The organism is Betaproteobacteria bacterium, from assembly GCA_016720065.1.
In the GTDB taxonomy this organism is placed as follows: domain Bacteria; phylum Pseudomonadota; class Gammaproteobacteria; order Burkholderiales; family Rhodocyclaceae; genus SSSZ01.
Window position 1 is genome coordinate 2,520,547 of sequence record JADJXY010000002.1, and the last position, 114,389, is coordinate 2,634,935.

The 114,389-nt window shown below is 66.8% G+C and carries 99 protein-coding genes, 1 tRNA gene, 3 pseudogenes and 1 riboswitch (2 of these 104 only partly in view); of the genes and pseudogenes, 51 read left to right on the forward strand and 52 right to left on the reverse strand.

Annotated features, from left to right (window positions below; genetic code table 11):
• Both IPM73_15050 and IPM73_15055 read left to right on the forward strand, forming a co-directional pair.
• Window positions 1-474, forward strand: the 3' portion of a protein-coding gene (locus IPM73_15050; protein ID MBK8919320.1) for a protoheme IX farnesyltransferase. It extends 420 nt beyond the left edge of the window; the window shows 474 of its 894 coding nt (coding positions 421-894); its start codon lies off the left edge, out of view; the stop codon is at window positions 472-474.
• Entirely contained in the window at window positions 474-1,505 is a 1,032-nt protein-coding gene (locus IPM73_15055; GenBank protein MBK8919321.1) for a COX15/CtaA family protein, read from the forward strand. The genes IPM73_15050 and IPM73_15055 overlap by 1 nt, the downstream gene beginning before the upstream one ends.
• Before the next feature lie 58 nt (window positions 1,506-1,563).
• On the opposite strand, the gene IPM73_15060 is transcribed toward IPM73_15055, so the two are convergent.
• Window positions 1,564-2,103, reverse strand: coding sequence for a bifunctional (p)ppGpp synthetase/guanosine-3',5'-bis(diphosphate) 3'-pyrophosphohydrolase (locus IPM73_15060; GenBank protein MBK8919322.1), 540 nt, complete (start codon window positions 2,101-2,103; stop codon window positions 1,564-1,566).
• A gap of 248 nt (window positions 2,104-2,351) precedes the next feature.
• Complete coding sequence (gene mpl / locus IPM73_15065) at window positions 2,352-3,698, reverse strand: UDP-N-acetylmuramate:L-alanyl-gamma-D-glutamyl-meso-diaminopimelate ligase (GenBank protein ID MBK8919323.1); 1,347 nt, start codon at window positions 3,696-3,698, stop codon at window positions 2,352-2,354.
• 51 nt (window positions 3,699-3,749) lie between these two features.
• On the opposite strand from mpl, the gene IPM73_15070 reads away from it, so the two are divergent.
• From IPM73_15070 to IPM73_15115, 10 genes and pseudogenes are all read left to right on the forward strand, one after another.
• Window positions 3,750-4,349 carry a hypothetical protein gene (locus IPM73_15070; protein MBK8919324.1) on the forward strand — a complete coding sequence of 200 codons (600 nt, stop codon included), beginning with the start codon at window positions 3,750-3,752 and terminating at the stop codon, window positions 4,347-4,349.
• Window positions 4,346-4,879: a redoxin domain-containing protein gene (locus IPM73_15075; protein ID MBK8919325.1), complete on the forward strand. Its 534-nt coding sequence runs from the start codon at window positions 4,346-4,348 to the stop codon at window positions 4,877-4,879. The genes IPM73_15070 and IPM73_15075 overlap by 4 nt, the downstream gene beginning before the upstream one ends.
• Before the next feature lie 53 nt (window positions 4,880-4,932).
• Complete coding sequence (aroQ, locus tag IPM73_15080; protein ID MBK8919326.1) at window positions 4,933-5,412, forward strand: type II 3-dehydroquinate dehydratase; 480 nt, start codon at window positions 4,933-4,935, stop codon at window positions 5,410-5,412.
• 48 nt (window positions 5,413-5,460) lie between these two features.
• Window positions 5,461-5,919: an acetyl-CoA carboxylase biotin carboxyl carrier protein gene (locus IPM73_15085; GenBank protein ID MBK8919327.1), complete on the forward strand. Its 459-nt coding sequence runs from the start codon at window positions 5,461-5,463 to the stop codon at window positions 5,917-5,919.
• A gap of 132 nt (window positions 5,920-6,051) precedes the next feature.
• Complete coding sequence (accC, locus tag IPM73_15090) at window positions 6,052-7,410, forward strand: acetyl-CoA carboxylase biotin carboxylase subunit (GenBank protein MBK8919328.1); 1,359 nt, start codon at window positions 6,052-6,054, stop codon at window positions 7,408-7,410.
• Between the two features lie 43 nt (window positions 7,411-7,453).
• Window positions 7,454-8,344, forward strand: coding sequence for a 50S ribosomal protein L11 methyltransferase (gene prmA, locus IPM73_15095; protein MBK8919329.1), 891 nt, complete (start codon window positions 7,454-7,456; stop codon window positions 8,342-8,344).
• A gap of 43 nt (window positions 8,345-8,387) precedes the next feature.
• Window positions 8,388-9,386: a DUF3426 domain-containing protein gene (locus IPM73_15100; protein MBK8919330.1), complete on the forward strand. Its 999-nt coding sequence runs from the start codon at window positions 8,388-8,390 to the stop codon at window positions 9,384-9,386.
• An 11-nt stretch (window positions 9,387-9,397) separates the two neighbouring features.
• Window positions 9,398-10,339, forward strand: a complete 942-nt coding sequence (locus IPM73_15105; GenBank protein ID MBK8919331.1) for a carbohydrate kinase family protein — start codon at window positions 9,398-9,400, stop codon at window positions 10,337-10,339.
• Between the two features lie 83 nt (window positions 10,340-10,422).
• Complete coding sequence (locus tag IPM73_15110; protein MBK8919332.1) at window positions 10,423-11,184, forward strand: GNAT family N-acetyltransferase; 762 nt, start codon at window positions 10,423-10,425, stop codon at window positions 11,182-11,184.
• Between the two features lie 53 nt (window positions 11,185-11,237).
• Window positions 11,238-11,891: pseudogene (locus IPM73_15115) on the forward strand (1-acyl-sn-glycerol-3-phosphate acyltransferase).
• A gap of 7 nt (window positions 11,892-11,898) precedes the next feature.
• On the opposite strand, the gene IPM73_15120 reads toward IPM73_15115, so the two are convergent.
• The 3 genes from IPM73_15120 to IPM73_15130 form a co-directional block, all read right to left on the reverse strand.
• On the reverse strand, window positions 11,899-12,726 hold the full coding sequence (locus IPM73_15120; GenBank protein ID MBK8919333.1) for a symmetrical bis(5'-nucleosyl)-tetraphosphatase: 828 nt from the start codon (window positions 12,724-12,726) through the stop codon (window positions 11,899-11,901).
• Between the two features lie 261 nt (window positions 12,727-12,987).
• Window positions 12,988-14,811 carry a glutamine--fructose-6-phosphate transaminase (isomerizing) gene (gene glmS, locus IPM73_15125; protein ID MBK8919334.1) on the reverse strand — a complete coding sequence of 608 codons (1,824 nt, stop codon included), beginning with the start codon at window positions 14,809-14,811 and terminating at the stop codon, window positions 12,988-12,990.
• Window positions 14,812-14,820: 9 nt separating this feature from the next.
• Complete coding sequence (locus tag IPM73_15130; protein ID MBK8919335.1) at window positions 14,821-15,828, reverse strand: NAD-dependent epimerase; 1,008 nt, start codon at window positions 15,826-15,828, stop codon at window positions 14,821-14,823.
• Window positions 15,829-15,999: 171 nt separating this feature from the next.
• Here IPM73_15130 and waaC point away from each other — a divergent pair, with 171 nt between their 5' ends.
• Complete coding sequence (gene waaC, locus IPM73_15135) at window positions 16,000-16,953, forward strand: lipopolysaccharide heptosyltransferase I (GenBank protein MBK8919336.1); 954 nt, start codon at window positions 16,000-16,002, stop codon at window positions 16,951-16,953.
• A 135-nt stretch (window positions 16,954-17,088) separates the two neighbouring features.
• Window positions 17,089-18,393, forward strand: coding sequence for a lipid IV(A) 3-deoxy-D-manno-octulosonic acid transferase (gene waaA, locus IPM73_15140; GenBank protein ID MBK8919337.1), 1,305 nt, complete (start codon window positions 17,089-17,091; stop codon window positions 18,391-18,393).
• On the opposite strand, the gene IPM73_15145 is transcribed toward waaA, so the two are convergent.
• Genes IPM73_15145 through IPM73_15165 form a run of 5 tightly spaced genes read right to left on the reverse strand, consistent with a single transcriptional unit; the run spans window position 18,314 to window position 22,831 of the window.
• Entirely contained in the window at window positions 18,314-19,642 is a 1,329-nt protein-coding gene (locus IPM73_15145; GenBank protein ID MBK8919338.1) for a TolC family outer membrane protein, read from the reverse strand. The two genes, waaA and IPM73_15145, sit on opposite strands and share 80 nt — an antisense overlap.
• A gap of 34 nt (window positions 19,643-19,676) precedes the next feature.
• On the reverse strand, window positions 19,677-20,000 hold the full coding sequence (locus IPM73_15150; protein MBK8919339.1) for a sulfurtransferase: 324 nt from the start codon (window positions 19,998-20,000) through the stop codon (window positions 19,677-19,679).
• Window positions 20,000-20,650, reverse strand: coding sequence for a protein-L-isoaspartate O-methyltransferase (locus tag IPM73_15155; protein MBK8919340.1), 651 nt, complete (start codon window positions 20,648-20,650; stop codon window positions 20,000-20,002). Before IPM73_15155 ends, IPM73_15150 begins: the two co-directional genes overlap by 1 nt.
• Window positions 20,651-20,710: 60 nt before the next feature.
• Window positions 20,711-21,343: a TetR/AcrR family transcriptional regulator gene (locus tag IPM73_15160; GenBank protein MBK8919341.1), complete on the reverse strand. Its 633-nt coding sequence runs from the start codon at window positions 21,341-21,343 to the stop codon at window positions 20,711-20,713.
• Window positions 21,344-21,394: 51 nt separating this feature from the next.
• Entirely contained in the window at window positions 21,395-22,831 is a 1,437-nt protein-coding gene (locus tag IPM73_15165) for a carbonic anhydrase family protein (GenBank protein ID MBK8919342.1), read from the reverse strand.
• A gap of 142 nt (window positions 22,832-22,973) precedes the next feature.
• Window positions 22,974-23,063, forward strand: a riboswitch (TPP riboswitch).
• Between the two features lie 39 nt (window positions 23,064-23,102).
• Between IPM73_15165 and thiC the strand changes: the two genes are divergently transcribed.
• Window positions 23,103-25,019, forward strand: a complete 1,917-nt coding sequence (thiC, locus tag IPM73_15170) for a phosphomethylpyrimidine synthase ThiC (GenBank protein MBK8919343.1) — start codon at window positions 23,103-23,105, stop codon at window positions 25,017-25,019.
• 261 nt (window positions 25,020-25,280) lie between these two features.
• On the opposite strand, the gene IPM73_15175 is transcribed toward thiC, so the two are convergent.
• Complete coding sequence (locus IPM73_15175; GenBank protein ID MBK8919344.1) at window positions 25,281-25,964, reverse strand: DUF3334 family protein; 684 nt, start codon at window positions 25,962-25,964, stop codon at window positions 25,281-25,283.
• Between the two features lie 443 nt (window positions 25,965-26,407).
• On the opposite strand from IPM73_15175, the gene IPM73_15180 reads away from it, so the two are divergent.
• Together IPM73_15180 and IPM73_15185 are read left to right on the forward strand one after the other, a co-directional pair.
• Window positions 26,408-26,869 carry a hypothetical protein gene (locus IPM73_15180; protein ID MBK8919345.1) on the forward strand — a complete coding sequence of 154 codons (462 nt, stop codon included), beginning with the start codon at window positions 26,408-26,410 and terminating at the stop codon, window positions 26,867-26,869.
• 86 nt (window positions 26,870-26,955) lie between these two features.
• Window positions 26,956-27,285: a hypothetical protein gene (locus IPM73_15185; GenBank protein MBK8919346.1), complete on the forward strand. Its 330-nt coding sequence runs from the start codon at window positions 26,956-26,958 to the stop codon at window positions 27,283-27,285.
• A 306-nt stretch (window positions 27,286-27,591) separates the two neighbouring features.
• Here the strand turns inward: IPM73_15185 and IPM73_15190 are convergent, their stop codons facing one another.
• From IPM73_15190 to IPM73_15215, 6 genes are all read right to left on the reverse strand, one after another.
• The gene (locus IPM73_15190; GenBank protein MBK8919347.1) at window positions 27,592-28,608 is read right to left on the reverse strand and encodes an RNA 3'-terminal phosphate cyclase; all 1,017 of its coding nucleotides are present in this window, start codon (window positions 28,606-28,608) and stop codon (window positions 27,592-27,594) included.
• A gap of 21 nt (window positions 28,609-28,629) precedes the next feature.
• Window positions 28,630-29,448, reverse strand: coding sequence for a nucleotidyltransferase domain-containing protein (locus IPM73_15195; protein MBK8919348.1), 819 nt, complete (start codon window positions 29,446-29,448; stop codon window positions 28,630-28,632).
• A gap of 3 nt (window positions 29,449-29,451) precedes the next feature.
• A complete protein-coding gene (locus IPM73_15200) occupies window positions 29,452-30,672 on the reverse strand; it encodes an RtcB family protein (protein ID MBK8919349.1) in 1,221 nt (406 codons plus the stop codon).
• Between the two features lie 61 nt (window positions 30,673-30,733).
• Complete coding sequence (locus tag IPM73_15205) at window positions 30,734-31,156, reverse strand: zinc-ribbon domain containing protein (GenBank protein MBK8919350.1); 423 nt, start codon at window positions 31,154-31,156, stop codon at window positions 30,734-30,736.
• Between the two features lie 45 nt (window positions 31,157-31,201).
• The gene (locus IPM73_15210) at window positions 31,202-32,338 is read right to left on the reverse strand and encodes a slipin family protein (protein ID MBK8919351.1); all 1,137 of its coding nucleotides are present in this window, start codon (window positions 32,336-32,338) and stop codon (window positions 31,202-31,204) included.
• 287 nt (window positions 32,339-32,625) lie between these two features.
• Window positions 32,626-32,699 (reverse strand) — tRNA-Thr (locus IPM73_15215).
• 336 nt (window positions 32,700-33,035) lie between these two features.
• Between IPM73_15215 and IPM73_15220 the strand changes: the two genes are divergently transcribed.
• Window positions 33,036-34,652: a sigma 54-interacting transcriptional regulator gene (locus tag IPM73_15220; GenBank protein ID MBK8919352.1), complete on the forward strand. Its 1,617-nt coding sequence runs from the start codon at window positions 33,036-33,038 to the stop codon at window positions 34,650-34,652.
• A gap of 68 nt (window positions 34,653-34,720) precedes the next feature.
• Complete coding sequence (locus IPM73_15225; protein ID MBK8919353.1) at window positions 34,721-36,601, forward strand: SEC-C domain-containing protein; 1,881 nt, start codon at window positions 34,721-34,723, stop codon at window positions 36,599-36,601.
• A 312-nt stretch (window positions 36,602-36,913) separates the two neighbouring features.
• Here IPM73_15225 and IPM73_15230 read toward each other — a convergent pair whose 3' ends face one another.
• Window positions 36,914-38,155 carry a threonine ammonia-lyase gene (locus tag IPM73_15230; GenBank protein MBK8919354.1) on the reverse strand — a complete coding sequence of 414 codons (1,242 nt, stop codon included), beginning with the start codon at window positions 38,153-38,155 and terminating at the stop codon, window positions 36,914-36,916.
• A 106-nt stretch (window positions 38,156-38,261) separates the two neighbouring features.
• On the opposite strand from IPM73_15230, the gene IPM73_15235 reads away from it, so the two are divergent.
• The 9 genes from IPM73_15235 (at window position 38,262) to mgtE (ending at window position 46,769) form a co-directional block, all read left to right on the forward strand.
• On the forward strand, window positions 38,262-38,501 hold the full coding sequence (locus IPM73_15235) for a YkgJ family cysteine cluster protein (GenBank protein MBK8919355.1): 240 nt from the start codon (window positions 38,262-38,264) through the stop codon (window positions 38,499-38,501).
• A 27-nt stretch (window positions 38,502-38,528) separates the two neighbouring features.
• Window positions 38,529-39,353, forward strand: a complete 825-nt coding sequence (locus IPM73_15240; protein MBK8919356.1) for an undecaprenyl-diphosphate phosphatase — start codon at window positions 38,529-38,531, stop codon at window positions 39,351-39,353.
• Window positions 39,354-39,500: 147 nt separating this feature from the next.
• Entirely contained in the window at window positions 39,501-40,073 is a 573-nt protein-coding gene (locus IPM73_15245) for a PEP-CTERM sorting domain-containing protein (protein ID MBK8919357.1), read from the forward strand.
• Between the two features lie 62 nt (window positions 40,074-40,135).
• Window positions 40,136-40,708, forward strand: a complete 573-nt coding sequence (locus IPM73_15250) for an alpha/beta fold hydrolase (GenBank protein ID MBK8919358.1) — start codon at window positions 40,136-40,138, stop codon at window positions 40,706-40,708.
• 7 nt (window positions 40,709-40,715) lie between these two features.
• The gene (locus tag IPM73_15255) at window positions 40,716-42,617 is read left to right on the forward strand and encodes an RNB domain-containing ribonuclease (GenBank protein MBK8919359.1); all 1,902 of its coding nucleotides are present in this window, start codon (window positions 40,716-40,718) and stop codon (window positions 42,615-42,617) included.
• Complete coding sequence (locus tag IPM73_15260; GenBank protein ID MBK8919360.1) at window positions 42,614-43,492, forward strand: TonB family protein; 879 nt, start codon at window positions 42,614-42,616, stop codon at window positions 43,490-43,492. The genes IPM73_15255 and IPM73_15260 overlap by 4 nt, the downstream gene beginning before the upstream one ends.
• Window positions 43,493-43,748: 256 nt before the next feature.
• Window positions 43,749-44,573 carry a shikimate dehydrogenase gene (gene aroE / locus IPM73_15265; GenBank protein MBK8919361.1) on the forward strand — a complete coding sequence of 275 codons (825 nt, stop codon included), beginning with the start codon at window positions 43,749-43,751 and terminating at the stop codon, window positions 44,571-44,573.
• On the forward strand, window positions 44,570-45,265 hold the full coding sequence (gene mtgA / locus IPM73_15270) for a monofunctional biosynthetic peptidoglycan transglycosylase (protein MBK8919362.1): 696 nt from the start codon (window positions 44,570-44,572) through the stop codon (window positions 45,263-45,265). The genes aroE and mtgA overlap by 4 nt, the downstream gene beginning before the upstream one ends.
• Before the next feature lie 61 nt (window positions 45,266-45,326).
• Window positions 45,327-46,769, forward strand: coding sequence for a magnesium transporter (gene mgtE, locus IPM73_15275; protein MBK8919363.1), 1,443 nt, complete (start codon window positions 45,327-45,329; stop codon window positions 46,767-46,769).
• On the opposite strand, the gene sugE is transcribed toward mgtE, so the two are convergent.
• From sugE to IPM73_15295, 4 genes are read right to left on the reverse strand one after another with little or no spacing between them, the layout of a single operon-like run.
• The gene (gene sugE / locus IPM73_15280) at window positions 46,761-47,099 is read right to left on the reverse strand and encodes a quaternary ammonium compound efflux SMR transporter SugE (GenBank protein MBK8919364.1); all 339 of its coding nucleotides are present in this window, start codon (window positions 47,097-47,099) and stop codon (window positions 46,761-46,763) included. The genes mgtE and sugE overlap by 9 nt on opposite strands.
• A complete protein-coding gene (gene hemL / locus IPM73_15285) occupies window positions 47,096-48,379 on the reverse strand; it encodes a glutamate-1-semialdehyde 2,1-aminomutase (GenBank protein ID MBK8919365.1) in 1,284 nt (427 codons plus the stop codon). Before hemL ends, sugE begins: the two co-directional genes overlap by 4 nt.
• Window positions 48,351-49,187 (reverse strand): thiamine phosphate synthase, encoded by an 837-nt coding sequence (locus IPM73_15290; GenBank protein MBK8919366.1) that lies wholly within the window; start codon window positions 49,185-49,187, stop codon window positions 48,351-48,353. Before IPM73_15290 ends, hemL begins: the two co-directional genes overlap by 29 nt.
• Complete coding sequence (locus IPM73_15295; protein ID MBK8919367.1) at window positions 49,177-50,010, reverse strand: hydroxymethylpyrimidine/phosphomethylpyrimidine kinase; 834 nt, start codon at window positions 50,008-50,010, stop codon at window positions 49,177-49,179. The genes IPM73_15290 and IPM73_15295 overlap by 11 nt, the downstream gene beginning before the upstream one ends.
• A 92-nt stretch (window positions 50,011-50,102) precedes the next feature.
• Here IPM73_15295 and IPM73_15300 point away from each other — a divergent pair, with 92 nt between their 5' ends.
• From IPM73_15300 to IPM73_15330, 7 genes and pseudogenes are all read left to right on the forward strand, one after another.
• Window positions 50,103-50,285: a rubredoxin gene (locus tag IPM73_15300; GenBank protein MBK8919368.1), complete on the forward strand. Its 183-nt coding sequence runs from the start codon at window positions 50,103-50,105 to the stop codon at window positions 50,283-50,285.
• A 100-nt stretch (window positions 50,286-50,385) separates the two neighbouring features.
• Complete coding sequence (locus IPM73_15305) at window positions 50,386-50,745, forward strand: response regulator (GenBank protein ID MBK8919369.1); 360 nt, start codon at window positions 50,386-50,388, stop codon at window positions 50,743-50,745.
• 29 nt (window positions 50,746-50,774) lie between these two features.
• Entirely contained in the window at window positions 50,775-51,140 is a 366-nt protein-coding gene (locus tag IPM73_15310) for a response regulator (GenBank protein MBK8919370.1), read from the forward strand.
• Between the two features lie 131 nt (window positions 51,141-51,271).
• Window positions 51,272-51,784: a chemotaxis protein CheW gene (locus IPM73_15315; protein ID MBK8919371.1), complete on the forward strand. Its 513-nt coding sequence runs from the start codon at window positions 51,272-51,274 to the stop codon at window positions 51,782-51,784.
• A gap of 34 nt (window positions 51,785-51,818) precedes the next feature.
• Window positions 51,819-53,987, forward strand: coding sequence for a type IV pili methyl-accepting chemotaxis transducer N-terminal domain-containing protein (locus tag IPM73_15320; GenBank protein ID MBK8919372.1), 2,169 nt, complete (start codon window positions 51,819-51,821; stop codon window positions 53,985-53,987).
• Between the two features lie 18 nt (window positions 53,988-54,005).
• Window positions 54,006-56,411: pseudogene (locus tag IPM73_15325) on the forward strand (Hpt domain-containing protein).
• Window positions 56,385-60,602, forward strand: a complete 4,218-nt coding sequence (locus IPM73_15330) for a response regulator (protein MBK8919373.1) — start codon at window positions 56,385-56,387, stop codon at window positions 60,600-60,602. The pseudogene IPM73_15325 and the gene IPM73_15330 overlap by 27 nt, the downstream one beginning before the upstream one ends.
• A gap of 11 nt (window positions 60,603-60,613) precedes the next feature.
• On the opposite strand, the gene IPM73_15335 is transcribed toward IPM73_15330, so the two are convergent.
• Window positions 60,614-62,014 carry a deoxyribodipyrimidine photo-lyase gene (locus tag IPM73_15335; GenBank protein MBK8919374.1) on the reverse strand — a complete coding sequence of 467 codons (1,401 nt, stop codon included), beginning with the start codon at window positions 62,012-62,014 and terminating at the stop codon, window positions 60,614-60,616.
• 126 nt (window positions 62,015-62,140) lie between these two features.
• On the opposite strand from IPM73_15335, the gene IPM73_15340 reads away from it, so the two are divergent.
• The 5 genes from IPM73_15340 (at window position 62,141) to IPM73_15360 (ending at window position 65,975) form a co-directional block, all read left to right on the forward strand.
• Window positions 62,141-62,701 (forward strand): YqgE/AlgH family protein, encoded by a 561-nt coding sequence (locus IPM73_15340; protein MBK8919375.1) that lies wholly within the window; start codon window positions 62,141-62,143, stop codon window positions 62,699-62,701.
• 163 nt (window positions 62,702-62,864) lie between these two features.
• A complete protein-coding gene (gene ruvX / locus IPM73_15345; protein ID MBK8919376.1) occupies window positions 62,865-63,299 on the forward strand; it encodes a Holliday junction resolvase RuvX in 435 nt (144 codons plus the stop codon).
• Window positions 63,277-63,780 carry a bifunctional pyr operon transcriptional regulator/uracil phosphoribosyltransferase PyrR gene (gene pyrR, locus IPM73_15350; protein MBK8919377.1) on the forward strand — a complete coding sequence of 168 codons (504 nt, stop codon included), beginning with the start codon at window positions 63,277-63,279 and terminating at the stop codon, window positions 63,778-63,780. Before ruvX ends, pyrR begins: the two co-directional genes overlap by 23 nt.
• The gene (locus IPM73_15355) at window positions 63,773-64,732 is read left to right on the forward strand and encodes an aspartate carbamoyltransferase catalytic subunit (GenBank protein MBK8919378.1); all 960 of its coding nucleotides are present in this window, start codon (window positions 63,773-63,775) and stop codon (window positions 64,730-64,732) included. Before pyrR ends, IPM73_15355 begins: the two co-directional genes overlap by 8 nt.
• Before the next feature lies 1 nt (window position 64,733).
• Complete coding sequence (locus IPM73_15360; protein MBK8919379.1) at window positions 64,734-65,975, forward strand: dihydroorotase; 1,242 nt, start codon at window positions 64,734-64,736, stop codon at window positions 65,973-65,975.
• Between the two features lie 22 nt (window positions 65,976-65,997).
• Here IPM73_15360 and IPM73_15365 read toward each other — a convergent pair whose 3' ends face one another.
• The 4 genes from IPM73_15365 to IPM73_15380 form a co-directional block, all read right to left on the reverse strand.
• Complete coding sequence (locus tag IPM73_15365) at window positions 65,998-66,300, reverse strand: YggU family protein (GenBank protein ID MBK8919380.1); 303 nt, start codon at window positions 66,298-66,300, stop codon at window positions 65,998-66,000.
• Between the two features lie 35 nt (window positions 66,301-66,335).
• Window positions 66,336-66,881, reverse strand: coding sequence for a YggT family protein (locus tag IPM73_15370; protein ID MBK8919381.1), 546 nt, complete (start codon window positions 66,879-66,881; stop codon window positions 66,336-66,338).
• A complete protein-coding gene (locus tag IPM73_15375) occupies window positions 66,878-67,690 on the reverse strand; it encodes a pyrroline-5-carboxylate reductase (GenBank protein ID MBK8919382.1) in 813 nt (270 codons plus the stop codon). The genes IPM73_15370 and IPM73_15375 overlap by 4 nt, the downstream gene beginning before the upstream one ends.
• 88 nt (window positions 67,691-67,778) lie before the next feature.
• Window positions 67,779-68,462 carry a YggS family pyridoxal phosphate-dependent enzyme gene (locus tag IPM73_15380; protein ID MBK8919383.1) on the reverse strand — a complete coding sequence of 228 codons (684 nt, stop codon included), beginning with the start codon at window positions 68,460-68,462 and terminating at the stop codon, window positions 67,779-67,781.
• A gap of 57 nt (window positions 68,463-68,519) precedes the next feature.
• Between IPM73_15380 and IPM73_15385 the strand changes: the two genes are divergently transcribed.
• Window positions 68,520-69,563 (forward strand): type IV pilus twitching motility protein PilT, encoded by a 1,044-nt coding sequence (locus IPM73_15385; protein ID MBK8919384.1) that lies wholly within the window; start codon window positions 68,520-68,522, stop codon window positions 69,561-69,563.
• A 106-nt stretch (window positions 69,564-69,669) separates the two neighbouring features.
• Window positions 69,670-70,806: a PilT/PilU family type 4a pilus ATPase gene (locus IPM73_15390; GenBank protein MBK8919385.1), complete on the forward strand. Its 1,137-nt coding sequence runs from the start codon at window positions 69,670-69,672 to the stop codon at window positions 70,804-70,806.
• A 109-nt stretch (window positions 70,807-70,915) separates the two neighbouring features.
• On the opposite strand, the gene IPM73_15395 is transcribed toward IPM73_15390, so the two are convergent.
• Genes IPM73_15395 through IPM73_15405 form a run of 3 tightly spaced genes read right to left on the reverse strand, consistent with a single transcriptional unit; the run spans window position 70,916 to window position 73,370 of the window.
• Window positions 70,916-72,088: a class I SAM-dependent RNA methyltransferase gene (locus tag IPM73_15395; protein ID MBK8919386.1), complete on the reverse strand. Its 1,173-nt coding sequence runs from the start codon at window positions 72,086-72,088 to the stop codon at window positions 70,916-70,918.
• On the reverse strand, window positions 72,088-72,504 hold the full coding sequence (locus IPM73_15400) for a CopD family protein (GenBank protein ID MBK8919387.1): 417 nt from the start codon (window positions 72,502-72,504) through the stop codon (window positions 72,088-72,090). The genes IPM73_15395 and IPM73_15400 overlap by 1 nt, the downstream gene beginning before the upstream one ends.
• Window positions 72,504-73,370 carry an SDR family oxidoreductase gene (locus IPM73_15405; protein ID MBK8919388.1) on the reverse strand — a complete coding sequence of 289 codons (867 nt, stop codon included), beginning with the start codon at window positions 73,368-73,370 and terminating at the stop codon, window positions 72,504-72,506. The genes IPM73_15400 and IPM73_15405 overlap by 1 nt, the downstream gene beginning before the upstream one ends.
• A 28-nt stretch (window positions 73,371-73,398) precedes the next feature.
• On the opposite strand from IPM73_15405, the gene IPM73_15410 reads away from it, so the two are divergent.
• Window positions 73,399-74,412: a CDP-6-deoxy-delta-3,4-glucoseen reductase gene (locus IPM73_15410; protein MBK8919389.1), complete on the forward strand. Its 1,014-nt coding sequence runs from the start codon at window positions 73,399-73,401 to the stop codon at window positions 74,410-74,412.
• A gap of 143 nt (window positions 74,413-74,555) precedes the next feature.
• On the opposite strand, the gene IPM73_15415 is transcribed toward IPM73_15410, so the two are convergent.
• The 8 genes from IPM73_15415 to IPM73_15450 form a co-directional block, all read right to left on the reverse strand.
• Complete coding sequence (locus tag IPM73_15415) at window positions 74,556-75,137, reverse strand: HipA domain-containing protein (protein ID MBK8919390.1); 582 nt, start codon at window positions 75,135-75,137, stop codon at window positions 74,556-74,558.
• Between the two features lie 39 nt (window positions 75,138-75,176).
• Window positions 75,177-75,500: a helix-turn-helix transcriptional regulator gene (locus tag IPM73_15420; protein MBK8919391.1), complete on the reverse strand. Its 324-nt coding sequence runs from the start codon at window positions 75,498-75,500 to the stop codon at window positions 75,177-75,179.
• 174 nt (window positions 75,501-75,674) lie between these two features.
• Complete coding sequence (locus IPM73_15425) at window positions 75,675-76,298, reverse strand: hypothetical protein (GenBank protein MBK8919392.1); 624 nt, start codon at window positions 76,296-76,298, stop codon at window positions 75,675-75,677.
• Between the two features lie 73 nt (window positions 76,299-76,371).
• Window positions 76,372-77,076 (reverse strand): ABC transporter ATP-binding protein, encoded by a 705-nt coding sequence (locus IPM73_15430; GenBank protein MBK8919393.1) that lies wholly within the window; start codon window positions 77,074-77,076, stop codon window positions 76,372-76,374.
• Window positions 77,069-77,839: an ABC transporter ATP-binding protein gene (locus IPM73_15435; protein MBK8919394.1), complete on the reverse strand. Its 771-nt coding sequence runs from the start codon at window positions 77,837-77,839 to the stop codon at window positions 77,069-77,071. Before IPM73_15435 ends, IPM73_15430 begins: the two co-directional genes overlap by 8 nt.
• Window positions 77,839-78,903 carry an ABC transporter ATP-binding protein gene (locus IPM73_15440; GenBank protein MBK8919395.1) on the reverse strand — a complete coding sequence of 355 codons (1,065 nt, stop codon included), beginning with the start codon at window positions 78,901-78,903 and terminating at the stop codon, window positions 77,839-77,841. Before IPM73_15440 ends, IPM73_15435 begins: the two co-directional genes overlap by 1 nt.
• A complete protein-coding gene (locus IPM73_15445) occupies window positions 78,903-79,826 on the reverse strand; it encodes a branched-chain amino acid ABC transporter permease (GenBank protein ID MBK8919396.1) in 924 nt (307 codons plus the stop codon). The genes IPM73_15440 and IPM73_15445 overlap by 1 nt, the downstream gene beginning before the upstream one ends.
• Before the next feature lie 63 nt (window positions 79,827-79,889).
• On the reverse strand, window positions 79,890-81,251 hold the full coding sequence (locus IPM73_15450) for a branched-chain amino acid ABC transporter substrate-binding protein (GenBank protein MBK8919397.1): 1,362 nt from the start codon (window positions 81,249-81,251) through the stop codon (window positions 79,890-79,892).
• 162 nt (window positions 81,252-81,413) lie between these two features.
• Here IPM73_15450 and IPM73_15455 point away from each other — a divergent pair, with 162 nt between their 5' ends.
• From IPM73_15455 to IPM73_15470, 4 genes are all read left to right on the forward strand, one after another.
• A complete protein-coding gene (locus IPM73_15455; GenBank protein MBK8919398.1) occupies window positions 81,414-82,718 on the forward strand; it encodes a GNAT family N-acetyltransferase in 1,305 nt (434 codons plus the stop codon).
• A 103-nt stretch (window positions 82,719-82,821) separates the two neighbouring features.
• A complete protein-coding gene (locus tag IPM73_15460; protein ID MBK8919399.1) occupies window positions 82,822-86,316 on the forward strand; it encodes an indolepyruvate ferredoxin oxidoreductase family protein in 3,495 nt (1,164 codons plus the stop codon).
• Window positions 86,317-86,388: 72 nt separating this feature from the next.
• The gene (locus IPM73_15465) at window positions 86,389-87,150 is read left to right on the forward strand and encodes a class I SAM-dependent methyltransferase (protein MBK8919400.1); all 762 of its coding nucleotides are present in this window, start codon (window positions 86,389-86,391) and stop codon (window positions 87,148-87,150) included.
• A complete protein-coding gene (locus tag IPM73_15470; protein ID MBK8919401.1) occupies window positions 87,147-89,237 on the forward strand; it encodes a hypothetical protein in 2,091 nt (696 codons plus the stop codon). The genes IPM73_15465 and IPM73_15470 overlap by 4 nt, the downstream gene beginning before the upstream one ends.
• Here IPM73_15470 and IPM73_15475 read toward each other — a convergent pair.
• Window positions 89,207-89,875, reverse strand: a complete 669-nt coding sequence (locus IPM73_15475; protein ID MBK8919402.1) for a response regulator transcription factor — start codon at window positions 89,873-89,875, stop codon at window positions 89,207-89,209. The two genes, IPM73_15470 and IPM73_15475, sit on opposite strands and share 31 nt — an antisense overlap.
• Window positions 89,876-89,977: 102 nt before the next feature.
• On the opposite strand from IPM73_15475, the gene IPM73_15480 reads away from it, so the two are divergent.
• Complete coding sequence (locus IPM73_15480; protein ID MBK8919403.1) at window positions 89,978-90,433, forward strand: hypothetical protein; 456 nt, start codon at window positions 89,978-89,980, stop codon at window positions 90,431-90,433.
• Window positions 90,434-90,528: 95 nt separating this feature from the next.
• Here the strand turns inward: IPM73_15480 and IPM73_15485 are convergent, their stop codons facing one another.
• The 8 genes and pseudogenes from IPM73_15485 to IPM73_15520 form a co-directional block, all read right to left on the reverse strand.
• Window positions 90,529-91,422, reverse strand: coding sequence for an AEC family transporter (locus tag IPM73_15485; GenBank protein MBK8919404.1), 894 nt, complete (start codon window positions 91,420-91,422; stop codon window positions 90,529-90,531).
• A gap of 258 nt (window positions 91,423-91,680) precedes the next feature.
• On the reverse strand, window positions 91,681-92,184 hold the full coding sequence (locus tag IPM73_15490; GenBank protein ID MBK8919405.1) for a hypothetical protein: 504 nt from the start codon (window positions 92,182-92,184) through the stop codon (window positions 91,681-91,683).
• Window positions 92,185-92,442: 258 nt separating this feature from the next.
• Window positions 92,443-93,255, reverse strand: a complete 813-nt coding sequence (locus IPM73_15495; GenBank protein ID MBK8919406.1) for an ABC transporter ATP-binding protein — start codon at window positions 93,253-93,255, stop codon at window positions 92,443-92,445.
• Between the two features lie 61 nt (window positions 93,256-93,316).
• Window positions 93,317-94,630: pseudogene (locus tag IPM73_15500) on the reverse strand (ABC transporter substrate-binding protein).
• Window positions 94,631-94,693: 63 nt separating this feature from the next.
• Entirely contained in the window at window positions 94,694-95,770 is a 1,077-nt protein-coding gene (locus IPM73_15505) for a branched-chain amino acid ABC transporter permease (GenBank protein MBK8919407.1), read from the reverse strand.
• 16 nt (window positions 95,771-95,786) lie between these two features.
• Window positions 95,787-96,701 (reverse strand): branched-chain amino acid ABC transporter permease, encoded by a 915-nt coding sequence (locus tag IPM73_15510; GenBank protein MBK8919408.1) that lies wholly within the window; start codon window positions 96,699-96,701, stop codon window positions 95,787-95,789.
• 13 nt (window positions 96,702-96,714) lie between these two features.
• Window positions 96,715-97,515 carry an ABC transporter ATP-binding protein gene (locus tag IPM73_15515; GenBank protein MBK8919409.1) on the reverse strand — a complete coding sequence of 267 codons (801 nt, stop codon included), beginning with the start codon at window positions 97,513-97,515 and terminating at the stop codon, window positions 96,715-96,717.
• Between the two features lie 33 nt (window positions 97,516-97,548).
• Window positions 97,549-99,516, reverse strand: coding sequence for an AMP-binding protein (locus IPM73_15520; GenBank protein MBK8919410.1), 1,968 nt, complete (start codon window positions 99,514-99,516; stop codon window positions 97,549-97,551).
• Window positions 99,517-99,870: 354 nt separating this feature from the next.
• On the opposite strand from IPM73_15520, the gene IPM73_15525 reads away from it, so the two are divergent.
• Window positions 99,871-100,317, forward strand: coding sequence for a hemerythrin (locus IPM73_15525; GenBank protein ID MBK8919411.1), 447 nt, complete (start codon window positions 99,871-99,873; stop codon window positions 100,315-100,317).
• Between the two features lie 111 nt (window positions 100,318-100,428).
• On the opposite strand, the gene IPM73_15530 is transcribed toward IPM73_15525, so the two are convergent.
• Together IPM73_15530 and IPM73_15535 are read right to left on the reverse strand one after the other, a co-directional pair.
• Window positions 100,429-101,991: a hypothetical protein gene (locus IPM73_15530; protein ID MBK8919412.1), complete on the reverse strand. Its 1,563-nt coding sequence runs from the start codon at window positions 101,989-101,991 to the stop codon at window positions 100,429-100,431.
• Window positions 101,981-102,499, reverse strand: a complete 519-nt coding sequence (locus tag IPM73_15535) for a PAS domain-containing protein (GenBank protein ID MBK8919413.1) — start codon at window positions 102,497-102,499, stop codon at window positions 101,981-101,983. The genes IPM73_15530 and IPM73_15535 overlap by 11 nt, the downstream gene beginning before the upstream one ends.
• Before the next feature lie 233 nt (window positions 102,500-102,732).
• Between IPM73_15535 and IPM73_15540 the strand changes: the two genes are divergently transcribed.
• A complete protein-coding gene (locus IPM73_15540) occupies window positions 102,733-104,508 on the forward strand; it encodes a calcium-binding protein (protein MBK8919414.1) in 1,776 nt (591 codons plus the stop codon).
• Window positions 104,509-104,676: 168 nt separating this feature from the next.
• Here the strand turns inward: IPM73_15540 and IPM73_15545 are convergent, their stop codons facing one another.
• From IPM73_15545 to IPM73_15555, 3 genes are all read right to left on the reverse strand, one after another.
• Window positions 104,677-106,023, reverse strand: a complete 1,347-nt coding sequence (locus tag IPM73_15545; GenBank protein MBK8919415.1) for an HlyD family type I secretion periplasmic adaptor subunit — start codon at window positions 106,021-106,023, stop codon at window positions 104,677-104,679.
• A complete protein-coding gene (locus IPM73_15550) occupies window positions 106,010-107,698 on the reverse strand; it encodes a type I secretion system permease/ATPase (protein MBK8919416.1) in 1,689 nt (562 codons plus the stop codon). The genes IPM73_15545 and IPM73_15550 overlap by 14 nt, the downstream gene beginning before the upstream one ends.
• Before the next feature lie 143 nt (window positions 107,699-107,841).
• A complete protein-coding gene (locus IPM73_15555) occupies window positions 107,842-112,416 on the reverse strand; it encodes a hypothetical protein (protein ID MBK8919417.1) in 4,575 nt (1,524 codons plus the stop codon).
• A 75-nt stretch (window positions 112,417-112,491) separates the two neighbouring features.
• Here IPM73_15555 and IPM73_15560 point away from each other — a divergent pair, with 75 nt between their 5' ends.
• Window positions 112,492-114,389: the 5' portion of a tetratricopeptide repeat protein gene (locus IPM73_15560; protein ID MBK8919418.1), read on the forward strand. Its footprint extends 1,045 nt past the window's final position; the window shows 1,898 of its 2,943 coding nt (coding positions 1-1,898); it begins with the start codon at window positions 112,492-112,494; the stop codon falls past the right edge of the window.

Sequence of the window (114,389 nt, forward strand, 5' to 3'; positions counted from 1 at the left end):
AAGCCGGCTACGCCCATGAACATCGTCATCGGCGGCGCTTCCGGTGCCATGCCGCCCCTCCTGGGGTGGACGGCCATGACCGGCCAGATTTCGCCGGAACCCCTGGTGCTCTTCCTCATCATCTTCCTGTGGACGCCGCCCCACTTCTGGTCCCTGGCCTGCTACCGCCGCGACGACTACGCCAAGGCCGGCCTGCCCATGCTTCCTGTCACCCACGGCGTCGAATTCACCTGCCAGCACGTCCTGCTCTATACCGTCATGCTGGCCGCGGCGAGCCTCATCCCCGTCTCCCTGGGCATGAGTGGCTGGTTCTATCTGGCGGCCATCGCCCTGCTGGACGTCGGCTTCCTGGCCTACGCCATCGCCCTCTGCCGGCGTTACAGCGACGAATTGGCCAAGAAGACCTTCCGCTACTCCATCCTCTACCTGACCCTGCTCTTCGCGGCCCTCTTCGCCGACCGCCTGATCGCCTGATGGATTTGCGCCGCCGCCTCATCCTCATCGCCGCCTGTCTGGCCTTCGCCGTCGTCGCCCTGGGCGCTTACGTGCGCCTGTCCGACGCCGGCCTCGGCTGCCCCGACTGGCCCGGCTGCTACGGCCATCTGGTAGGCGTTCCCGACGAAGCCCACGAGCAGGCCGTCGCCGTCCAGGCCTTCCCCGGCAAGCCCGTCGAACCCGCCAAGGCGTGGAAGGAAATGGTCCATCGCTACTTCGCCGGCACCCTGGGCCTCCTGATTCTGGGCATTTGCGCCCTCTCCTGGCGCAAGGCCGCGCGGGCGGTGCGCTCCCCGGTCCTGCCGACAGCCCTGCTGCTCATCGTGGCTTTCCAGGCCCTGCTGGGCATGTGGACGGTCACCCTGCTCCTGAAACCGATGGTGGTCACGGCCCACCTGCTGGGGGGCATGACCACCCTCGCCCTCCTCGTCGCCCTGGCCCTCGGCGAACGGCGCCAAGCGGCGCCCCCCGTTCCCGCGGGAATCAAGCCCCTGGCGCTCCTGGCCCTCCTGGTCGTCGTCGGGCAAATCGCCCTCGGCGGCTGGGTGAGCAGCAATTACGCCGCCCTGGCCTGCCCCGATTTCCCCACCTGCCACGGCGCCTGGCTGCCGCCAGCGGATTTCGCCAACGCCTTCACCCTGCACCGGGAACTGGGGCAAACCGCGAGCGGCGCCCTGCTCTCCCTGGAGGCCTTGACCGCCATCCACTGGAGCCATCGCCTCGGCGCCCTGGCGCTGACCGTTCTGGTCGGCCTGCTGGGATTCCGGCTCGTCAGCGCCCCGGGATGGTCCGTCTGGGGCAAGGGTTTGCTCGGATTGCTGACGCTACAGCTCGGCCTGGGCATCGCCAACGTCCTGCTCTCCCTGCCCCTGCCTCTGGCCGTGGCCCACAACCTGGGGGCGGCGGCACTGCTCACGGCCACCCTGGCCCTCAATCTGCGGCTGGCCGGTGCTCATTCCCGGATGCAGGCGGCCCGTGCCGTTCCGATCACCGGATTCGCGCGCCGGTAGTTGCTGCTCAACTGGTGCAAGGCCCCCTGGAGGGCAGGGCCCGGCGGCCCTGGGCCGCTCATCGCAGGCCCGGCCTGCGTGAGATGAGCGCGTCGAACACCTTTTCCAGCCCCGGATGAACGCCCCGCAATCCGGCCACAACCCGTTCAGCCCAATCGAAATACGCCTGCTTGCGCTCGGCGGGCCAATCTGCGGGCGGTGAGTTCAACAGATCCCGCAGGTTGCTGATCTTGTCGGCAAGCTTGACCAGTTGCGCCGAGGGCGAGGCGGTGGCGGCGTGGACAACCTGCAACTGCTTGCGTTCGGCCTTCTGCAAGGACTTGTCGTCGGTCACTTCCAGCACGATGTCGCAGACCCGCCCGCCAAAAGCGTCGCGAAGCTCATCCGCCGTGGTTTCGGTGTCCTCGAGGGTGTCGTGGAGCAAGGCTGCGCAGAGCACATCCGGATCGGTGACGCCGCCCTCGGCGGCGAGCACGCTGGCCACGGCAATGGGGTGATTGACATAGGGTGAAGCTTCAGCGTCCTTGCGACGTTGGTTCCTGTGCCTTTCCGCCGCAAAGAGCGCCGCGCGCAATACTTTGGAAACCTCTGTGCTCATGAGTCTCACCTCCCGCAGTCATCCACAAACCTTGCCCGCCCCGCGCTACCCCCACCGCTTCCCCGGTGGCGCCACTGCGCCTGGCGTACCGAGTAGTCCGTCAGACAGGTTCAGCAATGTTCGGCACGCCCCGCATCCCCGCTCGTCGCTCATCCTCGCCATAGCTTCGGCTATGGCTGCGGTTCGCTTCGCGCGATCAAGGCGCGGACGCGCGCCTCGGCATCGACGTAAACCTATCTGACTGACCACTAGCCCGCCAGACGTTCGAGGATTTTCCCGTGGATGCCACCAAAACCGCCGTTGCTCATGACGAGAATCTGGTCACCCGAGCGGGCCTCGGCGACGATGCGCGCCACCAGGCGGTCGAGGTCGTCTTCCACCACCGCCTTGGCCCCCAGGGGGGCCAAGGCCTCGGCGGCGTCCCAGCCCAGCTTGGCGCCGTAACAGAAGACGGCGTCGGCGTCGGTCAAGCTACCGGGGAGGGCGGACTTCATCACCCCCAGCTTCATGGTGTTGGAGCGCGGTTCCAGCACGGCCAGGATGCGCGCCCGGCCCACCTTGCGGCGCAGACCGGCGACGGTTGTGGCGATGGCCGTGGGGTGGTGGGCAAAATCGTCGTAGACCGTGACGCCCCTTACTTCACCCCGGACCTCCATGCGGCGCTTGACGTTCACAAAGCGGGAAAGCGCCTCCAATCCCTTGTCGAGGGGCACCCCCACATGGCGGGCGGCGAGCAGGGCGGCGCAGGCGTTGGCCCGGTTATGGTCGCCGGTGAGGGTCCAGGTGCTGCGCCCGATTTCGCCTTCGCCATCAGACAGGAGGAGCGCCCCGTCCGCATCATCGCCGCCGGTGCGGTAGCCCTCGGGGTCGTTGAACCACTCCACGGGGGTCCAGCAGCCCCGGGCCAGCACACGTTTCAAGCTCTCCTCGGCAGCGTTGGCGACAATCAGGCCGGAAGGCGGCAGAGTCCGCACCAGATGATGGAATTGCGTCTCTATGGCGGCGAGATCGGCGAAGATATCCGCATGATCGAACTCCAGGTTGTTCAACACCACGGTGCGCGGCCGGTAATGGATGAACTTGGAACGCTTGTCGCAGAAGGCGGTGTCGTATTCGTCGGCCTCGATGACGAAGAAGGGCGTGCCGCCCAGCCGGGCAGAGACGCCGAAGTTCATGGGCACACCGCCGATGAGGAAGCCCGGGTCCATGCCCGCGTCCTCCAGAATCCAGGCCAGCATCGAACTGGTGGTGGTCTTGCCGTGGGTACCCCCCACCCCCAGCACCCAGCGTCCCTGCAGCACGTTTTCCGCCAGCCACTGCGGGCCGGAAACGTAGCTCAGGCCCTGGTCGAGAACGGCCTCCAAAAGCGCATTGCCGCGGGAAATGGCGTTGCCGACGACGAAGACATCCGGTTTGAGCGCCAACTGATCGACGCCGTAACCTTCGATGAGATCGACGCCCGCCCCCCGCAACTGGTCGCTCATGGGCGGATAGACGTTGGCGTCGCAGCCGGTGACGCGGTGGCCGGCAGCCCGGGCCAGTTGGGCGATGCCGCCCATGAAGGTGCCGCAGATACCGAGAATATGAATGTGCATGTCGGGAAAGGCCATTAGAATGGCCCGGATTCTACTCGACGGAGCGCATCCATGCCCCGCCACGATTCACCCCGTCAGGCCTCTGGCGCCAGAGCCAGCATTGCGGCCGCGGCCGCCCGCCTCATGGCCGAAGACGGCATCACCGACTTCCACCTTGCCAAGAAGAAGGCCGCCCGGCAATTGGGGCTACCCGATAACACCGCTTTTCCCGACAACGCCGAGGTCGAGGAAGAACTCCGGGCCTACCGCAGCCTTTACCAGGACGAAGAACACACCGAACTGCTGCATGGCCTGCGGGAAACCGCCCTGGATCTCATGGAACTCCTGGCCGACTACCGCCCCTATCTGACCGGTTCCGTCCTCGACGGCACCGCTGGCCCCCACTCCCGCATCGACATCCTGCTCTTCGCCGACAGCGCCAAGGAGGTGGAAATCTTCCTCCTCAACCACGGCATCGACTACGACCATGCCGAGCCCCGCAACGAGAAGGCAGAAGCCGTGCTGGTCGTGGGCACCGAGGTGGCGGATGCCAATCTGATCGTTTTCCCCCCCTCCTTCGAGCGCATGAGTTTCAAGACCCGCGACGGACGCCCCCGGCCGCGCGCCCGGGCCGACGAGCTTGCGGTCTTGCTGGGCGGTTCCGCAGCGTGATTTCGCGGCGCGCCTTCCTCACCCTCGGCATTCCGCTGGCCCTGGGGGGTGGTCTGGCGGGCGTTCTCGTGGCACGCCGCCGCCGGGGCCAGCCCGAGGCGAGCCCTGATGCCGCCGCCTTGTTGGCGGCCCAGACCTTTATGGATATGGAAGGCCGCCCCATCCGCATCGCCGACTGGCGGGGCCACCCGGTGCTGGTCAATTTCTGGGCCACCTGGTGCCCGCCTTGCCTGGAAGAAATCCCCGGATTCACCCGGGTGCAGGGGCGCCACCCCGAGGCGAAAATCCTGGGCATCGCCCTTGATCGTGTGGAAAACGTCCGGCAAATGGCGGGTAAATTGGCGATAAATTACCCCCTGGCCGCGGGCGGGACCGAGACCACCGCACTGCTCAAGGCCCTGGGCAATCCGGGCAAGGCCCTCCCCTTCACCGTAGCCCTCGACCCCTCCGGAAACTTGCGCAAGCGGCGCCTGGGAATCCTGAGCGAGCAGGAGGCCGAGACCTGGCTCCTGGGGCTGGCAAACCCCTGAGCGGCCCCGCGGCCACTGGACAAATTGCTGCGATTTGCGGCAAACTTGCTGCCATGAAGAGGGAAAAAAGCGATTCCAAGAAGGCGCAGAACAAGCGGATCCTGGTCCTCCACGGCCCGAATCTCAACCTGCTCGGCACCCGCGAACCCCAACACTACGGTGCCGCCACCCTGAGCGACATCAATCGGGCCCTGGCCCGTCGCGCCGAGTTGGCCGGGATCGATCTGGAAACCTTCCAGAGCAATCACGAGGGCGCTCTGATCGAATGCATCCACGCAGCCCGGGAGCAAGGCGTCCGGGCCATCATCATCAACCCCGCTGCCTACACCCATACCAGCGTCGCCCTGCGGGACGCCCTGGCAGCCGTGGCGATTCCCTTCGTCGAGGTGCACCTGTCCAACGTGCACGCCCGCGAGCCGTTCCGCCACCACTCCTATTTTTCCGACCTGGCCGTGGGCGTCATCTGCGGCCTCGGCCACCAGGGCTATCTGCTCGCCCTGGAGTATCTGCTCAACACGCTCGACAGCGACTGACCGCAGGGCGGCAGTCTTGGCGTCACCATCACGCTTGAGGGGAACCCCATGGATTTGCGCAAATTGAAAAAACTCATCGACCTCGTCCAGGAGTCCGGCATTTCGGAACTCGAGGTGACGGAAGGCGAAGAAAAAGTCCGCATCGCCAAGCATTACGGAGCCGCCCCCGCCCCGGTCCAGCACTACCTTCCGGCCGGCATGCCCGCCGTCGCGGGCACTCCGGCGGCCCCGTCCGGTTCGGTCGATCTGGACGATGAAGACGACCTGGAAGACGGCCATGTGGTCAAGGCGCCCATGGTGGGCACTTTCTACCGCGCCCCGTCGCCGGGGGCCGATCCCCTCGTCGAGGTGGGTCAATCGGTGAAGCAGGGCGATACCCTGTGCATCATCGAGGCCATGAAGCTCCTCAATGAAATCGAGGCCGACGTTTCCGGCACCGTCAAAGCCATCCTGGTGGAAAACGGCCAGCCGGTCGAATTCGGCGAGCCCCTGTTCGTCATCGGCTGACGGGCCGAGCGATGTTCGAGAAGATTCTCATTGCCGACAGGGGCGACCAGCCGCCCCTCGGCGGCGTAGCGGCGAAGCCAAATCGCACCATGGCCGCAGGCCAACAGGGCGATCTCACCCCGGAGACGCTTAGTGTTTGAAAAAATCCTCATTGCCAATCGGGGCGAGATCGCCCTGCGGGTGCAGCGTGCCTGCCGCGAACTGGGTATCAAGACGGTGGTCGTGCACTCCGAGGCCGACCGGGAAGCCAAGTACGTCAAGCTGGCCGACGAGTCGGTCTGCATCGGCCCTGCCCCCTCCGCCCAGAGCTACCTGAACATTCCGGCCATCATCTCGGCCGCCGAAGTGACCGACTCCCAGGCCATCCACCCCGGCTACGGCTTTCTTTCCGAAAACGCCGACTTCGCGGAGCGCGTGGAGTCCTCGGGCTTCGTCTTCATCGGCCCCCGGGCGGAAACCATCCGCCTCATGGGCGACAAGGTTTCCGCCAAGGACACCATGAAGGCGGCCGGCGTCCCCTGCGTCCCAGGGTCCGAGGGCGCCCTGCCGGAAGACCCCAAGGAAGTCGTCCTCATCGCCCGCGCCATTGGCTATCCGGTCATCATCAAGGCGGCCGGGGGCGGGGGCGGACGGGGCATGCGCGTGGTGCATACCGAGGCCGCCCTGGTCAATGCGGTGCAGATGACTCGCCAGGAGGCCCAGACCGCCTTCGGCAACCCCACCGTGTACATGGAAAAGTATCTGGAGAACCCTCGCCACGTCGAGTTCCAGGTGCTCGCGGACACCCACCGCAACGCCATTTACCTGGGCGAGCGCGATTGTTCCATGCAGCGTCGCCACCAGAAGGTGATCGAAGAGGCGCCGGCTCCCCTCATCCCGGCCCGCCTCATCCCCCGTATCGGCGATCGCTGTGCCGACGCCTGCCGCAAGATCGGCTACCGTGGGGCCGGCACCTTCGAATTCCTCTACGAGAACGGCGAGTTCTACTTCATCGAGATGAATACCCGGGTGCAGGTGGAACATCCGGTCACCGAAGCCATCACCGGCGTCGATATCGTCCAGGAGCAGATCCGCATCGCCGCCGGCGAGAAGCTGCGCTACCGCCAGAAGGACATCAGCACCCGGGGGCACGCCATCGAATGCCGCATCAACGCCGAAGATGCCTTCACGTTCACCCCATCTCCCGGCAAGATCACCTTCTACCACCCCCCCGGCGGCCCCGGCATCCGGGTCGATACCCACATTTACCAGGGTTACACCGTTCCGCCCCATTACGATTCCATGGTGGCCAAGGTCATCGCCTACGGCGACACCCGGGAGCAGGCCATCCGCCGCATGCGCATCGCCTTGTCGGAAATGAGCATCGAGGGCATCAAGACCAATATTCCTTTGCATCAGGAACTCATGCAGGACGCGCACTTCATCGAAGGCGGCACCAGCATCCACTATCTGGAGCAGAAGCTGGCCCAGAAGAGCGAGGTCAAGGGCTGACCGGGGTAACCCCCCTGGACAGCCCCTCTTGCGGAAGCCCCCGATGCCTTGGCTGAACGTCAGTTTTGCCGCCGATGCAGCCCATGCCGAGGCGCTCTGCGACGCGCTGCTCGACCTGGGTGCCCTGTCGGCCGGAATCGAGGATGCCGACGCCGGCACCCCCCTGGAAAAGCCCCAGTTCGGCGAGCCGGGTTCCCCCACCACCCCGCTCTGGGAGCACTCCCGCATCACGGCGCTTTTCGAGGCCGATGCCGAGGTGGGCCGACTGCTCGCCGCGGCGGCGGCGCAGGCGGGGCTGACCGATGTTCCCGTGCCGACCGTCACCGCCGTCGCCGAGCAGAACTGGGTTCAGCTCACCCAGGCCCAGTTCGAGCCCATCCGCGTTTCCGGCCGCCTGTGGATCGTGCCCTCCTGGCACGAGGCGCCCGACCCGCAGGCGATCAACCTCATCCTCGACCCGGGCATGGCCTTCGGCACCGGTTCCCACCCCACCACCCGGCTCTGTCTTGAATGGCTGGAGCGGCAGGTGAGTCCCGGCGCCTCGCTCCTCGACTACGGCTGCGGCTCCGGCATCCTGGCCATCGCTGCGGCCCGCCTGGGCGCCGCGCCCGTCGCTGGCGTCGACATCGACCCCCAGGCGGTGGAGGCCGCCCGCGCCAACGCCCAGCGCAACGCCGTCCAGGCCCGCTTCGAGGATTCCGCCGCTCCCATCGCGGGCGAGTATGATCTCGTCGTGGCCAATATCCTCTCCAACCCCCTGCGTGTCCTGGCCCCCGCCATCTGCGCCCACGTGCGCCGCGGCGGGCACCTCGCCCTGTCCGGCATCCTGGCCGAGCAGGCGGCGGAGATCATTGCCCTCTACTCCGCCTGGATTCCCCTCGCCATCGCCGACACCCGTGAAGGCTGGGTCTGCCTCAGCGGAAGCAAGCCATGAAGCCGAGCGCCGCCCTGCGCGCAGCCCCCGTGAGGCCGCCGGCATGATGCGCACCGCCTGCCCGCTGTGCAGTACGGTGTTCCGGGTCACTCCCGAGCAATTGCGCGTTCGGGCGGGCAAAGTGCGCTGCGGCCACTGCCAGGGCGTCTTCAACGCCCTCGAAAGCCTGGTCGACGCTCCGGTCGCCGAACCCGCGCCCTTCTCGGCGGAAGCAGCGGCCGCCCCGGAGACGGAATTCACGCCCGCCCCGCCGAGCGAACATTCGTTTGCGGAGCGCTCGCCGTTTCACCCCCCGGTATACGAACCTCCCCCTCCGGACGAGAAATACCTCCCCGCCGGCAACGAACTCCCCGCGCCAGAACACGAAGCCTCCCCTGCAGGCCCTCAGCCTCCTTCCGCCGACACGGAGGTGGAGCCCCCCGCGGAGCCCCCCGCCGAAACCCCCGAGGAATCCGCCCAGGCCGCCCGCGAAGCGGGCCTCGCCGCCGCCCGGGAACTGGCCGAGACTCCAGGCTATAGCCGCTGGTCGGCTGGCGCCCTGGCCCCAGACCCCCAGGGCGGGCTGGTGTCAGCCACACCCCGGCGGCCGGTATGGCCCTTCGCCCTGGCTGCCCTCGTCCTCGCCACGGCGCTGGCCGCCCAGATCGCCCTGCATTGGCGCACCGAAATCGCCCAGCGCTTGCCGGCCAGCCTCGCCCTCTACGACGCCGCCGATCTGCCTGTACCGCTACCCCGGGTCGCCGACCTGGTCAGCATCGAGGCTTCCGACCTGCAGGCCGACAAGGCCAGCGGCCTGTTGATCCTGGCGGCCACCTTGCGCAATCGTGCTGCCTTTCCCCAATCCTGGCCCGCCCTCGAACTCACCCTGACCGACGCCCAGGATGCCGTCGTTGCCCGCCGCGTGCTCAACGCCGCCGACTATCTCCCGCCCCAGGCGGACCCGCTCGCCTTCGCCCCCGGTGCCGACACCGCGGTCAAGCTCTGGATCGACGCTCGCGAGGCAGGCGCTGCCGGCTACCGTCTTTACGTTTTCTATCCCTGACCCCCCAAACCATGTCCACCCTCATCTGCGGCTCCCTCGCCTTCGACAACATCATGGTCTTTCCGGACCGTTTCAAGAACCACATCCTGCCGGAACAGATCCATATCCTGAACGTCGCCTTCCTGGTGCCCGAGATGCGCCGCGAATTCGGCGGCTGCGCGGGCAACATCGCCTACAACCTGCAACTCCTGGGGGGCGATCCGCTCATCATGGCCACGGTCGGCGACGACGCCACGCCGTACTTCAGCCGCCTGGACAGACTGGGGCTGTCCCGACGCATGATCCGCCACGTTCCAGGCAGTTTCACGGCCCAGGCCTTCATCACCACCGACCTGGACGACAACCAGATCACCGCCTTCCACCCCGGCGCCATGAGTTTTTCGCACCTCAACAAGGTGAGCGCCGCCAGCGACGCCACCCTGGGCATCGTCGCCCCGGACGGCCGGGAGGGCATGCTGCAGCACGCCCGGGACTTCGCCGCGGCGGACATCCCCTTCATCTTCGATCCCGGCCAGGGCATGCCCATGTTCAGCGGCGACGAACTGCTCGATTTCATGCAGCTTGCCGACTACGCCTGCTTCAACGACTACGAGGCCAAGCTGCTCTGCGACCGCACCGGGCGCAGCATCGAGCAACTGGCGGGGGAGGTGCGCGCCCTCATCGTCACCAAGGGCGGGGCCGGCTCCGAAATCCACGCCGACGGCCGGCGCCACGACATTCCCTGCGTCGAGGCCGAGGCCATCGTCGACCCCACCGGCTGCGGCGACGCCTACCGCGCCGGCCTGCTCTACGGTCTCGCCCAGGGCTACGACTGGCCCACCACCGGCCGCCTGGCCGCCGTCATGGGCGCCCTCAAGATCAGCCAGCGAGGTGGCCAGAACCACGCGCCGGCCCGGGAGGAAATCGCCGAGCGCTACGCCCGGGCCTTCGGGTCGCGCCCCTGGCAGAACTGACGCAACAGCCCCGTAACACTCCGTCCACGGCCATGTAACGGCGCTCTCCTACAGTCCTTCCCCAGACAACCAAGGGGAGTGACATGGAACAACTCGAGCAACACCTGCCCAGCCGGGCGCGCAGCGCCCGGCCCCGGCTTTCGGTGGGCCTGGCCCATGGCGAAAGCGAGATTCTCGACGCCCAGCGTTTGCGCTACCGCGTCTTCGCCGGGGAAATGGGAGCCCGCCTGACGACGCGCACGCCGGGCGTCGATAGCGACCTGTACGATCCCTACTGCGCCCATCTCGTGGTGCGCGACGACGACAGCGGCGAGATCGTGGGCACCTACCGCATCCTGACACCGGAAAACGCCCGTCGCATCGGCTATTACTCGGAAAACGAGTTCGACCTCACCCGACTGCAACATCTGCGTCCCCGCCTGGTCGAAATCGGCCGCTCCTGCGTTCATCCGGACTACCGGACCGGTGCGACCATCGCCCTGCTCTGGTCCGGACTCGCCCGCTTCATGACCGACAACGGCTACGACTACCTGATGGGCTGCGCTTCCGTGAGCATGGCCGACGGCGGCCACGGCGCGGCCAGTCTGTATAATCGCCTGGAGAAGCACAGGGGGCCTGCGGAATACCGCGTCTTCCCGCGCTGTCCCTTGCCCCTGGCAGCCCTGAAGCAGGACGTGCCGACCGAGACGCCGCCCCTCATCAAGGGCTACCTGCGGGCCGGCGCCTGGATCTGCGGCGAGCCGGCCTGGGACCCCGACTTCAACACCGCCGATCTGCCCATCCTCATGCCCATGGCCCGGGTGGAAGGTCGGTACGCCAAACACTTTATTGGACAGCAGGACTGAACGCCACTCCGCTCCTCCTACGCCACCTTCGGCTCCTGCACCTTGCCTTGCTCATGGCCCTGGGTATCGCCATGGTCGCCTGCGTCTATCCTCTCAGCGGCGACCGGCTGCGGCAGCGCTTGCGCCGCTGGTGGTCGCGCCGTGTCCTGGACGCCCTCGCCGTCGAAGTCGAAGCGGACCTGAGGCACGGGCGGCCGGGCAGCATGCTGGTGGCCAATCACATTTCCTGGCTGGACATCTTCGTCATCAACGCCAGCCTGCCGGCGGCCTTCGTGTCCAAGGAGGAAGTGCGCCACTGGCCGGTCGCCGGCTGGCTCGCGACCCGCAATGACACCATCTTCCTGAAGCGGGGCAGTCGCGGCCACGCCCGCCTCATCAACCAGGAAATCGCCGCGGTTCTTGCCCGGGACAAACTCGTGGCCGTCTTCCCCGAAGGCACGACCACCGACGGCACCCATCTGCTGCACTTCCACGCCGCCCTGATCCAGCCCGCCCTGGCCGCGGGCCGGCCGGTGGTGCCGACCGCCCTCTCCTACTGGGAGCCCGACGGTGAGCGCAGCCTGGCGCCGCGCTACAACGGGGACATTTCCCTGGGCGAATGCCTGCAGAACATCCTCTCGCGCAAGCGCCTGGTGGCTCGTCTGGTGACGGCGCCGCCCCTGGGCCGGGACGGCGCCGACCGCCGCGTCGTCGCCGCGGCCGCGCGGGAGGCGATCAGCCGAGGGGCTGCGCTTCCCCCGCCGAGCACCCCACCTGGAAGACCTGCCGATCCTCCAGACGCAGCGCCGTCAGATGCCCCCCCCACAGGCAACCCGAGTCCAGCGCCAGAAGATTTGGCAAGAGCCTGAGGCCCAGGGCCGACCAGTGCCCGGTGACCAGAACACTGGCGGCGCTCTGCCTTCCCGGCACCTCGAACCAGGGCAAATGACCGGGCGGCGCAGCAAGCGCCTCGCCCTTGGTATGGAATTCCATGACGCCCTCGGGGGTGCAGAAACGCAGGCGGGTCATCGCATTGACGATCACCCGCAGGCGCGCCCAGCCCGTCAGTTCATCGGACCAGGCGGCGGGCTCACTGCCCCAGAGGTTGAGGATGAAGTCGCGGTAGGAGGGCCCACGCAGAGCGGTCTCGACCTCCGCCGCAAGTTCCAATGCCCGCGCTGCGGTCCATTGCGGCAGCAAGCCGGCGTGGACGAGGCCATACTCCCCCGCGCAATGGAACAAGCGCTGGAAGCGAAGCCAGTGTAGAAGCTCGCCGCAGTCGGGGGCGTCGAGGATCTCCTGCAGGGTATCGTCCTTGCCGCGGAACTTGGCGCCCCCCTCAGCCACCATCAGCAGGTACAGATCGTGGTTGCCGAGCACCGTCACCGCCGCCTCGCCCAGGTCTCTGACGAAGCGCAGGGTCTCCAGGGACCGCGGCCCCCGATTGACCAGATCCCCCACCAGCCACAGGCGGTCGGAGGCGGGGTCGAAGGCACAAAGATCGAGCAGTCGTCGGAAGGAGTCGAAGCACCCCTGGATGTCACCGACGGCGTAGGTGGCCATTACTCGACGGTCACGCTCTTGGCCAGATTGCGCGGTTTGTAGCTCCGGCCGGCCGCTGCCGCGGCCTTAACCTGGCGTTGCCAGCTTAGCCTGCGCTGCAAAACGCGGATTCCCAGGGTGGTCACCGCCGTCACTCCACCGTAACGCTCTTCGCAAGATTGCGCGGTTTGTAGCTCCGGCCGGCCGCTGCCGCGGCCTTAACCTGGCGTTGCCAGGTTAGCCTGCGCTGCAAAACGCGGATTCCCAGGGTGGTCACCACCGTCACTCCACCGTAACGCTCTTCGCAAGATTGCGCGGTTTGTCCACATCCGTCCCCTTGACCAGGGCTGCGTGGTAGGAGAGCAGTTGCAGGGGGACGACGTGGAGGATGGGGGAGAGTTCGCCGTAGTGCTCGGGCAGGCGCAGGATGTGGACGCCTTCGGATTCGGGGATTTCCGAATCGGCATCGGCGAAAACGTAGAGTTCGCCGCCGCGGGCCTTCACTTCCTGCAGGTTGCTCTTGAGCTTTTCCAGCAGGGTGTCGTTGGGGGCAACGGAGATGACCGGCATTTCCCGATCCACCAGGGCCAGGGGACCGTGCTTCAACTCACCGGCGGGGTAGGCCTCGGCGTGGATGTAGGAAATTTCCTTCAGTTTCAGCGCGCCTTCCAGAGCAATGGGGTAGTGACGGCCGCGACCGAGGAAGAGGGCGTGATGCTTGTTGGCGAACTTCTGCGCCCAGGCTTCGATTTCCGGCTCCAGTTCGAGCACCTTGTTCACCGCCACCGGCAGGTGGCGCAGGCGGTCGAGGTAGGAGGCTTCCGCTTCCGGGGTGAGGCGGCCGCGCACCTTGGCCAGCACCAGAGTCAGGAGAAAGAGGGCCGCGAGTTGCGTGGTGAAGGCCTTGGTCGAGGCGACGCCGATTTCCGGGCCGGCCCGGGTGATGAAGCGCAGGGCCGATTCGCGCACGATGGCCGATTCAGGCACGTTGCAGATGGCCAGGGTACGCAATTGCCCGAGGGACTTGGCGTGGCGCAGGGCGGCCAGCGTGTCGGCGGTTTCGCCGGATTGGGAAATGGCGACCACCAGCTGATCCGCGTCGGGCACCGAGTCGCGGTAGCGGTACTCGCTGGCGATTTCCACCGTGCAGGGCACGCCCGAGATGGCTTCCAGCCAGTAGCGGGCGGTGAGTCCCGAGTGGTAGCTGGTGCCGCAAGCCAGGATCAGGATGGAGCGGGCGCCGGCCATCACGTCGGCCGCCTCGGCGCCGAAGATGCCCGGCTGGATGCTCTTGCTGCCGCCGACCATTTCCAGGGTGTTGGCCAGGGCGTCGGGCTGCTCGAAGATTTCCTTCTGCATGTAATGGCGGAACTTGCCCAGTTCGACGGCGTCGGCCGAAAGCTGGGAAACCGTCACCGGCCGATCCACCGGCTGACCGCCGGCCTGGACGATGCGCACCGATTCCGGGGTCAGTTCGGCGATGTCGCCATTTTCCAGATAGACCATGTTGCGGGTGACCTGGAGCAGGGCCGAGGCGTCGGAAGCGGCGTAGTTGCCGCCCTCGCTGCGCCCGAGCAGCAGGGGAGAACCCTCCCGCGCGACGACCACCTTGCCCGGCTGACGGCGGTCGATGACGGCGATGGCGTAGGCCCCCACCAGACGGGACGTGGCCTGCTGCACGGCCTTGAAGAGGTCCGGTTCGCGCTTCAGGGTTTCCTCGACCAGGTGGGCGATGCTCTCGGTGTCGGTGTCCGAGGTGAAGGCGTAGCCCTTGGCGGCCAGTTCCTCGCGCAGCGCTTCGTAATTCTCGATGATGCCGTTATGCACCACGGCGATGTGGCCCGAGACGTGGGGGTGGGCATTGCGTTCGCTGGGGGCGCCGTGGGTCGCCCAGCGGGTGTGGGCAATGCCGGTGGCCGAATGGGTGGCCGCCGACAGGGATTCGAGTTCCGCCACCCGGCCCACGGATCGGATCCGGTCGATGCCGCTGGCGCCGATGACCGCCAGGCCGGCGGAATCGTAGCCCCGGTACTCGAGCTTCTTCAGGCCCTCGATGAGGACGGGAACGATATTGTTGCCGGCTGCTGCCGCGACGATGCCGCACATAGGGGATCCTTATACCTTGTAGTAATCGCGATACCAGGCGATGAAGCGCCCCACCCCTTCCTTGACCGAGGTGGCCGGCGCGAAGCCGACCCATTGGTCGAGGAGTGCCGTGTCGGCGTAGGTGGCCGGCACGTCGCCGTCCTGGAGAGGGAGAAGATTCTTTTCGGCGGTGCGTCCCAGGGCTTCTTCGATGGCGCCGATGAAGTCCATGAGGGGCACGGGATTGTGGTTGCCGATGTTGAAAACCCGATAGGGCACGTTGCTGGTGGCCGGGTCGGCCTCGTCGGACACGTAGGCCGGGTTGGCTTCGGCGATGCGGTCGGTCACCCGGATGACCCCTTCTACGATGTCGTCCACGTAGGTGAAGTCGCGCTGCATCTTGCCGTAGTTGAAGACATCGATGGGACGCCCTTCCAGGATGGCCTTGGTGAACAGGAAAAGCGCCATGTCGGGCCGCCCCCAGGGGCCGTAGACGGTGAAGAAGCGCAGGCCGGTGGTGGGCAGTCCGTAGAGATGGCTGTAGGTATGGGCCATCAGTTCGTTGGCCTTCTTGGTGGCGGCGTAGAGGCTGACCGGATGATCGACGCTGTCGTGCTCCGAGAAGGGCATGCGGGTGTTGCCCCCATAGACGCTGGAACTGGAGGCATAGACCAGATGCTTGACCGCGTTGTGGCGGCAGCCTTCGAGGATATTCACGAAGCCCACGATATTGCTATCCACGTAGGCGTGGGGATTCTGGAGGGAGTAGCGCACCCCGGCCTGGGCGGCGAGATGGATCACCTTGTCGAACTTTTCCTCGGCGAAGAGCTTTTCCATTCCCGGCCGATCGGCGACGTCCAGTTTCACGAAGCGGAACCCGGGCTGGCCGGTCAGGCGCTTCAGGCGGTTTTCCTTGAGGCTGACCTCGTAGTAGTCGTTGAGATTGTCGAGGCCGACCACTTCGTCGCCCCGGGCCAGCAGGCGCAGGGAGGTGGTCATGCCGATAAAGCCGGCCGCGCCGGTGACGAGGATTTTCATGAATTGAACCTATGGGAAGGGATGCTCATTTTACCGCAGCGCAGCATTGTCCCCGCGACTGCCCCCACCCGGTAGCGGGGAGCAGGAATGGTGAGCCGAAGGGTTTCGCAGGCCGGGGACATTTATAATCTGCGCTTCGCAAGATTTTCGGACCCGCCATTTTATTCGCCGATGAATATCCTGTTGGTGAAAACTTCCTCACTCGGCGACGTGATCCACAACCTGCCGGTGGTCAGCGATCTCCTGCGTCGCCTGCCGGACCCGGTGATCGACTGGTGCGTCGAAGAGAGCTTCGCCGGCATCCCGCGCCTCCATCCCGGCGTGAGACGCATCATTCCCGTGGCGGTGCGGCGCTGGCGCAAGACCCCTTTCTCCCCGGCAACGTGGCGGGAAATCCGGGCCTTCCGGGAACGCCTGCGTTCCGGTGCCTACGACGTGGTCCTCGACACCCAGGGGCTCATCAAGAGCGCCCTCATCGCGCGCCAGGCCCGCGGTCCGGTGTGCGGCTATTGCGCTGAAGCGGCCCGGGAACCCCTCGCCGCGCGGTTTTACGACGAGACCTTCGCCATCCCCAAATCCGCCCATGCCGTGGATCGCAACCGCTGGCTTGCTGCGGCGGCCTTCGATTACCCCGGCGACCTGCCCCTGGATTACGGCCTCAGACCGCCCCCCTTCGCCGCCGATTGGCTGCCCCCGGGCCCCTATGCCGTGCTCCTCACCGCCACCAGCCGCGACGACAAGCTGTGGGATGAAGCCAGTTGGAAGCTCCTCGGCCACGAACTGGCTTTCCGGGGCCTGCGGGCCGTCCTGCCGGCCGGGAACACCGTCGAACGGGAACGGGCCGCGCGGCTGGCATCGGGGATCCCCGATGCCGTGGCAGCGCCTTCCCTGGGGCTCGACGCCCTGGCCGGGCTGCTTGCCGGTGCCCGGCTGTGCGTCGGCGTGGATACGGGCCTGACCCATCTGGCGGCGGCGGTGGCCGTGCCCACCGTGGCGCTGTACACGGCCACCGCGCCGGAACTGACCGGCGTGGTCGGAACTGCCTTCTTCCGCAACCTCGGCGGCCCCCGCCTCCGGCCGACGGCCCAGACGGTGATCGACACCCTGGCACCGGTGCTGGCTTGACGGCCATGGGCCGACCTCCGGCAGCGGCGCCCTCGCGATGAAGCCAATAGCGTCGGCAGCCGCCGCCCTCGCCCCCAGCCCCGTTCCCGCGACAGGGTGGCGCGCAGGGGCGGACACAGCCGTACTGCTTCCTTGATGGCACGCCTCGTCTGCCTCCTGCTCTGGCTGGCTTCGCCCCTGGTCTGGCTGAGGCTGCTGTGGCGCAGCCGGCGGCAGCCCGAGTACCGGCTTGCCGTCGGCGAGCGTTGGGGCTTCTATCCCCGCCGGGGGGAACGCCCGCTTCTCTGGGTCCACGCCGTGTCGGTGGGGGAGACCCGTGCCGCCCAGCCCCTGGTGGAGGCCCTGCTGGCCGCCCATCCGGACCACGACCTCCTTCTCACCGCCATGACCCCCACCGGACGGGCGACCGGACGTGAGTTGTTCGGCGACCGGGTGCTGCAGGCCTTTCTGCCCTACGACTATCCGGGCGCCGTGCGCCGCTTCCTGAAGCACTACTCGCCCCGACTGGGCATCCTCATGGAAACGGAAATCTGGCCCAACCTCCTGGCCGAGGCCCACAGGCAGGGCATCCCGGTCGGCCTGGTCAATGCCCGGCTCTCCGAGCGCTCGGCAGCGGGATACCGCCGCTTCGCGCCACTGTCCAGGCCAGCCCTGGCGGCGCTGGCCGGCGTGGCCGCCCAGACGCCGGCGGACGCCAGCCGGCTGGCCGCCCTGGGTGCCCCCTCGGTCACGGTATGCGGCAATTTGAAATTCGACGTCACCCCCGACCCGCAGCGCATCGAACTGGGGCGCCAGTGGCGAGCGGCCTTCGGCCAGCGTCCCGTCTGGCTCGCCGCCAGCACCCGGGAGGGCGAAGAAGCCCTGCTCCTGCCCCTGCTGGATCGCCTGCCACCGCAGGCACTGCTCATCCTGGTGCCCCGCCATCCCCAGCGTTTCGACGAAGTCTCCCGCCTGGCGCGGGAGTTGGGTGGTGGCACCGCGCCAGGCCGGCGCAGCGCCGGCCTGCCGGGGCCGGAGACCCGCATCTGGATAGGTGATTCGATGGGCGAAATGGCCGCCTACTACGCGGCGGCGGACCTGGCCTTCGTGGGGGGCAGCCTCTTGCCCCTGGGGGGCCAGAACCTGATCGAGGCTGCCGCCTGCGGATGCCCGGTCCTCATCGGCCCCCACACCTTCAATTTCGCCCAGGCGACGGAAGACGCCATCGCTGCCGGCGCTGCCCGGCGCGTCGCCGACGGGGAAGCCCTGGTTCAGGCTGTCGCCGGCCTCCTGGCCGCGAGGGAAGCGTTGGCGGCCATGCGGGAAGCCTGCGGCCGGTTCAGCGCAAGCCACCGGGGTGCGACCGAACGCACCCTGGCGCTCATCGAACGGTGGCGGGGTCGAGGAGCGCGTTGGCCTGAGCCAGATCGTCCTCGCCCAGCGCCCCCACCGCAGCCTTGAGCTTCAACTGGGCCATGAGGGTGTCGAGAGCCGCCCTGGCAAAGTCGCGGCGGGTCTGATAGACCTGATTTTCGGCGTTGAGGACATCGATGTTGATGCGCACGCCAACCTCGTACCCCAGTTTGTTCGACTCCAGGGCCGACTGGGAGGAGAGCTTGGCCGCCGCCAGGGCCCGCAGTTGCGCGAGGCCATTGACCACCCCGAGGTAGTACTGTCGCGCGGCCAGAATCGAGGCCCGGCGGGCGGCTTCCAGGGCGGCCTGGGCTGCGGCCCGGTTGGCCACGGCCTCGCGATCCCGGGAAAGCACCAGGCCTCCCTGGAAGATGGGGAGGGAAAGCTGCAGGCCGATATTGCGGAAATCCGTCTCCAGGGAATTGGAGGGCACGCCGGAGGTCACCGAGTTGTTGCGCCCCGCGTTGGCCACGACGTCCAGGGTCGGGTAGTGGCCGGCCCGCTGCTTATCCACTTCCAGTGACGCGATTTCGGCATTGGCCTGCTGAATCTGGACGGTGATGCTGCCGCTCTCCGCCGCCTCGACCCACTTGGACATTTCGGCCGGAACCGGGGGCAGGAGCTTCGCCTCGGCCTTCACCTGGGCGAGCGTCCCGGGCTCGCGGCCGATAATGGCCTGCAAGGCGCGGCGACGCACTTCGAGATCGCTCTGGGCACCGATTTCCTGGGCCACGGCCAGGTCGTAGCGCGCTTGCGCTTCGTGCGTATCGGTAATGGTCGAGGTGCCGACCTCGAAATTCTTCTTGGCGGATTCGAGCTGCTGGGCGATGGCGGTCTTGTTGGCTTCCAGGGCGCGAAGATTCTCCTCGGCATAGAGGACGTCGAAGTAGGCCTGGGCCACCCGCAGGATCAAGTCCTGACGCGCCTGCTGCAACTGGGCCTCGGCCAGGGCCGCCTGATACTTGCCCTGACCGTACTGCACCCAGTTCTGCCAGCGGAAGAGCGGCTGGCTGAGGGTGGCGGTGTAACTGTTGCTGTTGTAGCGCGGCTTGACGGTATTGCTGCCCACGCTCAGTTCATTTTCGTTCCACACCGTGGTGCCGGAGAGGGTTAGGCTGGGCAGCAAACCGGCACGCCCCTGGGCAAGCTTTTCGCGCCCGGCGTCGGCGGTGGCGCGGGCGCCGGCATAGGTGGGATCGTTATCCTGGGCCTCGCGATAGACTTGCAGGAGATCCGCCGCAAAGGCCGGACCGGCTGCCAACAGGGCGACGCAGGCCATTCGGCGCAGCAGGGTCATGGGCAGGCTTGGCAACGGACCGCGCTCCGTTTCTTCAGTAACGGCGCATGGCCGGGTCCACGTCCTGGGCCCAGACATCGACACCGCCCTGCAGATTGTGGACACGGCCAAAGCCGTTCTTTTCCAGATAGAGGGCGACCTGCAGGCTGCGGCCACCATGGTGGCAAATCACCACCGTGTCCCGGCCCGGGTCGAGTTCAGCGATGCGGGCGGGAATTTCGCGCATGGGGACCAGACAGGCCCCCTCCAAGTGGCAGATTTCGTACTCCGCGGGTTCCCGCACGTCGAGCAGAAGGGGCGCCGTCCGGGAAGCGTCGGCGAGCCAGTCTGCCAGTTGGCGCGGAGTGACTTGCAGCATCAGAAGCTGAAGCCCGCCGGGGTAGGCGCTTGCAGGGCGGGGATGACGGTCTCGAACAGATTGACCGTGTTGTAGACGCCGCTTGCCGTACAGGTCACCAGTTGCGCCTCCATGACCGGCGCCTCGCCAACCACGGCTGCCAGCCGGCCACCAACGCGCAATTGCTTGAGCAGCGCCTCCGGCAGGGACGCAAGGGCGCCGGAAACGACGATGACGTCGTAGGGACCGCGGTGAGACCAGCCTTCGGCACCGTCCCCGGTCTCGACCGCCACGTTGGCGACGCCGGCCCGCTCCAGGTTACGGCGCGCCTGCTCGGCCAGCTCGGGAACGATTTCCACGCTCACCACATGCTCGGCGCGGGCCGCCAGCAGAGCAGCCATGTAGCCGGACCCGGTGCCGATTTCGAGCACCTTGTCGGTCTTCTTGACTCCCAGTTCCTGCAACAGCCGGGCCTCGACCTTGGGGGCCAGCATGACCTGACCGTGGCCCAGGGGAATTTCCAGGTCGGCGAAGGCCAGCGCCCGATAGGCCCCGGGAGTGAAATCCTCACGCTTGACGACGAAGAGGAGATCGAGGACGGCCGGATCCAGGACTTCCCAGGGCCGGATTTGCTGCTCGATCATGTTGAAGCGTGCTTGTTCGATATTCATGGGGCGCTCCGCAGGCTATATATTAGAACAACCTAATATGGCAGGGGTGACAAAGCGCGATTATAACGCAGGAGCCAGCAGGCCCCCGCGCAGCAATTCCAGGTGGACGTCGAGGTAGGCCCTCGGCTCCTGGGACGCCAGGCGACAATGGGCCAGCGAGTGCCGCCAGATGACGAGCATGAGCATGGGGGCGATGACCACGTCGATGCAGGCGGGGATGTCGAGGCGGCGGAATTCGCCGCAGGCCATCCCCCGCTCCAGGACCGCCGCGAACAGGCGGCGGCCGCGCAGGACCACGTTTTCGTAATAAAACTGGGCGACCTCGGGAAAATTGCGCGCCTCGGCGATCATCAACTTGGGAATGCCCGAATACGGCGTCTCGCCGACCATGGCCCACCAGTTTTCGATCAGGCGGCGCAGGAGATCGCTGGAACTCCCCCTGTGCCCGGCCACCAACCCCTCGAGTTCGGCCAGCGCGGGCACCAGTCCTTCCTGGATCACGGCCTTGAACAGGGCGTCCTTGCCCTCGAAATACAGGTAGAGGGTGCCCTTGGAGACGCCGGCCCGGGCGGCGATGTCTTCGAGCCGAGTGGCGGCGTAACCCTTTTCGACGAACAACTCCAGCGCGGCCGCGGTCAGTTCGCCGGGACGGGCTTCCTTGCGACGTTTGCGAGGGGGGGCGGAGGCGGGCATGGCAGATAATGACCGAAGGGTCATCAACCTACCATCGCCCTTCCGCGAGGGTCAACGGCCTTCCTTGATGAGCCGCCCCCCCAGGGGTTGCACCGGCCGTGCGTTGTGGCGGTAAAGCCGGGAAAAGATGGCCACCTGATCCTGGGACACCTGCACCGGCTGCTTGAGGACCAGCCACAGGACGCCCTCGCTGCACGGCGGCGTGGTGAGGGATCCCATGTAAGTGTAGTAATTGCGGTTTTCCGGCAGCAGGGTGTTGAGGTCGATGGACTGGGCGACGTTCACCTCCTGCTGCCGCTCCAGGGGGAGGTTGTTCCACAGGGTCTGGACGAAGGCGTTTTCGCTGCCTTTCTCCAGGAGCACCGCCACCACCGCCAGCTTGCCGTCGTCGGAGCGATGCACCAGATGGACCACCATGTCGAAGCCCCGGCCGTTGATCTTCTCTTCCGCCGGCTTGTGGAAGTGGAACTGGACCAGTTCGTAACTCTTGCCCCCGAGGCTGATGGCCCCGCCGTACTGAGCCACCTGGATGGTGTGGCCGTTGTCGATGATGCGGAAGGGCGAGGGTTTGTAATCGAACTTGATCGCCTCCAGGTCGACCCGGATGCCTTCCCGGATATCGATGGGCGACTGGCGCTGGCCGGTGGCGCAGAGCGTGTTCTTGGCATCCAGCCTGGCCCAGTTTTCCGGCCCGCCCTCACCGTCGTAGCTCCAGTGGATGTCGTGGTGCGCCGCGCCGCCATGGGCCGCCCGGGGCTCCCGCACCGCCAGCACCCTGGCCGAAGGCTGGGAGGCTGCAGCGTGCGGGGGTTGCGGCGTTGGCTTGGGAGCGGGCGCCGCATGGGCCTCGGGCTTGGGCGCCGCATGCTTTTCGGCTGACTTGGCCGCAGGCGCGGCAGCCGGTTTCGCCGCGCCCTCCTCGCTCGGCCGCAAGGTCGGCTTGGGGGGAAGGATGGACACCGGCCGGGCGGCGGGCTTCTTGGCGCTCTCGGCCGCCTCGGCCTTGGCGACTTCCTTCTTGAGCATTTCCTCGTTGGCCTTTTTCAACTGGCCGGCAGCCTCGTTGGCCTTTTCTGCCACTTCCCGGGCGTCGGGCTTGGGAGGGCGGCACACGTCGCGCAGAACCTTGTCGTCCACCGTTCCGCTGCGCACGGGGAGTTCCGCGGCCTTCTGTTCCTCTTCCCGCACGAGCTCGGTTTCGCTTTTGCGCAGCACGCGCTTCAGGGTTGCCGCGCTGCGGGAAGCGCAATCGTAACGGGTGGTCGCTTCGATGATGCGGTAGGGATTACCCGAAACCGGATCGACGAGTTCCTTTTCGAGGACCACGCGGCCCACGGCCGTCACCTTGCCGGCCTCGTCCCGTTTGATGGTCGTGCGGTCGATTTCGATGCGCTTGCCGGCTTCGGAAGAAATCACCTGCCAGGTCGGCGCGGCGACAAGCGCCGCCGGCAACAGCACGGCCCAGGCCAGGACGAAATGGCGGCTCATACGATGGTCCCTCTTCGGTCTTTTTTTGTCTGCAATGGCGCTGCGATTCTACGCTCGCAGCCCCTATTTCGGCCGCTTTGGCCCAAAGCTTGAGGCTTTCCGGGCGAACCTTGCATTGCGGATCGCTTTCCAGTAACTTCGACCGATTCGTTAGGGGTGCCCCGCCGGGCTGAGAGAGTCCCTTCGAACCTGAGCGGGTCATGCCGGCGTAGGGAAACGAATCGTTCGCTTCTTGCCCGCAGTGCCCCCGCCCCCCCTGCAAGGAGCCCCCATGAACGCCAAGGATCAATTCGTCGCCGCCCGCGCCCACGTGGACGAAGCGGCGGTCCAGCCCCTCCCCAATTCCCGCAAGATCTACGTCGCAGGTTCCCGCCCGGACATCCGCGTCCCGATGCGCGAAATCGCCCAGGCCGACACGCCCACCGCCTTCGGCGGCGAGAAGAACCCGCCCATCTTCGTCTATGACTGCTCCGGCCCCTATTCCGACCCCGCAGCCCGGATCGACATCCGCTCCGGCCTGCCGGCGCTCCGCGCCGCCTGGATCGCCGAACGCGGCGACACCGACGAACTGGCCGGCCTGACTTCCGAATTCGGCCGCCAGCGGGCCACCGACCCGGCTCTGGACGAACTGCGCTTCCCCGGCCTGCACAGGAAGCCCCTGCGCGCCAGGCCGGGCGCCAACGTCAGCCAGATGCACTACGCCCGCCGCGGCATCATCACCCCGGAGATGGAGTTCGTCGCCATCCGGGAAAACAACAACCGCCGCGCCTACATCGAAGGCCTCAAGGCCTCCGGCCCCCTGGGCAACAAGCTCGCCGACCTCCTCGGCCGCCAGCACCAGGGGCAGAATTTCGGCGCCAGCATTCCCGAGGAAATCACTCCGGAATTCGTGCGCAGCGAAATCGCCCGCGGCCGCGCCATCCTGCCCAACAACATCAACCACCCGGAAAGCGAGCCGATGATCATCGGCCGCAACTTCCTCACCAAGATCAACGCCAACATCGGCAACTCGGCCCTGGGCTCCTCCATTCAGGAAGAAGTCGAGAAGATGACCTGGTCGATCCGCTGGGGCGGCGACACGGTGATGGACCTGTCCACCGGCAAGAACATCCACGAGACCCGCGAGTGGATCATCAGGAACAGCCCGGTGCCCATCGGCACGGTGCCCATCTATCAGGCCCTGGAAAAGGTCAATGGCAAGGCCGAGGACCTGAGCTGGGAAATCTTCCGCGACACCCTCATTGAACAGGCCGAGCAGGGCGTCGACTACTTCACCATCCACGCCGGCGTCCTGCTGCGCTACGTGCCGCTCACCGCCAAGCGCATGACCGGCATCGTCAGCCGCGGCGGCTCGATCATGGCCAAGTGGTGCCTCGCCCATCACCGGGAAAGCTTCCTCTACACCCATTTCGAGGACATCTGCGCCATCATGAAGGCCTACGACGTGGCCTTCAGCCTGGGCGACGGCCTGCGTCCCGGCTCCATCTACGACGCCAACGACGAAGCCCAGCTAGGCGAACTGAAGACCCTGGGCGAACTCACGGAGATCGCCTGGAAGCACGACGTCCAGGTCATGATCGAAGGCCCCGGCCATGTGCCCATGCACATGATCAAGGAGAACATGGAGCTCCAGCTCGAATGGTGCAAGGAAGCGCCCTTCTACACCCTGGGACCACTCACCACCGACATCGCCCCCGGCTACGACCACATCACCAGCGGCATCGGCGCCGCCATGATCGGCTGGTACGGCACCGCCATGCTCTGCTACGTCACCCCCAAGGAACACCTGGGCCTGCCCGACAAGGACGACGTCAAGGAAGGCATCATCACCTACAAGCTGGCGGCCCACGCCGCCGACCTGGCCAAGGGCCATCCTGGCGCGCAGATCCGCGACAACGCCCTGTCCAAGGCCCGCTTCGAGTTCCGCTGGGAGGACCAGTTCAACCTCGGCCTGGACCCGGACAAGGCGCGCGAATTCCACGACGAGACCCTGCCCAAGGAATCGGCCAAGGTCGCCCATTTCTGCTCCATGTGCGGCCCCCACTTCTGCTCCATGAAGATCACCCAGGACGTGCGGGACTTCGCCGCCGCCCAGGGCCTCGATGATGCGGAAGCCCTGGAGAAGGGCATGGAGACCAAGGCGGTCGAGTTCGTCCAAGCCGGCGCCGAGGTCTATCGCAAGGTCTAGTGGTCCGCTTCGCAATTAACGAAACATGAAAGCTTGTCTTTGCGCTCCTGGCGTTGTTGCTCATCCTCGCGATAGCTTCGGCTATCGCTGCCGAGGTTGCCAACTGCGGCGCCTAGCCAGAAACGCAAATCCGGCGCTTTCATCGTGTTCCGCCAATTACGAAGCAGACCACTAGCCCCATCAGGCGGCAACGCAAAGGCGGCCTCCAAGGCCGCCTTTGCGTTGGGGCAACTCGCCCGGGAATCCCCCGTCCAGCCGCCGCTACATGCCCAGGGACTTGAGCAGGTCGTCGTTGCCGTCGTCCGGCCGGGCAGCAGCCGGGGCCGCCATTTCGCCGTTGGTCTGGGCGAAGAGCTGGTCAGGATCGAGCGCTTCGTGGGGTTCGAAATCGCCGAGCCTGATGAATTCGGTCCGCTCGACGGCCAGCTCGAGGTAGAAAATGTTGTTACTGCCGGTGAAGAAGCTGACCCGCCGCGCCTCGGGTTGATCGAGGTTGGTGTCCACGCTGAGGATCACCTGCTTGTTGAGGACCAGCATCTTCGGCTGGTTCTGGGTGATATGCGTCTGCAACTCATGCCCGACCTTGCTGGTGAAATCGCCGACGATCTGGTTCATCAGCTCGCCCATGACATTGCTCACCTCGTCCGAGGTATGGGAGGCGGCCAGTTCCTCGTTGGTCATGCCCATGTTGAGCAGGTAGCTCGAATAGAGCTCCATGGCCGCCGGCGCCGTGAAATTGATCACCACCAGGCCGGAAAAGCCGCCGTCGAAAAGCACGAAGCAGCCGATGTCCGGCTTCAGGCAGGTCTTGGTGATGCGCTGGACCATGCCGGAAAAGCGAATCTGGCTCTGGGTGGCGGTGGTGAGAACCTTGGTCACTGAATTGCACAAACTCAGCAAAAGGTCTTCGGTCCCGAATACGACGGAGTTGCCTGGTGCGCTCATGATGGCGTGGTCTATGAAAGGGAATTGGGATGGTCGCCCGAATCATAAGCTGGAAAGGGGCGCGGCAGCGCGACGACGCCAACCGATTCACGTCTTTGCCATCACAGGCAGGGATTGAGGCCAAATCCGATGCGGCAGGAAGCAGGTGCTGCGGCTGCCAGGGCCGGTCTTCATCGGCCGCTTTGCAGCGTGGCCTGCGAGCCGGCATCAAGCGTATCCGCTTTTACGGCCTCCTGGTGCCAGCTTCGCGCTTGATCCATCCCAGTGCAGCCCTCACCGCCTATGCCATGCAATTGACTTCACGGGGCCACGCCTTACAATCCCATAGCCACCGCTTTCCCGGCGGTCCAGTCCAACGAGGGCTATCCGCCGACATGCCCCCTCGCCTTTCTCAAGCGCTTCCGTGCCGACGTATAAGCAAGCATCGTTAAGCAACTCAAGTCATGTCCACTGATGAACTGTATGCAGAACTAAAAGGCGACATCGCCGCCATTGCCAATCCGTTGTTTGACTTCTCGGAGCAATGCCTTGAAAAGCGAGGCAATTTTCTTCCGCAGGGCGCAGTGCTCGATGCAAACGGAAAAGTCGGGCTTGTTGCTGCTTCACCCGATCCAATTGGCCGGTCAAACTCCACAGAGGTTTTGCCTCACTTGCGCGAAGGGCTTCGCGCTCAAGCGAGGGAAGAAGAGTTGGCAGCTATCGGTGTCGCCGAAAATGTCACAGTCACTCCGCAAGGTCAGCCATCCACGGAAGCAATCAAAGTACTTTTTGAGCATGAGCGGGGGCTGGTTGTAGCGCTCTACCTCCCATTCAAAAAGAAATTCCTACGCGGCTACTCATTCGGCAAAGCGTTCACCGTTGCCACTGTCGGAGAAGTCAATGCTTGGCCTGAGTCCGTTGCCTGACATTTCGGTCGAAGCGCAGCTTCGCTGTTGGGGCGCGGTGCCGGCGAGGCCCGCCCGTCGCCCCTCACCTTGATTCGGAGGGCGTCATGAGACCGTCCTTCGTTGAAATCGGTACTGCGTTAATCCTGGGGGCATTATTACTCGTTGCACTTTGGGCGCAGAGTCTGTTTCCAGCATTTCCTCACTGGAACGCGGGTTTGTCGGCCTTCGCATTCTGCGTTTTTGCTGCCTATATGGTCTTGGTCGATGATTCACTCCGCCCAACGAAGTCAGCTGCACATCGCATGATGGTAGGCATCTTGACCGGCATCGTAATCGCCGCACTGAACCATGCACCAGGCGAAGGCTTCCTATTGGGGGCAATGGTTGGCGGCATTCTTGGTTGGCTTGGGCGCCATTGGGCACAGCATTTATGAGCAACCCGCTCATTCGGGTAACCAGGAGTTTCTCTCCCCCGGCCCCCACAGCACCCACCGTGGGCGTCCGCAGGGGGCGGTTCAACGAGGCGACTCACTCGACCGCGACGTATAGCCCTGGGCCCCTCACCACAGCTTCTTGATGCTCGGCACCCCCTGGGCCAATGGCCAGTCATTGTTCAACGCTCGCTGCATCGCTGGAGTCCGCGCAAGGCTGGGGCGCAGGAGAGGGGGATGAAACCCAAGGGCGGCGAACTCGTGAAGAGCGGGTCGGGGCTTTACCGCAAGGCTTGAGCCCCCGGAAGTTCAGACCAGAAACACCCGAACGCGACCTTCGGCCTCCTCAAACCCGAAGCGCGCCGGAAGGAATTTTGCGATCACCGCGCAATTGGTCCTGGAGTGGGACGAGAGGGCGGAAGTCGTGAAACTCGCCGCCCCTCCGGCCAGAGCCAGCGGCAGCAACAACTGATCCGCCAGATGTTCGCCCACGGCGGCGCCGCTTTCGCGGTAGCGCCGGGCCTCCCGGGCGGCACGGTCGGCCACCGTTTCCGCCGGTACGCCACGGGCGCCGAAGGCAGAAAAGACCTCCGTCACCCCGGGATACTCCAGAACCAGCATCAGGACGTTACCCGGCCCCTCGCCGTGGGGCAGCACCCGGAGCTCTTCGTCGAGGGGGCCCAGCATGCTTGCGGCCCGCTGCATCTCGCGCTTGGCCACTTCGGCGGGCACGCCCGCCACCACGCCGATGGCGCTCGTGCGCCGCAACGCCCCCCGCGCGTCCAGTCGCAGGGGCTGCCAGGCTTTCACCGGGCCAGTGCGCGCCATCAGTTCGCCGCCACCCGCCGGGTAGAAACCGTGGCGCAGCAATTCGATATCCAGGGACACCCCCATGGTCCGCAGCAGCGGCTGCCAACTGCGGATGAGAAAGTCGGCCGGGGGAGCGGCCGGATTGTGCGTCCCGCCGCTCACCCACAGGGTGCTGGGGCCTTCGGCAAACCACAGGGCCGGTAACACCGTTTGCAGCACCAGGGTGCAACTCCCGGCTGATCCGATGGCGAAGCGATAGTCTCCTGCCCGCACAGGCCCCGGCTGGAAGCGCAGGCGCAGGGATCCCGGCGCCGCGCCGTCCACCCTGGCCCCGCACACCGCCGCCGCAGCCTGCACGGCGGTCAGGTGCTGCCGCAGGAGGCCGGACTTCCCGCGCCCGGCGCGGATGCGCTCGATGGCGAAGGGGATGCCGGTAATCATCGACAGGCTGAGGGCGGTGCGCAGAATCTGCCCCCCGCCCTCGCCCTGGGAACCATCCAGTTCGATCCAGTCCATGGTGTCGTTCTCGTTCTTTTTTCAGGACACCGCCAGTACCGTGCGCAGCAGAAAGGCGTCGAGTTCCGTCCCATCACCTTCCGGTTTCTTGTAGTCCGCATCCACCGGCGTTCGTGCCAGTTCATTGTCGATGAAGGCGTGGATATTTGGCCAACGCGCGCTGTATTCAGCCTCAGCGACGCTCATCTTGATCGCCAAGAGCGCGTTGATCTCGTCCAGCAACGCCACATCCGTCACCAGGGCCTCGGCCAGATCGGCAAAGCGCATGGGCGGCTGGCCCAGGCCGCACTCGATCCATTTCGCCGCCAGCAAGGGGCGAAGGACGTAAAGGTATTTCTTCAAGCGCACGTTTTCGCCTTGCAGATAGCTGCGAAAATTGCGGCGGGCCATGGACAGATAGTGATGGCGCCCACGCTTCGGGGAAAACCATTGGGCCGCGAAGTCGCGAAGTCCTGAGGTCAGCTCAGGGTCTTCCCGATATATCACCGGAGAATCCAGCCACTCGAGCAACACCGGATTGGCACGGCGCAATAGGCGCAGCGCCTTGCGCAATTCCCAGCCCCCCACGTCCAGTTCATCGCTGATCGGCAATTCGATCACGTCCCGCCTCGGTTCCACCGTCAGATACCAGGGCAGTCGGTGCACATAGAGAAAACGCACGTCGTAATCGCTATCGGGTGAGGCAAAGCCCCAGCCCCGACTGCCAGATTCACAGGCGTACAGCACCACCACATGGTGCTCTGCCTCGATGTCAGCGAGGGCCTGCATGACGCGCTTGCGCACCCCGGAGTCAATGGGGTGTGCACTCAGCACCTTGTTTCTCTCGCGCGAATCACTCATCGCTCACCCTTTCACGCACACCACCTGCCGCAAGGTATGCACCACCGCCACCAGCTCGCGCTGGGCGTGCATCACGGCATCGATGTCCTTGTAGGCCATGGGGATTTCGTCGATGACTTCGCTGTCCTTGCGGCATTCGACGTGGGCGGTGGCCCTGATCTGGTCGTCCACGGTGAAGCGGCGCCGGGCCTCGTTGCGGCTCATGGCACGGCCGGCGCCGTGGCTGCAGGAGCAGAACGACTCTTCGTTGCCCAGGCCGCGCACGATGTAGCTGCGGGCGCCCATGGATCCCGGGATGATGCCGAGTTCGCCTTTCCTGGCCGACACGGCCCCCTTGCGGGTGACCAGCACCTCGGCGCCGAAGTGGGTTTCGCGCTGGACGTAGTTGTGGTGGCAGTTCACCGCCTCCACGTCGGCCGTGAAGGGCTTGGCGATGATGCGGCGGGCAGCGGCGACCACATGGCCCATCATCACGTCGCGGTTGCGGCGGGCGTAATCCTGCGCCCAGCCGACGGCTTCAACGTAATCGGCAAAGTGCTCCGATCCTTCCTCGAAGTAGGCGAGATCCTTGTCCGGCAGATTGGCGATGTGCTGGCGCATGTCGGCCTGGGCCAGTTCGATGAACAGGCTGCCGATGGCGTTGCCCACCCCGCGGGAGCCCGAGTGCAGCATGAACCAGACCCGGTCGGCCTCGTCCAGGCAGACTTCGATGAAGTGGTTGCCGGTACCCAGGGTTCCCAGATGCTTGTGGTTATTGGTGTTCTTGAGGCGCGGGTACTTCTCGGCGATGCGCCGGAAGCCCGGCAGCAGGGCCGACCACAGGGCGTCCACGGTCTCCGGCGGGGTTTCCCAGGCGCCCTTGTCGCGGCGGCTCTGGCGCGGCGGCGTGCGTCCGTGGGGCACCGCGACCTCGATGGCCGAACGCAGGCCGTGCAGGCTGTCCGGCAGGTCGGCGGCAGTGAGCGTGGTGCGGGCGGCCATCATGCCGCAACCGATATCGACCCCCACCGCCGCCGGGATGATCGCCCCTTGCGTGGGAATCACGCTGCCGATGGTGGATCCCTTGCCCAGATGGACGTCCGGCATCACCGCCAGGTGACGGAAGATGAACGGCAGGCTGGCCGTGTTCATCAATTGCTTGCGTGCCTCTTCCTCCACCGGGACGCCTTCGGTCCACAGCTTGATCGGCTTGCCCCGGGGCACTTCCTGAGTCTGGTAGGTCATGGTCTTTCCTTTCTTGCCGCTGCGCCATGCCAAGCGCCGCGGCCAAATTCTCATTGCATTATCAGGCGCGGGCGGCCATCACGGCCAGACGCGCCTGCTTCTTCAGCAAGCCGGCCAGCGCTGCCTGCCGGGCCTGCTCCTTGCGCTGCCGCTCGCGCTGACGGCAGGCGCAGCAGCGTTTGGCGCCGGCGTACTGGGAACCGCCGGCGCATTCGTACCACCAGCGCTGGCGCTCGGCGGTCCATACGCACTGCGCCCCACAATCGCAGCAGGTGAAGGGCTGATCGAGGTAGTAGCCCCGCTCGGCAAAAGCGCTGCGGCCATAGCTGTTATTCGCCATCAGCCGGCCGTAGTCCACCGACACGGCCCTTCCCTCGGCGAACAAGGGGGGCTCGGGATGCCGCCGATTCTCCGCCTGACGCCGCTCCCGCCGGGCCGCCTTGATCTCGGCCCGGCGCTGCTTTCCACTCCTGTAGCCTTCCATGTTGCGTTCTCCTTTCCTGCCCCCGATCCGGAGGCCGGCCCTGCCTTACTTCGCCAGGGTCACCAGGCCATTGAGCACCTGGTCGAGGCCCCCGAAGACCGAGATGCGGTCGATGCGCTCGGCCACCCGCTCCAGGGTTTCCAGTTCCTTCAAACGCAGGGCAACCGGGTTGTCTTCCATCACCTTGGCCGTATTGAGCAACGAACGGGTCGCCGCCGTTTCTTCGCGCCGACGGATCACGTTCGCTTCGGCGGCCTTGCCCGCCTGCACCACCTGGGCCAGGATGGCCTTCATCTCGCCCGGCAGCACGATGTCCTTGACCCCGACGCCGCCGATCTCCAGGCCGAAGCCCGCCAGTTTCCGGGCGACGTGGGCGCTCACCGCCTCGTCGATGAGCTGCTTGTTTTCCAGCAGTTCGTCCAGATTGCGCGTTCCCACCGCCGCCCGCAGGCCGAATTGCAACTCGCGGTAGAGGTGTTCGGCCGGCTTGGCCAGGCGGGCGAAGGCGGTGCTGACGTCCTCGAAGCGCCAGGTGGCGGCGAGGTTGAGGCGCAGCGCCACCTTGTCGCGGGTGAGGATTTCCTGGCCGCTCACTTCGAGGGACTGCCAGCGCATATCCACCAGGTCCACCTGAAGATCACGGTTGAAGCGCCAGTAGGCGGTCACCCCCGGTGCCAGCAGAGGCTGCTGCACGCCGTCGAGCCGCAGCACGCCGACGTGGGCCGCTGGCACCTGCACGACGAGAACACCGTTCAATCCGAGCACCGGGCGGCCGCGCAGGGCGGGTTGCAAGAGGCGCTTCACCATTGCCCCCGGCAGCGCGGCGCCCGCGCCCAGATCGAGCTTTTCCAGGCGCTGCGCCACCCCGCCGCGCCAGAAGATGCGGCGGGAAGCCGGGGGCAGCATTTCGACCAGAACCTCGTTCTCGTAGCGCAGCCCGACTTCGTCCTCGCTCATCTCCATCCACAGGAAGTGGCGTTCTGCCTCGGCCGGATCGTTGCGGCGCAGGGTATCGACCAGATCGGTATCCGGCATCGGCGTGTCGGTCTGCCACAGGGCCAGCGACAGCTCGTTGAGCAGGTCGAACCGATAGTGGCGGCCCGGATCGAGGATGCACTCGAAGTCGCCGTTTCGCAGCAGGGCGGCCCGTTGGTTCTTCTTCACGATGAAACGCTTCAACATGTTCTGCTCCCTTCAATTGCAAATGTCTTCGTCAACAGCGACGGCTCAACTTGCCGGCTTACGCCGGTCCGGCGGGCACCGTGCCGGGCTCCGGCGGGGGAGCCCCCGGACGGGAGGACGGGGCTGGCGGCGACCCCTGGCACCGTTGCCAAGGCCGCGCGGCCACTGCCGCCCGACACCGGAGGCCCTGCCGCCGAAGCGAAGCGAAGCGCCGGGCCGAACCGGCGGCGGGTGCTTGCGCATTCCGCAGCCGGCGGGCACTGCAAAATTCACTGTCGTGAAAGACAGTTCTGGAGCGGGATTCGAACCCGCGACCGACCGTTTACAAGACGGCTGCTCTACCCGATTGAGCTATCCACAGGTGGGGTTCCGGGAATCGGACCCGGGCGTGCCACCAGGCACCCCGATATCGCTTTCCCGCGACGGCGGCATACGGCGGAGCAACCGGAGGATTCCTGACTCCACCGCACCGGCGGGGATGCGATCCCCTGACCCGTCGGCCCTGCCGCAAGTCGGCGATGGCTTCCCTAACGCGAAAGCCGTGCCAGCCCAAGCAGGCAACCGCAACTCACTGATTTAAAGCTGTTTCGCCAATTCCACCCGGCAAGGTGGCCGAATTATGTGATTTCTCTGTATAGTCACTTATAAATTTATATACATCGCGATTCGCCGACCAGCGCAACACAGCCAAGCCTCCATGAAAAAAACTGTCGTGATCGGCTTTCTCGGCACCCAGCTCGACTACGCCGGCAAGGGCACGGCACGCTGGGACCGGTGGCGGCCCACCGTGGCCCTGTGCCAGCAGGAAAGCCTGCTCGTCCATCGCCTCGAGGTGATCCACGACCTGCGCAGCCGGAGCCTCGCCGAACGGGTGGGCAACGACATCGCCCGCATTGCGCCGGAGACCGAGTTCAAGCGGGTGGAAATGGAACTGCGCGACCCCTGGGATTTCGAGGAGGTCTATACCGCGCTGCACGACTTCGCCCGCGGCTACGCCTTCGATCCGGAAAATGAGGAATACCTCATCCACATCACCACCGGCACCCACGTCGCGCAGATCTGCTGGTTCCTGCTCGCCGAGGCGCATTACCTGCCGGCCCGCCTGCTCCAGACGTCGCCGCCGCGCAAAAAGGATGTCGCCGACAGCATCGGCGGATACGAGATCATCGATCTCGATCTGTCGCGCTATGACCGCATCGCCCAGCGCTTTGCCCGGGAACGCGACGACAGCGTCTCCTTCCTCAAGTCGGGGATCGCCACGCGCAATCCAGGGTTCAACCGCATGATCGAACAGATCGAGCACGTGGCCGGCCGCTCGCGCGCCCCCATGCTCCTGGTCGGCCCCACGGGGGCGGGCAAGTCCTTCCTTGCCCGGCGGGTCTTTGAACTCAAGCGCCAGCGGCAGGCATTGACGGGGCGCTTCGTCGAAGTCAATTGCGCCACCCTGCGCGGCGATTCCGCCATGTCCGCCCTGTTCGGCCACAGCAAGGGCGCCTTCACCGGCGCCCAGCAGGAGCGGCCGGGCCTGCTGCGGTCCGCCGACGGCGGCCTGCTCTTTCTCGATGAAATCGGCGAACTCGGCCTCGACGAGCAAGCCATGCTGCTCAAGGCCATCGAGGAAAAGCGCTTCTTTCCCTTCGGCAGCGACCAGGAAGCCAGCAGCGATTTCCAGTTGATCGCCGGCACCCATCGCGACCTGCGCCAGTGGGTGCGCCAGGGCAGGTTCCGCGCAGACCTCTACGCCCGCATCAACCTATGGACCTTCGACCTGCCGGGCCTCGCCGGCCGGCCCGAGGACATCGAGCCCAATCTCGACTACGAACTGGAACGCTTCGCCGCCGATCACGGCCAACGGGTGCGCTTCAACAGCGAGGCGCGGCGGCGCTACCTCGCCTTCGCCACCTCGGCCGCAGCGCGCTGGCACGGCAATTTCCGCGAACTCGGCGCCTCACTGACCCGCCTCGCCACCCTGGCCGCCGCCGGACGCATCACCGAGCCCGACGTGGCCGACGAAATCGCCCGACTCACCGCCACCTGGGCTGAGGAGCCGAGCGGCGACGCCAGCGCGGAAATCCTTGGCGCCGACGCGGAAGCCCTCGACCTCTTCGATCGCAGCCAGTTGAACACCGTGATCGCCGTCTGCCGCGCCAGCGTCAGCCTGTCCGAGGCCGGTCGCCGCCTGTTCGCCGTCTCCCGGGCGGAAAAGAAGCAGCGCAACGATGCCGACCGCCTGCGCAAGTACCTGGCCCGCTTCGGCCTCACCTTCGACACGCTGCGCAAACCCGCCGCGAGCGCCCGGCAAGTTCCTTCATGAGCGGTTTCGTGGCGTTCGCCGGCGCGCCCCCTCCCGGGTATCATTTCACCCCCCTCTCGGACACCGCCATGAGAACTTCCCCCGACCTCGACTGGTACAACGCCGTCGAACATCTCTGCCACGCTTCTGCCGGCCACCTCCTGGCCGGCATCGCGTTTCCCGAATTCCGCAACCGGGTGGAACTGCTGGTGGGGCCGCTCTTCGACCAGCTTCCCCTGGGACAGGCGGCCCGCGTGCCGGAAATCATTCGCGCCCTCGCCACCCAGGCGGCCCTGGAAATCTGGAACGCCACGCCGATTCCGGCCAATCGCTTCCGCCCGCTGAAAATCGCCAAGCCGGAGCGCAACGCGCCCTGCCCCTGCGCCTCCGGCCGCAAGTACAAGCAGTGCTGCGGTGCTGTCCCGCCCCCGAGCCTGGGCATCCGGGAGGAAACGATGCTCGCCCAGGTCATCGCGCACTGGCCGAGAAAGCGGCTGGGCGAACTGCCCCTGGCGGAGCTTCATCCCGAAAGCCTCGCCCTGGTCGCGCTGGACTGGCAGGAAGAGGGCAGCGACATGGACGCCATCGCGCTGCTGGAAGCCCTCTTCACCCATCTGCCCAAACTCGACGGCCGCGCAGAACACGCGGCGGACGTTCTCCTCGACCTCTACGGGGACGGCAGCAAATCGCGCAAGAAGCTGGCCTTTCTCGAACAACTCAAGGCGGCTCCCGACAAGACCCTGCGCTCGACCGCCTGGCAGCGCCAGGCCACGCTGGCCTGCGACCGCGGCGAGGTGACCGCCGCCTGGGCAGCCTTTGGCGAAGCCCAGCGCCTGACCCCCAACGCCCCTGCCCTCTCGCACCTCGAAGTGCTGCTCCTGCTCAGCGAGGGTCGGCGCACCGAGGCCAGGGCCCGGGCCGATTTCTGGTGCGCCCGCCTGGCCCGCGACGGCAAGTTCGACCACAGCAGCCTTATCGACACCCTGCGCGACATGGTCTCCGACGACGACGAAGCCCGCCTGCGCAACCTCGCCCTCATGGACGATCCCCTGGGCGACGTAGCCGACATTTCCGGCGACTGGACGGCCCCCGCCTGCCATTACACCCTGGCCGGGGGCGCGGTCCTGCAGGCCAAGGCTCCCCTGGCCCGCGTCGAGAAGGCCTGGGACGAAGCCTTCGACCCCCATGACCCGGAGTCTGACGGCTGGATCGATCTGCTGGAAGACGAGCCTCTCGCTGCCCAATCCTTCCTGGTCTTGCGCGATCTGGTCGAGTGGGCGCTGGACATCCCGACCATGCCCCCGGGAGGCAATATTGTCCTGGCGTGGAAACTGCTCGAGCGGGCCGAGGCGCTTCGCCGCACGGTCCTCGCCCGCCTCAAGGCCGAAGACCGCGAACTTCCCTGGGGCCACCTCGAAAACCGCCCCCTGCTCACCCTGGCCGCCATTCGGGTCACGGAATTTGCCAACCGCAATCCGGAGGAGACCCTGGAACTCCTGCGCTGGTCGGTCCTCGTCGCCAACCCCAACGACAACACGGGACTGCGCGAAATCCTGATTCACCGCCTGGCCGCCGAGGGTCACGGTGGTGAAGCCGTGGCGATCGCCGAACGCTATCCGCATGACCTGGCCTTCGTCGATTATGGGCGTGTCCTTGCCTACCACGCCGCCGGGCGTCTGGACGAAGCCGCCGTAGCCCTCTCCCAGGCCATCACGCGCTGGCCCAAGGTGTGGCAGACCCTCAATGCCGCCAGACCGCGCAAGCCCAAGCTCGAATTCATGGGATTTTGCTCCGGCGGCGACGACGAAGCCTGGATTTACCGCGAGGAGCGCCTGGAGCAGTGGCGCCAGAGCGGCGCCCTGCGCTGGGCCGTCGGGCTGAAGGTCGCCCAGCCCCCCGCCCGGCAGTCGTCCCGCAGGAAGCGCGTTGCCGTCCCCACGCAGGCGGAACTTCCCGGACTGGACGACTGAGCGCCGGTGAAAATTCCCTTCGACGGGACGCAGGTGGGGCATGTCGAAGGAAGCGCGGATGTTCAGCGGTCCTCTACTCGGCTGCCAGGACTACGGCCGCGACGGCAACGGCTCCGGCCAGGGGCGCGGGGTATGGACCACGAGCAGAATCTCGACCTCCTCGCCGCGCTGCCGGTAAGCAATGATGGAGCGGAAACGTACGCTGACCAGTTCGCGGGTTCCCGGCAATCACCCCAGGCGAGCACGCTGCAATCCCCTTGGCAAGGGCAACTCGTTCAATTGATATGACCGGCAGCGGAAGTTACGCTTCTTTCAACCGCCCCCCAGCCGCCGCACCGCCAGCCCCTGGCGTCCAAAATGCTCGATCAACTCCTCCTGGTGGGTGGCATCGCGGGTTTCCATCTGCAGGATGATCTCGGTCATGCCGACGGGAACATGCAATTCCCCCCTTCGGTGCTCGACGTGGCGAACGTTCATGCCGTGCTCGGCCACCAGCCCGAGGATGCCGGCCAGGCGGCCCGGGGTGTCGGGGACGCGCACGGCGATGCTCAACAACCGGCCGCTGCTGGCCAGACCATAGTCGATGCTGCGGCCGATGAGGGTCATGTCGGCGTTGCCGCCGCTGATCACCACCACGGTCGGGCGGTCGGCGGCCAGGGGCACCAGGCCGCGCATGAGGGCGGCGAGGCCGACGGCGCCGGCCCCTTCGCCCAGGGTGCGGGTGCGCTCCAGGAGTCGCACCATGGCTTCGGCGATGGCCTCGTCGTCCACGGTGACGATGGCGTCCACGTGCCTGGCGATGACCTGGCGGGTGAGCCGGCCCGGCAGCTTGACGCGGATGCCGTCGGCGATGGTGTGGGCGTCGGCCGGCACCGGGTCGATGCCGCCATCGGCCAGGAAGTGCCGCCAGGGGGCGACGGCGTCGGTCTGGACCCCCACCAGGCGGACGTCCGGCCGTTGCAGCTTGACCGCCAGGGCGATGCCGGCCAGCAGCCCGCCCCCGCCCAGGGGGACGACGATCTGGGCCGTCTCCGGCAGGGCTTCGAGGATTTCCAGGCCGACACTCGCCTGACCGGCGATGATTTCCCAGTCGTCGTAGGCGTGGATGAGGCTGGCGCCGCTCTGGGCGGCAATGGCCTCGGCGACCCGCCGCGCCTCTTCCAGATTGCTCCCCTCCAGTACGACCTTCGCCCCCAGGCTGCGACAGGCCTCGATCTTGGTCAGGGGCGCGTCGAGCGGCATGACGACGGTAGCCGCCAGCCCCGCCTCCCGGGCGGCCCGCGCCACACCCTGGGCATGGTTCCCGGCAGAAGCCGCCACCACGCCGCTGCCGCCCTCGCCCCGCCCCAACAGGCAGGCGATCTTGTGAGCAGCGCCGCGCAGCTTGAAGGACCCGGTACGCTGGAGGTTTTCCAGCTTGAGGTGGATGGGGGCGCCAAATTCCCGCGCCAGCGGTTCGTTGCCCCACAGGGGCGTGGTCAGCACGGTCCCGGAGATCGACTGGCGGGCTGCGCGGAGCGCAGGCAGGTCGGGCAATGCGGCAAGAGCAGGCATGGTCACTTCCGGCACGAGGACGTGCAGCAAGCGTAAATCCTTTGCCGCCGCAGATAAAGGCATGGCGGATCGTCGACAATGGCGCTTTTCTCCTGCAGGCCACCCCATGGATTGCCGCCCCGGCTGCGCAGCCTGCTGCATTGCCCCCTCCATCAGCTCCCTGCACAAGCCGGCGGGAGACCCCTGCCCACATCTCGACGCGGCCTTGCGCTGCGGACTCTTCGGCCGGCCGGAACGCCCGGCCTGCTGCTCCGGGCTGCAGCCCTCGCCCGAAATGTGCGGCACGTCCCGGGAATACGCCCTCGGCTGGCTGCAGGCGCTGGAGACGGCAACGCATCCGGGATAGAATGCCGCCTCCCCGAACGGAGCCCCCATGGATCCCCTGCTGCTGCTCAAGGCCCTCATTCTCGGCATCGTCGAGGGGCTGACCGAATTCCTCCCGGTGTCGTCCACCGGCCATCTGATCATCGTGGGCAGCCTGCTGGGATACACGGACGAGCAGAGCAAGGTATTCAAGATCGTCGTTCAGCTCGGCGCCATCCTCGCAGTCTGCTGGGACTTCCGCGAGCGCATCGGCAAGGCCCTGGGCGGCCTGGGGTCCGACCCGGTCCAGCAACGTTTTGCCGGCCTGCTGGTCGTCGGCTTCCTGCCGGCGGCAGTGCTGGGACTTCTGTTTCACAGTGCCATCAAGACGCATCTGTTCAATCCCTTGACGGTGGCAGCGGCCCTGATCTGCGGCGGCTTCCTGATCCTGTTCATCGAACGCAAGGCCTATCACCCCCGGGTCACCAGCGTCGAAGACATGACGTGGCAAGACGCCCTCAAGGTCGGCTTCGCCCAGGCCGCGGCCATGTTCCCCGGCGTTTCCCGCTCGGGGGCGACCATCATGGGCGGCCTGATTTTCGGACTGTCGCGCAAGACGGCTACCGAGTTTTCCTTCTTCCTGGCCATCCCGACCATGTTCGCGGCGACCACCTACGACGTCTACAAGAACTGGCAACTGCTGCGCCTGGCCGACCTGCCGGTCTTCGCCGTCGGCTTCGTCGCCTCCTTCGTCGCCGCCATGCTGACGGTCAAGGCCCTGCTGCGTTATGTCTCGCATCACGATTTCACCGTCTTCGCCTGGTACCGCATCGCCTTCGGCCTCCTCGTACTGGCCACCTGGCAGTTGGGCTGGGTCGAGTGGGCCGCCCGTTGAGCGGCGGACGACGCTGTCGGAGAATTTGACACGGCGTCCTGGAGGGCAAGCCTGGCCCGGGCGGGAAGATACTCAAAATCAGTAACCTGTGGCACATGGCATGAATATGGCTAGGCATTCCGCACCGCAATGCCAACCGGAGATCTCATGAAAAATACGCTGCGCCTCGCTCTCGCCACCGCCGGATTTGTCTGCACCCTGTCCGCCCAGGCCGCTCCCCAGTTTTTCAATGGCCACTATTACGATTACATCAACAACACCAGCGGCGGCTTCACGCAGGACGAAGCCCTGGCCGACGCGGCGGGCCGCAGCCACCTCGGCATGACCGGTTATGTCGCGACGGTGACCTCCCTGGCCGAGCAGAATTTCATTTTCAGTTCCGTGAGCAACCTCACCGCCTGGCTGGGCGGCAACGACCGCGGCACCGAGGGCAGCTTCACCTGGGTCAATGGCCCCGAATCTGGCAGCGCCTTCGGCTTCACCTTCTGGTCGGGGGGCGAACCGAACGATTGCTGCAGCGGCGAAGACGACGTGGTCATCAACTGGGGGGGCGACGGCAGTTGGAACGACATCGGTCTGCCCTCCTTCCCTGATTACCGCGTGGGCTACATCATCGAATACAGCGGCACCCCTGTGAGCGTCCCGGAGCCGGGCGCCCTGGCTCTGGCCGGAATCGCCCTGGCCGGCCTTGGGAGCATGCGCCGCCGCCAGAAGCCCTGACCGGCACCTTGCCTGAAACGACAGTCCCGCTCCGGCGGGATTGTTTTTTGCGGCCTCCGGCGGTGATCCTCTACCTGCACGGCTTCTGCTCCTCCCCCGACTCCTGGAAGGCCCGCCTTTTGGCCCAGGCCTTTGCCGAGCGGGGTCTGGGCAATGATTTTCTCTGCCCGGCGCTCTCGCCCCTGCCTGCGGAGGCCATGGCCCTTGCGGAGTCTCTTCTCCGCACGGCCCCTCGCCCCGTGACCCTGGTGGGGAGTTCCCTGGGCGGACACTACGCCACCTGGCTGGCCGAAAAGCACGATCTGCGCGCAGTGCTCATCAACCCCGCCGTGGTCAGCCGCCTCGACCCCGCCCGCTTTCTGGGCGAGCACGCCAATTTCCACAGCGGCGAGCGCTTCAGCTTCACCGTGGCGCACGCCGCCCAACTGGCCGCCCAGTGCGTGGAGCATCCCGACCCTCGCCGTTACCTCCTGCTGGTCGAAACCGGCGACGAAGTTCTCGATTATCGGCAGGCGACGGAGCACTACGCCGGCTGCCACCAGATCGTCCTCCCCGGGGGCGATCACAGCTTCACGCAATTTCCCGGATTCATCACGCAAATCCTTGAGTTCGCTGGAGTTCGTGCCGGGATATAATCCCGCGATGCACGTATTGTTCGAAGACGAAGGAAGCTTCAAGACCGGCACCCTCCTGGCCGACAACGACACGTCGTTGCAGGTCGAGATGGCGTCGGGGAAGCGCAGCAAGATCAAGGCGGCGGCGGTGCTGCTGCGGTTCGACAAGCCCGGGGCGAGCGCGCTCCTCGAGCAGGCGGAACCGCTTGCCGCCGCAATGGAACCCGAATTCCTCTGGGAGTGCGTCAATGACGGCGAGTTTTCGTTTGTGGATTTTGCCCGCGACTACTACGGCCACGACCCTGCGCCGGTCGAAGCGTCGGCGGTGCTGCTTGCCCTCCAGGCAGCGCCCATCTACTTCCATCGCAAAGGCAAGGGCCGTTTCCGCAAGGCTCCTCCCGACATTCTCGCGGCTGCTCTGGCCGGTCTTGAAAAAAAGCGTCAGCAAGCGCTCACCATCGAGGGCTGGATCGGGGAACTGAAGGCCTTCCGCCTGCCGCCGGAAATAGGCGCCTTGAGCGACGCCCTGCTCTACGCCCCCGACCGCAACAAGCCGGAAACCAAGGCCTTCGAAGCCGCCTGCGCCGACACCGGCCTTTCCGCCGCCCAACTGCTGTTCAAGTGCGGCGCCATTTCCTCGGCCTACCACCTGCACTACAGGCGATTCCTGCACGAGCAGTTTCCCAGGGGAACCGGCTTCCCCGCCCTGGAAGCCCCTGCCGCCCCCGACGACCTGCCCCGGGCCGACGTACGCGCCTTTTCCATCGACGACGCCGAGACCACCGAGATCGACGATGCCCTGTCGGTGACCCGGCTGCCCGGCATCGGCACCCGCATCGGCATCCACATCGCCGCCCCCGGCCTGGCCATAGCACACGGCTCCCCCCTGGACGGCGTGGCGCGGGCGCGCCTGTCCACCGTCTACATGCCCGGCAACAAGATCACCATGCTGCCCGACGCCGTGGTGCAGAACTACACCCTGGCCGGCGGCTGCGACTGCCCGGCGGTCTCGCTCTATCTGACGGTGAGCGAGTCCCTCGAAATCCTCAGCCACGAATCGCGCCTGGAGCGGGTGCCCATCGCCGCCAACCTGCGCCACCATGAAGTCGAACCCTGGTTCAACGCCGAGACCGTCGGCGGCCCCCTGCCCGACCAGCCCTTCAAGGACGAACTGCTGCACCTCTGGCACTTCGCCAACGCCTGCGAAGGCCGCCGCGGCAAGCCCTCGGCCACCCAGGGCATCAACGATTACAACTTCGCCATCCAGGGCGACCTGGGCAACCCCGACGCCTGCACCGTCGACATCAGCGAAAGGAAGCGCGGCAGTCCCCTGGATAAATTGGTGGCGGAGCTGATGATCGTCGCCAATGCCACCTGGGGTGGCCTGCTGGCAGAAAAGAACATCGCCTGCCTGTACCGCGCCCAGACTCAGGGCAAGGTGCGCATGACCACTTCGCCGTTGCCCCACGAGGGCCTGGGCGTGCCGCAATACGCCTGGATGACCTCGCCGCTCCGCCGCTACTGCGACCTGGTCAATCAGTGGCAACTCATCGCCTGCCTCAAGGGGGAGACGCCGGCCTTTGCCCAGAAGTCCGCCGAACTCTTCGCCGCCCTGCGCGACTTCGAACTCACCTACGCTGCCTACGCCGAGTTCCAGCGCCTGATGGAGCGCTACTGGTGCCTGCGCTGGCTGCAGCAGCGCGCAGTCACGACCCTGGTCGCCACGGTGCGCCGCGAACAACTGGTCAAGCTCGACCACCTGCCGCTGCTGTTGCGGGTCGCCTCGCTGCCCGCCGATCTCCTTCCCGGACAGCAGGTTCTCCTGGCCATCGACACCCTGGACCTGCTGGGGCCAGAGCTCACTTGCCGCTTCGTCGAAATCCTGGCCGCCCGCAACGCCGCGGAAGCGGAGGAGGACGAGGAGCAATGAGCGCCCTTCTGATCGCCTCGCCACCGCCCGCGGAGTCGCGGCGTCTGGCCCTGGCGATCGGGATTTCCCTGGCGCTGCACGCCGCGCTGCTCGCCTTGCACTTCCAGTTTCCCGAAGCCTCTCGCGCCGTGCGCGAGAAGGCCCTGGACATCATCCTGGTCAATGCCAAGTCCGCTACCAAGCCCAAGGATCCCCAGGCCCTGGCTCAGAGCAATCTGGACGGCGGGGGCAACACCGACGAAAACCGCCGCGCCAAGACTCCCCTGCCGCCGACCCGGCAGCAGACCGCCGGCAGCGACGTGGAGCAGATGCAGCGCCGGGTGCAGGAACTGGAGGCGCGTCAGCAGCAACTGTTGAGCGAGGCCCGCACCCTGAGGAGCGCCACGGTGACGCCCCCCGGCGAGGAGCGCAACACGGCCCCCAACGCCACCGGCCTCGACCTGGTCGAAGCCGCCCGGGCCATGGCCCGCCTGGAAGGCGAAATCAGCAAGTCGGTGGACGAATACAGCAAGCGGCCCCGGCGGCGCTTCATCGGCGCCCGGGCCGAGGAATACCGTTTTGCCCAGTACATCGAGGATTGGCGCCAGAAGGTCGAGCGGGTCGGCACCCTCAACTACCCGGATGCAGCCCGCGGCAAACTCTACGGCTCCCTGGTCATGACGGTCTCTATCCTGGCCGACGGCAGCGTCGCACACATCGACATCAGCCGATCCTCCGGCCACAAGGTTCTCGATGACGCCGCACGGCGCATCGTCCAGATGGCCTCCCCCTACGCCGCCTTCCCGCCGGAAATCCGCCGCGATACCGACATCCTGGATGTGACGCGCATCTGGTACTTCACTCAGGGAGACAGCCTGGAGTCCAAGGCACGATGACCGACCGTTACGCCGTTTTTGGCTCCGGCCGCTGCGCTTAACCCAGGCAACGCCCGGGTTCGCCTGCACCGAAAACTCCACCCGCTGTTAGGGAAGGAAAAGGGGGGGGGGGGGGGGGGGGGGGGGGGGGGGGGGGGGGGGGGGGGGGGGGGGGGGGGGGGGGGGGGGGGGGGGGGGGGGGGGGGGGGGGGGGGGGGGGGGGGGGGGGGGGCCCCGTATCGTTCCAGATCCCGCACAACGCCGCCCCACCCCCCCCATGACCGACCGTTACGCCGTTTTTGGCAATCCCATCGGCCACTCCAAGTCGCCGGCCATCCACGCGGCTTTCGCCGCGCAGACGCACCAAGCCATCCGCTACGAGGCCATTCTTGCCCCCCTGGACGGCTTTGCCCGTGCCGTGGGCGAATTTGCGGCCACCGGCGGCCGCGGGGCCAATGTCACGGTGCCTTTCAAGGAGGAGGCGCACCGCCTTGCCACCCGCCTTTCGCCCCGTGCCGTCCGGGCGGGGGCGGTCAATACGTTGAGCTTCGACGCCGAAGGCATCGCCGGGGACAACACCGACGGGGCCGGTCTGGTGGCCGACCTGCAGGGCAACCTGGGCTTTGCCCTGGCCGGCCGCCGCGTGCTCCTCCTGGGGGCGGGGGGCGCCGCCCGGGGCGTGGCCGGCCCCCTTCTCGACGCGGGCGTCGCGCAACTCTTCATCGCCAATCGCAACCCCGTCCGGGCCCATGAACTGGCGCGGCTCTTCTCCCCCCACGGCGAGGTTTCCGGCCACGGGCTGGGCGAAATCCGGGGCAGTTTCGACCTGGTCATCAACGCCACGGCGGCGAGCCTGGCCGGAGAATCCCTCGCCCTTCCCCCCGGCAGCTATGCCCCCGGCGCCCTGGCCTACGACATGATGTACGGCCGCGACGAGACGCCCTTCCTCCTTGCCGCCCGCGCCCTGGGCGCCGCCCGGGGGGCCGACGGCCTGGGCATGCTGGTCGAACAGGCGGCGGAGGCCTTCCTGCACTGGCGGGGCCTGCGTCCCGACACGGCTCCGGTCCTGGCCGACCTGCGCGCCCGGCTCGCCGCTGCATGAGGCGCCTGGGCCATGGGCTCAAGCTCGGCGTCCTGGGTGTCCTGGGCGTCGTCCTGATCTATCAGCTCTGGCTCCTGGGCTGGGTGCTCTTCTGGAGCCAGTTCAACCCGGGCAGCACGCGATTCATGGAAATCCGGCTGGCCGAACTGGGCCAGAAGCGCCCGGAAGCCCAGTTGCAGAAGGCCTGGGTGCCCTACGAGCGCATTTCGCCCCATCTCAAACGGGCCATCATCGCGGCCGAGGACGCCAAGTTCGTCGATCACGAAGGCTTCGACTGGGAAGGCATCCAGAAGGCCCTGGAGAAGAACCAGAAAAGGGGCCGTATCGTCGCCGGCGGATCGACCATCACCCAACAACTGGCCAAGAACCTCTTCCTCTCCCCGCAGAAGTCCATGCTGCGCAAGGCCGAGGAAGCCGTGGTGACGCTGATGATCGAATCCTGCTGGAGCAAGCGGCGCATTTTCGAGGTGTACCTCAACGTCATCGAGTGGGGGAACGGCGTTTTCGGCGCCGAGGCCGCCGCCCGCCACTATTTCGGCATTCCCGCCGCCCAGCTTGCGCCGGAACAGGCAGCGCGGCTGGCCGGCATGGTCCCCAACCCCCGCTTCTACGACCACAACCGCAATGCGCCCGGTCTCGGGCGCAAGGCAGCCATCATCCTGGCTCGCATGCCGGCCGCCGAATTGCCCTGAGCATCGGCCCGGACGCCCCTGCGCCGGTGCTAGAATTCCGGCTCCCCAGCGGCGGCGCGCCATGAGCGAAGACTCCCCCCTCACCGATACCGAAGACCTGCAGGAGCGCCTCGCCGAGGTGCAGTCCCTGCTTGCCCGGCACAAGCTGGTGGAGGATCTGGTGCATCGCCAGGAAATGCCCCAGCACGACCTGGTCGAAGGGCTGGTGCACCGCCAGAATCTGGTCGAACTGCAGAAGAAGCTGGAGCCCATGCATCCGGCCGACGTGGCCTACGTCCTGGAGGCCCTGCCGCCGGACGAGCGCCTCATCGCCTGGGATCTGGTCAAGGTCGAGCGGGAAGGGGAAATCCTGCTGGAAGTCTCGGACGCGGTCCGGGAAAGCCTCATCGACTCGATGGAGCGCACCGAACTGGTGGCTGCCGCCGAGACCCTGGACACCGATGAACTGGCCGACCTGGCCCCTGACCTGCCCCAGGAAGTCATCGCCGACGTTTTCAAGTCCCTCTCGGTGGAGGAAAGGGAGCAACTGCGCTCGGCCATGTCCTACCCCGACGATTCGGTCGGCGCCATCATGGACTTCGACATGGTCACGGTGCGCGAGGACGTGACCCTGGAAGTGGTCCTGCGCTACCTGCGCCTGTTCGACGAATTGCCCGACCACACCGACCAGCTTTTCGTGGTGGACCGGGAAGATCAGCTCAAGGGCGTGCTGCCCCTCAACATCCTGCTGGTCAATGACCCGGAGACCGAGGTCGGCACCCTGATGCAGACCGACTTCATCGAACTGGAACCCGACGATTTCGCCGAAGAAGCAGCCAAGGCCTTCGAACGCTACGATCTGGTCTCGGCACCCGTCGTCGATCCGGAAAGCAAGCTGGTCGGCCGGGTGACCGTCAATACCGTGGTGGATGTGATCCGCGAAGAGGCCGAAAGCGAACAACTGGCCCAGGCCGGCCTGAAGGAAGAGGAAGACATCTTCGCCTCGGTGTGGGATTCGGTGAAGAACCGCTGGTCCTGGCTGGCCATCAACCTGGTCACCGCCTTCGTCGCCTCCCGCGTCATCGGCGCTTTCGAAGGCTCCATCGAAAAACTGGTGGCCCTGGCCGCCCTCATGCCCATCGTCGCCGGCATCGGCGGCAATTCGGGCAACCAGACCATCACCATGATCGTGCGCGCCATCGCCATGGGCCAGGTGCAGCCCGACGCCGCCCGGCGACTGCTGCGCAAGGAACTGGGCGTCGCCCTCATCAACGGCCTGATCTGGGGCGGCCTTCTGGGCATCGCCGCCTGGTGGCTCTACGGCAGCTTGAAACTTGGCCTGGTCATGACCGCCGCCATGACCCTCAATCTCCTGCTCGCCGCCAGCGCCGGCGTCGGCATTCCCCTCCTGCGCCAACGCCTGGGCGCCGACCCGGCCGTGGGCGGCTCGGTCATGATCACCGCCCTCACCGACTCCGGCGGCTTCTTCATTTTCCTGGGGCTGGCGACACTCTTCCTAATGTGAGGCGGGGGTCACCCATTTGAGCCCGACGATGCCGGCCACGATGAGGCCGATGCACACCAGCCGGGCCACTTCCCGGGATTCGCCGAACAGGGCCATGCCCAACAGGGCCGTGCCCACAGCGCCGATGCCGGTCCATACGGCGTAGGCGGTGCCCAGGGGCAGCACCTTCAAGGACCAGCCCAGCAGCACGACGCTGGCCACCATGGCGGCCAGGGTGGCCACGCTGGGGCCGAGGCGGCTGAACCCCTCGCTGTATTTCAGGCCCACCGCCCAGCCGACTTCGCAAAGGCCGGCCAGGAACAGAACGGCCCAGGCGGTGCCGCTGCTCACTTGAAGGTGGCGAACCAGGCCTCCGCCGCCGCCACGGTGCCGGCAATGTCGGCGTCGCTGTGGGCCGCGGAGACGAAGCCCGCCTCGAAGGCCGAGGGGGCGAAGTAGTGCCCGGCGTCCAGCATGGCGTGGAAGAAGCGGTTGAAGGCTTCCTTGTCGCAAGCCAGCACGGCATCGTAGGTGGCCGGGCAGGCTTCGGCGAAGTAGAGCCCGAACATGCCGCCGACGTTCTGGGCGGCGAAGGCGACGCCGTGCTTCCTGGCGGCTGCGACCAGACCGTCGCACAGGGCCTTGGTCCTGGCGGTGAGGGCCTCGTAGAAGCCCGGCGCCTGGACCAGTTTGAGTGTGGCGAGGCCGGCGGCCACCGCCACCGGATTGCCGGAAAGCGTACCCGCCTGATACACCGGCCCCAGGGGGGCGATCTTTTCCATGATCTCCCGCTTGCCGCCGAAGGCCCCCACCGGCATGCCGCCGCCGATGACCTTGCCGAAGGTGGACAGGTCCGGCGTGATGCCAAAGTGGCCCTGGGCGCTCTTCAGGCCGACGCGGAAACCGGTCATCACCTCGTCGAAGATGAGCACGGCGCCGTGTTGGGCGGTCAGCTCACGCATGGCCCTGAGGAATTCCGGCGCCGGGGCGATGAGGTTCATGTTGCCCACCACCGGCTCGACGATCACCGCCGCGATGCGCGTGCCGTGGCCGGCGAAGGCGTCGGCCAGTTGCTGCGGGTCGTTGTACGCCAGCACCATCGTGTGCTGGGCGAGGTCGGCGGGGACGCCGCCGGAAGACGGGTTGCCGAAGGTGAGCGCCCCCGAGCCGGCCTTCACCAGAAGGCTGTCGGAATGGCCGTGGTAGCAGCCCTCGAACTTGATGAGCAGGTCGCGGCCGGTGTAGCCCCGGGCCAGGCGGATGGCGCTCATGGTGGCCTCGGTGCCGGAGGAGACCAGGCGCACCATGTCCATGGACGGCACCAGCGCGCAGAGCAGGTCGGCCATCTCCACCTCACGCTCGGTGGGGGCGCCGAAGGACAGGCCGTCGGCGGCCGCCTCGGTCACCGCCCGCAACACCTCCGGGTGGCCGTGGCCGAGGATCATGGGCCCCCAGGAGCCCACGTAGTCGGTGTACCACTTGCCGTCGGCGTCCTGCACCCGCGGCCCCTGGGCCTTCTGGAAGAAGCAGGGGGTGCCCCCCACCGAGCGGAAGGCGCGCACCGGCGAATTGACGCCGCCGGGGATGTGGCGCTGGGCGCGTTCAAAGAGTTGCTGGTTGCGGGAGCTCATGGGCGGTTTCCTCGAACAGGTGTTGATAGGCGGCTGCCCGGGCAGCAATGTCCTGGGCGGCGAAAAGATCGGTGATGACGGCCAGCAGGTCGGCGCCGGCGGCGATGACGGCCGGGGCGTTGTCCAGGGTGATGCCGCCGATGGCACAGGCGGGCGTCCCCAGTTCCTGCCGGGCGCGGGTGAAAAGTTCCAGGGGGGCAGCCTCCGCGGCGGGTTTGGTCGACGAGGGAAAGACGGCGCCGAAGGCGACGTAGTCGGCCCCCCGGGCCCGGGCTGCCAGCGCGAGGTCGTAGCGCCCATGGCAGGTGACGCCGACGATGGCGGTGGAACCCAGGCGACGGCGGGCGAAGGCGGCGTCGCCGTCCCCCTGGCCCAGATGGACGCCCGCCGCGCCCACGGCTGCGGCGAGTTCGAGGTCGTCATTGACGATCAGGGCGGCGCCGTACGCGCGGCACAGGGAAAGAAGCGCCTCGGCCCGCCGCCGGCGCTCCGGCGGCGCAGACCGCTTGTCGCGGTACTGCAGCCAGCGACAGCCCCCCAGGAGCGCCGCTTCCACTGCGACGAAAAGGCTCCCGGCGTCGGCCGACTCCGGCGTGATGGCGTAGAGGCCGCGCAGGGGAAGGACACGGCTCCCCGGCAACGGTGACGAGGCGCTCACTGGACGCCCCTCCTGTCCCTGCGGGACATCCTCCCCGAGGGAGGGTGCGCACGCCCTTCGGGCGGCCGAGCAGGCGCGCTGCGGACCGCCCTCCTGCCCCTGCCGGACATCCTCCCCGAGGGAGGGTGCGCGCACGCGCTCATGGCGCATCGGCCTCGGTGGCGGACGATCCGTCGTCCCGGGCCCAGAACAGGCGGTCCGGGACGAACTGGCCCATCCCCGGCCGGAAGGCGTTGGCCAATGTGCGCCAGGTGTAGTCCTGGGCGTCGCGCACGGCGTCCTCCAGGCTGGCACCTGAGGCGATGCAGGCGGCGATGGCCGAGGCCAGGGTGCACCCCGAACCGTGGTAGCTGCCCGGCAGGCGCTCCCAGACGTCGCGCCGCAGCAAACCGCCCTCGCCGTAGAGGCGATTGACGACCTGCAGGGTGTTTTCGTGCGTTCCGGTAATCAGCACATGCTGGGCGCCGTAGGCGATGAGGCGGCGTGCACATTCCGCGGCGTCGGGTTCGCTTTCATCGTCCCCCTCCGCCAGGCGGCGGGCTTCGGGCGCGTTGGGCGTCAGCAGCGTGGTCTGGGGCAGCAGCAGTTCCCGCAGCGCGGCGATCATGTCCTCCCCGGCCAGTTCGTCACCCCGCCCCGAAGCCAGCACGGGATCGAAAATCAGGGGCACATCCGGGTAATCGGAGACGATCTCGGCCACCGCCACCACGTTGGCCAGACTGCCCAGGACACCGATCTTGAAAGCGGCCACCGGGACATCCTCCAGCACGCGGCGCGCCTGCCGCTCCAGAATGTCGGCATCGACGGGATGGACGCTCTCGACCCCGGCGGTGTCCTGCACCGTGACGGCCGTCACGGCGGTGAGGGGGTGGCAGCCAAGACTGGCCAGGGTCAGGATGTCGGCCTGCAAGCCGGCGCCGGAGCTGGGATCGCTGGCGGCGAAAACGAGAACGAGGGGAGGCGTGGGATTCATTGCATTCGCCCGCTGGGCGTGCTGCCGGCGTGGTGCTTCCGACGCCGATTATTTAAGATTGTGCCGATTTTAGCCGAAAACCCGGGGTGACCATGACCATCGACAGCGAACTCAAGACCTGGATGTGCCTGACCTGCGGCTTCGTCTACGACGAGGCGGCAGGAATGCCCCAGGAAGGCATTCCCCCCGGAACCCGCTGGGACGACATCCCCATGAACTGGGTGTGCCCGGAGTGCGGCGCACGGAAGAGCGATTTCGAGATGGTCGCCTTGTAGCTTGCCACCGACTTGGATAGTATGACGGCACGAAAAAGAGGGCGGACGCCCACAGGGGACAAACTTGGCTGACGCGGTCAATCTGCGCGGCGTAAAGGTAATGGTGATTGACGACAGCAACACCATTCGCCGCAGCGCCGAAATCTTTCTGGTGCAGGCCGGCTGCCAGGTGGTGCTGGCAGAGGACGGGTTCGACGCCCTGGCCAAGATCGCCGACCACCAACCCAATGTCATTTTCTGCGACATCATGATGCCCCGTCTGGACGGCTACCAGACCTGCGCCCTCATCAAGAAGAACGCCCGCTTCAAAGCCACCCCGGTCATCATGTTGTCGTCCAAGGACGGCCTTTTCGACCGCGCCCGGGGCCGCATGGTCGGGTCGGACCAGTACCTCACCAAGCCCTTCACCAAGGACAGCCTGTTGCAGACCGTCGCCGGATTCGCGACGGCGGCAGGCTGAGAACCATTCAGCAACTCACGGAGCACAGCATGCCGGTCAAGCGAATTCTGGTGGTCGACGACTCGCCCACGGAACGATTCTTCATCGTCGATCTTCTGACCAAGAACGGCTACCAGGTCAGCATTGCCGAAAATGGCGAGGAAGGGATCGCCAAGGCCAAGGCGGAAAAACCCGACCTCATCCTCATGGACGTGGTCATGCCGGGCCTCAACGGCTACCAGGCCACCCGCACCCTCACCCGCGACGACGAGACCAAGGGCATCCCCGTCATCGTCTGCACCACCAAGGGACAGGAGACCGACAAGATCTGGGGTCTGCGCCAGGGTGCCCTGGATTATCTGGTCAAGCCCCTCAACGCCGACGAACTGCTGAAGAAGATCGCGGCCCTGCCCTGAGGGGCTTGAAGGAGACCCCCCCGAGTCATGAGCATTGCAGTCATTCCCGCCCTCTCTCCCCCGACCCCTCACCCGCGCTGCGGGCGAGGAGGGGCCGATTCCGGCGCCGTGCGTCTGACCTGCTGATATCCATGGCCCGTAAAACCAGCCTTCGGGAATTTCAGGAGTACCTGGCCGGGCGCCTGACCAGCGCCGCCAAGGGCAAGGGTGGGGCGTCGCTGCTCGGGATTCGGGCCGGTGCCGAGGACTGGCTGCTCGACCTCGCCGACTCCGGCGAGGTCGTCCAGATGCCGAAGCTCACCCCGGTCCCGCTCACCTGCCGCTCCTTCGCCGGACTAGCCAATATCCGGGGCAGTCTCTATTCGGTGACGGATTTTTCCCTGTTCCGCGGCGGCGATCCCACACCGCAGAATGCCAACAGCCGACTGGTCCTGGTCGGCGTCAAGCACGGCTCCAACGCGGCGATTCTGGTCGGGCGCATGCTGGGCCTCAAGAATTTGGACGATTTCACGCCCGCCGAGGCGGAGCCTGGAGCGCCCTCCTGGGCGGCCCAGCGCTTCCATGACGGCAACGGCAAGCTCTGGCGCAAGCTCTCCGTCCGCGACCTGCTGGGCGACGAGAATTTCATGAACGTAGGCGTCTGAGTACACACACCAAGCGTTACAGCGGAGGAAGACGATGGCTTTCAGCTTCAAATTGCCGACCCTGGGCCGGGGCAACACCAACCCCCCTACCGAGCAGATGACCGTCTCGGAGGTGATGGGCGCCGGTGCAGGCCGCCGTGGCGCAGCCAGGGGGATTCCCCTGCCCGGCTTCCTCGCCGACAGACCGGTGGCCCAGCAGATCAAGATACTCGGCGGCGTCTTCGTCGCCACGCTGCTGGCCATCATCGTTCTGGTTCTTCTGGACAACAACCGCGCGGCCAACGGCACAGCCTACGTGACCGCCGCCGGCGAAATGCGCATGCTGTCCCAGCGGCTGGCCAAGGCCTCGTCCCTGGCCCTGCAGGGCAACCCCGCGGCCTTTGCCCAGTTGAAGGACTCCAAGGACACTTTCGCCACCCTGCTGGATCGCCTGAGCAACGGGGGCACCATCGGCGAAACCAGCGTTCCGGCGTCGCCGGGTTCCGTCCAGACCGAAATCCAGGCCCTGGCAGCCCTTTGGGGCGAGACCGAGAAAAACGCCACCGCGGTGATCGCCCAGGAAAAGAACCTGATCAATCTGGGCAAGGACGTGGCGACCATCGACGCCAAGAATCCGCAACTGCTGGACATTTCCGAACAGGTCGCCGCCCTCAAGCTGCAGAACGCCACGGGCGCCCGGGAAATCGCCGCGGCGAACCAGCTCGTGATGCTCACGCAACGCATCGCCAAGAACGCCTCCGCCATGTTGGTGGGCGACGTGATCAACCCGGAAGTGGCCTTCCTTCTCGGCAAGGACACCAACGCCTTCCGCGACCTGCTGGCCGGGCTCCAGAAGGGCAGCGAGTCCCTGCGCCTTTCCGCGGCCAACGACGCCGACACCAAGGAAAAGCTTGCCGCCCTGGAAGCCGCCTTCAAGGATTACCAGGGTGCGGTCGGCAACATCCTGGGCAATATGCAGCCCCTGGTCCTCTCCAAGCAGGCCGGCTCGCGCATCTTCCGCGAGAGCGACGACCTCCTCAAGGCGACCGACGCCCTGGCCGAGGGCTATCAGCGCGACCTGTCGTCCCGTGGGATGTACCTTTCCTTCCTCGTCGTCCTTGTGGTGCTCGCCCTGGCCAGCCTTTATTTCCTCGCCCGGGCCTACCTCGCCGATACCGAGCACCGGGCCGACCAAGCCGAGCGCCAGCGTCAGTCGTCGGAACAGATGAACCACGACAACCAGGAAGCCATCCTGCGCCTCATGAACGAACTGGGCGACCTGGCGGACGGCGACCTCACCGTCACCGCCACCGTGAGCGAGAACATCACCGGCGCCATCGCCGACTCGATCAACTACACCATCGAGGAACTGCGCGTCCTGGTCGGCCGGATCAACGACGCCGCCACCCGGGTGACGGCCGCCACCGAAATCGCCCGCCGCACCTCGAACGAACTGCTCTCCGCCGCCGAACAGCAATCCAAGGAAATTCAGGAAGCCGGCGACTCGGCGCTGTCCATGGCGCGCTCCATGAACGAAGTGTCCGGCAACGCCGGGCAGTCGGCCCAGGTGGCCCGGCAATCGCTCTCCGCTGCGGAAAAGGGTGCCGTTGCCGTGCAGGACTCCATCAAGGGCATGAACGAAATCCGCGAGCAAATCCAGGAAACCTCGAAGCGCATCAAGCGCCTGGGTGAATCGTCGCAGGAGATCGGTGAAATCGTGGAACTGATTTCCGACATTACCGAACAGACCAACGTGCTGGCCTTGAACGCCGCCATCCAGGCCGCCTCCGCCGGTGAGGCGGGACGGGGCTTCACGGTGGTGGCTGAAGAAGTGCAGCGCCTGGCCGAACGCTCGGCCGAGGCGACGAAGCAGATCGCAGCCATCGTCAAGACCATTCAGACCGACACCCAGGACGCCGTTTCCGCCATGGAGCAATCGACCCAGGGCGTGGTCGAAGGAGCCAAACTTTCCGACGCTGCCGGTCAGGCCCTGGCGGAAATTGGCGAGGTTTCGCGCAACCTTGCCGGCCTGATCGAAAGCATTTCGTCCTCGACCCAACAACAGGCCGATTCCGCCACCAGCGTTGCACGCCGCATGCAGGACATCCTGCGCGTCACCGAGCAGACCACCGCCGGTACGCAGAAAACCGCCGAAGCGGTAGACGAACTCACCAGCCTGGCCCACGAACTCAAGGGCTCCGTCGCCGGCTTCAAGGTGGACTGAACCGGGATCTGAACCCCTATGAACGCTGCCACAGAATTCGACCTGGGCCCCCTGACCTGGGTCAAGGGCGAAATCGATCTCGCCCTCGAGCGGGCCGACGAAGCGCTGCGCCAGTACGGCAGCACTGGCGACGGAACCCAGTTGAAATATTGCCGCACCCATGTACACCAGGTGCATGGCGCGCTGGCCATCGTCGGGCTGGACGGAGTCACCCAGGTCACTGAATCCCTGGAGGGCCTGCTTCAGGGCATCGAGGAAGGCAGCCTCACCCCGTCGGCCGAACGCACCGCCGCCGTCTCCGCAGCCACCACGGCCCTGCGGCAATACCTGGACGATCTCCTGGCCGGGGAACCGAATCAACCCCTGCGTCTGCTCCCGGTCTACCGCAAGTTGGCCGAGGCCCGCGGACAAGCCGCGGCCCGGGCCACGGACCTCTTCCATCCCGACCTGTCGGCCCGGCCCCCCAAGCGTGCCGCCGGCGCCAAGCTGACCCCGGAAGAACTCACCAAGCTGATCAGATCCGAGCGCACCCGTTTCCAAAAGGGCCTGCTCACCTGGCTGCGCAACCCGGCCGCCGCGGCCTCCGGTCTCGAGCAGATGCGCCAGGCCCTCAACACCATCGAAGCGACCCAGGAGACACCGGCCCATCGTGCCTTCTGGTGGGTATCGGTGGCCTTCCTCGAAGCCCTGGCCGACGGTGCTGTCGCCTCCGAAATGGAGGCCCGCCAGCTCTGCGGCCGCATCGACCTCCAGATCCGTCGTCTCCTCGAAGGCTCGCGCAATGTCGCCGAACGCCTCATGCGCGACGCCCTCTATTACGTCGCCAAGGCCCCTGCGGAGAACGGCGACGTCGCCCGCGCCGTGCGTTCCGGCTTTGGCCTGGACAGCCTCGTGCCCGCGGCAGAGATGTCCTCGGCCGCCGCGCCCCAGGAAGCCCATTTGCGCAAGCTGCGGGAATCCATCATCGCCGCCGAAGAAGCCTGGAACAAATTCTGCGCCGGCAGCGCGGGAATGCTGGCTCCCTTCGCCGAATCCTCGCGCCAGGCAGCGACCCTCACGGCAGAAGTCGGCCACACCGATTTGAAGCGCCTCGGCCAAGGGCTCGCCGCCATCGCCAACTGGCTGGCGGAAGACCCCAAGCGCCATGGCGAAGGCGTTGCCATGGAGGTGGCGACCGCCATCCTGCTGTTGCAGAACGCCCAGGAAAACTTCCGCCGCCTGGGAACCGATTTCGCCCAGCAGGTCGACCTCATGGTCGCCCGGCTCCACGCCTGCATCGCCGGCCGCCCGGCCGATACGGACGAAGCGATTCCGCTCCTCGACGAAATGACTCGCCGGGCCCAGGAAAAACTCCTGATCGCCCAGGTCGCCCGGGAAATCCAGAGCAATCTGGCCCAGATCGAACAGGCCCTGGACACCTTCTTCCGCGCCCCCGACAGCGGCGCCGGTCTTGCCGCCCTGGACAACCCCCTGAACCAGGTTTATGGCGCCCTGACCATCCTGGGCCACGACGGCGCGCTGGAGACACTCTCCCGCTGCCGTGCCCAGATCGAGCACTTCGCGGCCCCCGACTACCAGGCCAATCAGTCCGATTTCGAGGCGGTGGCCGAAGAACTCTCGATGCTGGGTTTCTTCATCGATTCCCTGCAACACGGAGCGGCCGATTACGGACAGTTCATCCGCAAATTGCTGGGCGAATCCGCGGCGGCCCAGGAAGAGTCCGAAAGCGCAGCGGACGACGACACGGCCCCGGCCCCCTCGGTCGAGCAACAACTGGAACAGCAGCGCAAGGATGCCCAGGCGCTCATGGTGGCCCTGCGCGACGCCCCCGCCGACGCCCAGTTGCGGGACGAACTCAAGCAGAACCTGCAAGCCATCCAGAAGGATGCCGACCTGGTGGCGGATCACCAGTTGGGCGAAACCGCCAAGGCGGCCCTCTCGGCTCTGGAAACCGGCACCTTCGACCCGGTCGCCACCAATTTGCGCCCCACGGCGGCCGAAGCGCCCGCCCCGTCGGCCGAAACACTCCAGCTCGCCCAGTCCAGCCACGAGGAAATCGACGCCGAACTCCTGGACATCTTCCTCGAAGAAGCCAAGGAGGTGCTGCTCACCATGGCAGGGCAGTACGAGGCCCTGGAGTCCAACCCCCACGATGGCGAAGCTCTGACCACCCTGCGCCGCTCTTCCCACACCCTCAAAGGCAGTGGCCGCATGGTGGGTTTGAAGGATCTGGGCGAAGCCGCCTGGGCCATCGAGCAGACACTCAATCTCTGGTTGCGTCAGGAACTGCCGGTCACGCCGGACCTCCTCAGCCTGTTGCAGCAGAGTTGCGAAGTCTTCGGCGCCTGGGTGGGCCACCTGGAAAATCCCTCCGTCCCGGCCCCCGACCCGCGCGCCATGGTCGCCCTTGCCGAGCGCCTGCGGGACTCCGGCGACACGGCGGCGGCCCCGACACCCTCGCCTTCGCCTGCGAGCGCCCAGGTCATCCAGCTTCCCACCGCCAGCGCCCCCATTCCGGCACCGTCCGAGATCGTCGACATCCCGGACATCGAACCCCTTGAGCCCATCGAGGCCAATTTCAACGACATCGTCCCCGAACTGGGCACGGCCTCGAATCTGGCCATGGAATTCTCCCTGGACGCCGTGGACACCGCAGCCGTTGAAGGCAGCGACGCCTACGACCCGGCGGCGACCCAGGTCAATCCGAACCTCCCTCCGAGCCCGGCCGCCTCAGTGCCCGGTTTCGAAGACCTGGGCGCCTTCGTGGGGGCCGACACCCTGGTCTCCCCCTTCTTCGCCCGGGAGCACGAGGAATTCGCCCCTCCGCCGGAGGAGCCCTTGGTCGCGCCGCAGCCCGCCCTGCCCCTCGCACCGGAGCCCCCCCCGGCCCGGCAGGAGGCCCCTCCTGAACCGGAGCCGCCGCCCCGCGCCGAGGCGCCCGCGCCTGCCCCCTCCTTTGAGGATATGGGGAGCTTCGTTGGTGCCGAAACCCTGGTCGCACCTTTCTTTGGCCGCGAGAGCGAAGAATTCGCGCCTCCGCCCGAAACGCCGATCTTTGCGCCCCCGCCCTTCGCAGCGCCCAGCGAAGGCCCCGCTGCGCCCGCCGAGGCCCCGGTGCTCGCCACTCCCGACGCGCGTCCGGAGCCTCCCGCCCCGGCGCCGACGCCTCCTGCTGATCCCTTCGACGACCTGGGCGCCTTCGTCGGTGCCGACACCCAGGTTGCCCCCTTCTTCGCCGCCGAGTCCCCAGAGGAGGTGCGCCCCGGGGCGCACATCTTTCCCGATACTCTCGAGACCGCTGAAGAAGACACCGGACTGACGGCCACCCTGGTCGAGCCGGTCATGGCCGACCAGGACGAAGCGCCCCCGACAGGCGAACCCGAAGCCGGCCGGCTGCCCGACACCGTCGTCGAGCCGGCCGCCTTCGGCCTCGGCCACGCGGAGGTGGAAGTTGCCTTCGCAGCCGAGCCCGAGATCCCGCCGGCGGCCTGCGCAACTGCCTCTTCCGGGGGTCCCTTCGACGCCGAAAGCACCTGGTTCGCCTCCCCCCCCGGGGATGAAGTGGCCCCGGCAGCAGAAGCCGAGGGAGGCCACCTGGCCGAAACCGTCGTCGATCCCGGGGCCTTTTCCTTCGACGAGTCGAGTTTCGCGGTTTCCTTCGAACCCGAGCCGGCCCCCGAACCCGAGCCGCCCCCCGAGCCCGTCCCAGCCCTCTCCGCCGCAGCACCAGCGGAGCCCGAACCGCTGACCGTCTGCCCATCACCGGCGGGCGACGATGCCCCGCCGGCCCCGGAGGCCGCACCGGAAGCCCCGCCCCCCACCCTGTTCGATATTTTCCGGGAGGAAGCCCGGGGGCATCTCGACACCCTGCACGCCAGCCTCGCGGATTTGGCTGCCCATCCCTCTGCCCCGACCACCTTCGAGATGACCCGGGCCGCCCACACCTTGGGCGGCATTGCCGCCACGGTCGGCCTGCATCCCATCCACCATCTGGCCGTCGCCCTGGAGCATGCCCTCCTGCGGCGCGACACCAGCGCCCGCCCCGACAGCATCGCGGGCCTGGAGACCGTGCGGCAGGCGATCCTGGGCCTGGAGGACATGTTTGGCACCCTGGGCGACGAGCGGGGTCCCGCGCCGCTGCCCACCGTCGTTCAGGCCCTGGACGAGATATTCCCGCCCCCTGGACCCGCGCCCGAGCCTCCTGCCGCCGAGGAAGCCGCCGAGCCTCTGGCCGAAATCCCGCCCGAGGCTGTCGCTTTGCCGAGCGAGTCCGTCGAGGAAGCCGCAGCTCCGGCGCCGGAGCTGGAAATGCCCCGGCTCAAGGACGAACTCGACGACCAGTTGCTGCCCATCTTCCTCGAGGAAGCCCAGGAACTGGTGCGCGGCTTCAATGAGCAGATCGCCGCCTGGCGTGGCCAGCCGGGAGACGGCGCGGCGCCGCGGGCGCTGGCCCGCCATCTCCATACCTTCAAGGGCAGCGCCCGCATGGCCGGCGCCATGAACCTGGGCGAACTGACCCACCGCCTGGAGACCCGGGTGGAGGAAATCCTGCGGGGTGGAAGCGGCAGTCCGGCCCAGATCGATGAAGTCGAAGGCGGTTGCGACACCCTGGTTCTCTTCCTCGACCGTCTCCAGGGCGGGGAACTGCCCGTGCTCTTCCCGGAGGCGGCGCCGGTGGCTGCGGTGGAGCAGGCCGCTCCCGCCGCCCCGGCCGCAGAAGTTGCTCAAAGAGTCGCGGCGACGACCGTGGCGGTCAAGGACGCTCCCCATCCCGAGGGAGAGCACGAGGCCGCCGACCGGCGTGCCACCCTGCGGGTCCGGGCCGAGCTGGTGGACCGGCTGGTTAACGAAGCCGGCGAACTGTCCATCGCCCGGGCGCGCATCGAAGGCGAAATGCGCGGCCTCAAGTCCTCGCTCCTGGACCTGACCGAAAACGTCATTCGTTTGCGGCGGCAGTTGCGCGACATCGAGATCCAGGCGGAAACGCAAATCCAGGCCCGGGTTGCCCAGGCCCACGACGGCCAGGCCGAATTCGACCCCCTGGAACTCGACCGCTTCACCCGCTTCCAGGAACTCACCCGCTTCATGGCCGAATCGGTCAATGACGTGGCGACGGTGCAGCAGAACCTGCTCAAGAACCTGGACGACGCCAACGCCGCCCTGCTCGCCCAGGCCCGCCTCAACCGGGGCCTGCAACAGGAACTGATGGGCGTGCGCATGCTGCCCTTCGCCAGCCAGGCGGAGCGGCTCTACCGCATCGTGCGACAGACCTCCAAGGAACTCGGCAAGAGGGCCAACCTGGACATCCGGGGCGGTCAGGTGGAAATCGACCGCTCCGTCCTGGACAAGATGCTCGCTCCCCTGGAGCACATGCTGCGCAACGCGGTCACCCACGGCATCGAGACCCGTGCCGAACGCAGCGACCAGGGCAAGGGGGACATCGGCGAAATCACCCTGGCGCTGCGCCAGGAAGGCAACGAAATCATCATCGCCATGAGCGACGACGGCCGTGGCCTGGACGCCGGGCGTATCCGTGCCAAGGCGGAATCCCTGGGTTTCCTGACCCCGGGAGAGGAGGCCGACGACGCCCGCGTGTTCGACTTCATCTTCCAGCCCGGTTTCTCCACCGCCGGCGAGGTGACCCAGATCGCCGGCCGCGGGGTCGGCATGGACGTGGTCAAGACCGAAGTCGCCAGCCTGGGCGGCCGCATCGAAATTGCCACGACACCGGGCCAGGGGACGACCTTCCGTCTCTACCTGCCCCTCACCCTGGCGGTAACTCAGACCCTGCTGGTACGCACAGGCAGCAGCCTCTACGCCGTGCCCTCGACCATGATCGAGCAGGTTCTGGAAATGAAGGAAAAGGATCTGGCCGCCCTGCGCGACAAGGGTGAGGCCGAGTGGCATGGCAACCGCTACCCCTTCCATTTCCTGCCCCATCTGCTGGGCGAATCCGGCGCCCTGCCGGAAAGCCATCGCCGCTACTGGGTCATCCTGACCCGCTCCGGCGCCCAGCGTGCCGCCGTACAGGTGGACGAGTTGAAGGGCAACCAGGAAGTCGTGGTCAAGCACATCGGCGCCCAACTCGCCCGGGTGGTCGGCATCGACGGGGCCACGGTGTTGGGTGACGGTCAGGTGGTGCTCATTCTCAATCCGGTAGCCCTGGCCAACCGCGCCCTGAGTCTCAGCCTCCCGGCAGGAACCCCGGTCTCCGCAGCCCCCGTCGCCGCGGCACCGACCACCCTGCCTACCGTGCTGGTAGTCGACGATTCCCTCACCGTGCGCAAGATCACCGGCCGCCTGCTGGCCCGCGAGGGCTATCAGGTGGTCACCGCCAAGGATGGCGTCGATGCCCTTGAGCAACTGCAGGAGATCGTGCCGGACGTGATCCTGTCAGATATCGAAATGCCCCGCATGGATGGCTTCGAACTGGTGCGCAACATTCGCGCCGACGCCCAGTGGAAGACGGTGCCCATCATCATGATCACCTCCCGCACGGCAGACAAACACCGCAACTACGCCCAGGAGATTGGCGCTGACCACTACCTGGGCAAGCCCTACGACGAAGAGGAACTGCTCGGCCTCATCGCCCGCTACACCCGCGCCCCGCGCTGATTCTCAGGCGTTCAGACGCCCTGGTAGCGGGCCAGGGTGCGCAGGCGGGCAGCCGCGTGGTCCACCAGGGGGAGCGGGTAATCCCGCCCGATGGTCACCCCGGCGGCTGCCTGCTCCGCAGGCGACATGCGCCAAGGCGCGTGCAGATGGCGCAGGGGCACCCGCTCTAGTTCCGGCACGTAACGGCGGATGAAACGTCCCTCGGGGTCGAAGCGCTGCGACTGGGTCACCGGATTGAAGATGCGGAACCAGGGCTGCGCGTCGCAGCCCGTGGACGCCGCCCACTGCCAGCCGCCGTTGTTGGCGGCCAGATCGAAGTCGTTCAGGCTGGCGGCGAAGTGCGCCTCACCCAGGCGCCAGTCGAGTCCCAGGGTCTTGCATAGAAAGGAAGCCGTCACCATGCGCAGGCGGTTGTGCTGGTAGCCGCTGCGAGCCAACTGCCGCATGCCGGCGTCCACCAGGGGGTAGCCGGTGCGACCCGCCTTCCACGCCTCGAACCCCTGCGGCCAGTCGTCCCAGACCAGACGGTCGAATTCGGGCCGGAAGGCGCCACGCGCGGCGTGGGGAAAATGGTCGAGGATCATGAAGAAGAAATCCCGCCAGGCCAGTTCCCGCAGCCAGGTTTCCGCCCCCCCGCCGCCCGCGCCGAGGGCAGCGGTGGCCACCTCGCGTAGCGAGAGCGTGCCAAAGCGCAGATGGACCGACAGATAGGAGACTCCCTTTACGGCGGGAAAGTCCCGCGCCTCGGCGTAGCGCGCCAGGCGCGGACGAAAGTCCTCCCAGGCCGCCCGGGCGCCGGACATGCCGCAACGGATGCCCAGGGCCGCCAGATCGGTGGTCACGAATCCGAGTTCGGCCAGCCCGGGGATTCCTGCTGCCGCGGCGCTCCTCACCAGCCTGGGCTCGCCCCCGCAGAGTGCAAGGCCTTCTTGGGCCAGGCGTGCCCGCCAGACCCGTCCGTAGGGCGTGAAGACCGTGTAGGGCCGCCCGGCCTGGCTGAGAATCTCGTCGCCGTCGAAGAGCACCTGATCCTTGAAGTCGCGGAAGGCGATGCCGGAGCGGCACAACTCCGCTGCCACCGCAGCATCGCGAGCCTTGGCCGCGGGCTCGTAGTCCCGGTTGGCGAACACGGCCGCCACACCCAGTTCCCGCGCCAGAAGGGGAATTTCCTCCTGCGCCCGCCCCTGGCGCACGATGAGGCCACCGCCCCGAGCGCGCAACGCGGCATCGAGTTCCACCAGGGAGTCGCGCAGGTAATGCACGCGCCGGTCGGTGCGTGAAGGCAGGGCATCGAGGATGTCCCGGTCGAACACGAAGGCGCAATGAACCTGCCCGGCCCCGGTCGCGGCCGCCAGGGCTGCGTGGTCGTAGTCGCGCAGGTCACGGCGGAACCAGACCAGAACCGATGTCAAAGTCTCAGGCTTCACCGCCCGCCCCTCTCGCCACCCCGCAGCTCAAGTCCGCCAAAGCCTCCCTGGAACCAGCATTTCGCCATGATCTCGTGCCCGAATGAACAATCCCGGATTAGAATTCCCGCCATGGATAGCGTCAATCTGACCGACAATTTCCTCATCGCCATGCCGGCGATGGAGGATCGCTACTTTGCCCACAGCCTCGTTTATATCTGCGAGCACAACGCCAACGGCGCCCTGGGCATTATCGTCAATCGGCCCATCGACATGACCCTGGCCGGGCTGTTCGAGAAAATCGACCTTCCCTTCGGGCCGGACGACCTGGGGGACTCACCGGTGTACTTCGGCGGGCCGGTCCAGCTCGACCGCGGCTTCGTCCTGCACCGGCCCCTGGGGAGTTGGCAATCGACCCTGGCCGTCAATGAGGAAGTAGGGCTCACCAGTTCCCGTGACATCCTGGCCCATGTGGGCAACGCCGGTCAGCCGCGGGAAATCATCGTCACCCTGGGCTACGCCGGTTGGGGCGCCGGCCAGCTTGAGGACGAACTGGCCAAGAACGCCTGGCTGACGGTAGCCGCCCGTTCATCCATTCTTTTCGACCTGCCCCCCGAGGAACGCCTGCCGGCGGCCATGCAGAACCTGGGCGTCAGCTTCTCGCAGCTTTCCGACGTCGCGGGTCACGCCTAGCTGTGAGTCAGATGGGTTCAGTTATGTTTGGCAAGCCCCGCATCCCCGCTCGCTTTGTCGCTCACCCTCGCCATGGTTTCGGCTATGGCTGCGGTGCGCGTCTGGCCAGGCGAGCGCATCCCCCGCTTCCCTATTGTTCCGCAAGCTGCGGTGCAGGCGGCTAGTGCCCACCGTGCTGGCTTTCGATTTTGGGGAGAAGCGCATCGGCGTCGCGGTGGGGGAGACTCTCCTGGCCCAGGCCCATCCCCTTACCGTGATCGCGACGGGCGACCGGGAGCGGCGCTGGCAGGCCATTGCAGCCCTGGTGGCCGAGTGGCAGCCCGTCCGTCTGGTGGTCGGCCTGCCCACTCACGTCGACGGCACGGCCCACGCCATGACCGAGAGGTGCCGCCGCTTTGGCGACAGCCTGCGCCGACGCCATGCCCTGCCGGTGGATTTCGCCGACGAGCGCCTGTCTTCTTTGGACGCGCAATCGCGCCTGCGGGAGACGGGACGCAACGCCCGGTCCGCCAAGGGCGTGCTCGACGCCGTCGCCGCCCAATTGATTCTGCAAACCTGGTTCGAGTGCCACGCCAATGATCTCTCTTCCCCTGCCTGACGCCGAGGCCCAATGCCGCCTCCTGGCCGAGGCCCTGCGCCCGCGCCTGGCCTGCAATCCCGCCCTGGTGGGCATCCACAGTGGCGGCGCCTGGATCGCCGAGAGGCTGCGGGAAATCCTGGGCATCGGCGAGGGCATCGGCCTCATCGACGTCTCTTTCTACCGCGACGATTTTGCCGCCAAGGGGCTCCATCCGCAGGTGCGTCCGACGGACATCCCCTTCGACGTTGAGAATCGCCACCTCATCCTGGTGGACGACGTGCTCTACACCGGCCGCACCACCCGGGCCGCCCTCAACGAGTTGTTCGACTACGGCCGCCCGGCCTCGGTGGAACTCGCCGTCCTGGCCGACCGGGGCGAGCGGGAACTGCCCATCGCCCCCACCTACTGCCCCTGGACCCTCAGCCTGGCCGCCGGAGAAAGCCTCACCCTGGCCCAGGACGATACCGGCCGCCTCTTCTGGAGGCTGGAGCATGCGTAATCCCCAGCTCAACGCCAACGGCGAACTGACCCACCTCCTCTCCATCGAGGGCCTCCCGCGGGAGGTGGTGACCCACATCCTCGACACCGCAGCCTCGTTCATGGAGGTTTCCGAGCGGGAGGTGAAGAAGGTTCCCCTGCTGCGCGGAAAGAGCGTCTTCAACCTGTTTTTCGAGAACTCGACCCGCACCCGCACCACCTTCGAAATCGCGGCCAAGCGCCTGTCGGCCGACGTCATCAACCTGGACATCGGCCGCTCCTCGACGGCCAAGGGCGAGACGCTGCTCGACACCATCGACAACCTGTGCGCCATGCACGCCAACCTGTTCGTCGTGCGCCACAGCGCCAGCGGCGCCCCCTATCTCATCGCCGAGCACCTGACCCGGGTGGGTCGCGAGGACATCCACGTCGTCAATGCCGGCGACGGGCGCCACGCCCACCCCACCCAGGGCCTGCTCGACATGTACACCATCCGCCACTACAAGAAGGATTTCAGCAATCTGACGGTGGCCATCGTGGGCGACATCCTGCACTCCCGGGTGGCCCGTTCCGACATCCACGCCCTCACCACCCTGGGGGTGCCCGAAGTGCGCGCCATCGGCCCCCAGACGCTGCTCCCGGGCCACCTGGACCGCATGGGCGTGCATGTCTTTCACGACATGGCCGAAGGCCTCAAGGGCTGTGACGTGGTCATCATGCTGCGTCTCCAGAATGAACGCATGAACGGCGCCCTCCTGCCTTCCGCGGGGGAGTACTTCCGCCTCTACGGCCTCACCCCGGACAAGCTGGCCCGGGCCAAGGATGACGCCATCGTCATGCACCCGGGGCCCATGAACCGGGGCGTGGAAATCCACTCCGTCGTCGCCGACGGGCCCCAGGCGGTCATCCTGCCCCAGGTGACCTTCGGCATCGCCGTGCGCATGGCGGTCATGAGCATCGTCGCAGGGAATTGACATGGAACGCATCGCCATCACCAACGGCCGCCTCATCGATCCCCGCAACGGCATCGACCGGCCGGCCAGCCTCTACCTCGCCGCGGGACGCGTGGTCGCCGTCGGCACCGCCCCGGCGGATTTCAGCGCCGACCGGGTGATCGACGCGGCCGGAGCCGTCGTCTGTCCCGGCTTCATCGACCTCGGCGCCCGGCTGAACAGCATCGAGGCGGAACTCGCCGCCGCCGTCGCCGGGGGCGTGACTTCGGTGGTCGTCCCCCCGGACGCCGACCCACCCCTAGACGAACCCGAACTCGCCGACCGCCTGGTGCACCGCGCCGCCGACATCGGCAAGGCCCGGGTACTCCCCCTGGGTGCCCTCACCCTGGGCCTCGACGGCGAGCGCCTGGCGGAACTCGCCGGGCTTGCCCGGGCCGGCTGCGTCGCCTTCTCCCAGGCCAACCGGCCGGTGGTCGACACCGAGGCCCTGTTGCGCGCCCTGGAGTACGCGGCCACCTTCGGCTACGCCGTCTGGCTGCGGCCCCAGGATCATTGGTTGTCCCGCAACGGCAACGCCCACGCCGGCGAAGTGGCCAGCCGCCTGGGCCTGGCGGGCATCCCGGTCAGCGCGGAAACCATCGCCATCGCCACCCTGGTGCAACTGGCCCGGGACACCGGGGTGCGGCTCCACCTGACCCGCCTCTCGTCGGGGGCCGGCGTGCGTCAGGTCGAGGCGGCCCGGGCAGAGGGCCTGGCCGTCACCGCCGACGTCGGCGTGCATCACCTGCACCTGACGGAAAACGATATCGGCTACTTTGACAGCCAGGCCCGCTTCGACCCGCCGCTGCGCACCCAGGCCGACCGCGAGGCCCTTTCCGCCGCTGCCGCCCGCGGGGTGGTCGCCATTTGCTCCGACCACACGCCGGTGGGCGCCGACGACAAGTTGCTGCCCTTCGGGGAGGCGAAACCCGGCGCCACCGGTCTCGAACTCCTGCTGCCCCTCACCCTCAAGTGGGCCGCCCGGGCCGGCGTCGATCTCGCCACCGCCCTGGCCCGCATCACCACCGATCCGGCGGCCGTGCTGGGCAGCGACCGCGGCCACCTGGCCATCGGCGCCCCGGCCGACGTGTGCATATTCGATCCCGACGCCGTGTGGCAGGTCCAGCCCCAGAACCTCAGGAGCAAGGGCAAGAACACGCCTTTCCTGGGCTACGAGGTACAAGGCCGGGTGCGAACCACCCTGGTGGACGGCGCGCTACGCTGAGCGCTCCCCACCGCGAACGGGGTCACCGACCCGGTTCCGTACCCAGAAGACGTTCCAGGATGAGCGCACCGGGAAGTATCACCGCCACCCGCTTCTGGCGTGAGGATTCGCCGCTCTTCAGCGTCAAGGCAGTCCGGGGCAGGCCCAGCCGCTCCGCAAGGTAGGCCAGGAGTTCCGCGTTCGCCTTGCCGTCCACCGGCGGGGCGGCAAGGCGAACCTTGAGTGCCTCGCCGTGTTCACCGACGATTTCGGTCTTTTTCGCACCCGGTTGCACGTGCAGGCGCAGCACCACCGCCGCACCATCGGCCTGGAGCCAGGCGGGAATCCTGGCGGCGGGCACGGGGTCGGGCGGACGCCTGGTCACAGGAGCATCAGCACGACTTGCGCGAGCAGAATCGCCACCAGGGGGGAGAGGTCTATCCCGGAGAAGGTCGGCAGCACTTTGCGGATGGGCGCCAGGAAGGGTCGCGTCAGTTGATTGGCGGGGCCGGCCAGGGGCGAATAGGGATTGACCCAGGACAGGACGGCCTGGACGATGAGGACGCCGATGAGCAGATAGACGGCGAGCCGCAAGGTGCCGCGCAGCGCCGCCCACAGAATGGCGAGGACGAGATCCAGGCCGTCGCCGGGCAGCACGCGACCCAGGAGCCCGAAGAGGAGACCGGCAACCAGGGCCTGGAGCGCCAGGGCGGCGACCAGACTGGCCAGATCCAGCCCGAAGAGGCCTGGAATCACCCGGCGCAGGGGACGCACCGCCCAATCGGTGAGGGTGACGACGAAATGGCCCACGGGGCCGGAGAAGCTCACCCGGAAGGCCTGCATGGCGAAGCGCAGAAGAAAGAGTGCCCCAAAGAAGCCCGCCAGGGCATCGGCCAAAAAGACAAGAATCTGGGCGGCGAGGTTCATTCCGCCCCCAGAAGGTCGCCGAGCTCCCGCCCCCGGGCAGCAGCAGCCCGCGCACCCGCCAAAATGCCGGCCTTGACGCCGGCCTCCGCCATGACGCGCAGGGCCGCTTCGGTGGTGCCGCCCTTGGAGGTCACGCGCTCGCGCAGGGTCGCTGCCGAAACGTCGGATTGGGCCGCGAGCCGCGCCGCCCCCAGAACGGTTTCGATGGCCAGACGCGCGGCATCGTCCGCGTCGAAGCCTTGCTCCCGCGCCGCCTCCTGCAGGGCTTCGATGAAGAGAAAAACGTAGGCCGGTCCGCTGCCGGAAACGGCGGTGACGCCGTCCATGCGCGCCTCGTCGTCCACCCACAGGGTGCTGCCGACGCTCTTCATGACGCGCTCCGCCGCCAGACGGCCGACTTCATCCACCTCGGGCAGGGCAACCAGCCCCGTGACGCCGGCGCCGATTAGCGCCGGGGTGTTGGGCATGGTCCGCACCAGCCGCCGGTAGCCTCCCAACCAGCGCGAAAGGGTCTCCAGGCGCAGGCCGGCAGCGATGCTGAGCACCAGTTGTTCGTGCAGATGCCGCTTCAACGGCTGGATGGCCTCCCGCATCTGCTGCGGCTTGACGGCCAGGACGACGAGGTCCGCCGCCCAGGTCCGGGGCTCCGCTTCGCCAAGACAGCTCACTCCGTAGTTGCGACGCAAGGCCTCGCGGTTGTCGGCATTGAGCTCGACGACCCGGATGTCTTCGGCGGCAAAGCCCTGGTCCAGCATGCCGCCGATGAGGGCATTGGCCATATTGCCGCCGCCCAGGAAAGTGATCTTCATGGTTCAAATCTCCGGTTGGATGGCCCCGCTGCGCCCCCCCCGGCGGGGGAGCGCCAGGCACGAGACCCCAGGGCGCAGGCGTGGATCATCAATTTCTTTGGCCGAAAATCGCCGTGCCGATGCGTACCAGGGTGGCGCCTTCGGCCACGGCCGCTTCCAGATCCTGGGACATGCCCATGGACAGGGTATCCAGTTCCAGGCCCCGCTCGCGCAGCGTGGCGAAGAGGCCTCTGAGAACGGCAAATTGCGCCCGCTGCCGGACCCCATCGTCGCTGGGCTCCGGAATGGCCATCAGGCCCCGCAGGCGGAGTCCGGGCAGGGCAGCCACGCGGCGACAGAGGACCTCGGCCTCCTCCGGCGCACAGCCGCTCTTGCTGGCCTCGCCGGAGACATTGACCTGGACGCAGGCCTGGAGCGCCAGCAGGGACGCGGGCCGCTGGGCGGAGAGCCGCTCCGCCACCCGCAGGCGGTCGATGGAATGAACCCAGGCGCAACGCTCGGCCACGGGCCGCGTCTTGTTGGCCTGGAGCGGCCCGATGAAGTGCCACTCCAGGTCGAGGGAAGCGAGGGCATCGATTTTCTCCACCGCCTCCTGCACATAGTTTTCGCCGAAGGCCCGCTGTCCGGCGAGGGCTGCTTCCCGCACCCGCGCAGCGGGCCAGGTCTTGCTCACCGCCAGGAGGGAAATCTCGGCCGGATCGCGCCCGGCCGCCCGGGCGGCCGCGGCGACCCGCTCCCGGACAGCTTGCAGGTTGGTAGCGATGTCGCTCATAATCCTTTGGAATTCGGCCCCCAGAGCAGTATACACGCGCCCCGAGGACATCTTTCCATGGACATTACCGAACTCCTGGCTTTCGGCGTCAAGAACAAGGCTTCCGACCTCCACCTGTCTTCCGGCCTGCCGCCCATGATCCGGGTTCACGGCGACGTGCGGCGCATCAACCTGCCGCCCATGGAACACAAGGACGTCCACGCCATGGTGTACGACATCATGAACGACGGCCAGCGCAAGACCTATGAAGAGACGCTGGAATGCGACTTCTCTTTCGAGATTCCCAATCTGGCGCGCTTCCGGGTCAATGCCTTCGTGCAGCACCGGGGCGCCGGCGCGGTCTTCCGGACCATTCCCTCCAAGGTGCTGACCCTGGAGGACTTGAACGCTCCCAAGATTTTCAAGGAAATCTCCGAGTTCCCGCGCGGCATCGTTCTGGTGACCGGCCCCACGGGTTCAGGCAAGTCCACCACGCTGGCGGCGATGGTCAACCACGTCAATGAAAACGAGTACAGCCACATCCTCACGGTCGAGGATCCCATCGAATTCGTCCATGAGGCCAAGAAGTGCCTCATCAACCAGCGCGAAGTCGGCCCTCACACCCTGTCCTTCAACAACGCCCTGCGTTCGGCGCTGCGGGAAGACCCGGACGTGATCCTGGTGGGCGAAATGCGCGACCTGGAAACCATTCGCCTCGCCCTCACCGCTGCCGAAACCGGCCACCTGGTTTTCGGCACCCTGCACACCTCGTCCGCCGCCAAGACGGTGGACCGCATCATCGACGTCTTCCCTGCAGCGGAAAAGGAAATGGTGCGCGCCATGCTGTCCGAATCGCTGCGCGCCGTCATCTCCCAGACGCTCCTGAAGACCAAGGACGGCGGCGGCCGGGTCGCCGCCCACGAAATCATGATCGGCACCCCGGCCATCCGTAACCTCATCCGCGAAGCCAAGGTGGCGCAGATGTACTCCGCCATCCAGACCGGTCAGTCCCTGGGCATGCAGACCCTGGACCAGAATCTCACCGACCTGGTGCGGCGCAACGTGGTGTCCTCGGCCGAAGCCCGCACCAAGGCCGCCAACAAGGATGCCTTCCCGGGGTAGAGCGCCCGGGTCACGAGGCAAGGTCGAGGCCGGCGCCGACAGGACTTAAGCAGGGAAGGCTGGCCGCTGGCGCGGCCAAGACCGCATCATTGAGCGAGGACGGATTATGGAACGCGATCAGGCAATGAAATTCATGCACGACCTCCTGCGTCTCATGTCGCAGAAGAAGGGGTCGGACCTGTTCATCACGGCGGGATTTCCGCCGGCCATCAAGATCGACGGCAAGATCACCCCGGTGTCGAATCAGGTGCTTTCACCCCAGCACACGACGGAACTGGCACGTTCCATCATGAACGACCGTCAGTCCGCAGAATTCGAGGCCACCAAGGAATGCAATTTCGCCATATCGCCCTCGGGCATCGGCCGCTTCCGGGTCAATGCCTTCGTGCAGCAGGCCCGGGTCGGCGTCGTCTGCCGCACCATCAACATGACCATCCCCACCCTCGACGACCTGGGGCTCCCCCCCATCCTCAAGGATGTGGCCATGACCAAGCGCGGTCTGGTCATCTTCGTCGGCGGCACCGGCACGGGCAAGACCACGTCGCTGGCGGCTCTGGTCAATTACCGTAACGAAAACAGTTACGGCCACATCATCACCATCGAAGACCCCATCGAGTACATCCACGACCACAAGAACTGCATCGTCACCCAGCGCGAGGTAGGCGTCGATACGGACGACTGGGGCCCGGCCCTGAAGAACACCCTGCGCCAGGCGCCGGACGTCATCCTCATGGGCGAAATCCGCGACCGCAACACCATGGATTACGCCGTTGCCTTCGCCGAAACCGGCCACCTCTGCCTCGCCACCCTGCACGCCAACAGTTCCAACCAGGCCATCGACCGCATCATCAACTTCTTCCCGGAGGAGCGACGGCAGCAACTTCTCATGGATCTGTCCCTCAACATGCGAGCTATGATCTCCCAGCGTCTGCTCCCGAAAAAAGATGGCAAGGGCCGAGTGCCGGCCATCGAGATCATGCTCAATTCGCCGTTGATCTCCGACCTCATCTTCAAGGGCGAGATCCACGAGATCAAGGAGATCATGAAGAAGTCGCGGGAACTGGGCATGCAGACTTTCGACCAGGCCCTCTTCGACCTCTTCGAAGCCGGCCGCATCAGCTACGAGGATGCCCTGCGCAATGCCGACTCCCTCAACGACCTGCGGCTCCAGATCAAGCTGCATGGCAAGGAGTCCAAGGACAGGGACTTGACCACGGGCATCGGGCACCTGGATATCGTCTGATCCCTGCGCACGGGCTCGCCAATACGTCGTGGGCCACGCACCGCACTCCTCACCGTAGCTCCGCTACGGTCTCGCCGCTGCACCACGTGCTGCCTACCGCTGATTTCGCCTATGGGCCGGCACTGTCGTCACTTCCCGCTTTCGGCTTGCGGTTGCTCCCCGCCACCATGCGGATTTCGTACAACCGGCATTCCAGGGCGCCGTTGTAGAGGGGGGTCTTGCGGCTGGGCTTCAAGCCGACCCCCTTGGGGAGCCGCGTGTCGGCGGTGAAGAAGAAGCAGTTCCAGCCGGACCAGTGCTTTTTCAGCGCACTGCCCAGCCGGGGGTAGAAGGCGGCCAGCTCCTCCTGTTCGCCGATGCGCTCGCCGTAGGGCGGGTTGGCGACGAGAATGCCCGTTTCGGCAGGTTTTTCCAGGTTCAGGAGGTCGGCGCCGGCGACCTGGACCCCGTTGCCCAGACCCGCTTCCAGCAGATTTCGCTTGCTGGCGCGGACGGCGCGCTCGTCACAGTCGCTGCCCCATAGAGGCATGGGCCGGACGGGCAGGCAGCGCGCCTCGGCCGCACTGCGCAAGGTGCTCCAGGCCAGGGCATCGAAGGAAGTCAGCTTCTCGAAGGCAAAGGACCTGCCCAGACCGGGAGCACGATCGAGGGCCATCTGGGCGGCTTCGAGGAGAAAGGTGCCACTGCCGCACATCGGGTCCACCAGGGGTGTTCCCGGCTGCCAGCCGGCCAGCTTGAGAATTCCGGCCGCCAGATTCTCCTTCAGGGGCGCCTCCACCGAAGCCTGCCGCAGCCCCCGCTGCCAGAGCGGCGCCCCGGAGGTATCCAGATATAGCGAGCACTCGCTTTCGGTCAGATAGGCATGAATACGGACATCCGGCTCCCGCGTCTCGACGCTGGGCCGCTCGCCACCCTGGGTGCGGAAGCGGTCGCACACGGCGTCCTTGACGCGCAGGGTAACGAAATCGATGGATTTGAGGGGCGAGCGCGTGGCGGTGGTCACCACCCGGATCGTCCGGGTGACAGGAAAATACGCGGGCCAGCGCTGGGCCAGGGCGAGGCGGTAAATGTCCTCTTCCCGCGTGTAGGGCGCCCGGGCAACGAAGCACAGGATGCGGGTAGCGAGGCGCGATTCCAGGTTGGCGCGGTAGCAGACCGGCCAATCCCCGGCGAATTCGACCCCCCCGGCCGCGGCCTTGACCTGCAAAGCCCCGAGGGCGGCCAGTTCCTCGGCCAGAAGGTTTTCCAGACCCCGGGGGCTGGTGGCGAAGTAGCGGTTCATCAGAAGGGTTTGAGAACGACGAGAAAAACGACGGCAAAGAGCACCAGGACCGGCATTTCGTTGTAAAAGCGAAACCACACGTGACTGCGACCCTCACGTCCGGCCCGAAAAGCCTTGAGCAGCACGCCACAGTGGGCGTGGTAGCCGATCAGCAAGGCGACCAGGGCCAGCTTGGCGTGCATCCAGCCGCCGCCGATGCCGTAACCCAGCCAGAGCCACAGCCCGAAGATCAGGGCCAGAACTCCCAGAGGCGTCATGAAGCGGTAGAGCTTGCCAGCCATGAGGAGCAGGCGCTCCCGCTCGGCGACGCTCTCCGCCGGCACCAGGGCGAGATTGACGTAGATGCGCGGCAGGTAGAACAGGCCGGCGAACCAGGCTACCACCAGGGCAATGTGCAGGGCTTTGACGACCAGCATCAGGGCAGGCTCCTCAACACGCTATCGACCGTGGGCGAGGCCAGACGCAGTCCCAGCTCGGCCTTGAGGCGGCGGTTGCCGATGCGGCGCGACTCCCGCAGAAAGGACATCTGCACCGGAGTAAGCACCTGCTCTGCCTGGGCGCGGCTGACCCGGGGCGGCCGAGGCAGTCGGAGCGCATCGGCGACCCGGTCGAGGAAGTCGCCCATGGGCAGGTCGGTATCGTCGACCACGTTATAGATCCGATTGGCCCGCCCCCGCCCCAGGGCGGCGCAGCAGGCCCGAGCCAGGTCGTCGGCGTGGATGTGATTGGTATGGACATCCTCCGCCGGCGCCAGAGCAGGGCTTCCCGCCCGCAGGCGATCGGCCGGCAAGCGTTCCGCCGCATAAATCCCCGGGGCGCGCAGGAGGGCGACCCGCACACCGCTGTGCCGACCGAAGGCGCGCCAGACGCTTTCCGCATCGGCCCGCCGCTGGGCCCGGGCGTTACGGGGGGCGATGGGCCGGGTTTCATCGATGGGCGCCCCCCCGCAATCGCCGTAAACCCCTGTGGTGCTTACGTAAACCAGGGCCCGTGGTAGACTCCTGCCCCTTGCGAGAACCGCCGCCAGATGGCGGCTGCGGGCATCTCTGCTGCCCTCGGAGGGCGGGGGCGCCAGGTGGATGACGTAGTCGGCCAGACCGCTCAGGCGATCGAGACTCGCTCTGCAGTCCAGGTCTCCCAGCACGGGAATCGCCCCGGCCGCGCGCCAGGCGGTGGCTGAGGCCGGATCCCGCACCAGGGCGAAGACCCGGTAGCGGCCGATCAGCCAGGGAAGGGCGCGGCGGGCCACGTCCCCGCTGCCCACGATCAGGACTTTTTGCACCGCGGCATTCTAGCCGACAGGAGAACAGATGAGCTACCGCATCACCGTCCAGCCCAGCGGCAAGAGTTTCGCAGCCGACGACGACGAAACCGTGCTGGCGGCCGCCCTGCGCCAGGGCTTGCTGCTGCCCTACGGCTGCCGCGACGGGGCCTGCGGCTCCTGCAAGGGCAGGCTGGTTTCCGGCAGGGTGGAAGACGGCAAGGCTCAGTCCCAGGCCCTGACCGAGGCCGATCGGGCCGCCGGCCTCACCCTGTTCTGCTGCGCCCGCCCCCAATCGGACCTGGTCATCGAATGCGCCACACTGCGGACGGCGAGCGACATCCCGGTCAAGACCCTGCCCGCCCGCATCGAAAAGCTGGAGCGTCTGGCCCCCGACGTGATCGAACTGCACCTGCGCCTGCCAGCCAGCGAACGTCTGCAATTCCTCGCCGGGCAGTACGTCGACATCCTGCTCAAGGACGGCAAGCGGCGCAGCTTCTCCATGGCCAACGCGCCCCACGACGACGCCTTCCTGCAATTGCACATCCGCCACGTGCCCGGCGGCCTATTCACCGACCAGGTCTTCTCGACGCTCAAGGCGCGGGACATCCTGCGCCTCAACGGCCCCCACGGCAGCTTCACCCTGCGGGAAGAATCGGACAAGCCGATGATCCTGCTGGCCGGTGGCACCGGCTTCGCCCCCTTGAAGAGCCTGATCGAACACGCGCTTCACGAAGCTTGCCAACGCCCCATGGTGCTCTACTGGGGTGCCCGGGCAGTCGTCGATCTTTATCTCGCCGATCTTCCCCGGCGCTGGGCGGCGGAGCACCCGCACTTCCGCTACGTCCCGGTGCTCTCGGAGCCGCAACCGGAAGACGCCTGGGCCGGCCGCACTGGCCTCGTCCATCAGGCCGTGATGACCGACTTCCCCGACCTCTCGGGCCACGAAGTCTACGCCTGCGGCGCCCCCGCCATGATCGACGCCGCCCGCCGGGATTTCACCGCACGCTGCCGCCTGCCGGAAGAAGCGTTCTTTTCCGACGCCTTCACCTTCTCCACCTGACAAGCATGGTCGGCAATACCTTCCGCCTGGCGAAAGGCGCTTCCCCACCCGGTTGCCTCACCCCTGCCCCGTTTCTGACACCCTCGAGGCAGGCTGTTTTCCCGCCTTTCGCGAACGCCTCGTAGTCAGGCAGAAAGTGGGCGTTACCGCCCGAGCAGGCGGGCGACTGCATCCATCTGCCCGTGTTCGAAGGCCGGGGCAAAGTCATCCAGTTCCGCGGGGAGCACGCCCACTTCGCCACTGAGAGCTATCGTCCGCCAGCGCGCCACGGCCCCATGCACTTCTCCCAGTACGGCCAAAGCCCGGGTTTCGTCCAGGCCGAAAGTCGCAGCCCGCGCCAGCAGCATCGCCACATCCGTGATCGGCCCATCCTCCTCGGAAAGCCAGGTCTTGGATTCACGATCCTTCTCCGGAAAGGGATTGATGTCGAAAGCGGGTGCCAGGCGCCACTGGCCATGGGCCACATGCAGGAAGCCGTGGTTCTGCAGGTGATCGTCTACATTGGTGATCAACAGGTTGAACGCCAGTCGGCGCCAGAGCTGTCGCAAGTCCTGCGGGGCGGCCGCCTTGTGTGGCTGGTGTCCCGGCAACAGTTGCAGGTCCGCCGACACGTTGAAGCGCTCCCGGCCATCCAACCAGCCCGGGTCATAGGAATAGACCGTGTGCTCGCGCCGTCCCTGGCGGAAATACACGAGCGAACCGAGCGGCAGACCAGCCCTGCCGATGGAGACGCGTCTGACGCCGGATCGCGGCGTCGCCCGCTCTCACAGCGCCCCCGAAGGCGCCGGCTTGCGCCGCACGCGCTTGGGCAGGCGCTCGTCCATCAGCGCCAGACCGATGTCGTCACTGGCGGTGTCCAGGAGGTTCTCCAGGGCCTGGATTTCGCCAAAGACATGCAGCGCGCGGGCAAAAAAGTGGATTGGCACCCGCCCATCGCCTTTCTCCATGCGCCGCACGGTAGACAGGGACGCGCCCATGCGCTCGGCCAGGGAGGCCTGAGAGATGTGGCGCCGGCGACGCGCCAGGGAGATATCCGTGCCGAACTTCCGGATGGCCCGTTCGATGGGCAACGGAATCGGGAAGTCCATTTCCAGCAATCCCTTGAGAAGGGTCAAGGAGCGTAAGAATCTCTATGAGGGAGATTGTATAGAAGCCCTGGGGATTTGCACATAAACGTTCCCAACAGGACGTTTATGTGAGTTAAAGCCTCCGAACAGGGCGTTAATCTGCACAAAGCCGAGCCACCCTGTGTCCTGCGCCCGTCAGCGCTGCCAGGCGCAGCCGCGCAGGATTTCGCCGGCGACGGTGAGGCTGGCGGTCCAGCCGAAGACTGCGTCGCTGCCGCGGTCGCGGCAGGATTTCTGCTCGAAGCGCCAGGCAATGGGGGGTTCTCCCGTGCCTTCATAAACGCTCAACTGCGCGGTATCGCGGGAACCTTTATAACCCAGCCGCTGTTCCGGACGCCCGGGACGCTTGAGCAGGAGCGCGTCACCGCCTGCCGCCAGGGTCCAGGCAGCAGGCTCTGAACCCGCCGCACGCCAGGCCTCGTCTGGCCCACCCGAGGGCTGGCAGCGCCCGTCGGCCCGGGCCAGGTTGAGGCCGGTCACCTTGAGGGCGATGCCTTCCAGGGTGCCCCAGAGTTCGACGTAGAGCTTCTTGCCCGCCCCCAGACCGACGCTCTCCAGGGCCGCGGTGACCGTCGCGCCGGGGGAAATGTCGTCCACCAGGGCGTAGCTGCGGTCGCGGCAGGGGGCGAAGACCAGCTTGCCTTCCTGTTTCATGAGCAGACCCGAGGCCAGCTTGGGGCCGGAGGGAGGCGGTTCCGCCGCCAGGGCAGACAGGGGAAGAAGGGCAAGAACAAGCGACGAAATCAGGAAGCGGGCCATGGCGTGCAATCGGTAAGGACAACGGGGAATTGTGGAGCGAAAGCGGGGACGCTTCCTTGACCCGGGTCGGGTTTCACTCGCCCAGGTAGGCGGCACGCACCCGGCTGTCAGCCAGGAGATCGCCGGCCGGGCCATTCAGGGTGATCTCGCCGCTTTCCAGGACGTAGCCGCGGCTGCTCGTTTCGAGCGCCAGTTTGGCATTCTGCTCCACCAGCAGGATGGTCATGCCTTCCTGGGCGACGGCCCGGACGACTTCGAAGATCTTCTGCACCATGAGGGGCGCCAGGCCCATGGAGGGCTCGTCGAGGAGCAGGAGGCGCGGCCGGCTCATCAGCGCCCTGCCGATGGCCAGCATCTGCTGCTCGCCACCAGAGAGCGTGCCGGCCAGTTGTCCGGCGCGCTCCCGCAGGCGGGGAAAGAGGTCGTAGATACGCTCGCTGTCCTCCGCGACGGCGGCGCGGTCGCGGCGCACGAAGGCGCCCATGGACAGGTTCTCGGCCACGCTCAGGCGGGGAAAGACGCCGCGCCCCTCGGGGACCAGGGCGATTCCCTTTTCCACCAGGCGGTGCGCTGGCAGCCGCGTCAGATCCTCGCCCAGGAAGCGGACGCTCCCCCCGGCCGGGTCCAGGAGACGCGCCAGGGCCTTGAGGGTACTGGTCTTGCCGGCGCCGTTGGCGCCGATCAGCGCGACGGTCTCGCCGGCGGCGACGTGGAAGGTGATGCTGCGCACGGCCCGGATACCGCCGTAGGCGACCGACAGGCCCGTCACCTCAAGCAAGGCTGCCTCCCAGGTAGGCCTCGATGACCGCCGGGTTCTTCTGCACCACCGCCGGCTCGTCCTCGCACAGCAGACGGCCGTAGTCCAGCACCGCGACCCGGTCGCACAGGCCCATGACCAGTTTGACGTCGTGCTCGATGAGCAGCACCGTGGTCCCATCCCGGCGGATGCCCTCGATGAGGAGTCGCAATTCCTCGGTCTCGGTGGCGTTCATGCCCGCTGCCGGCTCGTCCAGGCAGAGCAGGCGCGGGTCGGTAGCCAGGGCACGGGCGATTTCCAGGCGCCTCTGGTCGCCGTAGGCAAGATTCTTGGCCAGGTCGTCGGCCCGGTCGGCGATGCCCACGTAGTGGAGCAACTCTTCGGCCCGGCGGCAGATGGCATCCTCTTCCTGGCGCGTCGCCCGGGTGCGCAGGATCGCCCCGAAGACCCCTGCCTGAGTGCGCACATGGCGGCCCACCATGACATTCTCCCGGGCGCTCATGTTGGCGAAGAGGCGGATGTTCTGGAAGGTGCGGGCAATGCCACGCTCGGCGGCCCGGTGGGGGGCATTGGCGGCCAGGGCCGTGCCGCAAAAGTCGAAGCCCCCGGCGTCGGGCACGTAAAGCCCGGTGAGACAGTTGAAAAAAGTGGTCTTGCCGGCGCCGTTGGGGCCGATGAGCCCATAGATTTCCCCTGCGTGGATGGTGAGGGAAACGTCGTCGAGGGCCTTGACCCCGCCGAAGCGCTTGCCCACCCCCCGGGCAGCGAGGAGCTTCGCGGCCATCAGGAATCCTGTTCCGCCAGTTCGCGCCGCCGCTCCGGAGAAGGCCACAGGCCGGCGGGCTTGAGGCGCATGACGAGAACCAGGGCGAGGCCGAAGATGAGCATGCGCAGGCTTTCCGGATCGATCAGCACCTTGCCGAACAAGGCCTGCTGCAGCGGTCCGACGCCGTAGCGCAAGACTTCGGGCAGCACGGTGAGCAACACAGCCCCCAGGATCACGCCGGGGATGTGGCCCATGCCCCCCAGCACGACCATGGCCAGGACCATGACCGATTCGATGAGGGAAAAGCTCTCGGGCGAAACGAAGCCCTGCATGGCGGCGAAGATGCCCCCGGCGATGCCGCCGAAGCTCGCCCCCATGGCAAAGGCGAGCAATTTCACATTGCGGGTGTTGATGCCGACAGCCCGGGCGGCCACCTCGTCCTCCCGGATGGCCTGCCAAGCGCGCCCGATGCGCGAATGTTGCAGGCGCAGATTGACCACGATGACCCCCAGGGCCAGGACGACCAGGAGGAAATAGAGTTTCTGCGGCCCGCTCAGGACGATGCCCAGGATTTCACTGTTGCCGCTGAAGCGGAACCCGCCCAGGGTCAGGGGATCGATGAGGGTGATGCCTTGGGCGCCGTTGGTGATATTGACCGGAGCGTTGAGGTTGTTGAGGAAGATGCGGATGATCTCGCCGAAGCCCAGGGTAACGATGGCCAGATAATCGCCGCGCAGCTTGAGGGTAGGCGCCCCCAGGGCGACGCCGAAACCGCAGGCCAGCACGGCCCCCAGGGGAAGGATGGCCCAGAAGGGCAGATGCAGGCCGAAGTGGGGACTGGCGAGCAGGGCATAGAGATAGGCGCCGACGGCGTAAAAGGCGATGTAGCCCAGATCGAGCAGGCCGGCAAAGCCGACCACGATGTTGAGCCCCAGGGCCAGAAAGACGTAGAGGATGGCGAAATTGACGATGCGCACCCAGGCCTGCCCGCCCAGGGCGGCGACGAAGGGCAGCGCCGCCAGGGCGATCGCCACCAGCACCAGCCCCATCAGGGGCCGCGGCGCCAGCCAGGACTTGCCCATCAGGCCCGTTCCCCGGTCTTTTCGCCGAACAAGCCGGCGGGACGGAACATGAGGACGCCGATGAGGACCAGGAAGGCGAAGATGTCCTGGTAGTGACTGCCCAGGAAGCCTCCGGTCAGGTCACCGATATAGCCCGCCGCCAGGGCCTCGATGATGCCCAGCAGCACCCCGCCGGCCATGGCGCCGCCCAGATTGCCGATGCCGCCCAGGACGGCGGCGGTGAAGGCCTTGAGGCCGAGCATGAAGCCCATCTGGTAATGGGCGATTTCGTAATAGGCGCCCACCAGCATGCCCGCCACCGCCCCCAGGGCGGACCCGATGACGAAGGCGGCGGCGATGACCCGATCCACCGGCACCCCCATGAGGCCGGCCACGGCAGGGTTCTGGGCCGTGGCACGCATGGCGAGGCCCAGGCGGGTGCGATAGACGAGGAAGAGCAAACCGACCATGGTGAGGGCCGACACGGCCACGATCATCACCTGGACGGCAGTGAAATGGGCTCCCGCCAGCTCGAACTGGGCCTTGGGCGCCACCGCCGGGAAAGTGAGGTAATTGCGCCCCCACACCAGCATGGCGACGTTCTGCAGCACGATGGACATGCCGATGGCCGTGATCAGCGGCGTAAGGCGTGGCGCATGGCGCAGGGGCCGGTAGGCCACCCGCTCCAGGCCCCAACCCAGGGCCATGCACACCAGGATCGCCGCAAGAAGCCCCCCCAAGCCGGCCGCCGCCGCTGGCACGCCGGCCTGAAGCAGAAGCCCGGCCACCGTCAGGGTGACCAGGGTACCGATCATCACCACTTCCCCGTGGGCGAAGTTGATGAGCCCCATGATGCCGTACACCATGGTGTAGCCCAGGGCGACCAGGGCGTAGATGCTGCCCTGGACCAGGCCATTGACGAGTTGCTGAAGAAGGATTTCCACAACGGACGGGGGCGGCGAGGGCGACGTCCAGCCGGCGGCGCCTTCGCCCCTCCCGGGATCCGCTTACTTCTTGTCCACCGCGGCCTTGGCGGCCTCGGCACCGGCCTTGACGGCGTCTGCCCCGGCCTTGACGCCTTCCTTGGCCATATCCTTGGCCGCCTCACCCACGGCCTTGGCGGCTTCCTTCACTTCGGCGACGGCTTCCTTCACTTCTGCCTTGGCTGCCTCGACCGGGCTGCCCCCCAGGGTCTCGACGTATTCGAGCTTGCCTTCCTTGAACTGGTACATGGAAATGGCGCCGCTCTTCAGGTCGCCCTTGTCGTCGAATTCGATCTTGGCCGTGACGCCCTCCTGGCTGGTCTTGCCCACTTCCGCCAGATACTTGCCGGGCTCGACGGAATTGGCCCGCTGCATGGCACTGACCATGACCATGACCGCATCGTAGACGTAGGGGGCGTAGAGCTGGATTTCGGCATTGAACTTCTTGCCGTAGGCGTCGCGGAAGGCCGGACCCTGGGCGAGTTTTTCCAGGGGCATGCCGGGCAGGGAACAGTGGTTGCCCTCGCTGGCCGGGCCGCCCAGCTTCATGAATTCCGGCGTGCACACGCCATCGCCGCCCAGGAATTTGGCCTTGAGGCCCAGTTCCTTCATCTGCTTGACCAGGGGACCGCCCTGAGCATCCATGCCGCCGTAGAAAACCAGTTCCGCCTTGGTGGACTTGATCTTGGTGAGGATGGCCTTGAAGTCGGTGGCCTTGTCGTTGGTGTATTCAGTGGCCACGATCTTGATGCCCGCGCCTTCGACGGCTTTGCGGAATTCGTCGGCCAGCCCCTGGCCGTACGCGGTGCGGTCATCGACGATGGCTACGGTCTTGACGCCCTGCTTGGCGGCGAATTCGCCCAGGGCCTTGCCCTGCTGGACATCATTCGCCATGACCCGGAAAGCGGTGGCAAAACCCTGCTGAGTGTATTTGGGATTGGTGGCGGAACCGGAAATCTGGGGAATGCCGGCGTCGAAATACAGCTTGGAGGCCGGGATGGTGGTGCCCGAATTGAGGTGACCGATGACCCCATTGACCTTGGCGTCGATCAGCTTCTGGGCGACGAGGGTGCCCTGCTTGGGATCGGCCTGGTCGTCCTCGGCCAGGAGTTCGAACTTGACCTTGGCGCCGCCGATTTCCAGACCCTTGGCGTTGAGCTCGTCGATGGCCTGACGCGCGCCGTTTTCGTTGTCCTTGCCCAGGTGGGCCTGGGGGCCCGTCATCGGCGCCACATGGCCGATCTTCACCGTCACCTCCGGCTTGGCGACCGGAGCAGGCGCAGGTGCCGGCGCGACCGGCTTGGGCTCCTCTTTCTGGCCGCAGGCGGCCAGGACGAAACAAGAGGCAACAACGGCGGCGACCGCCGACAGCTTGCTGGGAATCATGACCACTCCTGACAGGGGCTTTGAACAAGCCGACGATTCTCGCGGCGGGCCCGGCGACTGTCAATCGCCGCCCGCGTCCCGGAGGCCGTGTTCCGGCGGGGTGGAAGAGTGGTAGTATCCCCCGAATATGCTGTCGGGGAAGTTGGCCTGAGGGGACACTGAATGATGCGAAAACTCGTTTCGCGCGTGCGCAAGTTTTTCTACGTGCTCAGCCGCCGGCTGATCGCCATTCTGCCGCGCAAGCGCCGCTTCGAGGTCTTCCGTTCCATGGTCGATTGCGATCCGGCGCCCAGCGAGCGCCTGGTGCTCAAGATCGCCGACACCCAGGAAGAACTGGAAGCCTGCTTCTCCCTCCTGCACGACGCCTACGTCAACAGCGGCTTCATGACGCCCGACCCGTCGGGCATGCGCGTCACCATCTACCACGCCCTGCCCACCACCACCACGCTGTGCGCCAAGATCGACGACCGGGTCGTAGGTACCATCTCGCTCATCCGCGAGAGCGCCCTGGGTTTCCCTTTGCAGCGCATTTTCGACCTGACGGGCGTACGGGCCAAGGAAGGCAATATCGCCGAGGTTTCCGCCCTGGCGGTGCACCCCAAGTTCCGCCGCACCGGGGGAAGCATCCTCTTTCCCCTGATGAAGTTCATGTACGAATACTGCACGACCTTCTTCGACACCCGGCATCTGGTCATCGCGGTGAATCCGCGCCACATCGAGATGTACGAGTCCCTGCTCTTCTTCCAGCGCCTCACGGCCAACGTGGTCGAGAATTACGACTTCGTGAACGGTGCCCCGGCGGTGGGGGCGGCCCTGGATCTGAAGACGGCGCCGGAAACCCTGCGGCGGGCCTATAGCAAGAAGCCGGGCCGGCGCAATCTTTACGCTTACTTCATCGAGAACAAGCTTCCCAACATCCAGATGCCCCACCGGCGCTTCTACACCACCAACGACCCGGTGCTGACGCCCGCACTGCTGGACTACTTCTTCAACCAGCGCACCCGGGTCTTCGCCTCCCTGAGCGACCGCAAAAAGGCGCTCATGCATTCGATCTACGACATCCCGGAATATCGCGCCGTCCTGCCCAATTCGCCCCTGCGCGACGACGGCAAGGATATCCGGCGCCACGAGCGCTTTTCCGTGCGCTGCCCGGGACGCTTCAGCCTGGTGCACGACGATGGCCGGATGGAGAAGGTGAATCTCGAGGTCGTCCAGGTCTCCAACTACGGGTTCCAGGCGCGCACCCAGGACGTTCTGGCCCTCGATGTCTGGGGCGAGGCCACCATCCATCTGGGGCGTGACGAAATCTCGGTCATCCAGTGCATGGCGGTACGCGACCGGGGCAATGGATTTTTCGGCTTCAAGCTCGGCGAACCCGACCTCATCTGGCGCAAGTTCGTCAGCGCCCTCTACGCCGGCGTCACCCATAACGACATGGACAACGCCACCGCCTTCCTGCGGGGCTGAACGCCCCCCCGTCGGAACACTCCAAGCCGGTAGAACCCCCGCCCCGGCCTCGGCGCCGAGAACAAGCCCTTGCACCGCCGGGCCGCAGCCTTTGGAGACTGGCATGAGCGATCCATCCCTGGCTTCCCTCCTGGCCCGCCCCGGGACGACCGGCTCCCTCGACGACCGATACACCACCCTGGGGGGCCGAGCCTTTCTCACCGGAATACAGGCCCTGGTCCGCCTGCCCATGCTGCAACGCTTGCGGGACGAGGCCGCCGGCCTCGATACCGCGGGCTTCGTTTCCGGCTACCGCGGCAGCCCCCTGGGGGGCCTCGACCTGGCCCTGGGCCGGGCGCAGGAACACCTCGCCGCGCACCGCATCGTTTTCCAGCCGGGCATCAACGAGGATCTCGCCGCCACCGCCGTCTGGGGCACGCAGCAGGTGGGCCTTTTTCCCGGCGCCCGGCACGCAGGAGTATTCGCTCTGTGGTACGGCAAAGGCCCCGGAGTGGACCGCTGCGGCGATGTTTTCCGCCACGCCAATGCCGCCGGAAGCGCGCGCCATGGCGGGGTATTGGTGGTGGCGGGCGACGACCATGCCGCCAAGTCCTCGACCCTGCCCCACCAGACCGAACACATCTTCAAGGCGGTGATGATGCCGGTGCTCTATCCGGCCAATGTGCAGGAGTACCTGGATTTCGGTCTGCACGGCTGGGCCATGAGCCGCTACTCCGGTTGCTGGGTGGCTTTCAAGGCCCTGGCAGATACGGTGGAGACCTCGGCTTCGGTCCAGGTGGATCCCCTGGCGCTCAGCATCGTCGAGCCCACCGACTTCGAACTGCCGCCCGATGGCCTCAATATCCGCTGGCCTGACCCGCCCCTGGTCCAGGAGGCGCGGCTGCTCAACGTCAAGCTTTACGCAGCCCTCGCCTACGCCCGGGCCAACGGCCTGAACCGCCTGGTCATCGACAGCCCCCGTCCCCGCCTGGGCATCCTCACTGCCGGCAAGTCCTATCTGGACGTGCGCCAGGCCCTGGACGAACTGGGCATCGACGATGCCCTGGCCGCCGCCATCGGTCTTCGCCTCTACAAGGTCGGCATGGTCTGGCCGCTTGAACCCGACGGCGTGCGGCGCTTCGCCGAGGGCCTGGAAGAAATCCTGGTGGTGGAGGAAAAGCGGCAACTGCTCGAATACCAGTTGAAGGAAGAACTCTACAACTGGCGCGAGGACGTGCGCCCCCGCGTCATCGGCAAGTTCGACGAAAAGGGCGAGTGGGCCCTGATGCCCGATGGCTGCGGCCACCTGCTGCACGGCGACTGGCTCCTGCCGGCCTCGGGCGAACTTCCGGTGGCCACCATCGCCCGGGTGATCGCCGCGCGCATCGGGCGCTTCTTCACCTCCCCGACCATCGAGGCGCGCCTGGCCCTCATCGCCGGCAAACAGAAGAGCGGACCTCAAGCCCTCACACTGGCCGAGCGCAAGCCCCACTTCTGCTCCGGCTGCCCCCACAACACCTCGACCCGTGTTCCGGAAGGCTCCCGCGCCGTGGCCGGCATCGGCTGTCACTACATGGCCACCTGGATGGACCGCCGCACCGCCACCTTCACCCACATGGGCGGCGAGGGCGTGCCCTGGGTAGGACAGGCGCCCTTCACCAGCACGCGCCACATTTTTGCCAACCTGGGGGACGGCACCTATTTCCATTCCGGGCTGCTCGCCATCCGCCAGGCAGTGGCAGCCGGGGTATCGATCACCTACAAGATTCTCTACAACGACGCGGTGGCCATGACCGGCGGCCAGGCAGTGGACGGCCAACTGTCGGTGGGGCGCCTGACGCGGCAGTTGCAGGCCGAGGGCGTCGGCCGCATCGTCGTGGTGAGCGACGACCCGGAAAAATACGCTGGGGTGCATGATCTCGCCCCGGGCGTTCCCGTCCGCCACCGGGACGATTTCGATCAGGTGCAACTCGAATTGCGGGAAGTCTCCGGCGTTTCCGCCCTGATCTACGACCAGACCTGCGCCACCGAGGCCCGCCGGCGACGCAAGCGGGGCCGCATGCCGCCGCTCACCGCGCGGGTGTTCATCAACGCCGACGTCTGCGAAGGCTGTGGCGACTGCTCCAGCATTTCCAACTGCCTCGCCGTCGTGCCCCTGGAAACGCCTCTGGGACGCAAGCGGGCCATCGATCAATCCGCGTGCAACCTGGATCTGTCCTGCCTCAAGGGCTTCTGCCCAAGTTTCGTCACCCTGCAAGGCGCCCGCCCCCGCCACGGCCGCGCCCTGGATGCGGCCGAGGACCAGCTTCCGCCCCTCCCGCCCCCCACTCCACCCACCACGCAGGAGCCCTACAACCTCCTGATCACCGGCGTGGGCGGCATGGGGGTCATCACCCTGGGCGCCCTCGTCGGCATGGCCGCCCACCTGGACGGCAAGGGCGTCTCGGTCCTCGACATGACCGGGCTGGCCCAGAAATATGGGGCCGTGTTCTCCCATCTGCGCATCGCCGACCGGCCCGAGGACATCCACGCCGCCCGCATTGCCACCGGGGAGGCCCATGCCATCCTGGGGGGCGATCTGGTGGTCACCGCCGGCAGCGAATCCCTGGCCAAGATGCTTGCCGGCCAGACCCTGGCGGTGGTCAGTTGCAGCGAGACACCCACCGCCGAATTCACTCGCGACCCGGACTGGGCCTTTCCCCTGGACGGCATGCGCCAGCGCATTGTCGAAGCGCTCGGACCGGGCCGGGCCGATTTTATCGACGCCCGGCACCTGGCCACCACGCTGATGGGCGACGCCCTCTACACTCATATGCTGCTCCTCGGCCATGCCTGGCAGAGGGGTCTGGTCCCGGTCTCCTACCCGGCCCTGAGGCGCGCCATCGAATTGAACGGCGCCACCGTGGAGGCCAACTTGCGGGCTTTCGCCTGGGGCCGTCGCGTGGCGGCGGACCCGGAATCGGTGCGTCGCCTGGCGGGCTCCCTGGACGATGCCTCAACGCCGGAGCCCGAACTCGCGGCGCTCATCGACGAGAGGGCACGCTTCCTGGCGGCCTACCAGAACGAAGCCCTGGCCCGCCGCTTCCGCGAAGGACTGGCGCCGCTCGTCGCCCTGGGCGACGCCGCCCTCGCCCGTGCCGCTGCCGTCCAGTACGCCCGCCTCCTGGCGGTGAAGGATGAATACGAAGTCGCACGCCTGTACGCGGAAACGGACTTTCTTGCCCGGCTCGATGCGAACTTCGAGGGGCCCTACCGCCTCAGCTTCCACTTTGCACCGCCGTTCCTCGCACGCCTTGGGCCGGACGGGCGCCCCCGCAAACTGCGCTTTGGACCCTGGATGCTCCCGCTCCTGCGGGGACTCGCCCGACTGCGCGGACTGCGCGGAACGTTTTTCGACCTCTTCGGCAGGAGTGCCGAACGACGCCGGGAGCGGCAACTGATTGCGGATTACGAAGCCGACCTCGACCTCCTGGCCACCTCTGCGGAGGCCGACGCCGCCACCCGCTTCGAACTTGCCAACTGGCCCGCAAGCGTGCGCGGTTTCGGCCCCGTCAAGGAAGCGACGCTCGCCCCGGCCGCCGCCCGCCGCGCGGCCGCCCGAGCGCGCCTGGGCAGTTGAGGCCGGGCACGCGCTCCGCGGCGCCTCCGCCCCCCCCGATATAGAATTCGCCTTTTGCGCCGCCCCCTCCCCTTGTCCTCCTCCCCTTCGCGCCAACTGGCCCTCCAGGCCGCCGCGGCCATCGTCGTGCTCTCGCTGGCCTGGCCCTATTTCGGCCTGCGCGCCGAGACCATGCCCTGGCTTGGAACCAGCCTTTGCATCGGTGGCGTCGCCGGGCTGCTTGCCCTCCTGTCACGCCAGGCCTGGTGGTGGTGCGCCATCCATACGGCCTTCATGCCCCTGGCCTGGGCCGTGTACGGCCTCGCCCTCGACCCCCTGGTGTTTCTCGCGGCCTTCATGCTCCTGCTCCTCGTCTATCGGGGGGCCGTCACCGAGCAGGTGCCGCTCTACCTGAGCGGCCGCGACACCGTCGCCGTGCTGGCCGACGTGCTATCCGCCCGTCCGGCGGGACGCTTCGTCGACCTGGGAGCCGGACTGGGAAGCACGCTGCTGCCGCTGGCCCGCGCCTTCCCCGCCTGGCAATTCCGGGGCTGCGAAAATGCCCCCGTCACCTGGCTCGTCGGCCGCCTGCGCTGCCGCGGCAGGACAAACATCGATTGGCGCTGGGGCAACCTCTGGCAGGCCCCCCTCGACGATGTCGATCTCGCCTACGCCTTCCTTTCGCCGGCCCCCATGGCCGAGCTCTGGGAAAAGGTCCGTCGTGAAATGCGGCCCGGCAGCCTCTTCGTAAGCAACAGCTTTCCCGTCCCTGAGGTGGAAGCCGCGCAGGTCATCGAGGTTCCCCATTCACCCCGCCGCCTCTACTGCTACCCCATCCCGGAACCTGCGCGGTGAAACGCCCGGAAACCCTAGCCCTCCTGGTGGCCCTGCTGGGGTCGGGGGTAGTCCTGGCCGCCTTCGTGGTGAACCTGGGCTTTTCGCGGGAGCGGGAGCTGGAAACCTCGCGCCAGCGTTTGCAGCATGTGGCCACCGTCGTCGCCGACCACTCGGCCCGCAGCCTGGACGCCGTCGACATGCTGCTCAAGGATCTGTCCCAGGATCTGGCCGGCAGCCGGAACAACTGGCAGGACTGGGACGCCGACCGGGCCTGGTCCTTTCTGTCGCAGCATCACCTCCAGTCCTTGCCGCAATTGCGGGAAGTCGCCCTGTTCGACGAAACGGGGCAGCAGCGCCTCCTGTCGGGGGTTTTCCCCGCCCCTGCCCTCAACGAGCGCGAACGCCCGTTTTTCCAGGCCCTGTTGGGGGGCAGCGCGGCGGTCACTTTCGGTCCCTTCATGGCACGCACCTCGGGCCGCTACACCTATGGTCTGGCGCGCCGCCTGACCGACGGCAGCGGCGGCTTCGCCGGCGCGGTGGCAGCCCACATCGAACCCGCCTATTTTCCCGATTTCTGCTGGGCCAACCGCATGGCGGAGGAATTCGAGGCCGTCCTCATCAACGCCAGGCGTCTGGTGGTCGCCTCCTGCCGCCCCGCGGATGCGGCCGAGCAGGCGTCCATCCTGGGCGCGGATGCCGCCACCCTTCTGGGCGGCGGCGCGCTGCGCGAGGCCTGGCCTGAGTCCGGCTCGGGCTCGGTGGCGGGATTCGAACTGGTCTCCGTCGCCGTCCCCAATTACAGCGACCTGCGCGTCGTGGTCCTCCTCCCCCGCAGCGCCATCCTCGCGCCCTGGACGCGCCGCGCCTGGGAGTTCGGGCTCTTTGCCGGCCTGGTCGTCGCCGTCCTCCTGGCAGGCGGTTGGCTCGTTCGGCGTCAGGTACGGGAAATGTCCCAGTTGACTGCAGCCCTGGACGAGAACCGGCGCCATCTCGAGGAACGCATTCAGGAAGCGACGGCCGAACTGGCCTTCAAGAAGGAAGAGGCGGAGCGCGCCAGCACGGCAAAGAGCCGCTTCCTCGCCGCCGCGAGCCACGACTTGCGCCAGCCCCTGCACGCCCTGTCCCTCTTTGCGGCGGACCTTCAGCGGCAAGTCCGCAGCGGCAGCACGGGGGGCCTGGAGCGGGTTTCAGACCAGATCGCCACCAGCACCAGCGTGCTGGGGGAACTGCTGGATTCCCTGCTCGACGTTTCCCGGCTCGACGTCGCAGGGATCAAGACCGAGATCACCCCCTTCGCCGTCCAGGCGGTCTTCGACCGCCTCGCGGCCTCCTACCGCCGGCCGGCCCAGGCCAAGCGGCTCGCGCTGAAGTTCCGTCCCTGTCGCCGCTTCGTGCTGTCGGACATGACCCTGGTGGAGCGGCTCCTGGCCAACCTGATTTCCAACGCCATCCGCTACACGCCGGAAGGCGGGCGCGTTCTGGTGGCAGCGCGCTTTCAGGGCGACACCCTGCGCATCGAAGTACGCGACAACGGCATTGGCATCGCACCCGAGCACCAGGCGGCGATCTTCGCCGAGTTCTACCAGGTCGGCAACCTGGCCCGGGAGCAGAACAAGGGGCTGGGCCTGGGCCTTTCCATCGTCGACCGCCTGGCCCACGCCCTGGAGGCGCCGATCTACCTGCGCTCCGAACCCGGCGCGGGGACAACCTTCGGCGTGGCCCTCCCGCTGTGCGCCCCCGGTCTGGCCCCCGAGCAGCCGGAGTCCCCTCCCGAGCGCCGCCCGCGGCTCTTCGTCTTTGGCCGCAGCGAGGCCCTCGACGGTGCCTTGCGGCTGGCGACCACTTGGGGCTGGGAACCGGTCCAGGGCGATCCGCTTTCCGGACAGGACGATCTCTTCCAGAACCCTGCGGTGGTCATCGCCGACCGGGCCGCGGCCACCCTCTTCGCCGACCGCTTTCCCGACTTTCGCCGCCTGATCGCCGTCACCGACGGCCACGAACCCGCGCCGGTGGGGAGTTACGTCCTGGCCGCTCCGATCCGCCCGGCAAAACTGCGGGCGCTCCTGGAACAGCTTCAGAAAACCGAGTCGAAGTCGACTCCGTAACGGGCCACCGCCACCAGGGCCTGGGTGCGGCTGGTGACGCCCAGGGCCTTGAACACGGCGGTGGCATGAATCTTCACCGTACCTTCGGAAAGATCGAGCTGGTCGGCAATATCCCGATTGGAATGGCCTCGCACCATGAGCGCCAGAACCTGTGCCTGGCGATCGGTCAGGCCGATTTCCTCGGGACGCACACCGCCCTTCTTGGGTGGCGGCAGGGGCTGGGCATCGTCGAGCTTGGGGGTTTGCCCGGGGGCATCGGGACGCACGATGTTGCCCGCCAGCACCTCCCGAACGGCACCCAGCAGGGCCTCCCCGGTGTAAGCCTTGGGAATGAAGCCCGAGGCCCCGTGGTTCATGACCCGGGTCACCGTGGGAACGTCGTCGAAGGCGGAAACCACCGCCACGGGAATGGCCGGATGACGCTTGCGCAAAATATCCAGGCCGGAAAAACCGTCGATCCCGGGCAAGGCAAGGTCCAGCAGAACCAGATCGAAATCCTGCTCGGCGTCGAGAAGCTGGAGTGCTGACTCGAAATCCGCCCGTTCGACCACCGCGACGCCTTCCTCCAGCCCCGCAAGCAACCGTGCCAGCCCTTCGCGCACCAGCGCGTGGTCCTCCACCACGAGCAACTTCAGCATGTCATTGTCCCGACCCCGTTTTTGTTAATCTAGCATTTTACGCGCCGCGCCGTCAGTCAAGTAGTTTAAGATTTCTCACTGAACATCAACGGAGACGACACCATGGCCCATGATCAGAACAACACCAACGACCCCCTCAATTTCGTGCGCGGCATGTGGGGCAACATGGGATTCTCCCTGCCCGGCATGGTGGCCCCGACTTTCGACGAAGAAGAACTGGAACAGCGCATCAGCGACCTCAAGACGGTAGAAGGCTGGTTGCGCATGAATCTCTCCATGCTGCAAATGACCATTCAGGGCCTGGAGATGCAAAAGACCACCATCACCGCGGTCAAGGCCGTCGGAACCATGGCCAGCAATGCCATGCACGCTGGCACCCCTGAAGCCGGCAGTGCCCCGGCACCGCAAGATGACGCGGCATCCCAGGCGGCCCTCTGGCCCTGGACCATGATGCAGCAGATGCAGGAGCATTTGCAGAATCAGGCGGACGCCATCAAGACCGCCGCCCCGGCCCCGGCCCCGAAAAAACCGCGTCCGCGGCGCAGCCCCAAGGCCTGACCGGCCACCCCCTCGGGCTGGCGGCTCAGCGCCTGTGAAATTTTCGGGCGCGGCTGGGCATGACGAGCGGGGGTGAGTGAAATTTTCACCGGCTCTCAGGAAACCCAGGCTGCCCAGAATGGCAGGGTCAGCATGGAACCCAGGGTGGTCACGGAAATGAGCCAGGCGACACTCCTGCCGTCCCCGCCCATGCGGGTAGCGAGGATATAGGCCGACGACGCCGTCGGCAGCGCGGCAAACAGGACCGCCACCTGAAAACCAAGCCCTTCAAGCCCCAGGGCGCGACCGATGACCCAGGCACACGCCGGCAGGGCAACCAGTTTCACCAGGCCGATCCACAGCGCCGCTCCACGCAGGGCGCCACCCCCCTCGAGGCGCAACGCCGCCCCGACCGCGATCAGCCCCAGAGCCACCGCCGCATCGGCCAGACGCCCAAGAAAGGACGCCACCGGCAGCGGAGGCGTCCAGCCGGCCAGGTTGAGCAGAAAGCCGGTGGCGGTGCCCCAGATCAACGGATTGCGGATGATTTCCCGCACAAGACCCGAGTCGCCGTGGCGGGCCAGAACCCAGACCGAAACCAGGTTGGCCAACGGGACGGCCGCCCCCACCACCAGCCCCATGGTGGCGATTCCCGGAGCCCCGTAGAGCATGCCAGCCACGGCCAGCGCAATGTAGGAATTGAAGCGATAGGCGCACTGATAGATGGACGCAAAGCCCAGGGCCGGCGGCGAAGAGACGAGCCGCGGCAGCCAGCCCAGCACCATGCCCACCCCCATGGTGGCAAAGGCGGTGGCCAGCAGGGGCGCCGCCGCCGCGAGGTCGAGGCGGGTGCGGACGATGGCATGGATGAGCAGGGCCGGAAAAAGGACGAAATAGACCAGCTTCTCGACCCCGCCCCAGAAGACGTCGCCCAGATGCATGAAGCGCCGCAACAGCGTCCCCAGAAGGATGAGGGCAAAATCGGGGGCGAGCAGGAGCGCGGTATTCATGCCCGGATTTTAGCCAGCCCGGAGGTACTCACCATTGTGGACATCCGCAGGCCAGGCCGGTAACCGGAGTGTCAGGTCAGCATTCAACCTAGTGGTCAGTCAGATAGGTTTGCGTCGATGCCGAGGCGCGCATCCGCGCCCCGATCGCGCGAAGCGAACCGCAGCCATAGCCGAAGCTATGGCGAGGATGAGCGACAAAGCGAGCGGGGATGCGGGGCGTGCCGAACATAGCTGAACCTATGTGACTGACTACTAGGATCAACCCGCGGTTTCGCAGGCGGCCAGCAGGTCGGCCTCGATCTCCAGTTCGATCCCCTCGCGCAGGGCCTGATCGAGAAAATGGCCCTGGTAAAGGCGGTAGGCATTGGCCGCCCGGCGCGCCCAAGGCGTCTCCCAGGACTGAACCCGCAGGCGTACCAGACCGACCTGCTCTTCGCGTGCGGCTTCCGGCCGACTGACGCAGGGTCGCGCCCGAGCCAGGCGGATGAATTCCTCCCGGCTGAGTCGCTCCACGGATTTGCCCGCATCGGGACAGACCTCGAGCCGCCGCGGCCGAATCTCCGCCGCCAGTACCGTCCCCTTGAGCCAAAAGACCGGATCGGTGACGATCCAACCCGCCCCGCCCTCGCGATAAGCCACGCAAGCCCCCGGCCGCTGCAATTCCGGCTGCGCAAACACCATACGCGCCGAAGCCCGCAAGGCCGGCTCGTCGGCAAACAACACGCCCGACAAGAGCGCCAGAACAAGACCCCCGAACCGCATGCGATCCCCCCTCAAGAATCGGAACATCCCACAGAACAACACCGCCCCCCAAGCGAAGCGGCAGATCGTCACTCCGTCGCTTGCTGCCGTCGCCCCCCCAGCAGCGAAGCAAGCGGCCCCCCATTCTAAACCGCCCGCCCCCCACCCCCCACCGCGGGTCGCAAAGTAGCCCCCGCCAGCTAGGCGGAGCGGGGCGCCGTGGGCTCCCTGCCCACAAGCCCCGCGACAACGACGCTGGCGGGGGCGCCCTGCGACCCGCTAGAGCCAACGTTTGCGGCGGCGGTAGTGCTTCGCGTTGCGAAACGAAGTTCTCCCCTCCGCTGAAAGCCCGAGGTAGAACTCCTTCACGTCCTCGTTATCGCGCAACTCCGCGGCAGCCCCCTCCATGACCACCCGACCGCTCTCCAGGATGTAGCCAAAATCCGCGTGGGCCAGGGCGACGAGTGTGTTCTGCTCGGCCAGCAGGAAACTCACTTTTTCCCGCGTGTTGAGATCCTTCACGATGGAAAAAATCTCCGCGACGATCTGGGGCGCCAGCCCCATGGAAGGTTCGTCGAGGAGGATCATTTCCGGCTGAGCCATGAGGGCGCGGCCGATGGCGCACATCTGCTGCTCGCCACCCGAGGTATAGCCTGCCTGGGAACCGCGGCGCTCCTTCAGGCGCGGGAAGTAGTGGTAGACCCGCTCCAGGCCCTGGCGTAATTCCGCCCGGGAAACCTTGCGGCTGTAAGCCCCGGTGAGGAGATTTTCCTCGATGCTCAGATGGGCGAAGCAGTGCCTGCCCTCCATGACCTGGATGACCCCCTGCTGCACCAGTTCGCTCGGGCTGAGGCGGTCGATGCGCGCCCCCTTGAATTCGATGCTGCCTTTGGTGACATCGCCACGTTCCGCCCGCAGAAGATTGCTCACCGCCTTCAGGGTCGTCGTCTTGCCGGCGCCGTTGGCCCCCAGGAGCGCAACGATGCCTCCCCGCGGCACGCGGAGGGAAACGCCCTTCAACACCAGGATCACATGGTCGTAGATGACCTCGATGTTGTTGATCGCAAGGTAGGCCTCGCCATTCGGCGTCATGCCCTCTCCCCCGGGGAATGCGTTCCCCTCCGTCCCCCTTCTCCCTTCCCTCTTGCCACCCCTAGCTCTCCTTCGCGCAATCCCGGGGCGTGATGCCTTTTTCCTTGGCGTACTGGCGCGCAGTGGCCTGGAAGAGGGGGTGGATGAGGGCCTTGTTGCCCTCCAGCCAGTCAGAGATCACGACCCAGCGCGTGCCGTCCCACTGCTGGATTTTCACCTTGCCGGAACCTTCGTGATTGGCGCAGGAAGTGCGGACTTCCGGCAGCAGCCCCGTCGCGCCCAGGGTCTTGAGGCGGGCTTCGGTGATGTTGAGGTTTTCCATGCCCCAGCGCACCTGCTCCCCGCTCATGGCCTTGCCCTTGCCGTACTTTTCCTGGGCCCTGCGGATGGCCTCCACGGACAGGATGGCGCTGGAAACCCCCCGGTTGTAGAGGATGGTTCCAATCTTGCCCGGGTCGGAGAGATTGCCCTTGCCGGCGCCGTAGACCGTCTTCTCGATGTCGGCGATGAGCGGCACCGTCTTGCCTGCCACGTTGAAGGTCGCCGAAAGATAGCCCTTGGCGGCGTCGCCGGCCGGCACCGTATCCTCCTCCGATCCCGCCCACCAGGAACCGATGATGCGGTCTCGGGGGAAGCCCACCTTCTGGGCAGCCTTGAGGGCCGTCTGATTCATGACCCCCCAGCCCCAGAAAATGACGTAATCCGGCTTCTCCTGGCGAATCTTGAGCCACTGTGCCCCCTGCTCGTTGCCCGGGTGGGCGACGGGGATCTGCACCAGATCGAACTTGCCCAGGCGCGACTCGGCCTCCAGGGCCAGGATGGCCTCCTTGCCGTAGGCCGAGTCATGGTAGAGATAGACGATCTTCTTGCCGGCCAGAGTGCCCTTCTCCTTGTCGCGCAGGAATTTCACGATGGCCGAAGCCTGCATCTGGTAGGTGGTCACCAGGGGAAAAGCATAGGGGAAGACCGATCCGTCAGTGGCATCGGTACGACCAGAGCCGACCATGGCGAGGGGAATGCGGTCCGCCGCCGTCTTGTCAATGAGGGCGTAGGAAATCCCGGTGGACAGCGGATGGATCGGCCCTGCGGAAGTCTTGGCGCGGGACTTCAGCCGCTAGTAGCACTCGACGCCCTTGGCGTTGTTGTACTCGGTTTCGCACTCCTCCCACACCATTTTCACGCCGTTCACCCCACCCTCTTTCAGGTTGACGTAGTTGAGGTAGTCGATGAAGCCGCCGAAGAGCGCCATGCCGTTGGCCCCGTAAGGTCCGACCCGATAGGAGGTGATGGGAAAGAACTGCTCCTCGGCGGCTCCGGCGGCAAGGGCAAGACTGGCGAGAAGGGCGGCGAGAAGAGGTTTGGTCGAGCGGGTCATGGAACATCTCCAGGGGGTGTCACGGACGAAGACACCTTTGCTTTATAGACGAAAACTGGCGCTTCAGTGGGGGAAGGGCCACAAACGCAGCTTTTCCTTGGCAATCTGCCACAAACGGGCCAGGCCGTGGGGTTCGACGATGAGGAAAAACATGATGAGCGCCCCGAAGAGAAGGATCTGGACGTGGGACACCGTGGCACTGGAAAAGGGCAGCCCCAAAAAGGCCGCAGCCGCCGGCAAGCTGAGATCGAGGGCGATGGGCAGAAGCAGGATGAACGCTGCCCCCAGGAAACTGCCCAGAATCGACCCGACGCCGCCAATGATGATCATGAAGAGGATGCGGAAGGACAGGTCGAGGGAAAAGCCGTCCGGCTCCACCGACCCCAGGTAGCAGAAGGCGTAGAGGGCACCCGCCACGCCGCAGTAGAAGGAACTGATGGCGAAGGCCAGCAGCTTGGCAGGCATGAGCCGGATGCCGATGACGGCGGCTGCCACGTCCATATCGCGCACCGCCATCCAGGCACGGCCGGTTGCGGAGCGCACCAGATTTTTTGCCGCCAGGGCCATGAGGACGACGATGCTCAGCACCAGCAGGTACTTCTCCCGCGGCGTCTCGAAAGCATGCCCCAGGATGACCACCTTCTGGGCGGATATGACCCCGGAGGACGAATGATTGGATAGCCAGGGAAACTTGGTCAGGCACCAGACGATGAAAAACTGGGCAGCCAGCGTGGCCACCGCCAGATAGAAGCCCTTGATGCGCAAGCTGGGCAGCCCGAACAGAACGCCCACCCCGGCGGCGGTGAGTCCGGCAAGGGCAAAGCTGAGCAGGATGGGAATCCCCTCGACGCGCAATTGGAAGTTATAGGCGGCATAGGCCCCCACGGCCATGAAGGCCGCCGACCCCAGGGAAAGCTGCCCCGCGTAGCCCGTAAGCAGATTGAGCCCCAGGGCTGCCAGGGAAAAAACCAGAAAAGGCACGAGTATGGCCGAAAGCCAGTACTCACTCGCAACCCAGGGCACCCCGACAAAAGCGAGCAGCAGCAAGAGCCCCATCCCCACCCGCTCCTGGCGCAGCGGAAAGAGTTGTTGATCCGCTGCGTAACTGGTCTTGAACTGCCCCGTCTCACGATAGAACATCGCGCCTCACCTCTCTTCAGACCCTGTCAATGTGCTTTTCCACGAACAGTCCCTCGGGTCTGATCAGCAGAAAGAGCAGGGCCAGAACGTACGGGAACCACCCCTCGATGCCGCCGAAGTTGCCGCCAAATACGTCCTGCAACAGGGGTGGGATGTAAATTTCCGCCAGTTTCTCCGAGGCCCCGATGATGAGGCCGCCGACGATGGCCCCGGGCACTGAGGTAAACCCCCCCAGAATCAACACCGGCAGGGCCTTGAGGGCGGTGAAGGTGAGGGCGAACTGCACGCCGTTGCGCGCCCCCCAGAGCAGGCCCGCCACCAGGGCGACGAAGCCGGCAACGCCCCATACGATGGCCCAGATGTGTTGCAGGGGAATGCCAATGGACAAGGCCGCCTGATGGTCGTCGGCCACGGCCCTCAGGGCACGGCCGATGCGGGTGTATTGGAAGAGCAGGGCCAGGGCCGTCACCAGCACCGCCGCAACCCCCGCCGCCACCAGGTCGAAGCGCGACACCACCATGCCCGTCGCCTCCAGGATAGCCTCGATGGGTTCGTCCACGATGCCCAGGTCTAGGGGTCGAGGCGCGTTGCCGAAGAGCAGTGGGGCGAGGCCCTCGATGAAGAAGGCCAGACCGATGGTGGCCATGAAGAGGGCAATGGGCGGCTGATTGACCAGACGCCGCAGCACGAAGCGCTCGGTGGCAATGCCGAAAGCCGTCATCAGGACAAAGGCGAGGATGATGGCGAGCCACAGCGGAGCGCCTTTCTCCAGTCCACCGACCACCGTCAGGGCGGCCAGATAGACCATGGCCCCCTGGGCGAAGTTGAACACGCCGGACGCCTTGAAAATAAGCACGAAGCCCAGGGCGACCAAGGCGTACATGACCCCGGAAAGGAGGCCGCCAATGAGGATTTCAAAGAAGAATTGCATGGTTGGGAATCCTTCAGTGCGGCACGCCCAGATAGGCGCGAATGACCTCTTCGTCGGCCCGCACGGCATCGGGCGTGCCGTCGCCGATCTTGCGGCCGTAGTCCAGGACCACCACCCGGTCTGAGATGTCCATCACCACGCCCATGTCGTGCTCGATGAGGACGATGGTGGTGCCGAACTCGTCGTTCACGTCGAGGATGAAACGGCACATGTCCTGTTTTTCTTCCACGTTCATGCCGGCCATGGGTTCGTCCAGGAGCAGCAGTTCCGGTTCCGCCGCGAGGGCGCGCCCCAACTCGACCCGCTTTTGCAGGCCGTAGGGCAGACGGCCCACGGGGGTTTTGCGGATGGCCTGGATCTCCAGGAAATCGATGATTTCCTCGACCCGGCGGCGGTGCTCCATTTCTTCCCGCCACGCCCGGCCGATCCACAGGGCATGCTCCAGGAAGGTGGCCTTCATGCGGGTGATGCGGCCGGTCATGATGTTGTCCAGGACCGTCATGCCGCGGAACAGGGCGATGTTCTGGAAGGTACGGGCGATGTGGTGGCTGGCGGCGTCGTGGGGCTCGATGCGCCGCCGCTCCTCGCCGCGAAAGACGATGCTGCCTTCCTGGGGGTGATAGACGCCGTTGATCACGTTCAGCATGGAACTCTTGCCCGCACCGTTGGGGCCGATGATGGCGCGAATCTCGCCCTCCCGCACGTCGAAGGAAATGTCGCTCAAGGCCCGCACCCCCCCAAAAGCGAGGGAAATATGGCGCAAATCGAGGATCACCTCGCCGATGCGGCGGTCACGGACGGAAGATTGGGTCATGGGGCGAACGGGTTGAGTCCGGGCAAAGTCATTTCAGGCCACCTTGCGCACGGTGGGAAAAACACGCGCCTCGACCAGGACGACATCGGCGGCCACCCTGCCGCGCCGCCCGTCCTCGAACTTGACCTCGGTCTCCACGTACTGGCTGGCCTTACCCCCGTACAGCGCCTCGACCAGCACAGCGTATTTCTCGGCGACGAAACCCCGCCGGACCTTGCGGGTGCGCGTCAGTTCGTCATCGTCGGGGTCGAGTTCCTTGTGCAGGACCAGGAAGCGTTGAATTTGGGCCTCGGCCATGAAGACATCCCGGGCCAAACCCGCATTGACGTCCTCGACGCATTGCCGGAGCAGTTCCCGCACCTCGGCCCGACCGGCCAGATCGGCATAACCGGCGTAGGAGAGCCCCCGCCTTTCCGCCCAGTTGCCCACGGCGCCCAGGTCGATATTGAGGAAGGCACAGACCCGGGGGCGGCCGCTGCCGAAGCACACGGCCTCCTTGATGTAGGGGTAGAACTTGAGCTTGTTCTCGATGTAATTGGGCGCGAAGAGGGCGCCGCCGGCAAGGCGGCCCACGTCCTGCGCCCGATCGATGATCTTGAGCTGGCCATCGTCGTCGAGAAATCCGGCATCACCGGTATGGAAGAAGCCCTCGGCGTCCACGGCCTCGGCGGTGGCCTCGGGTCGCCGGTGGTATTCCCGCAGCAGCATCGGACCCCGCACCAGCACTTCGCCCCCTGCCGAAATGCGCAGTTCCACCCCCGGCGCCGGTGCCCCGACCGTATCGTCACGCACGGCGCCATTGCGTTGCAGGCAGACGTAGGCACAGGTTTCCGTCTGGCCGTAGAGCTGCTTGAGGTTGACGCCGATGGAGCGATAGAAGCGGAAGAGGTCCGGACCGATGGCGGCCCCCGCCGTGTAGGCCGCCCGCAGACGGGAAAAACCGAGGACGTTCTTGAGGGGCCCGTAGATGACGCATTCCCCCAGCGCGTAGGCGAGGCGCTTGGCAAGACCTACCGGCCGGCCGTCCAGGATGTCCGCCCCGCAATCCCGGGCGAGGGCCATGGCACGCCCGTACATCCAGCGCTTCAGGGCACCGGCGTCCTCCATGCGAATGCTCACCTGGGTGAGCAATCCCTCGAACACCCGCGGCGGCGCGAAATAGAAAGTGGGCCCGATCTCCCGCAGGTCGTTGAGCACCGTTTCGGCCGACTCGGGGCAGTTGACGGTAAACCCGGCCACCAGGGCCTGGGCGTAGGAAAAAAGATGGTCGCCGACCCAGGCCATGGGCAGATAGGACAGCAGCGCATCGTCGGGCCCCAGGTCGTCGACACTGATCCCTCCCCGGGCGGCTGCAATGAGGGCGCCGTGGGTCTGGGCGACGCCCTTGGGGCGGCCGGTAGTCCCCGAGGTATAGAGGATGACCGCCACGTCACCGGGGTCGGCGGCGGCAACTTCCTGCTCGAAAAACCCTCCATGGGCCGCCTCGTACTGCCGGCCGAGTTCGAGCAGGTGGTGGAAATCGTGCAGGCCCGGCTGCTCGTAATGACGCAGGCCCCGCGGGTCGTCGTAAATGATGTATTCCAGCGCCGGCCAGTGGGTGCGGACTTCCAGCAACTTGTCCACCTGCTCCTGGTCCTCGGCGGCGACGAAGCGGATCGCAGCATCTTCCAGGACGAAACGCACCTCATCGGCGACGGCATCCTGGTAGAGGGGCACCGGAATGCCGCCCAGGCTTTGGGCGGCCGTCATCATCATGTACAGGTGGGGCCGGTTGTCGCCGATGATGGCGAGACACTCGCCGCGCCGGAACCCCAGGGCGGCGAGGGCGGCGGCCAAGGCGCGGACCCGCTCGGCCACCGCGGCCCAAGTCCAGGTCTGCCAGATGCCCAGATGCTTTTCGCGCAGGGCCGGCGCCCCCCCCCGCACGCGGGCGTGGCGCAGCAAGAGCCGCGGAAAAGTCGCCTCTCCCGCCGACACGTCGCCGGGTGCCGCATCCACCATGGAGTCTCCTTACGCCCTCTTTTTGGAGCCCCGCAAAAACCGGGATTGCCAGAGGGTCGATGGCGCCATTGTAGCCCCTGCGGGGGAAGCGGGAACAGGGCCGACGAAACTCGCCAGCAGAGCGACGATCCCCGCAAGATGCGGCGTAACCGATTGTTTTATAAAATGAATTATTTCGTAGACAATTTGCTCTCCAGGCCTATAGTGAAACCTTAGGCCCCGGAGTGAGGGATGCGCAGCGTCTCTGGCTCCGCCCCCGAGGACATTGCGAAAGCCGGCCCGGACCCGCCCCACACCCTGGGACGACTCCCCGCCCACCGGCCCGCCCCCGCGAAACCCACAAGGAGACACGGCATGGACGACCTTTCCCTGACACTGCTTCCCGAAGCCCTGATCGTCGACGTGCCGGAACTCGACGCGCAACACGAGGCGATCTTCGCCCAGATCGAAGCGCTCAAGGAGGCCTGCCTGGGCCGGGATGACGTTCCCGCCGCTCCCCTCGCCCTGCTCGTGGATTTGCTGTGTGGTCACTTCGCCACCGAAGAGCGCCTCGCCCGGGCGGCCGGCATCTACTTCGGCGCCCACGAGAGCGTGCATCGGGAAAGTCTGGTCGCCCTGGACCGCACCATCCATCGCGTGCGCCAGGGGGGGCTGGATGTCTTCTGCCTGCTGCGCTATCTGGAGTGCTGGTTCGAGCGCCACATTCTCGAACACGACATGCCTTTCGCCGAACGCTTGAACGCGGCCCACGCCCTGCCCCGCCCGCGCCCCGCCGCGATGCCCTTGCGGCTGCGCGCCTGAGCACCTGAGAGCCTTTCCGCCGCCCGCTCGCGGCACCCCCGCCGCCGCAGCCCCCCCTAAGCCACGACCTCGAACCCGGGGTCGTCCGCCCGGAGTTTCGGCGCCAGCCTGCTAACGCGCTGACCGCCCCAGGCGGGCGCGGGAGCGGCTTTCCAGGCGGAAGAGGCTGACCGCCTCGACCAGGGCGCCGGCCTGCTCCTCCAGGCTTTCGGCGGCCGCCGCGGCTTCTTCCACCAGGGCGGCGTTCTGCTGCGTCACGTCGTCCATCTGGCCCACCGCCTGGGTAACCTGCTCTATCCCCGCGCTCTGCTCGCGGCTGGCGTGGCTGATCTCTCCGATCAAGGCGGCGACCTTGCGGAAGCTCTCGACCACCTCGGTCATGGTTTCCCCTGCATCCTGGACCCGGCGGGTGCCATTCTTGACCGTATCGACGGACCCGCCGATGAGGGTCTTGATCTCCTTGGCCGCGCCCGCGCTGCGCTGGGCCAGATTGCGCACTTCGCTGGCCACCACGGCAAAGCCGCGTCCCTGCTCGCCCGCCCGGGCGGCCTCGACCGCCGCATTGAGGGCGAGGATATTGGTCTGGAAGGCGATGGAGTCGATGACCCCAATGATGTCGGCGATCTTGCGCGAACTCGCGTCGATCTCCGCCATGGTCTCCACCACCGACCCCACCAGCCCCCCCGCCTTCTGGGCGACAGCGTTGGCCTCGGCCGCCAGGGCTGCGGCCTGTTGGGCGTGTTCGGCATTCTGGCGCACCGTGGCGTTGAATTGCTCCATGCTCGACGAGGTTTCCTCCAGACTGGAGGCCTGCTCTTCCGTGCGCGCCGACAGATCCGTATTGCCCATGGCGATTTCCCGCGCCGCGGTATTGATCGTGTCGGCCGCCAGCTGGATCCGGCTCACCACGTCGCGCAACTGGTCCACCGTCGCGTTGGCGTCGTCCTTCAACTGGCCGAAAATGCCCTGATAGTCGGCTTCGACGCGACGGGACAGATCCCCCTCGGCGATGGCGCGCAGCACCCCGGCCACTTCCTGCAAACCCTGCTCGGTGGTGGTGGAAAGCGTATTCAAATCCCGCGCCAGGGTGAGGAAGAATCCATTGCGTCCGGCCTCCGCCAGGCGCTGGCTGAAGTCCCCCCGGGCGGCGGCGGCGATCAGCACGCCGACCTCCTCCTGGGCCAGACGGGTCTCCTCCCGCTGGGCGGCTTCCTGACGGGCCTGCCCCTCCAGGACGGAAAGGGACTGATTGCTGCCCTGAAGCGCATCGCGGAAGACACCGTGCAGCCCCACCGGCTGGGCCTTGCGGAAATACTTGCCTTCGCCCGCCATGCGCAGCACGGCCTGCTGCTCGCGGAAACAGGGCTCCAACTGATCGAGCATGTTGTTGATGCCCCAGCACAGTTCGCCCACGGCGTCCTTGGACCCGATATTGACCATGCGACCGGTGATCTTGCCTGCCGCCACCTCGCCGACCAGAAGGCGCAGGTGGTCGAGACGCACGTCGTTCGTGGCCCCGGAGCCCCGTCCGTCCCGTCGCGGGAAGAAAAGGAGCACCAGCCCGGCCAGGAAAAGCACGGCGGTCAGCCAGTCGAAGCCGTGCCGCAAGGAGGTCCACAGCGCCGCCACGGCCAGCAGCGCAACCAGGATGTACCCCTGAGCCTTAGAGTGCATGGATCAGCTCCTCATAACTCATGCCTTTATCCTTCAACACGCCCACCAGGAGCGCCAGGGAAGCATCGCAGGCGTCCCGCGCCCCCGCCTTGGTCTCGGCTTCCAGCATGGCCCGGTAAAGGCCCTCGATCACCGGCAGGGCGCTGCGCTTGGGGGCCCGGCGCACCGAGAGGTAACCGCTGATGTTGCCGGCCCCGTCGTAATCCGGCGTCACATGGGCGAAAACCCAGTAGAAGCTGCCGTCCTTGGCCATGTTCTTCACGTAGGCGAAAACCTCGCTGCCGGCGGCAATGTTGTCCCAGAGAAACTTGAACACCCCCCGCGGCATGTCCGGGTGACGGATGATGTTGTGCTGGGCGCCGAGCAGTTCCTTTTCGGAATAGCCCGAAAACTCGATGAAAATCTCGTTGCCGTAAGTGATGCGCCCCTTGGTGTCGGTCTTGGAGACGATGAAATCGTTCTCCCGCATGACCTTCTCCTGATTCGTGGGTTGAATCGGATTTTTCATGACCCCCTCCGGATTGTGGCTGCGACGTTTTGCGGCGAAGTATAGGCCAAGCGGCCTGCGCGGCCCATGCCTCAACCTTTGTTCGAAGACTTGCCATCCCCGTCGGCCCGCAGCCGTGCCTCGCGTCACCGCGCCGACCTGAGCGGCGCCCTGCCGAAACCCCGAGTCAAGGTAATCAAAAACATGATTAAGATCAATAGGTTTGCCCATGACCGCCAGCGGCGCCAAGCATCGTGGTATATTCGCAGGTCCTGAGACTGCCCCTGTTTCACGCCCCCGCCATGGCCCACATCGTCACCCGCTCCAACAGCATTCCCAGCCTGACGGCACACATGGAAGAGCTTCTCGGCGACTTCGAAGCACAGGTCTTCGAATTGCAGACCCTGACGGCCGGGATGCTGACCGATCTGACCATGGGGTTCTACATCAGCTACGCCGACAACACCCAGATCAACCTGGGTTGGAATTACGGCTTCAATGATGGCTACGGGACCATCCTCGGCAGCGGCTTCGCGGCGGTCGCCAATGGCGGCCGTGCAGTGGCCACTTCCCTCGACCTGTCGGGACATCATGGCGGGCACCCCATCGCGATTCACATGGGCGGCGGCGTCTCGGTTTCCCTCAACGGCCTGGGGGGATACGTGGCCGAAGCCTCCATCCAGTCCGGGTACACCTCCGTCGTGTTCCGGGGGCGGGTTCCCGTCACCACGGGAACCTCCGCGTATTCGTCCATCGAACTCACCCTTCCCGGCAGCGGTTCGGAGTTGTGGCGCCTCACCCTGACAGGCCAATTGACGGATAACGATTTTGGCGACATCTCCGGCACGGTGACCGCCATGACCTTGAGCCGTGACAGCTTCGGTTCGGGCTACGGTTTCGGGACGGTATTTTCCGTGTCCGGCATCTCCATTCCGGTCGAACGCCCCTTCGACGACGCCGATGACGTCAGCACTTTCCTCGGCCGCCTGTTTTCCGGCGGCGACTTCATCGAGGGCACCAGCGGCGTCGATACGCTCTACGGTTACGGCGGCGACGACATCCTGGACGGCAAGGCCGGGGCGGACACGTTGATTGGCGGGGTCGGCGACGACACCTACGTGATCGACGACCTCGGCGACCAGATCGCCGAAAGCGAGGGACAGGGCAGCGACACCGCTCGGCTGGCCCTGGCCGGGAGCGGCAGCACCACCCTGGCCGACAACGTCGAAAACGGCGTCCTTCTGGACGGCGTCGATTGGGCCCTCAGCGGCAATGATCTCGACAACCTCCTGCGCGGCAACACCCTGGACAACACCCTGAGCGGCGGCGACGGCGACGACGTGCTGGACGGCAAGGGCGGCGCCGATCTCCTGGCGGGAGGCGAGGGGGACGACGTCTATGTCATCGACGCCCTGGGCGACAGCGTCGTCGAGGCCTCCGACGCCGGCCACGACCTGCTGCGGGTGGGCATCCGCACCCGCGGAGGCAGTCTCACCCTGGCCGACAATGTCGAGGACGCCGTCCTCACCGCCCCGGTGGCGTTCACCCTGGTGGGCAACGACCTCGACAACCGCTTGACCGGCAACTACCGCAACGACAGCCTGCTGGGCGGGGCGGGGGACGATGTCCTCGACGGCCGCCGGGGTGCCGACCGGCTGGCGGGCGGCGCGGGCAACGACGCCTTGCGTGGAGGCGCCGGCGCCGATCAGTTCGTTTTCGACAGCGCCTTGAACGGCGTCAGCAACGTGGACCAGGTGCTCGATTTCGCCGCCGGGGATCGCCTGGTGCTGGACGACGCCATTTTCGCTGCCCTGGCGGGCGGGGTCACGGCGGCCCATCTGGCCAGTGGGGCCGGGCTTTCGGCGGCCACGACCGCCAGCCAGCACCTCCTCTACGACACCGGCAGCGGCGCCCTCTATTACGACGCCGACGGCGCCGGTGGCAGCGCCGCCACCCTCTTCGCCGTGCTCCATCTGGCCAACGGCAACGCGCCGCCACACCTCGCCGCCAGCGACTTCATCGTCGCCTGAGCGGCTGTGAATGAAGGTACTGCGCGGCCCGATTGCTTCGTTGGGCTGCGCACGCTCCTCGCCTTTCTCCGTGCAATGTCTCCTCGCTGCGCTCCGTCCGCCTCGCACTCGGGCCGTTCGCTACGATTTCTTCACAGCCTCTGATTCCGCCCCGTCCGGGACGGGGCATCAGCGTTCGCGGAAGGCGCGCCCCAGGGATTGGGTCACCGGGTCGAGGAGGTAGCCGATGGCCGTACGGCTGCGCACCCGCAGGTAGGCTTCCACCGGCATGCCCGCCTGCAGGGGGCCGACGCGGGCATCCTTGAGGGACTGCTCGTCCAGCGCCACCCGGGCCAGATAGTAGGGAGGCTGTTGCGCCCCCGGGTCGCTGAGGGCGTCGGCCGAGACGTATTCCAGGCGGCCCTGCACCAGGGGCGTGGTGCGCTGCTCGAAGGCCGTCAGGCGCACTTCGGCGGTCATGCCCAGGGTCAGATCGCTCACCGCTTCGGTGGGCAGCTTGAGCTCCGCCACCAGGGCCCGGTCCCGCGGCACGATTTCCATCAGCGTTTCCCGCGGGCCGACCACGGCCCCCAGGGTATGGACCTTGAGTTCGACCACCACACCGTCCGCCGGGGCGGTGATCTTCTGGCGTTCGCTGGCATCCAGGGCGGGCTTCACGCGCTGCTGCAATTCGTTCAGGCGGTCGTTGGATTCCTTGAGCTCCGAAGCCGCCGTCTCGCGGTAGGTGTTGCGCAGGCCCTCGATGCGGAAGAGCAGGTCGCTCTGCTTCTGTTTTGCCCGGGCCAGATCGGCCTCGTGCTCGGCCAGTCGGGAGGCGTAATCCGCCTCGGCCCGGTCGAAGGCGAGCATGCGGGTGGGGGAAATGTAGCCCTTGTCGAGCAGCGCCCGGTTGGCCCGGGCCTCGTCGCGCATGGTACGGATTCCGGCGTGGTCGGCCTGCACCTGGCGCTCGGTGGCGGCCGCCTCGTCAGCGGCGTCCCGGGCCTGGCGCCCGAGGATGTCGACCTGCTGGTTGAGGATGGCCCGACGCTGCTGGAAGATGTCGGCCTCCTTATGGCGGATCTCCGCCACCTCCGGCCGTTTGGTGGCAGCTTCCAGATCCGCCGGCCAGACCACCCGGGGAGCCATTTCGCGCTCCGCCCGCAGGCGCCCATTCTTGGCTGCCTCGGAAAAATACTGCTGGTCGAGGAGGTCGAGGGAAGCGCTCACCCGCACGTCCTCCAGGACGATCAGGGTCTGGCCCTGGCGCACTTCGTCGCCGTTCCTCACCTGGATGGCTTTGACGATGCCGCCTTCCTGGTGCTGCACCACCTGGCGATAACTCTCGACCTTGAGCTGGCCGTGGCCGATCACCGCGCTGTCCAGAGGTGCTGCGACGCCCCACAGGAGGAGCAGGACCAGACTGCCCAGGGCCGCCGCGGCGCCCCGACGGCCCCATTTGCGCACCTCGCGCGCCTCCGCCGGCTCTTCCCCTGCCGGCCCCTGGCCGGCGAGCCAGGACCTAAGCGCGCCCACGTTTATCCCCCTGTGGCATGGACGTCACCGGGGCCAGCTTGGCCAGGATTTCCTCCCGCGGACCGAAGGCCGCCACCGCCCCCTCCTTCAGGATGAGCAGCCGGTCGGCCCGGGCCAGCAGGCTGGGCTTGTGGCACACCATGACCGCGGTGACGCCGGCCTGCTTGAGGCGGTCCAGGCTTGCCAGCAGCGCCTGATCGCCGTCGGCGTCCAGGTTGGCGTTGGGCTCGTCGAGGACGACCAGTTGGGGCCGGCCGTAGAGGGCGCGGGCCAGGGCCACCCGCTGCCGCTGGCCGCCGGAAAGGTTTTCGCCATTGATGCCGATTTCGGTGGCGTAGCCTTCGGGCAGCCCGAGGATCAGGCTGTGGACGCCGGCCGCCTGGGCGGCTTCGATCACCGCGGCGTCATCCACCGGCCCCATGCGGGCGATGTTCTCCGCCACGGTGCCGGGAAACAGCTCGATATCCTGGGGCAGGTAGCCGATCTGGCGCCCCAGGGCCTCGGCGTCCCAATGCCCGACCTCGGCGCCGTCGAGGCGTATCGCCCCGGCCTGGGGGGACCACACGCCGGTCAGCAGGCGGACCAGGGTCGATTTGCCTGAGCCGCTGGGTCCGATGACCCCGAGAAACTCCCCCGCCGCCAGGTTGAAACTGACCCCCTTGAGGATGGCCGGCTGCCCCGGGCGGATACCGAAGGACACCCGATCCGCGACCACCTCGCCCTTGAGGGGCGGCAGTTGCAGGGGCTTGGGTTTTTCCGCCCGACTGGTAAAGGCTGCGTCGAGGCGCCGGTAGGCCACCCGGGCTTCGCCGATGAGCTTCCATTGCGCGATCAGCTGCTCCACCGGGGCCAGGGCACGGCCCAGGATGAGGGTGGTGGCCATCATCACCCCCGGCGTGACGTGCTGGTCGATGACCAGATAGGCCCCTGCGGCCAGCATGAGCACCTGGATCAGTTGCCGCGCAAAGCGGGTGCCGCCGGATAGCCAGGAGGTGGCGCGGGCCACGTCGTTCTGCTGGCGCAGGGCCTCGCGATTGTGGCGCCCCCAGCGTTCGACCACGTCGCGGTACATGCCCAGGGCCTTGACCACTTCGGCATTGCGGCTGCCGACGTCGATGAAGCGGCCGGCCTTGCGGGTGGCGTCCTGGATCGACTCCAGGGGTTTCTGGGTGAGGCGAAAATTGAGCACCGCCAGCCCGACCAGGGCCAGGGCGGAGAGGACCGCCAGGGTGCCGAGGAGGGGATGAAACAGATAGATGACGACAATGAAGAAGGGCAGCCAGGGCGCCTCCAGCAGCGCCACGATGCCCGGCCCGCCAAAGAAGCTGCGCAGGATGCCCGCATCCCGGGCCAGGAAGGCCAGGCGGCCGGGGGTGGGCGAAGCGGCGTCTTCCAGCACCCGCAGCATCACGGTCTCGCCCAGAAGCCGGTCCACCAGGGCGCTGACCCCGGCCAGCAGGCGGCCCCGCATCCAGTCGATGACGAGGTAGAGCGCCAGGAGACCGACGGTAATGGCGGTGAGCCAGAACAGGGTCTCGTCGCTGCGGCTGGTGAACACCCGGTCGAACACCTGCAGCATGTACAGGGTGGGGGCCAGCAGCAGCAGGTTGAGAAAAAAGCTCATCACCCCGGCGTGAACCAGGACGTGGCGATAAGTGCGAAGGAGTTCCTGCATGGCCGATCGGCGCTCAAAAGAATGTCCCGCCGGGGGCCGGGAACGTCCCGGATGATACCGCAAGGGTCAAGCCGGAACGACTGCGGCGCCCCCCCCGGAACGCCCTCCCCGGGGACCGGGGGGGGCGCCGGGGAAGGAGGGCCTCAGGGGGCGGCGATGATCTCGAAGGCCGCCACGTGGACATTGGGCATTTCGGTGATGCCCGGCTTGTTGTCGAAGTCGAAGTGGGTGGCGAGCACCCAGGACGCTCCGTCGTGGTAGTAGGAATCGGCCACCTGGATGGTGTCGTCGTAGTGCCAGAACCAGGTATCCCCCGCCCCCAGGGCTGCCGCCTGCTGGGTGGCCAGGTCTCCGGCGCCTTCGACGAAATTGCCGAAGTCGTCGAAATAGACGGTCCCGGGCGTGAAGCTGGCGCTGCGTACGACGAGGACATCGGCCGTGGAATCAAAGCTGTGCACCGTATCGACGCTGGTGTCGTCGAGGATGAAGGTGTCGGCGCCGAAGCCCCCGTAAAGATGGTCCTCGCCTGTACCCCCTTCGAGGGTATCGTCGCCGTTACCGCCGCGCAGGGTGTCGTCGCCAGCGCCTCCGATGAGCACGTCGTCGCCGCCCACACCCAGAAGTTCGCCCCCGTTCTGCCCGCCGGTCAGGGTGTTGTCCAGGTTGTTGCCGATGAGAGTTACGTTGAGGGCATCGTCCAGGTTGCCGCCGCCGTTGTCGTAGGTGGCGTTTTCCACATTCCAGGCGTTGACCGCCATGTTGTAGCCGGAGATCGAAACCAGAATGGAATCGATGCCGCCGCCCGCGCCGTCCTCGACGAGGCGGTCGAGGAGGTTGTCGACCCCGTAGAGATCGTCACCGGCGCCGCCCACCAGGGTGTCGGCGCTGGCACCGCCGTCCAGGGTATCGTTGTCGCCGCCGCCGACGATCAGATTGGCGAGGGCGTTGCCGCTCAGGTCGAAGCGCGTGTCGGCCAGATAGGCGCCGCCCTGGCTGCCGAAGACGATCAGGTGGTCGTCGTTGCCCACCAGGAGATTGTCCACATTGGCGTCCAGGGTGTAGGTGACGAGGTCCACATCCAGGGATCCGCCCCCCTGCAGGAGCACCGCCGTGTCGGTGCCGCCCCCCACCGCTTCCACCGTGGTAATGGCGTCGCCGCTCAGGAGGAAGACGTCGTCGCCCAGGCCGCCGACCAGGGTGGCCATGCCGCTGCCTCCGAAGGCCGTGCTGGCAAAGGCTTCCAGGATGTCGGCATTGGCGCCACCGTCCAGGCGGACATTGAGGTCGGGCAGGCCGCCGGCACCGTCGTCCCATATCTCGCCCAGGGCGGTCAGGCGATCCGCGTTGGCGGAGCCGGTCACCGCGACAACCCGGCTGGTCGCCGCCCCGGCGCTGCCGTGATTGAGGAGCGATGCCAGTTGCAGGGCTTCCACGTTGGCCGGCAGCGCATAGGAATAGGTCTGCACGCCGGCCACGGTGGTGGAGGCCATGACCGACAGGGCGAGGTTGAGGCTGACGGTGTCGAAACCCTCGCCCGCCACTTCGGTCACCGCGTCGCCATTGCGCACCTGATACCAGTCGTTGCCCTTGCCGCCGAAGAGGGTATCGACGGTGCTCAGGTCGAATGAGGTGGACTCAAGGATGAAATCGTAACTACCGGAGATCAGTTCATCGTTGCCCTCAAACCCCCGCAGCACGTCGGCACCGCTTCCGCCGATGAGAAAATCGTTCCCCAACCCTCCGCCCACGGTGTCGCTCGCGGCGCCGCCATCAAGAATGAAGCTCACCCCCGCAGCGGAAACCCCGCTTTCGGTCGTACCCTGAAGGATGTTGGCCAGCGCGTTGCCGGTGGCAAAATGGGTGCCCGCAGCGATGCCATGGACGGTGAGTTGTTCCACGTTGGCCGCCAGGGTGAATTCCCCCTGCTCCATATGGGTCGCCGCCAGATAGGTATGGACCAGGTCGGTCCCCGCGCCTGACCCCTCGGTGACCACCGTGTTGGCGGCGCGCAGTTCGTAGGTATCGTTGCCGCCGGCGCCGGCCAGGGTGGCGGCGAAGGTGGTATTGGCGACATCGTCCCCCAGGAGGTTGGCGTTGGCGTCCCCGGTCAGGGTGTGGGCGGCCGTGGAGGCGCGCATGTAGCCGTTTTCCACGTTGGCACCGTTGCCGGCCCCCAGGGTGAGGCTGAAATCCTGGGCGTAGATCGTATCGCTGCCCCCGGCGGCAGCCTCGGTCACCGTGTCGGTTTCCTGCACGAAGTAGCTGTCGTTGCCGCCGGCGCCGATGAAAACGTCCGTCCCGGCCCCGCTGACGAAGGCATTGGCCCCGGTGGTACCGGTGACGTTGACGCCGACGGTGGTGGTCACCGTAACGTTCTCGACATTGGCGAAGAGCGCATTGGTGAGGTTGAGCGAATGAGCGCCGGCGATGCGGTCGTCCAGGGTATCGGTGCCCGCCGCGGCCCCTTCGACCAGCTTGTCGAGAATGTTGTGGAGGATGTAGGTGTCGTTGCCGGCGCCGCCGATCATCGTGACCCCATTGGTCCCCGCCCCGGCGGTGCGGCCGTCGTCGTTGAGCACGTCGTTGCCGCTGTTGCCGATGATGGTATTGGTGGCGCCGTTGCCGGTCAGGGTCAGGCCCGCGGTGCTGGTGCCGACCAGGGTTTCGACATACCCCTTGCCCACCAGGTTGTAGCTCACCGCGGCGCTCACCGTGTCGCTCCCCTGGCCGGACCATTCGTAAACATGGTCGGTGGCGGAATCGACGACATAGACGTCGTTGTCCTGCCCACCGTACATCGTGTCGTTGCCCGCACCGCCGTCCAGGGTGTCGTTGCCGATCTGGCCGTAGAGGCGGTCGTTCCCCCCCAGGCCGAAGAGACGGTCGTTGCCGTCGTTGCCAAAGAGGCCGTTGGCCGCGGCGTTGCCGATGATCAGGTTGGCGCTCTCGTTGCCAACCCCGTTGATGGCGTCGATGCCCGCCAGGGTGAGGTTTTCCACATTGCGGCTCAGCGCGTAGCTCACCGAGGAATAGACCGTGTCGGCGGTACTGGCCAGGGCGGTGGCCGACTCGATGATGGAATCGCCGCTGTCGTCCACCACATAGGTGTCGTTGCCGTCACCGCCGATCAGGATGTCGGCCCCCATGCGCCCGTCCAGGGTGTCGTTGCCCGCTCCGCCGGCCAGGTAGTCGCCGATCTCGCCATTGCTGCCCACCAGGAGGTTGGCGCTGCCGTTGCCCACCACTTCGATCGCCGTCCCATGCAGGCCGTCGGCCACCAGATTTTCCACTTCCGCCGCCAGGTTACCCAGGCGGACCACGCCGGGGGCGTCGAAGCCCACATCGTCCAGGGCGTCCTGCAGGAATTCGAGGGACTCTTCCTGCTGTTCGGTCAGGTCGGCCACGGGGCGGGACAGGTCCTCCACCAGATAGACCGTGTCGTTGCCGCCGCCCGCCGCTTCGACGATGCGGGGCATGGGGTTGGTGTAGCCGTTGTTGCTCACCAGAGCGGCGACGTGCAGAAGATACACGTCGTCCCCGGCGCCGCCGTTGAGGGTGAAATTGGCCGTGTTGCCGGATGCCGAGGGGTACAGCCCTGCCCCCGCCGCGATATCCGGGTCGAGGGGCGCCAGGGCGAGCACGTCGTTGCCCAGGCCACCCAGGAGGGAATCGCTGCCCAGTCCCAGGGCGACGAGCAGGTCGTTGCCGACGCCTCCGTCGAGGATGTCGTTGTCGCTGAAGCTCCCGGGGAGGCTGAAGCCCGGCTCGGCTTCGAGTCCGTTGCCCACCAGGATATCGGCCCCTTCACCCCCCTGCAGGTTGTCATTGCCCCACAGGCCGCGCAGTTCGTCGTCTCCCAGACCCCCGATGAGGGTGTTGTTGCCGCTGTTGCCTTCCAGGTCGTTGCCCAGGGCATTGCCGGTCAAGGCGATGGCGGCGGTCCCTTCGACCAGGACGCCCGCCTCGACATTGGCCGCCAGGGAATAGCTTGCCGCGGCCAGCACCGTGTCGTAGCCGGCATCGAGTCCTTCGACGATGAGGTCGGTGGCGGCGTCCACCGCGTAGGTGTCGTCGCCCTTGCCTCCGGCCATGGCATCGACGCCGGTGCCGCCCACCAGATGGTCATTGCCGTCTCCGCCCACCAGGCTGTCGTTGCCGGCACCCCCATCGAGGGTGAAGGAAATCTGGCTGCGGGCCAGGGCGTTGTCACCCCCCAGCAGATCGAAGTCGGTGATGGCCGTGATGATGTTGTTGAGGGCGTTGCCCGTCGCCGTTCGGTGAAGGGCCGCGCCGGGATCCCCGTCATCGCCCAACCCTGCGTTGGCCGCGTGCACGAAGTTGACCCAGATTTGCAGGTTTTCGACATTGGCGCCCAGACTATAGCCATCGAGGACCGTGGCCACCGTATCGCTGCCTTCACCGGCATTTTCGACGACGGTGTCGCCAGCATGGTCCACTTGGTAGAGGTCGTTGCCCAGGCCACCCATCATCAGATTGGCAATCTTGGCGTCATCGGGATCGGCATAGACGCCCCCCACGGCAGCGACATAGTCTCCCTGGTGGGAGCGGTCCGCCCCCGCGGCCAGGGAAATGAAGGCATCGTCTCCGGCAGTCCCCATCACCACCAGGGGAGGGATGACGCTGGTTTCCACCGCCCACACCAGGGTGCCCCCGGAATCGACAATATCAAAATCGTAATTGGTGATAAAAATAGCCATAAACCCCCCTAAAATGCGCCGGAAATATCAACGAACCGTGATAGTCAGCGATCATAGCATGGCCCTCCCGCACCCATGACAAACCGCAGTCCCCCGCCCGCCACCCCGACCCACGACACCTCGGCCTGCACCGGCCTCGCCCTGATGGCCGCCGGAAACTTCGCTGGCGCCGAAGTCGCATTCCTGGCGGACCTCGCCGCCGCCCCGGAGCGCAGCGAAGCCCATTTCCACCTGGGCCTGAACGCCTATGCCGCCGGTCGCCTGGAGCAGGCCGAGGCCCACTGGCTGGCCGCTCTGGCGCGCCAGAGCCCCGACCTCGCCTGGCACCTCGCCGCCCTGGCGCTGCGCCGGGAAGACTGGCGCCGAGGCTGGCTTCTGGCCGAAGCACGCTTCTGCAAGCGGGATCGCCCCGTCCCCCGCCGCCACGCGGACCTGCCCGCCTGGGAAGGCGAAGCCCTGGCCGAAAATTCCCTGCTCCTCTGGGGTGACCAGGGCCTGGGAGACCAGATCCAGTTCGCCCGCTTCATCCCCCAGGTGCAGGCCCGCTGCCCCCGCCTGCGGCTGGAGGTGGACGCGCCTCTCGTCCGATTGTTCGCCGCCCTTTTCCCCGGCCTCCCGGTCGGCGAAGCGGGCAAGACGCCGCCCGACCCCGGCAGTCGGCAGCAATGCCTGGCATCCCTGCCCCGCATTCTCGACGCCTGCGGCGACGCTGCCCTGGCCGGCGGCCCGGCCTACGGCACACTCGGCGCTGCTGTCCGGGCGCCCTGGCAGCAGCGCCTCGGCCCCCGCCAGCGCCCCCGGGTGGGCCTGGCCTGGGCCGGCAATCCGCAACACCCCAACGACGCGGCCCGTTCGGTGGGCCTCGCCGCCCTGGCCCCCCTCTTCGCCCTGGCGGAGCGCTGCGACTTCCACACCCTCCAGGTGGGCGGTCGCGCCGCCGAAGGGGCGGGTTCCGGGCTACCCTGCGTGGACTGGTCCGGCCAGATCGCCGATTTTTACGACAGCGCCGGCCTCGTCGCCGAACTGGATCTGGTCGTCACCGTGGACAGCGCCGTGGCGCACCTGGCCGGCGCCCTGGGCAAGCCGGTGTGGATTATGGTCCCCGCCGTGCCCGACTGGCGCTGGGGCGACGCCCGGGGCGAGGCGACCCTGTGGTATCCCACGGCCCGCCTCTTTCGCCAGGCGGCGCCCGGCGATTGGGGCCCGGTGGTCGCCAGGCTGGTGAGCGCCCTGGAAGCGCAATTTCCCGCTGCCCCCTCCGCTCCAGGCCGGAAGCAGAAGAAGGCCGAGCCCCGCGGCGTCCTTGTCCCCGACCCTGCCACCGCCGACGAAGCCACCTGCCTGCGGCGCCTGGCCGCAGACCCCCTGCACCGCCCCAGCCTCGTCCGTCTGGCCCAGTTGGCGCCCAAGAGCGCCGACCCCAAACGCCTGCTGCCCGTGTTCCACCGCGGCCGCAGCCATCCCGAGGCCGCCCTCATGCTGGCCCGGCTGCTGGTGCGCCTCGACAAGAAGAAAGCCGCCCTCGCCCTCCTGCGTCCCCTCACCGGCCACCAGCCGAAACTCGCCTACGCCTGGCTGCTGCGCAGTGACCTCGCCCGCCAGTTGCACCGGGCCGAGGAAGCCATCGACGCCGCCCGCCAGGCCCTCAGCCTGGACGACAACAGTGGCGAAGCCTGGCTCCACCTGGCCAACGCCCTGCGCGAGGGAAAGGACTTGCCCGAGGCCCTGGCCGCCATCCAGCGCGCCGCCGAGCTCTCACCCCGTTCCCCCGGCATCCTCAACAACCTTGGCGTGCTGCAGAAAGAAGACGGCCGCCTGGAAGAAGCGGTGGCCACCTACCGCCGCGCCCTGGCCGTCGAGCCCCGCAACGCCGCCGCCACCACCAACCTGGGCAGCGCCCTGCGCGATCTGGGCCGCTTCGACGAATCCCTGGCCTGCTTCCGGCGCGCCCTGGAGAGCGACCCGGGCAACCC

Bases quoted from the DNA above. Each gene is read 5' to 3' on its own strand.
- IPM73_15055 (MBK8919321.1), top strand. From the start codon at position 474: ATGGATTTGCGCCGCCGCCTCATCCTCATCGCCGCCTGTCTGGCCTTC.
- IPM73_15060 (MBK8919322.1), bottom strand. From the start codon at position 2,103: ATGAGCACAGAGGTTTCCAAAGTATTGCGCGCGGCGCTCTTTGCGGCG.
- mpl (MBK8919323.1), bottom strand. From the start codon at position 3,698: ATGCACATTCATATTCTCGGTATCTGCGGCACCTTCATGGGCGGCATC.
- IPM73_15070 (MBK8919324.1), top strand. From the start codon at position 3,750: ATGCCCCGCCACGATTCACCCCGTCAGGCCTCTGGCGCCAGAGCCAGC.
- aroQ (MBK8919326.1), top strand. From the start codon at position 4,933: ATGAAGAGGGAAAAAAGCGATTCCAAGAAGGCGCAGAACAAGCGGATC.
- IPM73_15085 (MBK8919327.1), top strand. From the start codon at position 5,461: ATGGATTTGCGCAAATTGAAAAAACTCATCGACCTCGTCCAGGAGTCC.
- prmA (MBK8919329.1), top strand. From the start codon at position 7,454: ATGCCTTGGCTGAACGTCAGTTTTGCCGCCGATGCAGCCCATGCCGAG.
- IPM73_15100 (MBK8919330.1), top strand. From the start codon at position 8,388: ATGATGCGCACCGCCTGCCCGCTGTGCAGTACGGTGTTCCGGGTCACT.
- IPM73_15105 (MBK8919331.1), top strand. From the start codon at position 9,398: ATGTCCACCCTCATCTGCGGCTCCCTCGCCTTCGACAACATCATGGTC.
- IPM73_15110 (MBK8919332.1), top strand. From the start codon at position 10,423: ATGGAACAACTCGAGCAACACCTGCCCAGCCGGGCGCGCAGCGCCCGG.
- IPM73_15120 (MBK8919333.1), bottom strand. From the start codon at position 12,726: ATGGCCACCTACGCCGTCGGTGACATCCAGGGGTGCTTCGACTCCTTC.
- glmS (MBK8919334.1), bottom strand. From the start codon at position 14,811: ATGTGCGGCATCGTCGCGGCAGCAGCCGGCAACAATATCGTTCCCGTC.
- IPM73_15130 (MBK8919335.1), bottom strand. From the start codon at position 15,828: ATGAAAATCCTCGTCACCGGCGCGGCCGGCTTTATCGGCATGACCACC.
- waaC (MBK8919336.1), top strand. From the start codon at position 16,000: ATGAATATCCTGTTGGTGAAAACTTCCTCACTCGGCGACGTGATCCAC.
- waaA (MBK8919337.1), top strand. From the start codon at position 17,089: ATGGCACGCCTCGTCTGCCTCCTGCTCTGGCTGGCTTCGCCCCTGGTC.
- IPM73_15145 (MBK8919338.1), bottom strand. From the start codon at position 19,642: ATGACCCTGCTGCGCCGAATGGCCTGCGTCGCCCTGTTGGCAGCCGGT.
- IPM73_15150 (MBK8919339.1), bottom strand. From the start codon at position 20,000: ATGCTGCAAGTCACTCCGCGCCAACTGGCAGACTGGCTCGCCGACGCT.
- IPM73_15155 (MBK8919340.1), bottom strand. From the start codon at position 20,650: ATGAATATCGAACAAGCACGCTTCAACATGATCGAGCAGCAAATCCGG.
- IPM73_15160 (MBK8919341.1), bottom strand. From the start codon at position 21,343: ATGCCCGCCTCCGCCCCCCCTCGCAAACGTCGCAAGGAAGCCCGTCCC.
- IPM73_15165 (MBK8919342.1), bottom strand. From the start codon at position 22,831: ATGAGCCGCCATTTCGTCCTGGCCTGGGCCGTGCTGTTGCCGGCGGCG.
- thiC (MBK8919343.1), top strand. From the start codon at position 23,103: ATGAACGCCAAGGATCAATTCGTCGCCGCCCGCGCCCACGTGGACGAA.
- IPM73_15175 (MBK8919344.1), bottom strand. From the start codon at position 25,964: ATGAGCGCACCAGGCAACTCCGTCGTATTCGGGACCGAAGACCTTTTG.
- IPM73_15180 (MBK8919345.1), top strand. From the start codon at position 26,408: ATGTCCACTGATGAACTGTATGCAGAACTAAAAGGCGACATCGCCGCC.
- IPM73_15185 (MBK8919346.1), top strand. From the start codon at position 26,956: ATGAGACCGTCCTTCGTTGAAATCGGTACTGCGTTAATCCTGGGGGCA.
- IPM73_15190 (MBK8919347.1), bottom strand. From the start codon at position 28,608: ATGGACTGGATCGAACTGGATGGTTCCCAGGGCGAGGGCGGGGGGCAG.
- IPM73_15195 (MBK8919348.1), bottom strand. From the start codon at position 29,448: ATGAGTGATTCGCGCGAGAGAAACAAGGTGCTGAGTGCACACCCCATT.
- IPM73_15200 (MBK8919349.1), bottom strand. From the start codon at position 30,672: ATGACCTACCAGACTCAGGAAGTGCCCCGGGGCAAGCCGATCAAGCTG.
- IPM73_15205 (MBK8919350.1), bottom strand. From the start codon at position 31,156: ATGGAAGGCTACAGGAGTGGAAAGCAGCGCCGGGCCGAGATCAAGGCG.
- IPM73_15210 (MBK8919351.1), bottom strand. From the start codon at position 32,338: ATGTTGAAGCGTTTCATCGTGAAGAAGAACCAACGGGCCGCCCTGCTG.
- IPM73_15220 (MBK8919352.1), top strand. From the start codon at position 33,036: ATGAAAAAAACTGTCGTGATCGGCTTTCTCGGCACCCAGCTCGACTAC.
- IPM73_15225 (MBK8919353.1), top strand. From the start codon at position 34,721: ATGAGAACTTCCCCCGACCTCGACTGGTACAACGCCGTCGAACATCTC.
- IPM73_15230 (MBK8919354.1), bottom strand. From the start codon at position 38,155: ATGCCTGCTCTTGCCGCATTGCCCGACCTGCCTGCGCTCCGCGCAGCC.
- IPM73_15235 (MBK8919355.1), top strand. From the start codon at position 38,262: ATGGATTGCCGCCCCGGCTGCGCAGCCTGCTGCATTGCCCCCTCCATC.
- IPM73_15240 (MBK8919356.1), top strand. From the start codon at position 38,529: ATGGATCCCCTGCTGCTGCTCAAGGCCCTCATTCTCGGCATCGTCGAG.
- IPM73_15245 (MBK8919357.1), top strand. From the start codon at position 39,501: ATGAAAAATACGCTGCGCCTCGCTCTCGCCACCGCCGGATTTGTCTGC.
- IPM73_15255 (MBK8919359.1), top strand. From the start codon at position 40,716: ATGCACGTATTGTTCGAAGACGAAGGAAGCTTCAAGACCGGCACCCTC.
- IPM73_15260 (MBK8919360.1), top strand. From the start codon at position 42,614: ATGAGCGCCCTTCTGATCGCCTCGCCACCGCCCGCGGAGTCGCGGCGT.
- aroE (MBK8919361.1), top strand. From the start codon at position 43,749: ATGACCGACCGTTACGCCGTTTTTGGCAATCCCATCGGCCACTCCAAG.
- mtgA (MBK8919362.1), top strand. From the start codon at position 44,570: ATGAGGCGCCTGGGCCATGGGCTCAAGCTCGGCGTCCTGGGTGTCCTG.
- mgtE (MBK8919363.1), top strand. From the start codon at position 45,327: ATGAGCGAAGACTCCCCCCTCACCGATACCGAAGACCTGCAGGAGCGC.
- hemL (MBK8919365.1), bottom strand. From the start codon at position 48,379: ATGAGCTCCCGCAACCAGCAACTCTTTGAACGCGCCCAGCGCCACATC.
- IPM73_15290 (MBK8919366.1), bottom strand. From the start codon at position 49,187: ATGCGCCATGAGCGCGTGCGCGCACCCTCCCTCGGGGAGGATGTCCGG.
- IPM73_15295 (MBK8919367.1), bottom strand. From the start codon at position 50,010: ATGAATCCCACGCCTCCCCTCGTTCTCGTTTTCGCCGCCAGCGATCCC.
- IPM73_15300 (MBK8919368.1), top strand. From the start codon at position 50,103: ATGACCATCGACAGCGAACTCAAGACCTGGATGTGCCTGACCTGCGGC.
- IPM73_15305 (MBK8919369.1), top strand. From the start codon at position 50,386: ATGGTGATTGACGACAGCAACACCATTCGCCGCAGCGCCGAAATCTTT.
- IPM73_15310 (MBK8919370.1), top strand. From the start codon at position 50,775: ATGCCGGTCAAGCGAATTCTGGTGGTCGACGACTCGCCCACGGAACGA.
- IPM73_15315 (MBK8919371.1), top strand. From the start codon at position 51,272: ATGGCCCGTAAAACCAGCCTTCGGGAATTTCAGGAGTACCTGGCCGGG.
- IPM73_15320 (MBK8919372.1), top strand. From the start codon at position 51,819: ATGGCTTTCAGCTTCAAATTGCCGACCCTGGGCCGGGGCAACACCAAC.
- IPM73_15330 (MBK8919373.1), top strand. From the start codon at position 56,385: ATGGTCGCCCTTGCCGAGCGCCTGCGGGACTCCGGCGACACGGCGGCG.
- IPM73_15340 (MBK8919375.1), top strand. From the start codon at position 62,141: ATGGATAGCGTCAATCTGACCGACAATTTCCTCATCGCCATGCCGGCG.
- pyrR (MBK8919377.1), top strand. From the start codon at position 63,277: ATGATCTCTCTTCCCCTGCCTGACGCCGAGGCCCAATGCCGCCTCCTG.
- IPM73_15355 (MBK8919378.1), top strand. From the start codon at position 63,773: ATGCGTAATCCCCAGCTCAACGCCAACGGCGAACTGACCCACCTCCTC.
- IPM73_15360 (MBK8919379.1), top strand. From the start codon at position 64,734: ATGGAACGCATCGCCATCACCAACGGCCGCCTCATCGATCCCCGCAAC.
- IPM73_15370 (MBK8919381.1), bottom strand. From the start codon at position 66,881: ATGAACCTCGCCGCCCAGATTCTTGTCTTTTTGGCCGATGCCCTGGCG.
- IPM73_15375 (MBK8919382.1), bottom strand. From the start codon at position 67,690: ATGAAGATCACTTTCCTGGGCGGCGGCAATATGGCCAATGCCCTCATC.
- IPM73_15380 (MBK8919383.1), bottom strand. From the start codon at position 68,462: ATGAGCGACATCGCTACCAACCTGCAAGCTGTCCGGGAGCGGGTCGCC.
- IPM73_15385 (MBK8919384.1), top strand. From the start codon at position 68,520: ATGGACATTACCGAACTCCTGGCTTTCGGCGTCAAGAACAAGGCTTCC.
- IPM73_15390 (MBK8919385.1), top strand. From the start codon at position 69,670: ATGGAACGCGATCAGGCAATGAAATTCATGCACGACCTCCTGCGTCTC.
- IPM73_15395 (MBK8919386.1), bottom strand. From the start codon at position 72,088: ATGAACCGCTACTTCGCCACCAGCCCCCGGGGTCTGGAAAACCTTCTG.
- IPM73_15400 (MBK8919387.1), bottom strand. From the start codon at position 72,504: ATGCTGGTCGTCAAAGCCCTGCACATTGCCCTGGTGGTAGCCTGGTTC.
- IPM73_15410 (MBK8919389.1), top strand. From the start codon at position 73,399: ATGAGCTACCGCATCACCGTCCAGCCCAGCGGCAAGAGTTTCGCAGCC.
- IPM73_15420 (MBK8919391.1), bottom strand. From the start codon at position 75,500: ATGGACTTCCCGATTCCGTTGCCCATCGAACGGGCCATCCGGAAGTTC.
- IPM73_15425 (MBK8919392.1), bottom strand. From the start codon at position 76,298: ATGGCCCGCTTCCTGATTTCGTCGCTTGTTCTTGCCCTTCTTCCCCTG.
- IPM73_15435 (MBK8919394.1), bottom strand. From the start codon at position 77,839: ATGGCCGCGAAGCTCCTCGCTGCCCGGGGGGTGGGCAAGCGCTTCGGC.
- IPM73_15440 (MBK8919395.1), bottom strand. From the start codon at position 78,903: ATGGGCAAGTCCTGGCTGGCGCCGCGGCCCCTGATGGGGCTGGTGCTG.
- IPM73_15450 (MBK8919397.1), bottom strand. From the start codon at position 81,251: ATGATTCCCAGCAAGCTGTCGGCGGTCGCCGCCGTTGTTGCCTCTTGT.
- IPM73_15455 (MBK8919398.1), top strand. From the start codon at position 81,414: ATGATGCGAAAACTCGTTTCGCGCGTGCGCAAGTTTTTCTACGTGCTC.
- IPM73_15460 (MBK8919399.1), top strand. From the start codon at position 82,822: ATGAGCGATCCATCCCTGGCTTCCCTCCTGGCCCGCCCCGGGACGACC.
- IPM73_15475 (MBK8919402.1), bottom strand. From the start codon at position 89,875: ATGCTGAAGTTGCTCGTGGTGGAGGACCACGCGCTGGTGCGCGAAGGG.
- IPM73_15480 (MBK8919403.1), top strand. From the start codon at position 89,978: ATGGCCCATGATCAGAACAACACCAACGACCCCCTCAATTTCGTGCGC.
- IPM73_15485 (MBK8919404.1), bottom strand. From the start codon at position 91,422: ATGAATACCGCGCTCCTGCTCGCCCCCGATTTTGCCCTCATCCTTCTG.
- IPM73_15490 (MBK8919405.1), bottom strand. From the start codon at position 92,184: ATGCGGTTCGGGGGTCTTGTTCTGGCGCTCTTGTCGGGCGTGTTGTTT.
- IPM73_15495 (MBK8919406.1), bottom strand. From the start codon at position 93,255: ATGACGCCGAATGGCGAGGCCTACCTTGCGATCAACAACATCGAGGTC.
- IPM73_15505 (MBK8919407.1), bottom strand. From the start codon at position 95,770: ATGTTCTATCGTGAGACGGGGCAGTTCAAGACCAGTTACGCAGCGGAT.
- IPM73_15510 (MBK8919408.1), bottom strand. From the start codon at position 96,701: ATGCAATTCTTCTTTGAAATCCTCATTGGCGGCCTCCTTTCCGGGGTC.
- IPM73_15515 (MBK8919409.1), bottom strand. From the start codon at position 97,515: ATGACCCAATCTTCCGTCCGTGACCGCCGCATCGGCGAGGTGATCCTC.
- IPM73_15520 (MBK8919410.1), bottom strand. From the start codon at position 99,516: ATGGTGGATGCGGCACCCGGCGACGTGTCGGCGGGAGAGGCGACTTTT.
- IPM73_15525 (MBK8919411.1), top strand. From the start codon at position 99,871: ATGGACGACCTTTCCCTGACACTGCTTCCCGAAGCCCTGATCGTCGAC.
- IPM73_15530 (MBK8919412.1), bottom strand. From the start codon at position 101,991: ATGCACTCTAAGGCTCAGGGGTACATCCTGGTTGCGCTGCTGGCCGTG.
- IPM73_15535 (MBK8919413.1), bottom strand. From the start codon at position 102,499: ATGAAAAATCCGATTCAACCCACGAATCAGGAGAAGGTCATGCGGGAG.
- IPM73_15550 (MBK8919416.1), bottom strand. From the start codon at position 107,698: ATGCAGGAACTCCTTCGCACTTATCGCCACGTCCTGGTTCACGCCGGG.
- IPM73_15555 (MBK8919417.1), bottom strand. From the start codon at position 112,416: ATGGCTATTTTTATCACCAATTACGATTTTGATATTGTCGATTCCGGG.